This window comes from Bacillus sp. SN1 (genome assembly GCF_002796895.1).
Classification (GTDB): domain Bacteria; phylum Bacillota; class Bacilli; order Bacillales; family Bacillaceae; genus Bacillus; species Bacillus inaquosorum.
This window is the reverse complement of record NZ_PHIE01000001.1, coordinates 568,785-684,127: the sequence shown is the minus strand read 5'-3', so window position 1 is coordinate 684,127 and position 115,343 is coordinate 568,785. Positions and strand designations below refer to the sequence as shown.

Annotated in this window: 83 protein-coding genes and 9 pseudogenes (1 of these 92 only partly in view); 60 read left to right on the top strand and 32 right to left on the bottom strand. The window is 41.5% G+C overall.

Features of this window, described 5'->3' with window-relative positions; genetic code table 11:
* The 5 genes and pseudogenes from glnA to CVV77_RS03475 all read left to right on the top strand — a co-directional run.
* On the top strand, positions 1–675 hold the 3' portion of the coding sequence (gene glnA / locus CVV77_RS03495; RefSeq protein WP_003238339.1) for a type I glutamate--ammonia ligase. The gene continues 660 nt to the left of window position 1, outside the view; 675 of the gene's 1,335 nt are visible here — the last part of the coding sequence; its start codon lies off the left edge, out of view; the stop codon is at positions 673–675.
* Positions 676–1,351: 676 nt separating this feature from the next.
* Positions 1,352–1,707, top strand: a pseudogene (locus tag CVV77_RS03490) (hypothetical protein).
* A gap of 503 nt (positions 1,708–2,210) precedes the next feature.
* Entirely contained in the window at positions 2,211–3,500 is a 1,290-nt protein-coding gene (locus CVV77_RS03485; RefSeq protein ID WP_100274658.1) for a Na+/H+ antiporter NhaC family protein, read from the top strand.
* A gap of 347 nt (positions 3,501–3,847) precedes the next feature.
* Positions 3,848–3,949: pseudogene (locus tag CVV77_RS03480) on the top strand (YolD-like family protein); the annotation flags it as partial.
* 230 nt (positions 3,950–4,179) lie between these two features.
* Positions 4,180–4,692, top strand: a complete 513-nt coding sequence (locus tag CVV77_RS03475; protein WP_100274657.1) for a hypothetical protein — start codon at positions 4,180–4,182, stop codon at positions 4,690–4,692.
* Between the two features lie 37 nt (positions 4,693–4,729).
* On the opposite strand, the gene CVV77_RS22295 is transcribed toward CVV77_RS03475, so the two are convergent.
* Positions 4,730–4,963, bottom strand: a complete 234-nt coding sequence (locus CVV77_RS22295; protein ID WP_100274656.1) for a hypothetical protein — start codon at positions 4,961–4,963, stop codon at positions 4,730–4,732.
* A 72-nt stretch (positions 4,964–5,035) separates the two neighbouring features.
* On the opposite strand from CVV77_RS22295, the pseudogene CVV77_RS22290 reads away from it, so the two are divergent.
* From CVV77_RS22290 to CVV77_RS03440, 6 genes and pseudogenes are all read left to right on the top strand, one after another.
* A pseudogene (locus CVV77_RS22290) lies at positions 5,036–5,246 on the top strand (hypothetical protein); the annotation flags it as partial.
* A 21-nt stretch (positions 5,247–5,267) separates the two neighbouring features.
* Positions 5,268–5,516, top strand: coding sequence for a DUF2651 family protein (locus CVV77_RS03465; protein WP_232460785.1), 249 nt, complete (start codon positions 5,268–5,270; stop codon positions 5,514–5,516).
* Between the two features lie 222 nt (positions 5,517–5,738).
* On the top strand, positions 5,739–5,993 hold the full coding sequence (locus CVV77_RS03460) for a YolD-like family protein (protein WP_100274654.1): 255 nt from the start codon (positions 5,739–5,741) through the stop codon (positions 5,991–5,993).
* A 52-nt stretch (positions 5,994–6,045) separates the two neighbouring features.
* Positions 6,046–6,297, top strand: a pseudogene (locus CVV77_RS03455) (Y-family DNA polymerase); the annotation flags it as partial.
* A 210-nt stretch (positions 6,298–6,507) separates the two neighbouring features.
* Positions 6,508–7,158 carry a type A chloramphenicol O-acetyltransferase gene (gene catA / locus CVV77_RS03450; RefSeq protein ID WP_100274653.1) on the top strand — a complete coding sequence of 217 codons (651 nt, stop codon included), beginning with the start codon at positions 6,508–6,510 and terminating at the stop codon, positions 7,156–7,158.
* A gap of 716 nt (positions 7,159–7,874) precedes the next feature.
* A complete protein-coding gene (locus tag CVV77_RS03440; RefSeq protein ID WP_100274652.1) occupies positions 7,875–8,405 on the top strand; it encodes a GNAT family N-acetyltransferase in 531 nt (176 codons plus the stop codon).
* Between the two features lie 253 nt (positions 8,406–8,658).
* Here CVV77_RS03440 and CVV77_RS22120 read toward each other — a convergent pair.
* Positions 8,659–8,904: pseudogene (locus CVV77_RS22120) on the bottom strand (thermonuclease family protein); the annotation flags it as partial.
* A 509-nt stretch (positions 8,905–9,413) separates the two neighbouring features.
* On the opposite strand from CVV77_RS22120, the gene CVV77_RS03430 reads away from it, so the two are divergent.
* Together CVV77_RS03430 and xynB are read left to right on the top strand one after the other, a co-directional pair.
* Entirely contained in the window at positions 9,414–10,805 is a 1,392-nt protein-coding gene (locus CVV77_RS03430; RefSeq protein ID WP_100274651.1) for an MFS transporter, read from the top strand.
* A gap of 42 nt (positions 10,806–10,847) precedes the next feature.
* Positions 10,848–12,449 (top strand): xylan 1,4-beta-xylosidase, encoded by a 1,602-nt coding sequence (gene xynB / locus CVV77_RS03425; protein WP_100274650.1) that lies wholly within the window; start codon positions 10,848–10,850, stop codon positions 12,447–12,449.
* Positions 12,450–12,574: 125 nt separating this feature from the next.
* Here the strand turns inward: xynB and xylR are convergent, their stop codons facing one another.
* The gene (gene xylR / locus CVV77_RS03420; protein ID WP_019258497.1) at positions 12,575–13,729 is read right to left on the bottom strand and encodes a transcriptional repressor XylR; all 1,155 of its coding nucleotides are present in this window, start codon (positions 13,727–13,729) and stop codon (positions 12,575–12,577) included.
* Between the two features lie 263 nt (positions 13,730–13,992).
* Here xylR and xylA point away from each other — a divergent pair, with 263 nt between their 5' ends.
* The 3 genes from xylA (at position 13,993) to CVV77_RS03405 (ending at position 17,966) form a co-directional block, all read left to right on the top strand.
* A complete protein-coding gene (gene xylA / locus CVV77_RS03415; protein ID WP_100274649.1) occupies positions 13,993–15,330 on the top strand; it encodes a xylose isomerase in 1,338 nt (445 codons plus the stop codon).
* Between the two features lie 149 nt (positions 15,331–15,479).
* Positions 15,480–16,979, top strand: a complete 1,500-nt coding sequence (gene xylB / locus CVV77_RS03410) for a xylulokinase (protein WP_100274648.1) — start codon at positions 15,480–15,482, stop codon at positions 16,977–16,979.
* Between the two features lie 288 nt (positions 16,980–17,267).
* Positions 17,268–17,966 (top strand): glycoside hydrolase family 11 protein, encoded by a 699-nt coding sequence (locus tag CVV77_RS03405; protein ID WP_003238262.1) that lies wholly within the window; start codon positions 17,268–17,270, stop codon positions 17,964–17,966.
* Positions 17,967–18,416: 450 nt separating this feature from the next.
* Here the strand turns inward: CVV77_RS03405 and CVV77_RS03400 are convergent, their stop codons facing one another.
* Positions 18,417–19,052, bottom strand: a complete 636-nt coding sequence (locus tag CVV77_RS03400; protein WP_100274647.1) for a thermonuclease family protein — start codon at positions 19,050–19,052, stop codon at positions 18,417–18,419.
* 475 nt (positions 19,053–19,527) lie between these two features.
* On the opposite strand from CVV77_RS03400, the gene CVV77_RS03395 reads away from it, so the two are divergent.
* From CVV77_RS03395 to dutA, 3 genes and pseudogenes are all read left to right on the top strand, one after another.
* Positions 19,528–20,943, top strand: coding sequence for a sugar porter family MFS transporter (locus tag CVV77_RS03395; RefSeq protein WP_100274646.1), 1,416 nt, complete (start codon positions 19,528–19,530; stop codon positions 20,941–20,943).
* A 414-nt stretch (positions 20,944–21,357) separates the two neighbouring features.
* A pseudogene (locus CVV77_RS03390) lies at positions 21,358–21,808 on the top strand (DUF2691 family protein).
* Positions 21,809–21,837: 29 nt separating this feature from the next.
* The gene (gene dutA / locus CVV77_RS03385) at positions 21,838–22,272 is read left to right on the top strand and encodes a dUTP diphosphatase DutA (protein WP_003238248.1); all 435 of its coding nucleotides are present in this window, start codon (positions 21,838–21,840) and stop codon (positions 22,270–22,272) included.
* 91 nt (positions 22,273–22,363) lie between these two features.
* Here dutA and CVV77_RS03380 read toward each other — a convergent pair whose 3' ends face one another.
* Both CVV77_RS03380 and cotU read right to left on the bottom strand, forming a co-directional pair.
* Positions 22,364–22,945 carry a VanZ family protein gene (locus CVV77_RS03380; RefSeq protein ID WP_258459149.1) on the bottom strand — a complete coding sequence of 194 codons (582 nt, stop codon included), beginning with the start codon at positions 22,943–22,945 and terminating at the stop codon, positions 22,364–22,366.
* A gap of 249 nt (positions 22,946–23,194) precedes the next feature.
* On the bottom strand, positions 23,195–23,434 hold the full coding sequence (gene cotU / locus CVV77_RS03375) for a spore coat protein CotU (RefSeq protein ID WP_100274645.1): 240 nt from the start codon (positions 23,432–23,434) through the stop codon (positions 23,195–23,197).
* 814 nt (positions 23,435–24,248) lie between these two features.
* On the opposite strand from cotU, the gene CVV77_RS03370 reads away from it, so the two are divergent.
* Both CVV77_RS03370 and CVV77_RS03365 read left to right on the top strand, forming a co-directional pair.
* A complete protein-coding gene (locus CVV77_RS03370) occupies positions 24,249–25,088 on the top strand; it encodes a thymidylate synthase (RefSeq protein ID WP_100274644.1) in 840 nt (279 codons plus the stop codon).
* 817 nt (positions 25,089–25,905) lie between these two features.
* Entirely contained in the window at positions 25,906–26,481 is a 576-nt protein-coding gene (locus CVV77_RS03365; protein WP_032732005.1) for a hypothetical protein, read from the top strand.
* Positions 26,482–26,511: 30 nt separating this feature from the next.
* Here CVV77_RS03365 and CVV77_RS03360 read toward each other — a convergent pair.
* From CVV77_RS03360 to tatAC, 5 genes and pseudogenes are all read right to left on the bottom strand, one after another.
* A pseudogene (locus CVV77_RS03360) lies at positions 26,512–26,730 on the bottom strand (hypothetical protein); the annotation flags it as partial.
* Positions 26,731–27,128: 398 nt separating this feature from the next.
* Positions 27,129–27,851 carry a YrpD family protein gene (locus tag CVV77_RS03355; protein ID WP_003238232.1) on the bottom strand — a complete coding sequence of 241 codons (723 nt, stop codon included), beginning with the start codon at positions 27,849–27,851 and terminating at the stop codon, positions 27,129–27,131.
* A 134-nt stretch (positions 27,852–27,985) separates the two neighbouring features.
* Positions 27,986–28,357, bottom strand: coding sequence for a YoqO family protein (locus CVV77_RS03350; RefSeq protein ID WP_100274643.1), 372 nt, complete (start codon positions 28,355–28,357; stop codon positions 27,986–27,988).
* A gap of 257 nt (positions 28,358–28,614) precedes the next feature.
* On the bottom strand, positions 28,615–28,839 hold the full coding sequence (locus CVV77_RS03345) for a hypothetical protein (protein WP_003238229.1): 225 nt from the start codon (positions 28,837–28,839) through the stop codon (positions 28,615–28,617).
* Positions 28,840–29,016: 177 nt separating this feature from the next.
* A complete protein-coding gene (gene tatAC, locus CVV77_RS03340; RefSeq protein WP_003238227.1) occupies positions 29,017–29,205 on the bottom strand; it encodes a twin-arginine translocase TatAC in 189 nt (62 codons plus the stop codon).
* 317 nt (positions 29,206–29,522) lie between these two features.
* Between tatAC and CVV77_RS03335 the strand changes: the two genes are divergently transcribed.
* A complete protein-coding gene (locus CVV77_RS03335; protein ID WP_100275134.1) occupies positions 29,523–29,921 on the top strand; it encodes a hypothetical protein in 399 nt (132 codons plus the stop codon).
* A 46-nt stretch (positions 29,922–29,967) separates the two neighbouring features.
* On the opposite strand, the gene CVV77_RS03330 is transcribed toward CVV77_RS03335, so the two are convergent.
* Positions 29,968–30,402 (bottom strand): SRPBCC family protein, encoded by a 435-nt coding sequence (locus tag CVV77_RS03330; RefSeq protein WP_100274642.1) that lies wholly within the window; start codon positions 30,400–30,402, stop codon positions 29,968–29,970.
* Between the two features lie 151 nt (positions 30,403–30,553).
* Between CVV77_RS03330 and CVV77_RS03325 the strand changes: the two genes are divergently transcribed.
* The 11 genes from CVV77_RS03325 (at position 30,554) to CVV77_RS03275 (ending at position 41,153) form a co-directional block, all read left to right on the top strand.
* Positions 30,554–30,814 carry a hypothetical protein gene (locus CVV77_RS03325; protein ID WP_084992287.1) on the top strand — a complete coding sequence of 87 codons (261 nt, stop codon included), beginning with the start codon at positions 30,554–30,556 and terminating at the stop codon, positions 30,812–30,814.
* Between the two features lie 22 nt (positions 30,815–30,836).
* The gene (locus CVV77_RS03320; protein ID WP_084992289.1) at positions 30,837–31,025 is read left to right on the top strand and encodes a hypothetical protein; all 189 of its coding nucleotides are present in this window, start codon (positions 30,837–30,839) and stop codon (positions 31,023–31,025) included.
* A 185-nt stretch (positions 31,026–31,210) separates the two neighbouring features.
* Entirely contained in the window at positions 31,211–32,401 is a 1,191-nt protein-coding gene (gene chrA, locus CVV77_RS03315) for a chromate efflux transporter (protein WP_100274641.1), read from the top strand.
* A gap of 241 nt (positions 32,402–32,642) precedes the next feature.
* Positions 32,643–34,205, top strand: a complete 1,563-nt coding sequence (locus CVV77_RS03310) for a spore germination protein (RefSeq protein WP_100274640.1) — start codon at positions 32,643–32,645, stop codon at positions 34,203–34,205.
* 29 nt (positions 34,206–34,234) lie between these two features.
* Positions 34,235–35,326 carry a spore germination protein gene (locus tag CVV77_RS03305; protein WP_019258515.1) on the top strand — a complete coding sequence of 364 codons (1,092 nt, stop codon included), beginning with the start codon at positions 34,235–34,237 and terminating at the stop codon, positions 35,324–35,326.
* 43 nt (positions 35,327–35,369) lie between these two features.
* Positions 35,370–36,533, top strand: coding sequence for a Ger(x)C family spore germination protein (locus CVV77_RS03300; protein ID WP_395940376.1), 1,164 nt, complete (start codon positions 35,370–35,372; stop codon positions 36,531–36,533).
* Between the two features lie 156 nt (positions 36,534–36,689).
* Positions 36,690–37,496 carry a hypothetical protein gene (locus CVV77_RS03295; RefSeq protein ID WP_100274638.1) on the top strand — a complete coding sequence of 269 codons (807 nt, stop codon included), beginning with the start codon at positions 36,690–36,692 and terminating at the stop codon, positions 37,494–37,496.
* 4 nt (positions 37,497–37,500) lie between these two features.
* Positions 37,501–38,121 carry a DUF4166 domain-containing protein gene (locus CVV77_RS03290; RefSeq protein ID WP_100274637.1) on the top strand — a complete coding sequence of 207 codons (621 nt, stop codon included), beginning with the start codon at positions 37,501–37,503 and terminating at the stop codon, positions 38,119–38,121.
* Complete coding sequence (locus tag CVV77_RS03285; RefSeq protein WP_100274636.1) at positions 38,115–39,758, top strand: YndJ family protein; 1,644 nt, start codon at positions 38,115–38,117, stop codon at positions 39,756–39,758. The genes CVV77_RS03290 and CVV77_RS03285 overlap by 7 nt, the downstream gene beginning before the upstream one ends.
* A gap of 91 nt (positions 39,759–39,849) precedes the next feature.
* On the top strand, positions 39,850–40,164 hold the full coding sequence (locus tag CVV77_RS03280) for a hypothetical protein (RefSeq protein WP_181280831.1): 315 nt from the start codon (positions 39,850–39,852) through the stop codon (positions 40,162–40,164).
* A gap of 230 nt (positions 40,165–40,394) precedes the next feature.
* Entirely contained in the window at positions 40,395–41,153 is a 759-nt protein-coding gene (locus CVV77_RS03275; RefSeq protein ID WP_100274634.1) for a poly-gamma-glutamate hydrolase family protein, read from the top strand.
* Positions 41,154–41,179: 26 nt separating this feature from the next.
* On the opposite strand, the gene CVV77_RS03270 is transcribed toward CVV77_RS03275, so the two are convergent.
* A complete protein-coding gene (locus CVV77_RS03270; protein WP_100274633.1) occupies positions 41,180–41,632 on the bottom strand; it encodes a YndM family protein in 453 nt (150 codons plus the stop codon).
* 177 nt (positions 41,633–41,809) lie between these two features.
* Here CVV77_RS03270 and fosB point away from each other — a divergent pair, with 177 nt between their 5' ends.
* Both fosB and CVV77_RS03260 read left to right on the top strand, forming a co-directional pair.
* The gene (gene fosB / locus CVV77_RS03265) at positions 41,810–42,232 is read left to right on the top strand and encodes a metallothiol transferase FosB (protein ID WP_100274632.1); all 423 of its coding nucleotides are present in this window, start codon (positions 41,810–41,812) and stop codon (positions 42,230–42,232) included.
* Between the two features lie 75 nt (positions 42,233–42,307).
* The gene (locus CVV77_RS03260; protein ID WP_100274631.1) at positions 42,308–42,736 is read left to right on the top strand and encodes a hypothetical protein; all 429 of its coding nucleotides are present in this window, start codon (positions 42,308–42,310) and stop codon (positions 42,734–42,736) included.
* Between the two features lie 387 nt (positions 42,737–43,123).
* Here CVV77_RS03260 and lexA read toward each other — a convergent pair whose 3' ends face one another.
* Entirely contained in the window at positions 43,124–43,741 is a 618-nt protein-coding gene (lexA, locus tag CVV77_RS03250) for a transcriptional repressor LexA (RefSeq protein ID WP_003238209.1), read from the bottom strand.
* Between the two features lie 149 nt (positions 43,742–43,890).
* Here lexA and yneA point away from each other — a divergent pair, with 149 nt between their 5' ends.
* The 6 genes from yneA to CVV77_RS03220 all read left to right on the top strand — a co-directional run bounded on the left by yneA (position 43,891) and on the right by CVV77_RS03220 (position 48,252).
* Complete coding sequence (gene yneA / locus CVV77_RS03245; RefSeq protein WP_100274630.1) at positions 43,891–44,208, top strand: cell division suppressor protein YneA; 318 nt, start codon at positions 43,891–43,893, stop codon at positions 44,206–44,208.
* Positions 44,209–44,226: 18 nt separating this feature from the next.
* Positions 44,227–44,880, top strand: a complete 654-nt coding sequence (locus CVV77_RS03240; protein ID WP_019258523.1) for a YneB family resolvase-like protein — start codon at positions 44,227–44,229, stop codon at positions 44,878–44,880.
* Positions 44,881–44,943: 63 nt separating this feature from the next.
* Positions 44,944–45,177 carry a DUF896 domain-containing protein gene (locus tag CVV77_RS03235; protein ID WP_003231595.1) on the top strand — a complete coding sequence of 78 codons (234 nt, stop codon included), beginning with the start codon at positions 44,944–44,946 and terminating at the stop codon, positions 45,175–45,177.
* 168 nt (positions 45,178–45,345) lie between these two features.
* On the top strand, positions 45,346–47,349 hold the full coding sequence (gene tkt / locus CVV77_RS03230; RefSeq protein WP_100274629.1) for a transketolase: 2,004 nt from the start codon (positions 45,346–45,348) through the stop codon (positions 47,347–47,349).
* A 152-nt stretch (positions 47,350–47,501) separates the two neighbouring features.
* Positions 47,502–47,948, top strand: coding sequence for a sporulation inhibitor of replication protein SirA (gene sirA, locus CVV77_RS03225; protein WP_003238200.1), 447 nt, complete (start codon positions 47,502–47,504; stop codon positions 47,946–47,948).
* An 85-nt stretch (positions 47,949–48,033) separates the two neighbouring features.
* Positions 48,034–48,252, top strand: a complete 219-nt coding sequence (locus tag CVV77_RS03220; protein ID WP_003221221.1) for a YneF family protein — start codon at positions 48,034–48,036, stop codon at positions 48,250–48,252.
* Between the two features lie 73 nt (positions 48,253–48,325).
* Here the strand turns inward: CVV77_RS03220 and ynzD are convergent, their stop codons facing one another.
* Positions 48,326–48,499 (bottom strand): aspartyl-phosphate phosphatase YnzD, encoded by a 174-nt coding sequence (ynzD, locus tag CVV77_RS03215; RefSeq protein ID WP_003238195.1) that lies wholly within the window; start codon positions 48,497–48,499, stop codon positions 48,326–48,328.
* A gap of 219 nt (positions 48,500–48,718) precedes the next feature.
* On the opposite strand from ynzD, the gene ccdA reads away from it, so the two are divergent.
* The 3 genes from ccdA (at position 48,719) to CVV77_RS03200 (ending at position 50,447) form a co-directional block, all read left to right on the top strand.
* The gene (gene ccdA, locus CVV77_RS03210) at positions 48,719–49,426 is read left to right on the top strand and encodes a cytochrome c-type biogenesis protein CcdA (protein WP_003238193.1); all 708 of its coding nucleotides are present in this window, start codon (positions 48,719–48,721) and stop codon (positions 49,424–49,426) included.
* A gap of 88 nt (positions 49,427–49,514) precedes the next feature.
* Positions 49,515–49,877: a response regulator gene (locus CVV77_RS03205; RefSeq protein WP_084992318.1), complete on the top strand. Its 363-nt coding sequence runs from the start codon at positions 49,515–49,517 to the stop codon at positions 49,875–49,877.
* Positions 49,878–49,955: 78 nt separating this feature from the next.
* Entirely contained in the window at positions 49,956–50,447 is a 492-nt protein-coding gene (locus tag CVV77_RS03200; protein WP_100274628.1) for a CcdC family protein, read from the top strand.
* A gap of 30 nt (positions 50,448–50,477) precedes the next feature.
* Here the strand turns inward: CVV77_RS03200 and yneK are convergent, their stop codons facing one another.
* The 4 genes from yneK to sspO form a co-directional block, all read right to left on the bottom strand.
* A complete protein-coding gene (yneK, locus tag CVV77_RS03195) occupies positions 50,478–50,906 on the bottom strand; it encodes a DynA interaction protein YneK (protein ID WP_003238189.1) in 429 nt (142 codons plus the stop codon).
* Positions 50,907–51,137: 231 nt separating this feature from the next.
* Positions 51,138–51,530, bottom strand: coding sequence for an outer spore coat protein CotM (gene cotM / locus CVV77_RS03190; RefSeq protein ID WP_080010816.1), 393 nt, complete (start codon positions 51,528–51,530; stop codon positions 51,138–51,140).
* An 80-nt stretch (positions 51,531–51,610) separates the two neighbouring features.
* A complete protein-coding gene (locus CVV77_RS03185) occupies positions 51,611–51,757 on the bottom strand; it encodes a small acid-soluble spore protein P (RefSeq protein ID WP_003221237.1) in 147 nt (48 codons plus the stop codon).
* A 30-nt stretch (positions 51,758–51,787) separates the two neighbouring features.
* Positions 51,788–51,934 carry an acid-soluble spore protein SspO gene (gene sspO, locus CVV77_RS03180; protein ID WP_003221239.1) on the bottom strand — a complete coding sequence of 49 codons (147 nt, stop codon included), beginning with the start codon at positions 51,932–51,934 and terminating at the stop codon, positions 51,788–51,790.
* A 226-nt stretch (positions 51,935–52,160) separates the two neighbouring features.
* On the opposite strand from sspO, the gene acnA reads away from it, so the two are divergent.
* The 7 genes from acnA (at position 52,161) to CVV77_RS03145 (ending at position 56,996) form a co-directional block, all read left to right on the top strand.
* Positions 52,161–54,890, top strand: a complete 2,730-nt coding sequence (acnA, locus tag CVV77_RS03175) for an aconitate hydratase AcnA (RefSeq protein ID WP_100274627.1) — start codon at positions 52,161–52,163, stop codon at positions 54,888–54,890.
* Positions 54,891–54,961: 71 nt separating this feature from the next.
* The gene (locus CVV77_RS03170; protein WP_003238185.1) at positions 54,962–55,474 is read left to right on the top strand and encodes a redoxin domain-containing protein; all 513 of its coding nucleotides are present in this window, start codon (positions 54,962–54,964) and stop codon (positions 55,472–55,474) included.
* A gap of 79 nt (positions 55,475–55,553) precedes the next feature.
* A complete protein-coding gene (locus CVV77_RS03165; RefSeq protein WP_003244964.1) occupies positions 55,554–55,679 on the top strand; it encodes an FbpB family small basic protein in 126 nt (41 codons plus the stop codon).
* Positions 55,680–55,743: 64 nt separating this feature from the next.
* Positions 55,744–55,890 (top strand): acid-soluble spore protein SspN, encoded by a 147-nt coding sequence (sspN, locus tag CVV77_RS03160; RefSeq protein WP_003221249.1) that lies wholly within the window; start codon positions 55,744–55,746, stop codon positions 55,888–55,890.
* Positions 55,891–55,926: 36 nt separating this feature from the next.
* Positions 55,927–56,181, top strand: coding sequence for a small acid-soluble spore protein Tlp (tlp, locus tag CVV77_RS03155; protein WP_003238183.1), 255 nt, complete (start codon positions 55,927–55,929; stop codon positions 56,179–56,181).
* Positions 56,182–56,264: 83 nt separating this feature from the next.
* On the top strand, positions 56,265–56,681 hold the full coding sequence (locus CVV77_RS03150; RefSeq protein ID WP_060398713.1) for a YbgC/FadM family acyl-CoA thioesterase: 417 nt from the start codon (positions 56,265–56,267) through the stop codon (positions 56,679–56,681).
* 15 nt (positions 56,682–56,696) lie between these two features.
* Positions 56,697–56,996, top strand: a complete 300-nt coding sequence (locus CVV77_RS03145) for a hypothetical protein (RefSeq protein WP_019258529.1) — start codon at positions 56,697–56,699, stop codon at positions 56,994–56,996.
* 30 nt (positions 56,997–57,026) lie between these two features.
* Here the strand turns inward: CVV77_RS03145 and CVV77_RS03140 are convergent, their stop codons facing one another.
* Both CVV77_RS03140 and plsY read right to left on the bottom strand, forming a co-directional pair.
* Complete coding sequence (locus CVV77_RS03140) at positions 57,027–57,314, bottom strand: HesB/YadR/YfhF family protein (protein WP_003238180.1); 288 nt, start codon at positions 57,312–57,314, stop codon at positions 57,027–57,029.
* Between the two features lie 79 nt (positions 57,315–57,393).
* Entirely contained in the window at positions 57,394–57,975 is a 582-nt protein-coding gene (gene plsY / locus CVV77_RS03135) for a glycerol-3-phosphate 1-O-acyltransferase PlsY (RefSeq protein WP_003238179.1), read from the bottom strand.
* 167 nt (positions 57,976–58,142) lie between these two features.
* Here plsY and CVV77_RS03130 point away from each other — a divergent pair, with 167 nt between their 5' ends.
* The 3 genes from CVV77_RS03130 (at position 58,143) to parC (ending at position 63,335) form a co-directional block, all read left to right on the top strand.
* Positions 58,143–58,550: a CoA-binding protein gene (locus tag CVV77_RS03130; RefSeq protein ID WP_032732000.1), complete on the top strand. Its 408-nt coding sequence runs from the start codon at positions 58,143–58,145 to the stop codon at positions 58,548–58,550.
* Between the two features lie 393 nt (positions 58,551–58,943).
* The gene (gene parE, locus CVV77_RS03125) at positions 58,944–60,911 is read left to right on the top strand and encodes a DNA topoisomerase IV subunit B (RefSeq protein WP_100274626.1); all 1,968 of its coding nucleotides are present in this window, start codon (positions 58,944–58,946) and stop codon (positions 60,909–60,911) included.
* Between the two features lie 3 nt (positions 60,912–60,914).
* The gene (parC, locus tag CVV77_RS03120) at positions 60,915–63,335 is read left to right on the top strand and encodes a DNA topoisomerase IV subunit A (RefSeq protein WP_019258533.1); all 2,421 of its coding nucleotides are present in this window, start codon (positions 60,915–60,917) and stop codon (positions 63,333–63,335) included.
* Positions 63,336–63,382: 47 nt separating this feature from the next.
* Here the strand turns inward: parC and CVV77_RS22275 are convergent, their stop codons facing one another.
* Together CVV77_RS22275 and CVV77_RS03115 are read right to left on the bottom strand one after the other, a co-directional pair.
* Positions 63,383–63,508, bottom strand: a complete 126-nt coding sequence (locus CVV77_RS22275) for a hypothetical protein (RefSeq protein ID WP_258459136.1) — start codon at positions 63,506–63,508, stop codon at positions 63,383–63,385.
* A 25-nt stretch (positions 63,509–63,533) separates the two neighbouring features.
* On the bottom strand, positions 63,534–63,887 hold the full coding sequence (locus CVV77_RS03115) for a hypothetical protein (RefSeq protein WP_142397311.1): 354 nt from the start codon (positions 63,885–63,887) through the stop codon (positions 63,534–63,536).
* A gap of 499 nt (positions 63,888–64,386) precedes the next feature.
* On the opposite strand from CVV77_RS03115, the gene CVV77_RS03110 reads away from it, so the two are divergent.
* The 3 genes from CVV77_RS03110 (at position 64,387) to CVV77_RS03100 (ending at position 67,946) form a co-directional block, all read left to right on the top strand.
* Positions 64,387–65,784, top strand: a complete 1,398-nt coding sequence (locus CVV77_RS03110) for an alanine/glycine:cation symporter family protein (protein ID WP_100274624.1) — start codon at positions 64,387–64,389, stop codon at positions 65,782–65,784.
* Positions 65,785–66,106: 322 nt separating this feature from the next.
* Complete coding sequence (locus tag CVV77_RS03105; RefSeq protein WP_100274623.1) at positions 66,107–67,606, top strand: cellulase family glycosylhydrolase; 1,500 nt, start codon at positions 66,107–66,109, stop codon at positions 67,604–67,606.
* Between the two features lie 76 nt (positions 67,607–67,682).
* Complete coding sequence (locus CVV77_RS03100; RefSeq protein ID WP_019258537.1) at positions 67,683–67,946, top strand: YnfE family protein; 264 nt, start codon at positions 67,683–67,685, stop codon at positions 67,944–67,946.
* A 387-nt stretch (positions 67,947–68,333) separates the two neighbouring features.
* On the opposite strand, the gene CVV77_RS03095 is transcribed toward CVV77_RS03100, so the two are convergent.
* From CVV77_RS03095 to CVV77_RS03050, 8 genes and pseudogenes are all read right to left on the bottom strand, one after another.
* Positions 68,334–69,479, bottom strand: a complete 1,146-nt coding sequence (locus CVV77_RS03095; protein WP_100274622.1) for an alpha/beta hydrolase — start codon at positions 69,477–69,479, stop codon at positions 68,334–68,336.
* 740 nt (positions 69,480–70,219) lie between these two features.
* Positions 70,220–71,491 (bottom strand): annotated as a pseudogene (gene xynC, locus CVV77_RS03080) (glucuronoarabinoxylan endo-1,4-beta-xylanase XynC).
* 84 nt (positions 71,492–71,575) lie between these two features.
* A complete protein-coding gene (locus CVV77_RS03075) occupies positions 71,576–73,114 on the bottom strand; it encodes a glycoside hydrolase family 43 protein (RefSeq protein WP_100274620.1) in 1,539 nt (512 codons plus the stop codon).
* A 325-nt stretch (positions 73,115–73,439) separates the two neighbouring features.
* Positions 73,440–81,266 (bottom strand): non-ribosomal peptide synthetase, encoded by a 7,827-nt coding sequence (locus CVV77_RS03070; RefSeq protein ID WP_100274619.1) that lies wholly within the window; start codon positions 81,264–81,266, stop codon positions 73,440–73,442.
* Positions 81,267–81,355: 89 nt separating this feature from the next.
* Positions 81,356–97,450 carry a non-ribosomal peptide synthetase gene (locus CVV77_RS03065; RefSeq protein ID WP_100274618.1) on the bottom strand — a complete coding sequence of 5,365 codons (16,095 nt, stop codon included), beginning with the start codon at positions 97,448–97,450 and terminating at the stop codon, positions 81,356–81,358.
* A gap of 49 nt (positions 97,451–97,499) precedes the next feature.
* Positions 97,500–109,448 carry a non-ribosomal peptide synthetase/type I polyketide synthase gene (locus CVV77_RS03060; protein ID WP_100274617.1) on the bottom strand — a complete coding sequence of 3,983 codons (11,949 nt, stop codon included), beginning with the start codon at positions 109,446–109,448 and terminating at the stop codon, positions 97,500–97,502.
* Between the two features lie 19 nt (positions 109,449–109,467).
* Positions 109,468–110,670 (bottom strand): ACP S-malonyltransferase, encoded by a 1,203-nt coding sequence (fabD, locus tag CVV77_RS03055; protein WP_100274616.1) that lies wholly within the window; start codon positions 110,668–110,670, stop codon positions 109,468–109,470.
* Between the two features lie 826 nt (positions 110,671–111,496).
* A pseudogene (locus tag CVV77_RS03050) lies at positions 111,497–111,729 on the bottom strand (6-carboxyhexanoate--CoA ligase); the annotation flags it as partial.
* Between the two features lie 276 nt (positions 111,730–112,005).
* Between CVV77_RS03050 and CVV77_RS03045 the strand changes: the two are divergent.
* The 3 genes from CVV77_RS03045 to uptA all read left to right on the top strand — a co-directional run bounded on the left by CVV77_RS03045 (position 112,006) and on the right by uptA (position 113,982).
* Entirely contained in the window at positions 112,006–112,413 is a 408-nt protein-coding gene (locus CVV77_RS03045; protein ID WP_003238141.1) for a GtrA family protein, read from the top strand.
* Between the two features lie 6 nt (positions 112,414–112,419).
* Positions 112,420–113,313 (top strand): UTP--glucose-1-phosphate uridylyltransferase GalU, encoded by an 894-nt coding sequence (gene galU, locus CVV77_RS03040; RefSeq protein WP_100274615.1) that lies wholly within the window; start codon positions 112,420–112,422, stop codon positions 113,311–113,313.
* A 72-nt stretch (positions 113,314–113,385) separates the two neighbouring features.
* On the top strand, positions 113,386–113,982 hold the full coding sequence (uptA, locus tag CVV77_RS03035; protein ID WP_019258543.1) for an undecaprenyl phosphate transporter UptA: 597 nt from the start codon (positions 113,386–113,388) through the stop codon (positions 113,980–113,982).
* Positions 113,983–114,030: 48 nt separating this feature from the next.
* On the opposite strand, the gene nrnB is transcribed toward uptA, so the two are convergent.
* Complete coding sequence (nrnB, locus tag CVV77_RS03030; RefSeq protein ID WP_019258544.1) at positions 114,031–115,230, bottom strand: oligoribonuclease NrnB; 1,200 nt, start codon at positions 115,228–115,230, stop codon at positions 114,031–114,033.
* Between the last annotated feature and the right edge of the window lie 113 nt (positions 115,231–115,343).

The following is a 115,343-nucleotide window of genomic DNA, read 5'->3' as shown; positions in this document are numbered from 1 at the left end:
ATTGCCCGCAAACACGGCCTGCATGCGACATTTATGCCAAAACCGTTGTTCGGTGTGAACGGTTCCGGTATGCACTGTAATCTATCACTCTTCAAAGATGGCGTTAACTCATTCTATGACGAAAACGCAGATCTTCAGTTAAGTGAAACAGCGAAACACTTCATTGCAGGTATCGTGAAGCACGCAACAAGCTTTACAGCAGTAACAAACCCGACAGTAAACTCTTACAAACGTCTTGTTCCTGGCTATGAAGCACCTTGCTACGTAGCATGGAGCGCGCAAAACAGAAGCCCGCTTATCCGTATCCCGGCTTCCCGCGGCATCAGCACACGTGTTGAAGTGCGCAGCGTAGATCCAGCTGCTAACCCGTACCTTGCACTAAGCGTATTGCTTGCTGCAGGCTTAGACGGAATCAAAAACAAACTGGAAGCGCCAGCTCCAATCGACCGCAACATCTATGTGATGAGCAAAGAAGAGCGCATGGAAAACGGAATCGTTGACCTTCCAGCAACACTTGCGGAAGCGCTAGAAGAGTTCAAATCAAACGAAGTCATGGTCAAAGCGCTAGGCGAGCACCTATTCGAACACTTCATCGAAGCAAAAGAAATCGAATGGGATATGTTCCGCACGCAAGTACATCCTTGGGAACGCGAACAGTATATGTCTCAGTATTAATTTTTCAATCCCTTGTCACTATTGGTGTCAAGGGATTTTTTTATCTGTTTTCTATTGGTATAATCTTGTATCACCCACAAAACACCAGAAGTGTCACTCTGAAAAGGCGTCATCACCAACGAATACAACTTTAGAAAGTAGGTACGGACATGAGTTAATCAAGAAGATTGCTTCTACAATGGCAAAATGATACTGAAAAGGAGTGAGATTCATGGGAGGATTTTATTTCTTTGGTGGTTTGATTTTAGCACTTCTACTAGGTGTTGGTTTATTATCTTTTGGTGCTTATACTCTTTGAAACTCATAAAGATGCGCTAGGTTTGATGGAAGTTCCCTTTTGAATTAAATAGCTGTTTGCTGGATCTCACTTTTTGTAAGTTGGAAATTCATATGACTGAGTATCTGTACTGTTGGCTTTAGCTGACGATAGGGATGCTGATACGACCAACACAATACCAAGGTTGTTGCTTGTTCGAACCTACATCCAAAATTCCCAATAAAATAATGGTTTTATCCATAAAACAAAAGTTTGTAAATTAGGGAAAGAACATGCTTAATGCAGGTTCTTTTTTATTCAATCATTAAAACATTCGAACAATTGTCGATATTTAACATGTGTAAAGATGGAAAGGGTGCTCTATGATTATAAAAAGCTCTGAAAGGATTGTGGTTATCGATGGTAAATGTAGACTCAAGTGATCTTATTTATGATCCGAAATTCTTAGCATTTTGCAGCTTGGCTACAGAAGGGTATGGAGGGAATAATCCAACTCCTTCATCCATTGGTTTTAGTGAATTCTGTGAGAAACTTGAGAAAAATGACGTAGTTGAACCCGAGAATAAAAAAAGCTCACTTGACCTAAATAAGTCTTTAGATTATTGGAAATCTAGATTAAATGGTGGGGTAGTCTTTCTGCAATGGATTCGCAGGTATTAGATATTATTAAAAAAGCTTACAACTTAGGCATGGTTAACAAAGATAACATGTTACTACGTAACGAAGCAATTAGTGCTTACAAGAACTCAATTTGAATATGAAAATAGCGCCCAACTATTAAGTTGGGTGCTTTTACTTATTGAAAATTATTTTCTTGTAAACGCTTCTCGTGTTCTCTGAAATTGCTTTTTAAATAACAATTGCTATGACCGCAGATTGAGTTGGTGCATAAGAGGAAGGGTATGAAACCTTTCCTTTTTATATTATTGATAATAGCTAAAACAGTTTTTATGCCCTGTATCGTTGCATGTAGCCAGCTTCCCAAAGTTTAATAAAAATAAATTTTAATTTTCTGGATATTCCTGCTTAAACACACCTCATCAAACAGTCGTATTTGTATAAGGAACTTTCCAAATAATCTGTTGATGAGAGTGTTTTTTCCTCTCCTTGAAAAATCCTTTTTTCTTTTCTGTTATTAATTTAATAATTACTATACTATTTTTCCGCTTGACTTTTTTACTGTAGCCTTTTAAAGTATGGAATGTTGCTTAGACTATGTTTAACGACTTTGATACTGAAATTAGAGGTGGCTACTTAGATGAAACAAAATGGAAATCCTTGGGCGCTATTGCCGCTAGTTTTATTTGTAGGCCTTTTTGTCGGCTCCGGTGTATTGACTGGAGATTTCTATAAATTGCCAATATTGATTGCGGCAATTATAGCATCGGCTTTCGCGCTTTCATTTAACCAGAAGCAATCGCTCAATCAGAAAATAGAATGGTTTGCTTCCGGTGCGGGCCATCCTGATATTATTATTATGGTTATCATTTTTATATTAGCGGGTGCTTTTGCTTCTGCAGCTGAGGCGATGGGAGCGGTACACTCAACCGTCAACCTTGCTTTGAGCATTATTCCGCAGCAGTTTATACTGCCAGGGCTTTTTATCATTGCTTGTTTTATTTCTGTTTCGATGGGAACATCAATGGGGACGATTGCGGCAGTTGCTCCAATTAGCGCCGGTTTGAGCGGAGAACTTGGCTTGTCTACTGCAATCGCTATTGCAGCTGTTGTCGGCGGAGCTATGTTTGGAGATAATCTTTCTTTTATTTCGGACACCACCATCGCGGCAGTACGGTCACAAAAAACACAAATGATGGATAAATTTAAAACGAATTTTTTGATCGTTTTGCCTGCTGCTATCATAACTGTCATTTTATTATTTTTTATACCGACAGGACACGTAGGACATATCGGAGCTGAATCTTACAGCTGGTTTAAAGTACTTCCTTATGTTGGCGTGTTAGTCTTTGCATTAATTGGTTTTAATGTGGTGGCTGTCATTTTTGGCGGATTGATCTTAACAGGAATTATAGGGGTTGCAAGCGACAGCTTGACGTTTGAGTCTTATTTTAAAGCAATTACGGATGGAATTGCCGGAATGTCTGATCTTATCATCCTTTCAATGTTAATTGGCGGAATGGTCGGCGTCATGAAACAAAACGGAGGGATTGACTTTTTACTGGGATTCATTTCTAAAAGAATCCATTCGAAAAAAGGTGCTGAAGCCGGTATTGCCGGATTGGTCAGCGTTACTAACCTAGCTACTGCCAATAATACGATTGCTATTATTGCAGCCGGGCCGATTGCCAAAAATATCTCTGATGAATTTAAAATTGACAATAGAAAGTCGGCAAGTATCTTAGATATCTTTTCCTGCGTGATACAAGGCTTAATTCCTTATGGCGCGCAGATGTTATCGGCCGGGAAGTTTGGAAATATTTCACCTGTCAGCATCTTGCATTACTCTTTCTATCCTGTTTTAATCGGGATCTGCGGCATCATAGCAATTGTATTCGGACTACCAAAATTCACGAGAAATACGAAATAAAGATAAAAAAGGTACCAAACGGTACCTTTTTCTTTTTTAAACCATAATTCGTAAAAACATATAGAAATGATGAAAAAGGAAGATAGAGAGTGTAATGAAAACAAGCTTTCATAATTTATTATGTTGAGGGCCTAGTGGGTGAATAACCTAAGTCCTCTCGGCCGTATGAAAAATAACAAGGGTTTTGATACCCTTGTTATTTTTTGTGTCTTCGAATTTTTAGAGGTTTCTTTATTTGGAGCCATGTAGATTGTTTTAAGTAAGGATCACTCGAGATATGGAATAGCATTACCAATATTGCATCGAACGATCGTTCTGATTTGCATTGAATAAAGGAGTGAGCCAAATTGCTTAGACATCAAGGGACAATCAAATGGACATCAATGATGCTCCCAGAACACTTAACACAGCTTAAACAAGACTTACTTGATGTATCAAAAATTGAAGAGTGAACAACTAGCACAAATTAGTTGAAAATAATTTTTCATTTAGTCAGAGGAATTAAAAGAAATTTAATCTGATAAGTAACTAAAGTTATGATTTATACGGTTGAAGAAGTCTTAAAGTAACCTAGAATTTGTCTAAAAAGTCAAAATGAAAAATTCATATTATAGTTTAAATGGATAAATATGGGGTAATAGCCGAATATACACAATTTTACATTTGGAGGAGGATAACCTTGAACTCTACAATCTGTAAGGTAGGTATTGTTGGAACATTGGTGATTGGTGGGCTGTTTTCACCTTTTGCGGCTGGGGCGGAAGCTAAAGAAGAAGCCAGAAAGAACCATACAAATACATTAAGTGTTAATCAACCAGTTAATGTACTTAAAACAGCCAACAGTCAAAACATTAAAGCAGCTGCTAATGACTGGGAATCAGCAGGAACTGAGTATGGAAGCACAAAGTTTGAAAAATATTCTTTAGCTGCAGTTGTTCAGACTCTAGGATTTGCATTAAACCTTCCTTCAGGTGGATGGTCTTCGTATTTAGCTGGATTAGCAAATATGATTATCTTAGGCGAGTATCCTGTTGTTTATTTTAAAGATCGTAAAGAGTTTAAAATGGCCGGGGCGACACTAATGACACGCCACAATGTTACAATTTATGAAGACAAAGATCGCAAGAAAAAAATTGGATCAGATAGCTTTATCATTACAGATACAGGTGGCCCAAAAGCTGCTGAGAAATAAGTTTAAACAAAAATCCTCCCACAAGGGAGGATTATTATTACATATTAACTAAAGTGTAAGTCAATGAAACGATGAATAAAAAATACGAAATATAAGAAAGTGCTTTTGACGATTTTGTTCTATGTTTTTGGAATGTATAGATAAGTGCAAAACCCAAGAAGAAAACTGCTACAAACCAAGAAGTGTACTGTGGAAAGATGGCAACCAGCAATACCATGATTGTTGAAAAAATAAATGAAGAGTAATGAGTAACTTTATGATCATTATTCAAAGAAATCACCTCTACAAATTTTTACCCAATATAGTGTGTATTAAAACATTATACAAATAGGAGATTGGAAAAATGCCAAACATTATTTCTAAAGAACAAGATGAAGCAATTAATTACTTTAGAAACAAATTAAATTTATCAGACAAAGACTTATACATACGGTTGATTAATTTTGAACTGCTTAGAGACAATTTTTTACGAGTTATATAAAGATGATCCTTATTTGTTTATTAGGGCTTTAAAAGAGGGATACGTGGTTAAACAACCAATCATTGTACGTTTCTAGATTAGAAGGATATCTCATTTGGGTGGTCCTGCATTTTTAATACTACTAGTACTGCCGGCTGTATCATTTATCTTAGGGATAATAGGATACTTTATTTTCAAAAGAGTATGGGTAACAACCTTGATTATATTTGTACTCTCTTTAGTTTTTATGCTAATTGAAATAGGGTTAGAGCCGACTTTTTTAATCTGGGTGACTATCATGACAGTTGTATGTTTTATATCTGGAATTCTAACTAAATCCATTGCAACTTTAATTAGAGGATGATAGCAGAAGCGAAGCATTGAGATCACTTTGACAGCATTTTTGTCTTACATTTCTTATCTATGAAACACTAAGCAATATGGCAACTTAATATGCTCATAATTAACCCCCTTTTATAAGGAGTTTTATTTATTACCAACATTTACATCGAACTTTTGTTCTTGTTTATATTTAATAAGGAACATTTGTTCTGTTAATATTAGATCGATAAAGGAGTGAGCCAAATTGCTTAGAGATCGAGGGACAATCAAATGGACATCAATGATGCTCCCAGAACACTTAACAAAGCTACAAGACTTACTTGATGTATCAAAAATTGAAAAGCTATCCTTAGACGCTCAACAAATTGAAGAGATGGATATTCTTGTTTCTGAAGCACTTGAATTTAATAAAGAGCCGGTATTTAACAACGGGTTCGTTGAAAATGTCGCCGGCAGAGTACATTACATTAACTTTGAGCAACAAAAGCTTCACGTTTAAGATCAGAACGACAATACAGTCAACATGAATCACATCATAGGAGTTACATACAATGATTGATTACTCACAATTTCCACGTAAAAATATACTTTGTGTCGATATGAAATCCTTTTATGCTTCTGTTTCGGCTGTAACAATAGGGCTTAATCCTTTAACATGTTATCTTGCTGTTGCAGGGAATACGGAGAGACAGGGAAGTGTAGTATTAGCTGCATCTCCTGCGCTTAAAAAAGATTTTGGAATCAAAACAGGGTCGAGACTATTTGAGATACTTGAAGATCCAAGAATACACATTGTAAATCCGTAAATGAAGCTTTTCATCAGAATTTGCAAGAAATAAGCAGACCTTAACGGGTCTGTTGAGCAAGATGACAAAGGAGTTTTCCTTCGTTTGCTCCGAAAAGCCGTTACATGTTATTGTAATGGAAGAAAGATGACATGAGGTGTGGATGTTGGTGAAATCAGTGGATCATCCCTCCTAAAATAAAAATTCCATTATTTTAGGAGGCTAAACATGAATTTTCAAAGAATTGAACTTGAGCAATGGCATAGAAAACCTTATTTTGAACATTACATGAAAGCGGGGAAATGTTCATACAGCATAACGGCTAACATCAATGTGACCGGGCTGCTGAACAAACTGCGAGACAAGAAAGTCAAGTTCTATCCTGCTTTTATTTATATGGTGTCGAGAATAGTGAACGCCCACCCTGAATTCAGAACGGCATTTCATGACGGGCAGTTGGGATGTTGGGAACAGATGAATCCGTGCTATACGTTTTTTCATCAGGAGGATCAGACCTTTTCCGCCTTATGGTCGGAATATTCACGTGATTTTCCACGGTTTTATCAAAACTATGTGAGGGACATCGAGAGGTTTGGAGACAAAAAAGGATTATGGGCAAAAGAGAATATTCCTGCCAACACGTTTTCCGTTTCCTCAATTCCATGGGTTGACTTTACGAGCTTTCATCTGAACCTGGCGAACAGCGACCATTTGCTCCCTATCATAACAAACGGGAAATTCTTTTCAGATGGAAAAGAGACATACTTGCCTGTAGCACTGCAATGTCATCATGCAGTATGTGATGGTTACCATGCAGGTGTTTTTATCAATGAATTGCAAAAACTGACTGATTCATGCAGGGAATGGCTTGTGCAGTGAAATCGTGTGATAAAAAAAGAGGCCTGATATAGGCCTCTTTCAGCTTGTTGACAAAGTCACAAAAAGTGGCTCCATCGACAAGCTTTTTTAATTCCTCTAAATCTGGATACATAACATTATCTTTAAGTGCAGAAAAAGTTTGGAAAACTGTGCGTTTATCTATAGAGTCGATATATAAAGCTTTTAAATAATTAAACTCAGCAATCAAAACATCATCATTAAAGGCTCTAGCTTTTTCGATTCTTTTTTGTAAAGAATCAAGGCTTTGTTAATATCCTTCATCTTGAAGTAAATGTGTGTCAATGTAAATAACGTGTGAGGGAGAAGGTCGCTTCGTACCATCTTTGTCATACTCTTTCATCTTATAATAACAGTTCTCTAAATTATATAATGATGCACCAATTAGTTTCTGTTTGTTTATGGACTTCGAATCGTTTAAGGCTCTTTGAAGATGCGGAACTGCAACAAATGCACATTGTATACGGCGAACGGTGTAAGTTTTTTGGTCTTTATAAATGTTTAGGCTGCTTCAGCATAGTGCATTGATACATGGATTTGTTTCATGTGATAATAAATTTCAGCTGGGTTGATCGGAAGAGTTGATTATGAGATTTGACAGGGGTAATCCAGAGGTCAAATAATGTGATATAACTATTATTAGGGAAGTGCCTATTATAGAATAAAGTAAACTAACAAAAAGAACAGGAGACTAAAAAATGGAATTTTTCATCAGACAAGAACTTACTCATGAATATAATACAACTGAAGACATTGTTAAAAAAGCTTTTTTAAATGAAAAATATAGCGACAAGAAGGAGCATTTCCTTGTAAATAAGATTAGAAAATCAGATGCATTTATTCCTGAGCTTTCATTAGTTGCTTTAAATGGAAAAGAGATCGTCGGGCATATTCTTTTATCTAAAATAAAAATCGTGGATGGTGATAACGCAGTCGATTCTTTAGCGATTGCTCCGGTTTCTGTTGCACCTGAGTATCAGAGAAAAGGAATCGGGAGTCAATTAATTCTTGTTGCTTTAAAAAAAGCAAAAGAGCTTGGTTATCGTTCAGCCATTGTTTTAGGGCATAAAGATTATTATCCAAAGTTTGGTTTTAAGCCAGCTAGTTTATGGAATATCAAAGCCCCATTTGAGGTGCCTGACGAAGTATTTATGGCTTTAGAGTTATCAAAGGATTCTCTCGAAAATGTAAAAGGTGTCGTTCATTATTCAAAAGCTTTTTCAGTGTAAAATCTAGATGGTTGTTTAAAGAGGCTATCCCCGAAAATCTTACTGAGCGTCTTTTTGGTTTAAAGAATAAAAGAAAGCCGCAAGCTTTCAATTATCTTTCACAGGCAAAGTTGTCATGATCTCTGTCCATTTAAGGTTGGTAAGCAGGGTGGGAACTAGTACTCCATTCGGGTATCACTCAAAGCAATTTGCAAACGTTTCTGTTTTTCCAGTTAACGCTGCGGTAGAAGTATTACTCAATTTTTAAAGTTGCAAACATATAAGCTACTCTGGCCAATCCGTCTTTCAAAAGTGTTTCATGAACAGACTTGCCATCAACATAAACCTAAGCTAACAGCCTTCCATACTGATCTCTGCAATCACCTGTATCAAACTCTAATTGAAGCTTACCGCTTTTAACCAATTCTTTATTTCGTTTAGATGCATTTTCGTCACATGATTACATAGGAGATCTGTTTTTTAGCTTTTGGAGTGTTTACAGTAAGTAGCGAACTGTATCAAAAAAGGACCCAGCGTCATTAATTGATACGCGACATTTCTTAAATAGTTGAAAACTGAATATACAAAAAGATGATAAAACCAATATTTATCTCAGATCAGGTTAAATTTTCTGAAAAAAATGTTGAAAAAGCCGACAGTATTTTATAATATTAACTCAAGTTAGTTTGTTTGATCAACAAACTAATGAGCCGAACTTTAATTGTCCATAAGATATGGTTCTTGCTATATATGGATGGAAGGGGGATAAGAGGATCAATTTAATGGAGCTAAACAATATAAAGAACGAAAGAATGAGGTTTTTATCCTTTGCCGGGTATATAAAAAAGATGAATTTCCTGCTTGCTGATCACCATTTAGATGATGAAAATGCTCTGGGAAAGTAGATCACTATAATTTTTTTGTGCTCTTTTGAAAGCGCTTTATAAAACGTTTACTGCCCATAAATTCGAGAAATTATTATACCATTTCATAATGTTCCTTATTAAAGGATCGAAAAGGGGAGAAATCATGCTCAGAGAAAATGTAAAGAAGATTAGCATGGTTGAAAAAGTTGGATATGCGTCTGGAGATTTTGCGTGTAATTTAATTTATGCAACGGTGTCTACTTATCTTTTGTTCTTCTATACAGATGTATTTGGTTTATCGGCGTCAACAGCCGGTACGATGTTCTTAGTGGTTAGAATAATTGACGCTCTCGCCGATCCTTTTATTGGAACAATAGTAGACAGAACGAATAGCAGATTTGGACGCTTTAGACCGTATCTTTTATTCGGAGCGTTTCCATTTGCAGTATTAGCAATACTTTGTTTTACAACCCCAGATTTTTCGGATATGGGGAAATTAATATATGCCTATATGACCTATGTTGGCTTGTCGCTTACATACACAGCGATAAACGTTCCGTATGGCGCGTTAACTTCTGCCATGACTAGAAATAATCAAGAAGTGGTTAGTATAACATCTGTTCGTATGTTATTTGCGAATCTTGGGGGACTTGTCGTTGCATTTTTTGTTCCTTTACTGGCTGCTTATTTAAGCGATACTTCCGGCAATGAATCTCTTGGCTGGCAGCTAACCATGGGTATTTTGGGAATAATAGGCGGATGCCTGTTAATCTTTTGTTTTAAAAGTACAAAAGAGCGTGTCGCTCTTCAAAAGTCTGAAGAGAAAATTAAATTATCGGATATATTTGAGCAGTTTCGTGTTAATCGTCCGCTTGTTGTATTGAGTATTTTCTTTATTATTATTTTTGGTGTGAATTCAATCAGCAATTCGGTTGGCATCTATTACGTAACGTATAACTTAGGAAGAGAGGATTTAGTGAAGTGGTACGGATTGATAGGAAGTTTGCCTGCTCTGGTTATTTTACCGTTTATTCCAAGGCTTCATCAATTATTGGGGAAGAAGAAATTACTTAACTATGCGTTATTACTGAATATTATCGGCCTCTTAGCTTTGCTGTTTGTTCCTTCAAGTCATATATACCTCATTCTCTTCTTTCGATTAATTGCTGCTGCTGGAAGTCTCACTGCCGGGGGATATATGTGGGCGCTCATCCCTGAAACAATAGAATATGGAGAATATAGGACTGGGAAAAGAATGGGCGGGCTCATATACGCTGTTATTGGATTTTTCTTTAAGTTTGGCATGGCCTTGGGAGGGATTGTACCAGGGCTGGTTCTGGATAAATTTGGATATGTGGCAAATCAGGCACAAACTCCCGAGGCATTAACGGGAATTTTAATTACAGCAACCGTTATTCCCGCGATTTTGCTTGTTTTAGCCATGATCGATATTAATTTCTATAACTTAGATGAGAAAAAATATAAAAACATGGTTCGAGAATTAGAGAATAGAGACAAAGTTTATTTGGATCATATTGATGATTTCAAGGCTTGAAAAATGATGAGTCAAAAGAAAATAGCTGAGGGGGAGTTCCAATTGAAGATTATCAATCCAGTGCTTAAAGGATTCAATCCCGATCCAAGTATTTGCAGGGTAGGAGAGGACTATTATATCGCTGTATCTACATTTGAGTGGTTTCCAGGAGTCCAGATACACCATTCAAAGGATTTAGTAAATTGGCACTTAGTTGCACATCCATTACAGAGAGTTTCACAATTAGACATGAAAGGAAACCCTAATTCAGGCGGGGTTTGGGCGCCATGTTTAAGTTATAGCGACGGAAAGTTTTGGCTGGTCTATACGGATGTTAAGGTAGTAGACGGGGCGTGGAAAGATTGTCACAATTATTTAGTGACTTGTGAGACGATTCATGGCGACTGGGGGGAGCCGATTACATTAAATAGCTCGGGGTTTGATGCCTCTTTATTCCATGATACAGATGGAAAAAAATATTTATTAAATATGTTATGGGATCAGCGTGTTGATCGGCACGCATTCGGAGGAATTGTCATACAGGAATATTCTGATAAGGAGCAAAAATTAATTGGTAAACCGAAAGTTATATTTAAAGGAACGGATAGAAAGCTGACTGAAGCTCCGCACCTTTATCATATCGGGAACTATTATTATTTATTAACCGCAGAAGGAGGAACACGGTTCGAACACGCTGCTACAATTGCCCGTTCTGCAAATATTGAGGGTCCATATGAAGTTCATCCTGATAATCCCATCTTAACGTCATGGCATGATCCAGAAAATCCGCTGCAGAAATGCGGGCATGCATCCATTGTTCAAACACATACAGGTGAGTGGTATTTAGCTCATTTAACGGGACGTCCTATTCATCCGGGTGATGATTCAATTTTTCAGCAGAGAGGATATTGTCCTTTGGGGAGAGAAACAGCTATTCAAAAACTTTATTGGAAAGATGAATGGCCCTATGTAGCAGGCGGAAAAGAAGGGAGCTTGGAGGTAGAAGCGCCTTCTATACCCGAAACAGCGTTTGAAGCAACGTACCCGGAAGTTGATGAATTCGAGGACTCAAAATTAAATATTAACTTTCAAACTTTAAGGATTCCGTTTACAAATGAATTAGGTTCATTGACTCAAGTGCCAAATCATTTACGATTACACGGCCATGAATCATTAACCTCGACTTTTACTCAGGCATTTGTAGCCAGACGTTGGCAAAGTCTCCATTTTGAAGCGGAAACCGCTGTTGCATTTTATCCGGAAAATTTTCAACAAGCTGCTGGATTGGTGAACTATTACAATACAGAGAACTGGACAGCTCTTCAAATCACACATGATGAAGAACTTGGCCGTATTCTTGAATTAACAATATGTGATAACTTTTCTCTTTCACAGCCATTAAAAAATAAAATCGTTATTCCTCGGGAGGTTAAGTATGTATATTTAAAAGTAAATATTGAAAGAGAAAACTATACTTATTTCTATTCTTTTCACAAAGAAGATTGGCAAAAAATTGACATTTCATTAGAAACGAAAAAATTATCAGATGATTACATCCGTGGAGGAGGATTCTTCACAGGAGCCTTTGTAGGGATGCAATGCCAAGATACCAGCGGTAATCATATTCCGGCCGACTTTAGATATTTTCGTTATAAAGAAAAATAATATGCATATGAAAAAGGAGACTTCTATTTTAGAACTCCTTTTTCATAGTAGAAGACGCCCTATACTCCTATTCAGCATTAAAGATGAGCATAAAACATAAAGATTTGTGCATTATTAATTATAAATTACATTGTAGCCATATCCAGAAAATGGTCAATAACAATGGAGGACATCCCTAACGCTGGTGCGTTTTTTCCTAAGAAAGATGGTAATAATTCATAGCTGCTGCCTAATTGGGAATAAACCCTGGCTGACACTTCACTTTTAATTGAATTTAAAACCATAGGATGCGATTCAATTATGCTGTTTCTTAAAATAATGGCTTGTGGATTGAATGTATTTAGAATATTGGTAAGGCCTATTCCTAAATAGAATCCAAAATTCTGTAACGCATTTAAAGTTCCAATATCATTCAGATGGGCGAGTTCTATGATATCTTGAGTGGATACTTTTTTCTCTTTCGTCTGAAGAGATGTTAATAAAGCCTTCTCTGAAGCATACAATTCCCAGCAGCCTCGGTTTCCGCAACTGCATTTAGGGCCATTAAAGTCTATTGTCATATGTCCCATTTCTCCAGAGAATCCGCTTACCCCTCTATATAAATGATTGTTGATAATAATACCGATCCCTATCCCTGTATTGATACTTGCATAAATAATGTTATCGTGATTTTTTGCAGCACCGAATACTTTTTCTCCATATGCGCCGGCATTTGCCTCATTTTCAATAAAAACAGGCACATTGAACTTCTCTTGTATGAAAGGTTTTAAGTCAATATTTCTCCAGTTGGAGTTCGGAGTGAAAACAATTTTTTGATTTTCATCAATTAGCCCAGGCACGCATATCCCTATACCAATAAGACCGTACGGAGATTCTGGCATATGCGTAATAAAGTGATGAATCATGTCAATTAAAATGTCTTTCGTTATTTCTGGAGAATTGCATTCCAAATGGTGGTGTTGATCAAGCACAATTGACCCTTCAAGGTCTGTTAAAATGCCATTAATATAATCCACACCTACATCTATTCCCACAGAGTATCCCGCCTTTTTATTAAAAACAAGCATGACAGGTCTTCTTCCGCCACTTGATTGTCCCTGACCTATTTCAAATACAAGATTTTCTTTTATTAATGTGCTTACCTGTGATGAAACAGTTGATTTATTTAATCCAGTCTTTTCAGATAATTTTGCTCTTGAAATGGGTGAGTTCTTAAGTATTTCTTTTAATAATAACTTTTGATTTACTTTTTTGACAAAGGTTTGATCTGCGATATCCACTTCATCCACTCCATTTGTATAACCTTTAAATTAAGTTGAAATTTTTGTGTGTTCAATTTGAAACATACTACATAGCGAATCTTACCTTTATTATATCGAATGTGTTCATAAAAAACTAAAAAAAATATTGAAAATACTGATGGGGTTATATAAGATGAAAATAAGTTAGTTTGTTTGAACAACAAACTAATATACAACTTACTTATAAATGTGCCTGAATTTGAATTATCATGTTTTGAATTTATTTTTAAGGGGGACATAACATGGCTCACTCTCATTCTAGTTCAGTTAACTTTTTTGGAAGCGTAAACAAAGTGGTTTACGAAGGGAAAAATTCCACTAATCCTTTAGCATTTAAATATTATAATTCTCAAGAAGTAATCGGCGGAAAAACAATGAAAGAGCATCTGCGATTTTCTATTGCTTATTGGCATACATTTACCGCTGATGGCACAGACGTTTTTGGAGCAGCTACGATGCAAAGACCTTGGGATCAGTATAAAGGCATGGATTTAGCGAAAGCGAGAGTAGAAGCAGCATTTGAGATGTTTGAAAAACTGGATGCACCATATTTTGCTTTTCATGACCGGGATATTGCACCAGAAGGTAGTACGCTAAAAGAGACAAACCAAAATTTAGATATTATAGTGAGTCTGATGAAAGATTACATGAGAACTAGCAATGTTAAGCTATTATGGAATACTGCAAACATGTTTACGAATCCCCGTTTCGTCCATGGTGCCGCGACTTCTTGCAATGCAGATGTGTTTGCGTATGCTGCAGCACAAGTGAAAAAAGGATTAGAAACAGCAAAAGAGCTTGGCGCCGAGAATTATGTATTTTGGGGCGGCCGTGAAGGGTACGAAACATTGTTAAATACCGATTTGAAATTTGAACTTGATAATTTGGCCAGATTCATGCATATGGCAGTGGATTATGCGAAAGAAATCGGGTATACAGGGCAGTTTTTGATAGAACCAAAACCAAAAGAGCCGACCACGCATCAATATGATACAGATGCCGCAACAACCATTGCCTTTTTGAAGCAATATGGCTTAGATCATCATTTTAAATTAAATCTCGAAGCCAATCATGCCACATTAGCCGGGCATACATTCGAGCATGAATTACGCATGGCAAGAGTACATGGACTTCTTGGCTCTGTTGACGCGAACCAGGGTGATCCTCTTTTAGGCTGGGACACTGATGAATTTCCGACAGATTTATATTCTGCGACATTAGCAATGTACGAAATCCTGCAAAATGGCGGCCTTGGAAGCGGCGGATTAAACTTTGACGCGAAGGTCAGAAGATCTTCTTTTGAGCCTGATGATCTAATATATTCCCATATTGCAGGGATGGATGCATTTGCAAGAGGATTGAAAGTCGCCCACAAATTAGTCGAAGATCGTGTGTTTGAAGATGTGATTAAACATCGTTATCGCAGCTTTACTGAAGGGATTGGTCTCGAAATTGCAGAAGGAAGAGCCAATTTCAAGATGCTTGAGCAATATGCGCTCAACAATAAATCAATGAAAAACGAGTCTGGAAGACAGGAGCGATTAAAAGCGATATTGAACCAATACATTTTAGAAGTATAACAGGATAAGCTCCAGATCCTGCTATAGATACCAAGTCAACGATCTACCCGTCATGATGCCTTTACTTTTGCTTATTGTTATGACGGGTAATTTCTACAATTGGGATTTATTTAGAGTGAATGGTTTTTTAAAGGTTAAGGAGTGAAAAAATGAAGTATGTCATTGGAATAGATATTGGAACAAGTGCTGTTAAAACCATTTTAGTCAATCAAAACGGCAAGGTTTGTGCAGAAACGTCCAAAAGTTATCCGCTCATTCAAGAGAAGGCGGGATATAGTGAGCAAAATCCTGAAGACTGGGTGCAGCAAACAATTAATGCATTGGCTGAATTGGTTTCTAAATCCAACGTTCAAGCCAAGGATATTGACGGGATAAGCTATTCGGGACAAATGCATGGATTAGTACTGCTTGACAAAGATCGGCAGGTGTTACGCCATGCAATCCTTTGGAATGATACCAGAACGACGCTTCAATGTATCAGGATGACCGAGACATTTGGCGATCATCTGCTTGACATCACAAAAAACCGTGTTCTAGAAGGGTTTACATTACCTAAAATGTTATGGGTGAAGGAACATGAACCTGAACTTTTTAAAAAAATTGCTGTTTTTTTGCTTCCGAAAGACTATGTGAGATTCCGTATGACTGGTGTCATTCACACCGAATACTCCGATGCAGCAGGCACTTTACTTTTACATATGACCCGCAAGGAGTGGAGCGATGAGATTTGCAATCAATTTGGTATTTCTACAGGTATTTGTCCTCCGCTGATTGAATCTCATGATTGTGTAGGATCGCTGCTTCCGAACGTTGCGGCGAAGACCGGATTGTTAGAAAAAACAAAAGTGTACGCTGGGGGAGCAGATAATGCTTGCGGTGCTATTGGGGCCGGTATTCTTTCTTCTGGAAAAACATTATGCAGTATTGGGACGTCCGGGGTCATACTTTCCTACGAAGAAGGCAAAGAAAGAGACTTTAAAGGGAAAGTGCACTTTTTTAATCATGGAAAAGAGGATTCTTTTTATATGATGGGAGTCACGCTCGCTGCAGGATACAGCTTAGACTGGTTTAAAAGAACGTTTGCACCAAACGAATCGTTTGAGCAATTATTGCAGGGGATAGAATCTATTCCGATAGGATCAAATGGACTGCTATACACTCCTTATTTGGTTGGTGAAAGAACGCCGCATGCTGATTCTTCTATTCGGGGAAGCTTGATCGGAATGGATGGGGCCCACAAAAGAGAGCACTTTTTGAGGGCGATAATGGAAGGGATCACATTCTCTTTACATGAATCAATTGAGTTATTCCGCGAAGTAGGGAAATCAGTTCATACTGTTGTTTCTATTGGCGGGGGAGCTAAAAATGAAACGTGGCTGCAAATGCAAGCTGATATTTTCAATGCGAGGGTGATCAAGTTAGAAAATGAACAAGGTCCAGCCTTGGGGGCTGCGATGCTAGCTGCCTTTGGAAGTGGGTGGTTTGAATCCCTTGAAGAATGTGCAGAGAAGTTCATTCGTGAGGCTGCTGCATTTTTTCCAAAGGAACAAAATGTTCAAAAATACAAAACACTATTCGATTTGTATAAAAAAATTTACACTCACACAAAGGATCTAAATACAGCTTTAAAGAGCTTTCGAAAAAACTAATGATAAATGACGTAAGAACAATTAACGGCTAATCATCATCAAAGCCCTTTGATGACTCACTACAGATGCATCATTGGGTTTATATATCTGGTAACCAAATTAAAAGCGGCATCAAAAAATCAGTTGCTCCATTCTATTTCCCATCAAAAACATAAAGCTATTACATGATAAACGAAACTTTTTAAGAGGTTAGCAGGAACAATAATATAACTGCATTGAAAGGTGGTGAGTAAACAAAACATTACGGTAAGACCTAAATACAATCTAATCAAACTGGAGGCATACCAAATGAAACAAAAAAGAATGAGGTTTTTGTTAGCAGTTTTATTTAGTCTAGCGCTGACATTACCTGCATGGTCCGCACAGGCGGCAACTACAATTACCTCAAATCAAACCGGCTCCCACGATGGCTATGACTATGAACTGTGGAAGGATCACGGGAACACCAGTATGACGCTCAATAGCGGCGGCGCGTTTAGTGCCCAGTGGAATAACATCGGGAATGCGTTATTTCGAAAAGGCAAGAAATTCGACTCTACCAAGACTCACTCACAACTTGGAAACATATCAATTCATTATAACGCAACCTTCAATCCAGGAGGAAATTCCTATCTGTGTGTGTATGGATGGACGAAGGACCCGCTCGTTGAATATTACATCGTCGATAATTGGGGCACCTATAGACCGACCGGAACGCCGAAGGGTAGTTTTACTGTTGATGGAGGCACATATGACATTTATGAAACGATTCGAATCAACCAGCCTTCTATTATAGGTATCGCAACCTTTAAACAGTATTGGAGTGTCCGGCAGACAAAACGAACGAGCGGAACTGTATCTGTCAGCGAACACTTCAAGAAGTGGGAAAGCTTAGGAATGCCAATGGGTAAGATGTATGAAACCGCGCTTACGGTAGAGGGATATCAAAGTAATGGCAGTGCTAATGTAACGACTAATGTACTGACTATTGGAGGAAAAAGAAATTAATCCTTTTAAGTTTTGATTCGTGTTTCAGTCCGAATTTTTGATTTACGATAAAACCGAAAGTAAGTTTCATACAAAAATATCCCCTCACCTTAACGTGAAGGGTGCTTTTTTATTATCTAAATAGCTGTTTTTACGTTAGTCAACAAGATTCATGTTTAAAAAGCAGGATTAACTCTAACTATTAGGAATATACAGATCCTCTGGCATTACTTACACAGCAGAAAATTTAACAGGCATAGTTGTCATGATCTCTGTCTGTTTTAGCTTGGTAAGCAGAATGGAAACTAGACAAGCCAGAGCTTTTTTTCTAATTCAATTTGCAAACGCTTCTGTTCCTCCAGTTGACGCTGCAGCATAAGAGGTTTTATTTTCATTTGCATTAGAAGTTTCACTCAATTCTTTAAAAGTTGCATTCTGCTTTGTTGTTGCTTATTCAACCGTAGGATCTTTCTATTTCACACAGCCATTAAATCCTCTATTAGTCACATATCCATTCCTGCTCCAGATTGAACGTTTTTCTGATTTTGCCTCTTGCTCATCTAGTCTGAATTGGTCTATGTATTTGGTGTTTGGCTCATATACATATGCTACTCTGGCCAACCCTTCTTTCAATAATGTCTCTTGAACAGATTTGCCGTCAACATAAACGTAAGCTAACAGTCTTCCATACTTATCTCTTCGATCGCCTTTATCGAACTCCAGCTGCAGCTCACCGCTGTTGACCAATTCTTTATTTCGTTTTGACGCATCTTCACCGTACGGCTGAACACAAGAATTCGGTTTCTTCGTCTCAGGTGTATCAACGAGCAAGTAGCGAACTGTGTCTTTCTTTCCATTGTAAATAACCTTAATCGTATCTCCATCCACTGCTCTATCTAATGTAACATCCGCTAATTTCTTATGTTTTTTTGAATATGATGTGCCAGCCTTTTGTTCTAGCTGTTTATCAACATTAGATGGAGTACCTTGAGAGACCTGTTCTTTTTCATTCGTTTTTGAATGGCTTTTTTCTGCGTGATTTGATCCACAGGCTGCCAAATTCATGCTTAAAACCAATGTGATAATACTCATTAAAACTTTCTTCATTTTTGATTCCCTCTTTAGCAAGTAAGTTCTTGTATGCTCTTCTTTTAATCGGTTAACTTCATCATTATAACGATATGGACATTTTTTGTGAATGGATATACCCATAATTTCATGGGAGCTTCATACAATGAATTTACAAACGGTAAAATATGAACTTGCCAATAAAATAACCAAAACATATCCTCGAAAAGATAAAAACAAATAATTCCGAAAATTTCATTGACTTAAAACGCTTTTGGAATTATGATAATATCAGAAATGACAATAAAGTGACAAAAACATCACTACAACATAACAATTAAGAGTTTGTGTTTTCTCTTTTGGTGAAAAGTGAAAGCGATTACAAATGCAGAGCCGGAAATCTAAGATAGACATGATTTTCAAACGATCTTACTTTTAGTTAAAATTCTATATCCTTGTTTCAATAGCCATACCGAAAGGAAATTATTAAGTATTCTTAATAAAGGCAGGGAAAATGGATATGAATGAACATCAAAATCGCAGATTGAAATTAATTATGATTTCAGCAACATTTGGAGGGCTTCTCTTTGGATATGACACCGGAGTTATAAATGGAGCTTTACCTTTTATGGCGAGAGAAGATCAGCTTCATCTAACACCGGTTACAGAAGGGCTTGTGACAAGTATTCTTTTATTAGGTGCGGCGTTTGGAGCGTTGTTATGCGGCAGATTAGCTGATCGCTATGGCCGCCGGAAAATGATCCTTCATCTTTCTTTTCTATTCTTCCTGGCATCTCTCGGAACAGCATTAGCCCCTAATGTTTCAATCATGGCGATCTTTCGTTTTTTGCTCGGGCTGGCTGTTGGTGGAGCTTCAGCGATGGTTCCGGCCTTTTTGGCAGAAATGTCACCGCATGAGAAGAGAGGACGTATGGTAACCCAAAATGAGCTAATGATTGTCGGCGGGCAATTTTTAGCATATGTTTTTAATGCGATCCTTGGTGTAACAATGGCAAATACCGGACATGTTTGGAGATACATGCTTGCCCTTTGTGCCGTTCCGGCTATCATGTTATTTGCCAGTATGCTCAAGGTGCCAGAAAGCCCGAGATGGCTAACCTCCAAAGGGAAAAAAAGTGAGGCGCTGCGTGTTCTTAAAGAAATTCGAGAAGATAAGCGTGCAGAAGCTGAATTTAGAGAAATTCAAGCAGCGGTAGAAAAAGATACAGAACTAGAGAAGGCATCACTCAAGGACTTTTCTACACCATGGCTGCGCCGTCTTTTACTGATTGGAATCGGTGTTGCCATAGTGAATCAAATTACAGGTGTTAACTCGATTATGTATTATGGCACTCAAATCCTTAAAGAATCTGGTTTTGGTACAAAAGCGGCTTTAATCGCTAATATTGGGAATGGGCTGATATCAGTTATAGCAGTTATATTTGGGATTTGGCTGGTCGGAAAAGTGAACCGGCGTCCAATATTATTGATTGGTTTGGCGGGAACGACTACAGCGCTTTTATTCATTGCAATATTCTCAATAGTGCTTGATGGATCTGCAGCACTCCCTTATGTTGTACTTTCCTTGACCGTTTTATTTCTTGCCTTTATGCAAGGGTGCGTAGGCCCTGTGACTTGGCTGGTCATTGCGGAAATATTCCCTCAAAGATTAAGAGGGCTTGGTTCTGGAATAAGTGTTTTTTTTCTGTGGATATTAAACTTTATGATCGGTTTTGCTTTTCCGATTTTGCTTAGCTCTGCAGGTTTGTCTTTTACATTCTTTATATTCGTCGCTTTGGGTGTATTGGCAATCGGTTTTGTATACAAATTCATGCCGGAAACAAAGGGGCGTACACTTGAAGAACTAGAAGAGCATTTTCGTTCTCGACACGTTAAAGATACCCCTGAAAAGTCAGTTATTGAGGTGTAATTATTTATAATAAAATCATGAACTGAAAGAGTACTCCCACTACGCAAGTACATAGCAAAGCAAATTATACAACCAATCGTTTTGTAAAAGACAGTCAGATTATTTTGGCTGTCTTTCTTGTGTTGTTTAAATAAAAAATAAATGGAGTCGGCCGGTCTAAAAACTCCGCCTGACTCCTGTGACAGTAGCTTTCAGAGAAGTTAAACGTAGTGCTTGAATTGGTGGAGAACAGCAAAACCTTTCAATAATCATTTTTGATAGGGAAGTGATAAAATAATGAGACTGATTAAATTAGAAGAACTAATTAAAATTTGTAAAGTAAGTGAGTTATAAGAAAGAAGAGCGGTATCAAATGGCAGTCGATTCTTGTTACGCTAACCTAACAGTTGAGTATGATTTTAGAGAGGGGTTTACATGAAAAGGGGAGTTAGTTTTCAAATACCGAATGAATATGGAAATGTCCTATGGAGAATACTGCAACCGTTTGAAATCACTCATTATATGTGGAAAATGAGGGGAGAAACTTATTTTGTAACAGATGGGCTAGATGATCAGGAATTCTTCAAAGACAACTCAGTTGTTGAAGGGGCAGTCTTACTTAAAAACCAATCAGTACTATACCATTTTCGTTGAATTGCAAGCATATCCATTTGGACAAGCGGTTGATCTAGTCCAGACATACGAAGAGTTTGTTGACAGTGATTGCGAACTTGTCCTATTGTTGGCAGATAGCAGCTATGTTTCGATATACTGTAAAGACAGAAATGTCATTGAAAAGCTTTTCATTAATGCTCTAAAGAACGACTTTGAAGAGATTCAACTTATAACTGATGACAATGACACAAGAACAGGCCTTACCGTATAATAATTCTATAATTAAAGGGAGTAATACATATGACAATGCAAATTAAAATCAAATATCTAGATGAAACACAAACAAGAATCAGCAAAATTGAGCAAGGAGATTGGATTGATCTTCGGGCTGCCGAAGATGTAACAATGAAAAAAGATGAATTTAAACTTGTCCCATTAGGTGTAGCAATGGAGTTGCCTGAGGGTTACGAAGCACATGTCGTTCCCCGTTCAAGTACATATAAGAATTTTGGCGTTATTCAAACAAACTCAATGGGGGTTATTGATGAGTCATACAAGGGAGACAACGATTTTTGGTTCTTTCCTGCTTACGCATTACGTGATACAGAAATTAAAAAGGGAGACCGTATCTGTCAATTTAGGATTATGAAAAAAATGCCGGCACTTGAATTAATTGAAGTTGAGCGTTTAGGGAATGAAGATAGAGGCGGGCACGGTTCTACGGGAACGAAGTAAATAATAAAACCTTGGCTGCCTTCATGTTGTGTAATTGACCTTATGGAGGTTACAGCCAAGGTACATATTACCTTATGGATAGATCAAAAAATTACTCAATGTTTATTGAGGTATTACTTTTAAAGCGATAAGTTACTCTTTTATAAAACATGCTTAAAATGAAAAAGAGCCAATACCCTATCACAGTTCCTAAGGTGTTAAGAATTAAATCATCTACGTCAAAACTTCTGTAAACAGATCTTATATACACTGAAATCGAAAGCTGTGCTAGTTCAATAAACAAAGATATGAAAAATCCAGTTAGCAAAATTCTTTTTACGTTATTTAATTTCTTAAATAAAAGAGGAAACAACAAGCCAACTGGCAGTAATAATATTAGGTTTCCTCCAATTGATCTAATTACATAATATTGCAGTCCTTCATGATAAACATCTACAAAAAAGTAAAACGGGATAAAGTTATTTCCTGATACGAATGGGATATAAGAGTCGTATTTCATATCCTTAATTAAATCAGCATCTATTGGCATAGGGAATAATGTAACACTAATCAAGTTGAAAAAGTAAACCAATAAACAAAAGATAACGATATGTTTATGTATGGGTAGCCGGCCTTTTCTGTAAAGGACTCGTCTTATGAGTCTATAAAATATAAAGCAAAAATAAAGAACCATTAAGTATGGCAAGAGAAAAGCTGAGTCGAGCATAAATACACCACAATTTCCTTTAACTCATTTTAACATAAATAGGGAAAAGGGAAGATTCAGATTTCAATAAAAGAATACTTTTATCTAGAATAAAGAGTAGGACAGGGCAAATAAAAACTACAAATGAAACTAATTTAAAGCCAAGTTAATGACATGTTTTCATAAATAAAAAAGCCCCGGTATGTCACCGAGGGAATAAATAGATGTTTAAGTGATTTAGTGATGTTTTTTATATGATTCGACAAAATCATAGTAATGATCATCGTCATCATAAAACTTTTTTTCATAATGATAATCGTGATCATCATAATACTTTTTATCATGATCATGTTTTTTATCATGATCATAATATTTTTTGTCACAATCATAATGCTTCTTATCATGATCATAATACTTTTTGTAATACGTTTTTTTCCAAGTGTAATACTCTTCTTTATACTTTTTGTAATAACCCAATTAAAGCCCTCCTTTTATTCTAATCGAAATTAATATATGAAGTTTCAATGATAAGGTATAGTCAAATGAAATAATAATTGTAAAAAGAGGCTGTTTAAAAACTTTCTGAAAACAAAATGGATAAATTACTTATTAAAATAAGAGCAGGAGAATGGATTCAATTACAATAAATTAGATGAAAGTGTATGAAGAAGAAGAGGGACTTCCAGAAAATGCTGAAGAATATTTGCTTGGTTAAAAGTCAGGAGCTCTATGATATTATTTCTGATGCTGCGTTGGAAGCTCAACAATCAGTAAAACCAGTCGAAACGATTTAAAGAGGGAATGATCTGTTACCAAATACAATAAAAGAAAGTGCAATGATCAAATGAATGAAATTAGAGGGATTTGTTTTAAACAAAGCCCAATTTCACATGGACAAATGACAATTGATATTGAGGTAAATACAATGCATTAAGCCAAGGGGAGCGAATGGAGGAATTAATATGTTTAGACAATATCCAATTTGGTACACACAGACACCTTACTATTTTAATTTTCATGTGCCTCAATATCAAATCATCTCTTATAATCCTCAACGATGTTATCAACGGTGTATGTTTCAAACTGGCGGTAACTATGAGCTATGTGACAGACTATGTTATAGGGAAATACAGGTGTAAAAGAGGGGCTAACTCCTCTTTAAGCACACAATGATTGGAATCACAATCTCATTTTATCTGCACATGCATAGTTTTTGTCGATAAAATTGGTATCGTAAAATCATTTCTTGAAATGCCTAGAAACTGAAAAAGAAAGAAGGATATGAACAGTCATGACCCAATTTGATAAACAATACAATTCAATTATCAAGGATATTTTAAAAAATGGAATCTCAGACGAAGAATTTAATGTAAGAACAAAGTGGGACTCTGATGGAACACCGGCTCACACACTAAGCATCATCAGCAAGCAAATGAGATTCGACAACTCAGAAGTTCCTATTTTAACAACAAAAAAAGTTGCCTGGAAAACAGCGATTAAAGAGTTGCTCTGGATTTGGCAGCTGAAATCGAACGATGTTACTGAATTGAACAAAATGGGCGTACATATTTGGGATCAGTGGAAACAAGAAGATGGCAGCATCGGACATGCATATGGATTCCAGCTGGGCAAGAAAAACAGAAATCTAAATGGAGAAAAGGTAGATCAGGTTGATTATCTTCTGCATCAATTGAAGAACAACCCATCTTCACGGAGACACATTACAATGCTTTGGAATCCTGATGAATTAGACTCAATGGCCTTAACACCATGTGTATACGAGACGCAATGGTATGTTAAGCAAGGAAAACTCCACCTAGAGGTAAGAGCACGGAGCAATGATATGGCGTTGGGGAATCCATTCAATGTATTCCAGTACAATGTTTTGCAGCGCATGATTGCTCAAGTGACTGGTTATGAGCTTGGTGAATATATCTTTAACATTGGTGATTGCCATATTTACACACGCCATATAGACAATTTGAAAATTCAAATGGAAAGAGAACAGTTTGAAGCACCTGAATTATGGATCAATCCTGAAGTAAAAGATTTTTATGACTTTACCATTGATGATTTCAAGTTAATCAACTATAAACATGGGGACAGGCTTTCATTTGAGGTAGCAGTTTAATGCTGCCTCTTTATTGTTCATTAAAAAGAAAACAAAATTAGAGAGCAATCGAAGCAAAGGGATTGTTAGAAAAGCGTTAGAGGGTCTTGTGTACTAAAGAATGACGGATTCTTTGGTCTGAAAAAATTGAATGAACGATGAAAAGGCAGTGGTTTTATAAGGTGTTAATTCCTGCTAATAATACCATAAGGCTCAAGAATATTGTAATGCAAAGAAAAGCCCATACAATAGCTGTAAAGGGATTGTCGAGTCCCATCCTTTCTTTCCAACTTATATTAGTGGAATGACTGGTTTTGTATTTTGCTAACTGGATACATAAGATCACATTCAAAAAAACTGAAATAACAAGAGCTACAATTAAATAAAGGTTCATTTTCATCAACCTTTCTAGATTTCTTAAACATTTGAATAGCTAAAGTGTAAACCTAATATTAACATATACATATTTTACCTTAAAAGACCAAGATCGAAAATACGATTACTTTGTGCACTTTGAGGGTTGAAATGCAATATTTTTGGTCCTTGAATAAATGCAACCAAAAGAAGATATGAATCTACCCTTAACCATAATTAAAGGGGGCAGTTTCATATTTTTTAGCACGGAATTGTGTTCATGCCATTTCTAAGTGAACTTGGTCTGAAATTCGGCAGAATATGGTGAACAAGCACCATGTCAAATAATATTATACTGTAACCCTTGCTTCTCTATATTTCCATTAAAAATATTCTTAATATTTGAAAATAACCATTTAAATATATTTCTAGAAATTGTATACTTATATGGTACTAAATGAATACATAGAAAGGACTGTTGTCGATGAAAAAAGTTTTTTGTAAGTTAGCCATTAGTTCCATAGCTCTATTTATTTTAGCTTTTCCTAATGGCAATGTATTAGCTGCTGAAAAAGGGGCAGACAAGCCTGTCTCAATTGAATCACAGGTGCATACCGTATTTGCAAACGAGTCAACTGGCTTAACAAGTAACTCAGGAGGCGGGGAGTTTACTGCGCAATTTGTGAACGATTTTCGTAATGTTAAGATGAATGTTAAAACATATAAAAGCTGGTCTAGCTTTAAAAGAGTTTCTGATAATATAGCAACGGGGAGTAAAGGGGGATCCATTACTGCAAACAAAACAGTTACTTTTACAACAACTGTAAGCGGATCTATTAGTGGTTTAGGAATCTCTACTGCAGGCTCTGTAGCTAGCTCTAAAGGATATACTCTAAATGTTGGAGCTAATAAAAGAGTTTATATGGCATATAGAGTTAGGTATAATGTAGAAGAAGGATACAACTGTCTTAAAGATATTGTTACCGGTAAATGTGTATCAAAGAAAAAATACGTAGTTAAAAAACCTATGTATGGAGAATATGCTCTAAAAAACTATTAATTTCATATAAAAAAAGATTAGCTTTTGAAGCTAATCTTTTTTATTAAGAAGAAAATACCCTAATTTTGAAACTAGATACAAAGTGAAAGCAATCATTAATGTTCTTGAAATAACAATACCATGAATAGCCAGATCGTATCCAGCAGGTATCAACGCTTTTGTATTAAACATAAAATACATTGATATCAGAAGAGCAATAATAACTAAAATAATCCCAAAAAGACCTGTTTTTCCGTATTTCATACAAATTCCACCCTATATTAAAATATGATATAAATAAACAAAGGAGCTGAAGATTTCGATAATTCACTTTATAATAATCAAGCAATGACCCAACATTGCAACTCTGTTAGTGTAATTGTCAACCTAAGCTTCAAGGTACTTATTTTATTAAAAGAATAATTGAAAGCCCCACAAATGAGGGGCTTTTAATTTTATGTAGTTCAATAGTAATTGAATTAATCATACCAAAGTTATTTCAAAATTTCAACTTTTGTTTGTTACTCTTTTATAATCATGAAAAAATTAGAAAAGGAAAGTGCTTCTGTTCGTAAATCTCTATAGGATTTGGAATCCGAACCGAATTCTTTATGTGGATGGAAAATGATAAGAAAACCGCCTGGCAATGCCGGCGGTCTTTTGTTGCTTTATTTATTAACAGAAATCGTAACGTTATTTCCTGAAACAGCAACCTTTGCGAAATCTTGTGTATCTACGACAGGTGTGACAGCTTTATTGTCGATTGTAATATTGTTAAAAGCTGTTGAAAAAGTTGCTTTGATGGCATTACGCTGACTTTCATAAGAAACAGCCGCAGTAGCAAGTGTTTTCCATTTTGAGATCGTGCCGATGTTGGTTCCTTGAATTTCCGTGATAATCCGTCCGGTATAACCGTCATTGTTCGTTCCCCAGAGGGTCATACGTGTATTGCCGTTCAAATTTTTATAGATTGTCATTTGGACTGTGCTTCCAGGACGGAAGCCTTTATTGTATGTGAATTTGTCTTTTCCTTCGATGTATGTTTCTTCATTTTTGGACCCAACCTTCATGAGGGGCTTCCAGACGTTGTATTGTTTGCTGTACTGAAGCCCGATATCCGCCTCAGTTCCGCTTTTTGCGCTAAAGCCTGAATAAATGTAAGGCGTAGAGACCGAGTCATCATTTTTTACGGTGTCAGGCAGCTTAATTTTAGCTGTAAAAACTGCGCCAGAACTGTTCAGGTAGGCGCGGCCGCCGATCCCCTTAGGCAGCTGGGAGGCCGCTTTTGCGACTTGAGTGTCTGCCGCGGGCAAGCCTGGTATACCCGATGAAAGTGTTCCGAAAAGAACTGCTGTTCCTACTGCACCTGCAATCAATACTTTTTTCAACAAAATTCCCCCTTTTGATAGTGGTTTCGTCATTCATTATACCTTATTTTGGTACTTGGTTTATGTATATAAATCAACAAAATATTTCATTTTATTCATAAATTTCATATTGGATTGTTTATGTAGAGAAACTGCTCCTACAATCTATCTGTTTTCAATTGTTTTAACCGATTTGAAACCTTCCTCAAAATAAAAGCACAAGTGTTTATAGAAACGATAATCAAGAGAACGATCGCTATCGTTTCCCAGCCGGTAAGGAAGGGGTGATCTTTTATAACTGCTTGTCCCTTTAAAATAATAAAAGTACAGAAACTGACTAAGAAAAGAAAACAAATGCTTAGGATCGCTAACGCTTTACGTGTATATGTTTTTATTTCCTCTTTAACGTACAGCAAAACGAAAACAAAGCAGCTAACATTGGCAATCATTCTTATCACATCAAAGCTTTTCATGACAATTGATATAAATAGACAAAGTAAAATGAGATAAAATACTTTATTTTTAGACAAACAATCTCTCCCTTTATGTATGATCCTCAAAGAGTTTACAAAATTTTCATTGTAACTGCAATACTTGAAAGCGGGATAAATATACTTCTATATAAACTAATTAAACTATGTACTAAATATTCATTTTAAATTCAGATTCAGTCATTAAGGTCTACATAAAAAAAGGCGGGAAGCTTCAGATTATATGAACAATGGTCAAACAAAAAAACCCGGCATTTAGCCGGGGAAAAAGGAAAACGAGGAGATGTTAATGGAGTTTAGTAATGTTTCTTATGCTTCTTATACTCTACAACATAATCATAGTCTTTTTTGTCGTGATCATAATATTTCTTATCATGGTCATAATATTTTTTGTCATAATCACAGTCGTAATATTTTTTATCATGGTGGTCATAGTATTTTTTATCATATTCGTAATACTTCTTATAATACGTTTTTTTGACCGTATAATACTCTTCTTTATATTTTTTGTAATAACCCATATATACTCCTCCTTTATTGTTAATACGCTTTATTATATGGCGAATAGATTGTGCGGATTGGACAATTTAAATCATAAAGGGAAAAAAGGGCTGTCCAAATTCATAGAAAAAGAGGCAGGTGACACAGAAACAAATCAAAATAAAAAGGCCGATTTTTCATCGGCCAAATCATTTATCCTACATTTGTTTGTCATCTTTGTTTTCTGAATCACTTTTTCTTACATCCTGAGTCAGTCCGCTGGTCGCTTGTTTAAATTCTGATAAGGCTTTTCCAGCAGCACGGCCAAGCGCCGGCAGTTTATCAGGACCAAATACTAAAAAGCCTACAAATAAAATAACGAGTATTTTTGTGAAGCTTAATTCCATGTTCTTTTCCTCCTGATTGAAGTTCAACCTTCTAAACAAATTATAAGAGATGGCGGTTTAAATGGAAATACGTTTATTTTGAACATTTTAAAAACCGCCAGCAGGCGTGTTGAGATAATATTCATAAAACGGCTGCTGCAGAATATAATGTCCAATGCCATTAACAAAAAGATGCGAGGAGGTGAGCTAGATCAAATGCTGTGTTGAGGCTATAGGGATCATATCGCTGCCATACGGGATGGCATATCAGGCACAAAGAAATGACTACGTATAGTACTGTGACTTGCTATGATTGAAATAGAGGAGAGATCTGGATGATGAAATACAATAAGGTAATTGGATTCCTGTCTGTTTTAGGGTTCGCTGCGGTTTTTCCATTAACGGCACAAGCAGAAAAAGCGGGAACCACTGGAGCTGGGGAGTGGGATAAGCTGGGGACTTACACATATACTTATTCAAGTCCGACAGTGTATTCGAGCGGAGGAGATTTTAGAGTATGTCTTTCAGGAAGCACTCCTTTTTCTGTTTCGCTGCACCTATATGAAGATGATGCCGGTGACAATCCTGATGATTATGTAGGGTCAAATTATTTTTCGCCCGGAGAATGTCATACCTTTAGCAGTATCGGGAAATTTGTAGATGGAAGCAATAACAAGGCGGAGTTCTTTGTTACCGATTACTCTGGTAAATCAAAAACCGTTACGTTTTATGATTGATGGACTTAGACTTTCGAAAACAAAAAAGAGAGATACTCTCTCTTTTTTATTCTTCGACAGCCTTACGAAGCCGTTCATTCACAATACCTGTCCAGCCTCCATCCATTTTATCGCGAATGATGGAGCTTTTCTCGTTTGCTTTGCCGATCACTTCATTTGGCTCCTTCCATCCGCTGTGAATAAGGGTAAACCTCGTCTTTTCTCCCAAGTCTTCTAATTGAAAGGTAACGACCCATCCGTCTGTATCCCATTCAAAAGAAAGTTCAGTGGGAACTTGAACAGTCAAAACTCTACAAGGAGACGGTCCAAACGGTGATTGTAAGTGGAATACTCGTCCTTCTTTCAGCTGAAAGTCGTTGGGCATAAACCACTTGGCGATGCCTTCTGAAGACGAGACTGTCTCCCAGACCTTCTGAATAGGTGCTTCCAGAGTAATGTTTTTCGTAATATCGGGTAATGTATTCTGATGATTTTGATCCATTTCGTTTACCTCTTGACATATGATGTTTTTTTATTTAAATCATATAATAACTAATAAGATCATGTCCATAGCTTGTATGAATTATGCTGCAGTCTGTTGATGAACCTTGTATCAGTCATCCGGTTTAATCTGTGAAAGGGGGAGGGGCTGCGTGTACGAGAAAGAAAATACAGTGAGAGAGTGGAAAGTGTATATTTATGTCCTTTCACTCATGATTGTTTGTACAGTAGCAATGGTTATTTTTGAACCAGAAATCCTGTTCAGCCCAATCGTTCTGCGAGGATTTGATGCGTTCATCAGTTTTGTTTTATTAGCCAATGTATTGTTTTTCTGGAGGAAAAGCAAACGTATAGCATATGTTTCAGGAGTTTTAGCTGTCATTAATCTCATTATGGTTATATTTCTGGTTTAGAATCTAAAACAGGAGGTTTTTTATGCTTGGAAAAATCAAAGCAGCTATTGATAACAGCCCAGGAAAGCCGGCTAGAATTGTAGTCAGTGAAAAAACGTTTCAGCAATTAGAGGAAGAGATGCGCTTTGTTTACGTTTCAAAACCGAAAACGATAATGGGGATACCTGTGGAAGTTTCAGATCAGGCAGAAAGCTTCAAACTGGAATTTTAGTCTATTCCCGACTGCAAACAGGCTCATTTTGAGTCTTTTTTTATGATAAAAAAGGTAAGGAGTGTCAGCATTTTTCCGTTTGTTCTGCATCATTTTCAAACAAGCACTTGCATACATGTTTCAGTTTTTTATACTTAAGTGGTTAATATACTTTTTTAAAATGATGAGAACATGTGGAGGAAGAGATGTACGAACATAAGCGCAGCAGCTTTAAAACTCTGATAGAAATCTTAATTGTTTCAACAAGACTTGGGTTTACATCATTCGGAGGTCCCATTGCTCATCTGGGTTATTTCTATGAAGAATATATTCGCAAAAGAAAATGGCTGGATGAAAAAAGCTATGCTGATTTGGTTGCTTTGTGCCAGTTCTTGCCTGGACCGGCGAGCAGCCAAGTTGGGATTGGGATTGGTGTTATGCGTGGCGGATTACTCGGCGGTATCGTTTCATTTCTAGGTTTTACGCTGCCCTCTGTTTTGGCACTTATCATATTTGCTCTTTTATTAAAAAATACCAATATAGAGCAAGCCGGCTGGATTCATGGTTTAAAAATCGTGGCGGTGGCAGTTGTTGCCCATGCTATAGCAGGAATGGCTCAAAAACTGACTCCTGATGTCAAGCGAAAAACGATTGCTTTGTTTGCATTGGTTGTTTCACTTTTATGGCAAACCGTGTTTACTCAAGCAGGTATTATAATCATCTCCGCAGCGATTGGTTTTCTGCTGTTTAAAGAGTCTATCGACAAAAAAGAATCGGATTTCCATTTTCCTATTTCTAAGACATTCGGAACAGCGTGTCTTTCATTATTCTTCGGGTTGCTTGTTCTTCTGCCTGTTCTGCGAGAAACTGCGGATATGCGCTGGCTTTCTATGTTTGACAGCTTTTATAGGGCGGGGTCCTTGGTTTTTGGCGGAGGACATGTTGTATTGCCGCTATTGGAACAGGAGTTTGTACCAGCTGGAATGGTCAGTAAAGAAGCATTTTTAGCAGGTTATGGTGCAGCACAAGCTGTGCCGGGGCCGTTATTTACATTTGCCGCCTATCTTGGTGCGGTCATGGGCGGCTGGCAGGGAGGAACGTTAGCCGCCATTGCCATTTTCCTGCCTGCATTTTTGCTTATTTTAGGTGCGTTGCCATATTGGGATGCTTTGCGGAGGAATCCTAAACTAAAGGGAGCTCTTGCAGGAGTGAATGCAGCGGTAGTCGGAATTTTAATTTCAGCTTTTTATTTTCCGATTTGGACAAGTGCGATTTTGAATCCGATTGATTTTGCGTTTGCGGCCGTATTGTTCAGTATGCTTGCTTATTGGAAGCTGCCTCCTTGGATGGTTGTAGTCACCGGTGTGATTGGCGGGTTTCTTCTGAACCTTCTTTAACATCGATTTCTCTAAAGCGTGATGAAGACGTTCATCATGCTTTTTTTATTGTGAAAAAAGACGAACATAAATAATAGATGTATGGGAAAAATAATCCTATGAAAGAGAAGGGAATTGACAGATGGATAACATGGTATCAACACTTACTGACTGGACAGTATGGTTTCAAGCGTTAGTTGTATTTCTCGTTCCATATGCAATCTATAAAGTGTTTACTTGGATTCATACATAAGAAGGTGCAATCATGAGGTGGCGGAGCAATCAGTACAAAACACAGAAGCAGCATCAAGGATCAGATCATTCAAAAGCTGAAAAGCAGGACCATGATGTGTTAACCGGTAACTTTGAAGACGACATTGAGCTAGTAAAAAGAAAGATCGGACATAACGGAGACGTTCATATCCGGGAACTTGAGATCACTCATTTACATGTGAAATCGGCATTGATCTTTGTTGATGGATTGTCTGATCAGGATATGATTAATAAAGGACTATCAGCGTTAATCATGAATCATCATCAGGTAAGCGATGAAATTTCTCATTCCGGCAAAGACATTTTTACTCCGCAATCTATAAAGAATCAAATCGTATCAGTCAGTGATGTTATAGAATCAGAGAAAATCAGTGATATCGTGCTGAATGTGTTCATGGGTTCAACAGCGCTTCTTATCGATGGAATGCCGCAGGCCTTTCTTCTGGGAACAGTAAAAAAACAAAATCGAAGTATCGAGGAGCCGCTTTCAGAAGCGCTTGTCAGAGGGCCGCGCACGGGCTTTACAGAAGAGTTGAGTACGAATACAGCTCTTTTAAGACAGCAAGGAAAAAATGATCAATTAACATTGCAGAAATTTGAAGTAGGGACACGGCTAAAAAAGGATTTAATCATCGCTTATATGAATGACATTGCAGATCCAAAAGTGGTCGAGGAAGTAAAAAAAAGAGTGAGAGGGATTGAGATAGATCATTTGCCGGAATCAGGCTACGTTGAACAGTTAATTGAGGATAATTATTTGAGCCCCTTTCCGCAAGTGCAGAGTACAGAACGGCCTGATCGCGTTATAAGCGGATTAATGGAAGGCAGAGTAGCCATTCTGCTTGACGGCACTCCGTTTGCCTTGCTTGTTCCGGTCACTTTCAGCATGGTGCTTCAATCACCTGAAGATTATTATGAACGGTGGTTCCCAAGCTCGCTCATCAGATTGCTGAGGTTCATTGCGGCAATCATAACGTTATTTGCGCCGGCTTTATATATATCATTTATTTCTTTTCATCCGGGGTTAATTCCGACCAAACTGGCAATTTCAATTTCCGGGACGCGTATGGGTGTTCCGTTCCCATCCATCATTGAAGCTTTATTTATGGAAATTGCAATCGAAATCTTACGAGAAGCGGGGTTGCGTCTGCCAAAACCGATCGGACCTGCAATAGGCATAGTTGGCGGATTAATCATCGGAGAAGCAGCTGTGCAGGCAGGGATTGTCAGTCCAATTATGGTCATTGTCGTTGCGCTCACAGCAATTTCTTCATTTGCCATCCCGCATTACAGTACAGGCATAGCACTTCGGATGCTTCGGTTTGGCGCGATGTTTTGCGCTGCGGTGTTTGGATTATTTGGTGTCATTATGTATTATCTGCTTCTAAGCAGCCATGTCGTAAAGCTAAAGAGCTTTGGTGTCCCATACGCAAGTCCGGCAGTTCCTTATCATTTGAAAGATTGGAAAGACTTCGTCATCAGAATGCCTCTTTTAGTCATGAAGCGCCGGCCTAAAATGATGAATACAGATAATACAAAACGGGTGAAGTGACGAACTCGACAGGATGGTGATAAAGTCTCATGTTCAGCCCAACCAGTAAAATCACAACCGCTCAGGCAACGATTATCATCATTAATTATATGCTTGCCGCCGGAGTTCTTACACTCCCCCGGACAGTAACAGAACAAACGAAATCTCCTGATGGATGGATTTCAGTTTTATTAGGCGGGGGCATTGCGGTAATAGCCGGGATAATTATAGTTAAATTAAGCCAGCAGTATCCTAAGGAAACCTTTTATGAATACTCCGGACATATTGTAGGAAAATGGCTCGGCCGTTTGATCAGTATTGTTTTTATTACTTATTTTCTGGCACTCGGTGCATTTGAAGTCAGAGTCATGTGCGAAATTGTGGAGTTTTTTCTCCTTGAAGGGACACCGTTTTGGGCCATTATTATGACAGTTCTTTGGATTGGGCTTTATTCGATAACACAAGGGCTCGATCCAATTGCCCGGCTATTTGAAATGATCTTTCCGATTACGGTTATCATCTTTTTAACTGTAGCCCTCATGAGTATAGGTATATTTGAGGTCAACAATTTACGCCCTGTATTAGGTAATGGAATAATGCCGGTCCTCAAAGGAGTTAAGACAACGACACTTTCATTTACGTGTTCAGAAATTATGCTCATCTTAGTAGCGTTTATGAAGAAGCCGAAGAATGCAGTGAAGGCGGTGTTCATGGGTACAGGGGTTGTAACGTGTTTTTATATGATTACCCTGATTATGGTCATCGGTGCACTGTCAGTTGATGGTGTTGTGACGAGAACATGGCCGGGACTTGACCTGATGAGAAGTTTTGAAATACCGGGTTTAATCTTTGAACGGTTTGAATCATTTTTGCTAGTCATTTGGATTATGCAGCTTTTTGCCACATTTATTATCACTTTTTATGCAGCATCTTTAGGAGTCTCGCAAGTTTTCAAAAAGAAACCCATTTCATGTATGTTTGGGCTACTTCCTGTTATTTATATCCTCTCTTGCATGCCGAAAAATGAAAATGATGTGTTTATTTTGGGTGATATGGTCAGTCATATGGCTTTGTATATATTTGGCGCTTTGCCGATTTTGCTTTTAGTTATATCGAAATGGAGGAAAAGAGGTGAAAAGTAAAATAAAACATCCAGTGTCCGCTATCGTTATATTATGTCTGCTGATGATTTGTGTAACAGGGTGCTGGAGCAGCCGGGAAATAGAAGAGCTGGGTCTCACATTCGCTATCGCAATTGATAAAGGGAAAGAAACAAACACTGAGAAAGAATTAAAAGAAGAAGGCGGGAGCTATCCGAAAAAAGACAACATTACGCTAACCTATCAATTTGTTAATGAAAAAGCGGCAGGTGCGGGGACAAGCAGTGGAGGCAGTGGCGGGCAAGGGGCGCAGAAAGCGTATATTAATATTAGTGAAACAGGGGATTCGTTACAGCAGATTGGAAGCGAGATTGCGTTAAGAAGGGACCGTGAAGTGTTTAGCCCGCATTTAAAAGTTGTTGTCATGAGTGAAGATGTGCTGCGTACATATCCTATCGACAAAATGCTGGATCAATTTTTTCGTGATAATGAAATTAGGCTGAGCTGTCTTGTTTTATCTGCAAAAGGGGAGGCGAGGGAAGCCCTCCAGCTGAAAGAGAGCGGTGAAATTCCGGCATTTCGGCTGGTTGGATTAGGTGAAAATGAACATAAAGTTTCAAGAATTCTTCCCCCTGTGACACTCGCGAAACTAATCGGCAAACTTCATTCTGGCAGCAGCTTTTTACTGCAAAATGTGGTAGCGGCGAATGGAGCAATCAAGTATTCCGGAGCGGCGGTAATCAACGGGAAGTCTAAAAAAATGATTGGCACTTTAAATGAATATGAAACGGAGGGGATTACATGGATTGCCGGGGAAGGAAAAGGCGGAGTTGTCAAAAGCTATGATAAAAAGAGCCAACAGGTGATTGTGTACGATATCAATTATATAAAAAGCAAAATCAAGCCCATAGTAAAAGGAACAGATATTTCATTCCATGTCGATATTGAATCAGAAGGGGACTTGGTTGAAAACTGGAACACAAAAGAGACTTTGGACACCCAGTTTTTAGAACGTATTGAAACGAATACTGAAAACGAAGTAAAGAAAATAGTCGGTAATGTATTAAAAAAACTTCAGGATGATTATAAAGCAGATGTTGCGGGTTTTGATGAATCATTAAGACTTGAACATCCGGACTTATGGAAAAAGGTGAAAAATAATTGGGATGACACCTTCAGTAAGGCTACCATCACGTACAGCGTTAACGCCACAATTACTCATTATGGAACGGTTAAAACACAACAATGAATCAAATAGGTGCTTAAAATCAGAAGAGAAGAAACATCTCTTCTTTTTCTATGCATTTTTCGGGATTGAAATATACTTTTTTTTGGGAGGAAAGCATTTTTAAAATAGTCAATATGCTAATATAGGAATTGCTTGAAATAGAAGGGAGGAGGGGCTGTGAGACAGAAACCGATTTATGTAGAAATCGAAATGAGATCTGATCTGGATAAGCTCTGGCAATATACACAAAACCCATTGCTGCATAAGGAATGGGACCTCCGGTTTTCAAATATCACATATTTGCATAAGCAGCCAAACGAAAAGCAGAAGTTTCTTTACGAAACAAGGATAGGCTTTGGATTAAAGGTATCAGGTACAGGAGAAACAGTTGGTGTTATCAACGAAGGTTCATCTGAAAGAGTTTCCTCACTGGCTTTTGGCTCTGATCATCCGTTATCTCTGATTCAGCACGGCAGCGGCTACTGGAAGTACATACAGCAAGATAACGGGAAAATTACTTTTTTAACACAGTACCAATATAAGACAGCCTACGGACTGCCGGGAAAATGGATCGATCGTTTATTATTTCGGCCGCTGCTTGGCTGGGCGACTGCATGGAGCTTTGATGCATTAAGGCTTTGGATCGAGCAAAATAAACATCCCAAACACACAATTCGATCTGCTATCGTCTATGTGATAATATGTCTGTTTTTCAGTCTGTTTTGGTTTTATCAAGGCTTTACAGGTTTTGAAACAAGCATTTTTGCAGAAACAGCGGAGATAGGTATGGGTATGTTATGGCTGATTCCTTTAAAGAGAAAATGGATCATTCACGCCGGCCAGGCTTGTATCTTTGCTGGATTCGCTTTTGTAGGTTCCGAGATATTATTATCGATGCTGTTGTGTGTGTTTTCTGCGGCAAGCGGTGTTCTTAGTCTTCAGCTCCCCAGTGCCTGGCACACAAAACGAAAAAGAAAGAAGTGACATTGTGAGTTCGATTTATGAAAAAACGATCATTAACTATCATTTGCTGCATCCCAAGCTGCAAAAACGCTATCAGTTAGACGAATCTCATACATTCAGCGGGACAGGAACGATGTCAGAGATAAGCGGAGGCTCTTTTCTGGTCAGAATGCTGTTAAAGCTGGGTGTTTTTTTCAGGTGCTTCTTTTCAGAAAGAGGAAAAGACATCCCTTTTACGATACAAAATAGAACTTGTCTTATGAATCGGGATCATATCGGGATAGAATGGAATCGTACATTTTACTTTAAAGGCAATAAACGTTTCTTTGACGCGATAATGGTTTACGACGAAAAAGAAGATAGAATACTTGATTTCTTCGGCAAACCTCATCTTCTGCTGTCTGTTTTAGCGTTCGAGGCATCTCCTGATGGCTCTCTTACGATTACATCGGGAAAGCAATGGCTATTGCTATGCGGAAAAAGAATACCGCTGCCAAAATGGCTGACGGGTACATCAGTTGTTTGCGAAACGTTTGACGAAAGCAAGAATTGCTTCACCATTCAAGTGCATGTGCAAAATACAATTCTCGGTACTCTTTTCTTTTATAAAGGAACGTTTCAGGAAGAAGAGAGAGAACCATGCTAAAACGAAATGGCATGATCAGTACGCTTTGCTTTATAGGATTTCTTGCAGCGGAAACACCCCATATATCAGTGGCAGAGACACTTGTTTTGCTATCCATTCTTTATTTTGTACCGGGAATTTTTCCTTTTGTCTTTCATCAATCGCCGCTCCGGGCTGCTCAATCTCTAGAATCTGGGTTAATAAAGTGCTATCCGGCAGCCGCTTTCTTTGCGGTACTGGCTCTTGTGACAGACATCGGAGATTTCGCTCTGATTTGGTGGATGTACACAATTTTTCTTGCGTTTTACGGAATCCTTCGCCTTTGGGAAACAAAGATACATAGAATTGAAGAGACATCAATTTTGTTCGGGCTTATCTATTTGGCGGGCGGAGGGTTTTGGTTTTTTGCTTATGCTGCACATTTGAAGATAATGCAATTTGGCCCTCTCATCATTTTGCTGACTGCTGTCCACTTTCACTATTCTGCTTTTCTGATTCCAATCTTTAACGGCTTGCTCGGGAGAATCACCAGAAAAAAGCGGATGTTGTACAGGTGGATAACATGGGTAATTTTATTTTCGCCCCTTCTTATCGCGCTTGGCATCACATATTCAAAAACACTTGATGTCATTGCGGTTGGCATCTATATGGCGGCCCTTTATCTTCACGCTTTTTTGGTGTTCACCACAGCTTTTCGGAGCAAGACGGGTAAAATTCTTATTCGGCTTTCTTCGGCCGTTTTAATGATAACGATCACTTTCTCGATGGTTTATTCATTTGGTGTATTTCGGCAAGAGGTTACACTGACCATCAATCAGATGATTTGGATTCACGGTTTTGTCAACGCGTTTGCTGTTATATTGCCCGCTCTCATTGGATGGAGAATAGAAGCTACGAAGCCTTTTGATGCAGACAGCGTAAAGACATTCAGCCGTATCTACGGAAAAAGAAGGATTGGAAAAGACTTTTTAGCTAACATTCAAGCTGAAAATAACGCTCAATACAGAGGGCTTGTGGATGATATGGGAATCCTTCGTTCAAAAGATTTTTCACCGGGAAATCTGGCGCCGTTCATTCTATCGTTTTATGAACAAACCATTGATTATGATGTAAAGGCAAAAGTGACGTGGAGCACATGGTTTCGGCCGTTTGCAATTGTTTACGAATGGTTCAGCAGAAGAACCGGCCAAATACATCTGTCGACGAACCCTGACTGGTATAGGATGTACAGCACGATAAAGGGTGTCAATTCGAAAAAAGACGGAAGACACAAAGTGCGTGCCTGGATCAGAACAAATGAGAAAAACGAAACCATTTTTACCGCTCTATATTCAGTGTATCGTTCAAATGGAGAAGGGTATATGAACATCTCCCTCCCGCTTCCGTTCAGCAGCATGACAGGTATTTTAAAGCCTTATCATCATCATGAGAAGCTGGTTTTGACGAGTAGGCGTAGAAAAAGCGGAGCTGGAGATGAGGGGATTTATCTGCAAACCAGAGCGGGAACTTGTCCGCTGCCTTTATCTGAAACCTTTCTGATAGAAGCTGCGCATGACAACAGATTAACCGCCATTCATCACATGTGGCTGTTTGGAATAAAATTTCTAACTGTTCATTACAGCATTACACATATTGCCCGCCCAAATGAAAGAACCTAACATAGAGAAGAGGCTTCGGCTGAAACCCTGTTTGACGATTCAATCAGCCACATTCCCATTCTGCGCATCTAGACGGGAAAGGAAGGATATTGTGATGTTTTTTATCAGTAGTTTTCTGATTCTTTGGCTGGCTGCGGGATTTGCAGTGGGAATGAAACAACTGTATGTCGATCAGCTGTTTGATAAAGATGTGATCGAAAGGCTGGAAAAAGAGGCGGATGTTCATGGACGCGCTGACCGGTTTATCAAACACCGAGTCATTTACATCGCAGCAGTGACATTAAGCGGGTTTATCGCTGTTTATCGTGAAGTGAAAACAATCCCGCAAAGGCGAAAAATAAGAAAAATTGAAAAAAACATCATGAAACTGAATAAAGCAAAGAAAAGAAGAATGAAAAGAAGGTAAAAACGCACAGGCCAAAGGGCAGGTGCGTTTTTTTCTGTTTGATATGGGAATTGGGATAAAGGTGGTGCCAACTTACTTTTCATAAATTCAGAAATGAGAAGAACAGCGCCCGGGCTAATGGTATATAATATTGTGAATTTAACAAAAATTTAACAAGGAGGATGAGAGAATTCGTGCTAAAGCCTCAAAGAAACCGACATCCTGTTTATTTGGACTTAGAGGCGGAGTAGATGAAACCGGCCAAAGTATCCCTGCTCCGCCGTTTGCTCCATTCCTTGAAGCATGTTGATTGTAACATAGCCAAATGTTTTCCATCAACTCTTAAAATTGTAAAATTATTGTTTATTTTTGTGGTGTTCACGCCGATTTCTTCAATATATGCTGAAGATGTATATCAGAATTTTGAGGAATTAAAAAACAATGAAGATCCTTCTCATTACGGCATTGTTACGAAGGAAACCGGCAGTCCTGTCCTTGTTTTAGCCATTCATGGAGGAGGTATTGAAGGCGGGACAAGTGAAATAGCGAGAGAGCTCAGCAAAGAGTACTCGATGTATTTATTTGAAGGCTTGAAATCGTCAGGAAACTCAGTGCTGCATATTACGAGTACGCATTTTGATGAGCCCCGGGCCCTGAAGATGACGGGAAGTCATGAATATGTCATTTCATTGCACGGATATGCAGAAGAAGATCAGCAGATCGAAGTCGGCGGTACAGATCGCGTAAGAGCGGCAGATTTAGTTGAGAAACTAAAAAATGCCGGTTTTCCTGCTGTATTGCTCAGTACGGACCATCCGCATGCAGGCGTAAGTCCGAATAACATTGCAAACAAATCAAAAACAGGCCTGAGCATCCAGCTAGAAATGAGCACAGGTTTTAGAAAATCTTTGTTCGGCATTTTTTCCTTAGAAAGCAGATCTGTTACCCAAAATGAGAGGTTTTATGATTTTACAGAAGTGATATCCAGTTTTTTAAAAAGTAACTACTGAAAAATAGGAGGCGACAAGGCAGCCTCCTATTCCTCATGCTTCTCATTCGTAACGTCAGGAAACAGCTCATCTGCGGCTTCTGTTTGATATTGCAGAGTGTTATCCTTGGCTGTCAGTTCATTTCGAAAGGTTTCATCCAGCACATTTTCCAGCAAATACCGATGAAAGAAGTATTCAAAAACAGTAAGACAGGCAGCGGAAAGAAGAGCGGCTGCAAACGGTGGGAAATCGTTTCTTGTTTGAGTTAAAACAAAGACCCAAAGAATAACGAATGAAAGTCCAAAGTCAGCCAATGAAGCTGTAATATTGTTTGTTCTCGGAAGAACGATCATGTCACCGGAAAGGTATGATACAAAACCTAAGAAAAATGCAATAAAAAGCACGCTTAAAAAGGGCGCGTGATAGACTCTGTCCAAAATTACATATAAAAGGGCGAGAGAGAAAGCAATCTTTGAAGCAAGTGCAATGATATGTTTCATTTGACCACCTAAATTGTTATTTTTGAGGAAACTCCTAGCAAGTAAGACCATGTTTGTTACAGTCATTATTTTGAACAAACCGGTTTTGTTTACACTGGTATTTTTTTCTGGCTGTATGGAACTTTCTTGGTAAAAGAACGTACATATGGATGATCAGCTTTCGAGGAGGAATGATTTGTGGAGATAAAAGGAATCAATCACTTGTTATTTTCAGTTTCTCATCTGGATACATCGATTGATTTTTATCGGGATGTGTTTGGTGCCAAGCTGCTGGTAAAGGGGGGAACAACAGCATATTTTGATTTAAATGGCATCTGGCTTGCACTTAATGAAGAACCTGACATTCCGAGAAATGACATTAAGGCGTCTTATACCCATATTGCTTTTACCATTGAAGAGCGGGAGTTTGAGGACATGTCAGCAAAATTAAAAAGGTTTCATGCCAATATTCTGCCTGGCAGAGAACGAGATGAACGCGATCGAAAATCGATTTATTTTACCGACCCTGACGGCCACAAATTTGAATTTCATACCGGAACCCTTCAAGACAGGCTTCGTTATTATAAACAGGAAAAAACGCATATGGAATTTTATGATTAAAACAAACTCGAAATATCACACAGAACATATACATAAATCTCATGTATGGTAAAATATGGTGAAGGAGGGATGAAGTTGAAAATAAAAATCTTGGCCATATCGGCAGTTTTGATGTGTTTTTTTGGCATTGGCAGTACCCATGCGACAGCTTTAGATTTTGAGCACAAAACAGACTTTATTTTAAATGACAGTACAAAATCTTTTGTTTTGGAAAATATCAGTGATGTTTCGGCAATCGACTATTTTTTAGGTTATCAGTTTACGATCTTGGGGGCCAATACTTGCTCAGTTGAGATTAAACTTCAGCGGCTGGGGCTTACGGGGGATTATACTACGCTGAGCACGAAGCAATTCAGCGGCAGCTGGTTAGATTTTAGAGCTCAGGATAAGGTTTCTATTGACCCATTTCATCGATACCGTATATTTGCCGAAGAGCATTCAGAATACTGCACAAGTGTTCGGGTAAAGGGCAGTTATGGTATAGAATATTTTCATTTTGATTAAAGCTCACGACGATTAAGAAAGTGAGCTGTTTTTTAGTATATGTTGAACTAACTAAACTATGTACTAAATTTTCATAAAATTCAGTTGTCGCGCTCCTTAAATGAACATGAAGCCTTATCATTCCACGACCTCAGAAAATGAAACGTTTTTAAGAAGATAACGTCTAATGTTTTAAACAGACAACATTCATAAAAGTTTCCTAAAGGAAAGAAAATTTCTTGACTTCAACAATCTTTTGGTGGATAATTATGGTGTAAACATGATGTTCTTTTTCCTCCTATTCAGGCTCGCACCTAAAAGTTAGGGCGGGCCTGCTTTTTTTGAACAATAAACCCCCTCTCCATAAAGGAAGAGGGGGTTGTTTTATGCTTCTGATAGATCAATAGATTAGTGGACGGTTCTGAATACGCCAATCACTTTCCCTAGAATGCTGACATTCTGCAAGATGATAGGTTCCATCGTTGGGTTTTCAGGCTGTAAGCGAATGTGAGTATCCTCTTTATAGAAACGTTTTACCGTAGCTTCATCATCTTCTGTCATCGCAACTACAATTTCCCCGTTGTTCGCTGTGTTTTGCTGTTTAACGATGACATAATCCTTATCGAGAATACCAGCGTCAATCATACTGTCTCCCATAATCTCCAGCATAAACACATGCTCGTCAGGTGGAACCATTCGGTCTGGAAGCGGAAAATATTCTTCAATATTTTCTACTGCTGTAATAGGAGATCCCGCCGTGACTTTCCCGATGACCGGCACATTAACGACCTGGCTTTGCGGAATGTCTACTTCTTCATCAAGAATTTCTATAGCTCTTGGTTTTGTCGGATCCCGTCTGATCAGCCCTTTTGTTTCCAAACGGGCCAAGTGACCGTGGACAGTTGAACTGGAAGCAAGCCCGACAGCCTCTCCGATCTCTCTCACGGAAGGCGGATATCCTTTTGATTTAACCTCTGCTTTAATAAAACGGAGGATATCAAGTTGCCTTTTTGATAGCTTCGTCATTTTTTGCACCTCAAAACGTCGATTTTAAGAAGATTATAGCATGATTTTCCTTACAGTACAAACATAGGTTCGAAAAAACAATTGACAGAAACGTGTGTTCGTATATACTGAAATTATAAAAAGGCGAACAAACATTCCTGTTGGAGGTTATGAGCATGAGTAAAGAATCTATTATTTTTGTCGGTCTGTTCACAGTGATTTTGAGCGCGGTTATCCTTTTGCTGTCATATACAAGCAGCGGCCAGGAGCTTAATCAGTATGTTAAAATAGAAGTTCAGCAAGGCGATACACTATGGTCAATTGCTGATCAGGTAGCAGATAAAAAAAAGATAAACAAAAGTGAATTTATTGAATGGGTAGCTGATAACAATCATCTTCAGACGTCTGATATCCAGCCGGGAGATGAATTGGTGATTCCGTTGAAAAAGAAGCATCAGGATGCATATGAATTGGCAACTGTAAGATAGAGAGGATAGATAGAAAAAATGAAAGCACTCATTTATGCCCGCGTAAGTACAAATAAAGAACAGCAGGAGACTTCATTAAAGCGGCAGGAGGAGGAGCTTACAGCGATTGCAGCCGAGAACGGCATGGAAGTCGTCAAAGTGATTTCTGAAAAAGCCAGCGGATATGAAATGGACCGGGACGGTGTATTTGAGCTGCTCGATGAGATCAAGAATTCGGGAATTGATGTTATTTTGGTTCAGGATGAGACTAGGCTTGGACGGGGAAATGCAAAAATCGCACTGCTTCATTGTATCTACAGAGAAGGTGTGAAAGTCTATACAACAGCTCACAGAGGGGAACTGGAGTTATCGGAGGCTGACTCGATGGTGCTGGAGATCGTCAGCATTGTGGAAGAGTACCAGCGGAAAATTCACAACATGAAAATCAAGCGGGGAATGAAGCGTGCAGTAAAAAACGGGTTTAAACCGCAAAAAAACCTGAAAAACCAACATGAAAACAGCGGAAAAGAAAGAATAGAGGTACCAATCTCAGAGATCGTCCGCCTAAGAGCGAATAAACTGACGTTCGCAGAAATCGCGGCTACGCTAAGAGGGTTTGGCTATGATGTGTCTAAAGCGACCGTCCACCGGCGGTTTCAGGAATACATAGAGAATGAAGAGACAGCCGAGTGAATCAGTTGTAAAACTCTTTTTGATCTAGTACTATATAGACAAAATGCAATAAAGGAGTTTAACATGATTTCAAACGCAAAAATTGCAAGAATTAATGAACTTGCTGCCAAAGCCAAAGCTGGCGTTATTACAGAAGAAGAAAAAGCCGAACAGCAAAAGCTCCGTCAAGAGTACCTGAAAGGGTTTCGCTCTTCTATGAAAAACACTTTAAAAAGTGTGAAAATCATTGACCCAGAAGGCAATGATGTAACACCAGAAAAACTAAAAAGAGAACAAAGAAATAACAAACTTCACTAATATAAGAGGAATACGGAAATATCGTATTCCTCTTTTGTATATACTATAAGCAAAACTTTTATGTGACAAAATTCAACAAGTTTCTCTCAAATTTAAGCTGAAACAGTTGAGAAAAAGTCGTCAGACATTTATGATGTAAGGGTACAACACATAAGGAAGGGGATTTTTATGGATACAATTGAAAAGAAATCAGTTGCTACCATTCGCACACTGTCAATAGACGCTATTGAAAAAGCAAATTCTGGTCACCCAGGGATGCCAATGGGGACCGCTCCAATGGCATACACACTGTGGACAAAATTTATGAACGTAAGTCCGGCAAACCCTGGCTGGTTTAACCGTGACCGTTTTGTTTTATCTGCTGGACACGGATCAGCACTTTTATACAGCATGCTTCATTTAAGCGGGTTTGATCTTAGCATCGAAGATCTCAAGGGATTCCGCCAATGGGGCAGCAAAACACCTGGACACCCGGAATTTGGACATACTGCCGGTGTTGATGCAACAACAGGTCCGCTTGGCCAAGGAATTGCCATGGCGGTCGGAATGGCTATTGCTGAACGCCATTTAGCAGAAACTTACAACCGTGATTCATTTAACGTAGTCGATCATTATACATACAGTATTTGCGGTGATGGTGATTTAATGGAAGGTATTTCTTCTGAAGCCGCTTCACTCGCAGGCCATCTTCAGCTTGGCCGTCTGATCGTATTATACGATTCTAATGACATCTCTCTCGATGGAGATCTTGACCGTTCATTCTCTGAAAACGTGAAACAGCGTTTTGAGGCCATGAATTGGGAAGTTCTTTATGTTGAGGACGGAAACAACATTGAAGAATTAACAGCGGCTATCGAAAAAGCACGCCAAAATGAAAAGAAACCTACATTAATTGAAGTGAAAACGACAATCGGTTTTGGTTCACCTAACCGTGCCGGCACATCCGGTGTTCACGGTGCGCCGCTTGGTAAAGAGGAAAGCAAGTTAACAAAAGAAGCTTACGCGTGGACGTATGAAGAGGATTTCTACGTTCCGTCAGAAGTATATGAGCATTTCGCTGCAGCGGTTAAAGAATCAGGCGAGAAAAAAGAACAGGAATGGAATGCCCAATTCGCTAAATATAAAGAAGTTTATCCTGAACTTGCTGAACAGCTTGAGCTGGCAATCAAAGGAGAGCTTCCGAAGGACTGGGATCAAGAGGTTCCTGTTTATGAAAAAGGAAGCAGCCTGGCATCCCGTGCATCTTCCGGTGAAGTTCTCAACGGACTTGCGAAAAAAATTCCTTTCTTTGTCGGAGGTTCTGCTGACCTAGCGGGGTCAAACAAAACGACAATTAAAAATGCCGGTGATTTTACAGCGGTTGATTACTCAGGTAAAAACTTCTGGTTTGGTGTTCGTGAATTTGCGATGGGTGCAGCCTTAAACGGCATGGCGCTTCATGGCGGACTTCGTGTATTCGGCGGAACTTTCTTTGTCTTCTCTGATTACTTGCGTCCAGCGATTCGCCTTGCAGCATTAATGGGTCTTCCTGTCACATATGTCTTCACACATGACAGTATTGCGGTAGGTGAAGACGGCCCGACGCACGAGCCTGTTGAACAGCTTGCTTCACTCCGTGCGATGCCTAATCTTTCCTTGATCCGTCCTGCAGACGGCAATGAGACAGCGGCAGCATGGAAGCTTGCAGTGCAAAGCACTGATCAGCCAACAGCGCTGGTACTGACACGCCAAAACCTTCCTACGATCGACCAAACAGCTGAAGAAGCGTTGGCGGGAGTAGAAAAAGGAGCATATGTCGTATCTAAATCTAAAAACGAAACACCTGACGCTCTTCTCATCGCTTCAGGCTCAGAAGTAGGTCTTGCGATTGAAGCACAGGTTGAACTGGCAAAAGAAAATATTGATGTTTCTGTTGTCAGCATGCCTTCAATGGACCGTTTCGAGAAACAATCTGATGAATACAAAAACACTGTCCTTCCTGCAGATGTGAAAAAACGCCTTGCGATTGAAATGGGTGCATCATTTGGCTGGGGCAAATACACAGGGCTTGAAGGAGATGTGCTCGGCATAGACCGATTCGGTGCATCTGCTCCTGGCGAAACCATCATCAACGAATACGGCTTCTCAGTTCCAAACGTAGTGAATCGAGTTAAAGCATTACTTAATAAGTAAGTCTTTCAAAGAGGATGAGTCAAATCATCCTCTTTTTCTTGTTTATCCGACAAAAATAGTATTGGCTGTTTAACAGTAATAGACAATTCTTTCTTTTCTTCTTTTGTATAATAGAGAGCAAATGAAATGCTGCCGCAAAAGGGGATGAAAAGATGGAACGTCACTACTATACGTACCTGATAAAAGAGGAATTTGCCAATCACTATTTCGGGCGGGAATCGGTTATGTTTGAGCTGTTTCAAGACTATCATTGGACAAGCCTGACAAAGCAGCAGTATGAAATGACAGAGAAACAGATTCAATATATTACACAGCCAATCCCGATTTTACATATGCATCAGCGGTTAAAAATGAATTTAAACAATGCGGATTACAGGCAGCTGGATTATATTTATAGATTAGCTTTGCCGAAAGCCAAAGGCCATGCGACGTTTATGATGAAGGAGCACATGATAGAAATTGTGGCTTCGGGGGATTACGAGGCAGAAACGATTTTCTTTGAAGTGTTGAGAAAAGTAAGCCCTTGCTTTCTAGCAATGGATTTCAATTCGAAGCGGTATGGATGGCTAAATCCGGTGAAAGAAAGAAATTTTGTCTAAAACCGAAGAAAAAGAGATGTAAATGTTGTATAATAGCTTTTGGTTTAGTACACTTTAAACTAGACAACATGAAGGAGGAAATAAAATGACTTTATGGGTTGGCATCCTAGTGGGCGTTGTTGCATTGCTCATAGGTGTTGCACTCGGGTTTTTTATTGCTCGTAAATATATGATGAGCTACCTTAAAAAGAATCCGCCTATTAATGAACAAATGTTACGCATGATGATGATGCAAATGGGAATGAAACCTTCTCAAAAGAAAATCAATCAAATGATGAAAGCCATGAATAATCAAACGAAATAATACGTAAAGATTATGATATAGAGAAACATGGTTATAAAATAAAAAACCCTTATACGGGTTTTTTATTTTGCAATCAATCATCACCCGCTACTGCTCGAAGGCGCTGCTTTTGATATTGTATGAGAAGATGGTCAAGCTCCTGACTGAGCTCTATCGTAATATGAGATGTCATTCCGTTCGCCATGACAATTTGCAGCAGCTCTGCTCTTTTTTTTTCGATTTCATTTAATAGATGCTCTCTAATCACAGGGATGTATCCTTTCATACATTAGATCTTCAAAGTGAATGTTTATATTATATCCATATTTATACTAATTTTCAAATGAGAAGGAGTACAATATCTCAATGTCAAATTAAATTATATAAGTTTTTTCTAAAAATAGAAATCCTTCAAGTGAAAGTGTTAAAAAAATGAAATGATTTTGTCATAACTTGAAGGAATGTCAAATCATGAAGGGATGATGACATGGGAGACGTGAATTATTTTTTGACATTTGGAGCGGGATTCCTATCCTTTATTTCACCTTGTTGCCTGCCGCTTTACCCAGCTTTCTTGTCATATATTACAGGGGTCAGCATGGATGATGTGAAAACAGAAAAACTGCTGCTGCAGAAAAGAAGCTTGTTTCATACTTTGTGTTTTTTGCTTGGCTTTTCAGTCATTTTTATCGCTTTAGGTTATGGAACATCTTTTATTGGCAGCCTGTTTAGGGATTATCACGATGCGATTCGGCAAATTGGCGCGTTGCTTATTATTTTGTTCGGTTTCATTACGCTTGGCGTGTTCCGGCCAGAGGCGATCATGAAAGAGCGCAGAATCCATTTTAAGCACAAACCAAGCGGGTTTTTAGGTTCCGTCTTAATCGGAATGGCATTTGCGGCGGGATGGACGCCCTGTACCGGTCCGATATTAGCGGCTGTTATCACACTTGCAAGCACAAATCCAGGCTCAGCGGTGCCGTACATGATGTTATATGTACTCGGTTTTGCTGTTCCGTTTCTTTTATTGTCTTTTTTTATCACAAAGCTGAAGTGGATAAGAAAGAACCAGCTTTTAATCATGAAAGCAGGCGGCGTTTTGATGATTGTGATTGGTGTGCTGTTATTCTTTGATTGGATGAGCCTGATTATTATTTTGCTGTCTGATCTGTTTGGAGGATTTACTGGTTTTTGACGGTAAATTACTTTCGAACTACTACTAATCCTTTTGTTTTTGGTACAATAAGACTATTATCTGTGGAAATCGATTTTTGGAGGGGAATATGACAAGAGTTTTAGTTGTAGACGACGCCAAGTTCATGAGAGTGAAAATCAGAGAGATCTTGGAAGAGGCAAATTATATAATCGCAGGCGAAGCGGCGGACGGTGAGCAAGCGGCGGACATGTATAAAAAACTGCGGCCGGACATCGTGACAATGGATATTACAATGCCAGTGAAAAATGGTATTAAGGCTCTTCGTGATATCTTAACCTTTGATCCTAAAGCGAAGGTCATCATGTGCACTGCCATGCGCCAGCAAAGAATTGTATCTGAAGCGATTGAGCTGGGAGCAAAGGACTTTATTGTTAAGCCGTTCGAGGAAACAAAAGTGTTAGAAGCTGTTAGCCGTGTTATGGGCCATTAAAGTCATTTCTTTTCAAAATGGTTTTTTTTATTGTTTTGGAGTATAGTATATAGTATCAACACTCCGAGAAACAAAGGAATGATAAGTATGATGATTATAGTTTCATCGATTATTGCTATGTTAATGGCTGTAGCTGTGATGGTGGTCAGAATAAAGTCCTCTGACAAGCCCGTTTCACCGAAAAAAATCATTCTTCCGCCGATTTTTATGAGTACGGGAGCGTTAATGTTTTTATTTCCGGTATTTTGGGTAACTGGTGCAGAGTTTTTAGAAGCGATCACTTTAGGCGTGATTTTCTCTATTTTTCTCATCAAAACTTCTAAGTTTGAAATTAAAAATAATGAAATTTACATGAAACGCTCTAAAGCATTTGTATTTATATTAGTCGGTCTTTTAGTGATCAGAATCGTGATGAAATCGATCTTAAGCACATCGATTGACTACGGCGCACTTAGCGGAATGTTTTGGATTCTGGCTTTCGGTATGATTGTGCCGTGGAGAATCGCCATGTATTTATCATACCGAAAACTTCATAACGAGCTGCAGTCAGCTAATATTCAAATGAATTAAAAAACCTTTCCTCCTGTCAGGAAAGGTTTTTTATTTAAGAAGGGCCTGATAAGGTTCGAGATCGATTTTTTTGTCTCGCAGATGCCTTTTTAAGAAGGTATGGTCTCTTTTAGGAGTTGCGAGAATATAGCCTCTGATCATCAGTTGCTGATCAATCTTTGATACCTTTTCTTTTAATGCAAGCTCACCGATTTTACCTGCGATTTTGGCTTTTGCTGCATCTCTGAACAGCTCAGGAACCGGAGATACCAATTCATTCAGAAATTGTTTGTTTTCATCGCTCCACAAGTGCCTGCTGTTTTTGATATAGTAATCCTGCCAATCAAGCTCTGACCTGCCGTCTTCTTTTGGTAAACGCTTTAGAAACTTTCGAAACATAAAAAAACCGCCGATTGATAATAAGACAACCATCATGATCACCCAAAACAGAATAAACCACAAAAACCAGCCTTCCAGCATCAAACATTCCCCCTTATTCTAACCATATTGTATACGAAGAGAGATTAGAAGAACACAGTAAAAAAAGAATAGAAAAAAGTGATAGACGTCTAGTCAAAAGAGATAGTAGATCATATTCTATTGTATAGTGAATCTGCTATTTGGCCATGGGAGAGTCACTAGAGGGTATTTGACGATAAATGGACGGAAAAAAGTCACTTTCATAATAGGGGATGAAAGTGACTTTTTATGTTAGCTGAGAGGAAATTGAAGAGAAAAAGAAGAACCATCTTCTGTTTCTTTATTGACGGCAACTGTGAGTATTTGATTTTCACATTCGGTTTGAATGGTTTTGTCATTTAAATAAAAAGGAAGCATCATTTGTTTTTCAAAAGTCTGTCCTGACGATTTGACCGTTAAGATGAAATCGCATCCAGACAGGGTAACCGTTACTTGTGTCGGCTTTAAAAAAGTCAGATCCGCTTCAATAATATACTGCTGACTTGTTTCATATAAATCAATAGGCAATGTTTCGTCGTACCAGGCGAAGGGGTCTTCAAAAAATTGCCGAAGCCATTCATCCATACCATCGAAATCATTAGCATCATTACGTTTTGAATGGGTCATGGAAGCATTCCTCCACATATCAACCTTGCTTTACATCATATGCGGAGGATCAGAAATGGGTGAACGCATAAAAAAACAGACACTAAGGTCTGCTTTTCTTACATATCATGGCTTGAGTTGTGCTTCTGTCTTGTGTGGTTTCGGTTCTTCACTTTTTTGCTTCCGCTGAGAGGCTCCGGCTGACCCGGATTGTGTCCTTTAGGGGCGTTTTTATGCATATCTTTACTTGTATTTTTATTGGTCATAAAATAGAACCTCCTTAAAAGAGTCCGGTGTTATTGATTGGTTTTTCTTTTTTTATTATTTTGGCGTTCAGCTTCAGTCAGTACAAGCTGGTCGTTTTCGACGTAGCCGGCACCTTTGCCTTGGCTTTTCGCGTCATTCATTCCGTTTATTACGTGATTCGCTTTTCTTTTGACCATCATTATCACCTCAATCATAATATGGCTCCTTTTGTTGCGTTATATGAGAGAGCATAAACAGTAATAATTACCGGTACATTCGTCCGATAAGCCGAACTTATTGTATTTAATAAAAACATTGATATTTACTTATGTATGATTTTGTTTTAATATGAAATTGTGAGAAAATTGTGATGGAATTTACGTTCATCTGAGAATGATCTGATCTGAAGGGGGATTTTGGAGAATGGCAAACGAGCAAAAAACTGCAGCAAAAGACGTTTTCCAAGCGAGAAAAACGTTTACTACAAATGGGAAAACATATCATTACTACTCTTTAAAAGCGTTAGAAGATTCAGGTATCGGGAAGGTTTCGAAGCTTCCTTATTCCATCAAAGTTCTTTTAGAATCAGTATTACGTCAGGTTGACGGATTCGTCATCAAAAAAGAACACGTGGAAAATTTGGCAAAATGGGGAACTGCCGAATTAAAGGAAATCGACGTTCCGTTCAAACCGTCTCGTGTTATTTTACAAGACTTCACAGGGGTTCCGGCAGTAGTAGACCTTGCTTCACTGCGTAAAGCGATGGCAGCTGTCGGCGGAGATCCAGATAAAATTAACCCTGAAATTCCTGTCGATCTCGTTATCGACCACTCTGTACAGGTTGATAAAGCGGGAACAGAAGATGCGTTAGCTATTAATATGGACTTGGAATTCGAAAGAAATGCAGAGCGCTACAAATTTTTAAGCTGGGCAAAGAAAGCGTTTAATAACTATCAGGCAGTGCCGCCTGCAACAGGTATCGTGCACCAGGTAAACCTAGAGTTCCTTGCAAGTGTCGTCCATGCCATTGAAGAAGACGGCGAGCTTGTAACGTATCCTGATACGCTTGTCGGAACAGACTCACATACTACAATGATTAACGGTATCGGCGTTCTCGGCTGGGGTGTCGGCGGAATTGAAGCTGAAGCGGGAATGCTTGGACAGCCTTCTTATTTCCCAGTTCCTGAGGTAATCGGCGCGAAACTTGTCGGCAAGCTTCCAAACGGAACAACAGCCACTGACTTGGCTTTAAAAGTGACACAGGTGCTGCGTCAAAAAGGCGTTGTCGGCAAGTTTGTTGAATTCTTCGGACCGGGAATTGCTGAACTGCCGCTTGCGGATCGCGCAACAATTGCGAACATGGCTCCGGAATACGGCGCTACATGCGGTTTCTTCCCAGTAGATGAAGAAGCGCTCAACTACCTGCGCTTGACAGGCCGTGATCCTGAACATATTGATGTTGTCGAAGCATACTGCAGAAGTAATGGCTTGTTCTATACTCCTGATGCTGAAGACCCTCAATTTACTGATGTGGTTGAAATTGACCTGTCTCAAATTGAAGCAAACTTATCAGGTCCAAAGCGTCCTCAGGATTTAATCCCGCTTTCTGCTATGCAGGAAACATTTAAAAAGCATTTGGTCAGCCCTGCTGGTAACCAAGGATTCGGTTTAAATCCTGAAGAAGAAGATAAAGAAATTAAATTTAAACTCCTTAACGGCGAAGAAACAGTTATGAAAACGGGTGCAATCGCCATTGCTGCGATTACAAGCTGTACGAATACATCAAACCCGTACGTTCTGATCGGCGCCGGACTAGTAGCGAAAAAAGCGGTTGAATTAGGGCTTAAGGTGCCTAATTACGTGAAAACGTCACTTGCACCGGGTTCTAAAGTCGTTACAGGATATCTTGTGAATTCAGGCCTTCTTCCATACATGAAAGAGCTTGGTTTTAACCTCGTTGGGTACGGATGTACAACATGTATCGGAAACTCAGGTCCGCTTTCACCAGAAATTGAAGAAGCAGTTGCGAAAAATGATCTTCTGATTACGTCTGTCCTTTCCGGAAACCGTAACTTTGAAGGGCGTATTCACCCGCTTGTTAAAGGCAACTATCTTGCTTCACCGCCGCTTGTTGTGGCATATGCGCTGGCTGGAACGGTAAACATTAACCTGAAAACCGATCCGATCGGTGTGGGCAAAGATGGTCAAAACGTATACTTTAACGACATTTGGCCGTCAATGGACGAAATTAATTCACTTGTTAAGCAAACTGTTACGCCTGAGCTCTTCCGCAAAGAGTATGAAACGGTATTTGACGATAACAAGCGCTGGAACGAGATAGAAACAACAGATGAAGCATTATATAAATGGGATAGCGAGTCAACTTACATTCAGAACCCGCCATTCTTCGAAGAAATGTCTGTTGACCCAGGCAAGGTTGAACCATTAAAAGGTCTTCGTGTTGTCGGTAAGTTTGGCGATTCAGTCACAACCGACCACATTTCTCCTGCAGGGGCAATCGGAAAAGACACGCCTGCCGGAAAGTACTTGCAAGAGAAAGGTGTTTCTCCTCGTGACTTTAACTCCTACGGTTCCCGCCGCGGTAACCATGAAGTCATGATGAGAGGAACATTTGCAAACATCCGCATCAAAAACCAAATTGCGCCGGGTACAGAAGGTGGATTTACAACGTACTGGCCGACTGGTGAAGTAACATCGATCTATGATGCGTGCATGAGATACAAAGAAGATAAAACCGGTCTTGTCGTATTAGCTGGAAAAGACTATGGTATGGGTTCTTCACGTGACTGGGCTGCAAAAGGAACAAACCTTCTTGGCATCAGAACGGTAATTGCTGAGAGCTTTGAAAGAATTCACAGAAGCAACCTTGTATTCATGGGTGTGCTGCCGCTTCAATTTAAACAAGGTGAAAATGCGGAAACACTCGGCTTAACTGGTAAAGAAGTCATCGAGGTAGATGTTGATGAAAGCGTACGCCCTCGTGATATCGTTACAGTAAGAGCAATTGATGAAGACGGAAATGTAAAAACATTTGAAGCACTTGTCCGCTTTGATAGTGAAGTTGAAATTGATTACTACCGCCATGGCGGTATCCTGCAAATGGTGCTTCGCGATAAAATGAAGCAGTCCTGATGAATCAATAGGAAGAGAAGGCATTAAGCTTTCTCTTCTTTTTATGACAAAGTGTGCTGCGGAGGTGGCATATGCTGAAAAAATGGCTCGCAGGGATCCTGCTTATCGTGCTTGCCGGTTATATGGGATGGAATTTGTATCAAACATACAGCAAAAAAGAAGTGGGGATTGAAGAGGGACAGCAAGCACCTGATTTTTCTTTGAAAACGCTATCAGGAGAGAAAAGTTCCTTACAAGATACAAAAGGCAAAAAAGTGCTGCTCAATTTCTGGGCAACTTGGTGTAAACCGTGCCGTCAGGAAATGCCAGCGATGGAACAGCTGCAAAAAGAGCACGCTGACGAACTTGCGGTTGTTGCAGTTAATTTCACTTCAGCTGAGAAAAGCGAAAAACAGGTTCAGGCGTTTGCTGATACCTATGACTTAACGTTTCCCATCCTGATTGATAAAAAAGGGATTAATGCTGACTATAATGTGATGTCATACCCAACGACGTATATCTTAGATGAAAAAGGCGTCATACAAGACATACACATTGGCACCATGACAAAAAAAGAAATGGAACAAAAACTGGATCTTGATTAGATTCAGTTTTTTTATGTTCAGATATGCTTACAAGTTTTCAGAATTGGAAAAAATAAAAGAATATGCGGAGGTGAGAAGAGTGAAGAAGATGAGAAAGCGTTCTTTTCATGAGCTCGTCATGGAAAACAAAAAAGAGCTGATGACCAATACAGAGTATTTAAATCAGCTTGAGGAAAAGCTTGAACAGCGCTTTAAGCAAAAATAACCTTTAATTTGTATTCATGTTTACCCCTCCTTTTGAGAATCCTATCTGTTGAGGAGGGATAAACATGGGAAACAACAAGAAAAACGGTCAGCCTCAATATGCTCCAAGCCACTTGGGTACAAAGCCTGTGAAATATAAAGCCAATAAAGGGGAAAAAATGCATGATACTTCCGGGCAGCAGCCTATCATCATGCAGACAAAAGGCGAGTAACGCCGAACCGAGTTTATTTCTAGGAGGTACATCCGAATGACGAATAACCAAAATCAATATCAGCAGCAGCCAAAACCTGATGATCGTTCTGATAATGTAGAAAAATTGCAGGATATGGTTCAAAACACAATTGAAAACATAGAAGAAGCAGAAGAATCAATGGAGTTTGCTTCGGGAGAAGATAAGCAGCGCATCAAAGAAAAAAATGCAAGACGCGAACAGAGCATCGAAGCTTTTCGCAATGAAATTCAAGACGAGTCCGCAGCGAGAGAAAACGGATACCGCTCTTAAAAACCAGGGAAACCTGGTTTTTTTCTTTCTGATTTGATTATGGTAAAATGGGGCTAAATTGACGTTAAGGGAGCAGAGTAATCTTGCATGTATCAAAAAAAGAAATAGAAGTGCGTTATGCAGAAACAGATCAAATGGGGATTGTCTATCACGCAAATTATCTTGTGTGGATGGAGCTCGGCAGAACGGCCCTCATTAAGGACTTAGGCTTTTTATACAGTGATATGGAAAAGAAAGGCGTTCTTTCTCCAGTCGTTGATATCAATATTTCCTATAAAAAGCCGCTTCATTACGGAGAAACCGCGGTTGTGCACACATGGATAGAGGAATACAACGGCTTTAAAACCATTTATGGTTATCACATTTATAATCCGGCCGGTGAGCTTTCTATCGAAGCCACCTCATCTCATATTTGTGTGGATAAAGAAAGCTTTAAGCCTATTCAGTTCCGCAAAGCTTTCCCAGATTGGCACGCAGCATATGAAAAGGCCAAAAAATAGGGAAGTGAATGAGATATGGCGTTTGGTGTAAAACGTGAGGAACTCAACCGGTGGAAACACGCCGTGAAAAGAGGAGAAATCGCATTTTTAACACATTATTGGCTGGATGACCGGTTTCCAGAAGCAAAGACCGTGACAAAAGCCGGCTGTGCAGATATTGATAAGCTGATTCAATGGGGAGCGGCGTACGGTTTAAAAAAAGAATGGATACATAGAAAAAGTGAATTTCCTCACTTTGATCTGCTGGGTGAGACACAAAAATATATTTTGGAACAAGAAAACCTGACTGATCATCTTATACGATTTCATTTGTAAAAAAAGAACGCACATAATGTGCGTTCTTTTTTATTGGTATTCAAAAACCGGTTCACCAGCGTCCTCTGAATAGCTGACTAGAAGGTCGTGGTTATCGAAGTACCATAGATCACTTTCTTCAATAAAGAACGTAATGCCGCCGGCTTCTGCAGTGGCTCCAGCCTCTTGTGGGGCATCTTTTGCCACTCCGAGGGAAAATCCCTTTTGAACGTTGCTGCAGCCGCCGTAGCGGACGAAAAAGCGAACCTGGTCTCCGCTTTCTAAATCGAGCTCTTCCTTATACCAGTTCAGTGCGTCTTCGTTAATTGTCATATTCATAACAGAACACCCCTTTGTTCTTCATTTGAATTTTCTCTATTATAAACGTATTAGGCTATTCTGTGTCAAAAGAGAAGGTTTATAACCATTTCACTTTAGGTTCTGTTTTATTGATAATTCGTTTAATGTTCGCCCGATGTCTGTATATCACAAAAATAGTGAGCAGGGTAACGACAATCAATAAATACTTATCATGGACAAAGAGACTATATATAACAGTATAGATCCCTGTTAACATCGATGACAGAGAAACAAATTTAGTCAAGTATAAAAAGATAAAGAATACCGCAACCATCGTGATAAATAACAGAGGTGCGTAAAATAGCAAAACGCCTCCGGACGTTGCCACGGCTTTGCCGCCTTTAAATTTAGCGAAGATGGGAAACACATGGCCTAAAACTGCAAAGACCCCTGCTAGAAGCGGGTGAATATCAACATGCATGAGAAATGGCAATGCAGTTGCCAGCGTCCCTTTCAAAATATCTCCGGCTATCACGATCGAACCTGCTTTTACGCCCAGCGTACGGAATGCATTGGTAGCGCCTAAGTTGCCGCTTCCATGCTCCCGAATATCAATTCCCTTGGCAAGCTTGCCCACAATTAAGCCAGATGGAATGCTGCCTATCAAGTAGGCCAAAATAATCAATAAAGCAATTAACATCTACATTTCTCCTTTTTCAAAGTCCCTTCTTTCTATTTTAACATGAGATATCATAATCTGATGATAAGTTTTTTTAAAGTTTGCTTGCAAATTCAATCAAACATGCATCATATTTTGATTTCTTACATTTTGATCGTGTAAAATAGATAAAAAAGGAGTGGTACATGATGCAAAACCCTTCCAAAGCGGAAATTAAAGAGATTCTTGAAAGAAGCAAGCGAATCGCGGTGGTGGGGCTTTCGGACCGCCCGGATAGAACGTCACATATGGTTTCCAAAGCGATGCAGGATGCGGGCTATGAAATCATTCCCGTTAATCCTACAATTGATGAGGCACTTGGTGTCAAAGCCGTTTCATCTTTAAAAGAGATTGACGGTCCGATTGACATCGTCAATGTATTCCGGCGCTCAGAACAGCTGCCAGGCGTGGCGGAAGAGTTTTTGGAGACAGATGCCCCAGTATTTTGGGCACAGCAAGGACTGGTAAACGAAGAAGCTTACCAGATGCTAAAGGAAAAAGACAGAACGGTTATCATGGATCTGTGCATAAAAGTGGCGCACGCTGTAACAAAATAGGTGCAGAACTGCAAAAATCCTTGTGAATTCAAGGATTTTTGCTTTTTAATTTTAAGATATTGTTTGCGTATTACGGTGAAACAGATACAATAAAGCTTGAACAGCTTTTTTTGAATACCTTGTCTAGCTGGGTTTCGGCCGTTCGATTTGCGAAGGTCTGCTGCTTTATATATAATAAACAAACATACGTTCTCGTAGTGTAAAAACAGCACTAACCGATGTTTTGCGAACTGATTCGTTAGCTCTATGTTGCGATTGCGAACATATTGGTTATAATGGGGAGTCCAAGGCAGTACCGGCTCGAGGCGAGGTTTTAACAAATACTTTATACAATTGATGCGTAACACTGAAAAAGAGAAAGACAATGTTAGTTTTTGAAAGGGGTTTGTACGTTTGGCTAGAAAACAGCAATTTGATTACAACGAAGATGCCATACAGGTGCTCGAAGGCCTTGAGGCCGTCAGGAAAAGGCCGGGTATGTATATTGGTTCTACTGACGCGCGTGGCTTGCACCACTTGGTTTATGAAATTGTAGATAACTCTGTCGACGAGGTGCTTGCCGGCCATGGAGATCACATAATCGTCAAAATACATAAAGACAACAGTATTTCTGTCCAGGATAGAGGCCGCGGCATGCCGACCGGAATGCATAAGCTCGGCAAACCAACCCCTGAAGTGATTTTAACGGTGCTTCATGCCGGAGGAAAGTTCGGCCAAGGCGGCTATAAGACAAGCGGAGGGCTGCACGGAGTTGGTGCATCAGTCGTGAATGCTTTATCTGAATGGCTGACGGTTACGATTGAGCGGGACGGTTTCGTCTATCAGCAGCGATTTGAAAATGGAGGAAAACCGGTTACATCTCTTGAAAAGATCGGCAAAACAAAAAAGACAGGAACGCTTACGCACTTTAAGCCAGATCCAACGATGTTCAGCGCAACAACTTATAATTTTGAAACGCTTTCCGAGCGCTTAAGAGAATCTGCGTTTTTGTTAAAAGGATTAAAAATTGAGCTGATTGACGAGCGCAATGACCAACATGAGGCCTTTTATTATGAGAACGGCATAGAAGCGTTTGTCGCTTACTTAAATGAGGAAAAAGACGTCTTGTCTGAAGTGGTCTCGTTTGAGGGAGAGCATCATTCAATAGAAGTAGACTTTGCGTTCCAGTTTAACGACGGCTATTCTGAAAACATTTTATCGTTTGTTAACAACGTCAGAACAAAAGACGGCGGAACTCATGAGTCAGGTGCAAAAACAGCGATGACACGTGCTTTTAATGAATATGCGAGAAAAGTGGCTTTGCTGAAAGAAAAGGATAAAAACCTGGAAGGCACCGATATAAGGGAAGGGCTTTCAGCTATTATTTCTGTTCGCATTCCTGAGGAGCTTCTTCAATTTGAAGGACAAACAAAAGGAAAGCTCGGTACTAGTGAAGCGAGATCAGCGGTTGATGCGATTGTGTCAGAGCAGCTTGCTTACTTTTTAGAAGAAAACCGGGATACTGCAACGCTTCTTGTTAAAAAAGCAATCAAAGCGAGCCAGGCGCGCGAAGCGGCACGCAAAGCCCGTGAAGAAGCAAGAAGCGGCAAAAAACGAAAAAAATCAGAAGCGACATTAAGCGGGAAGCTGACGCCTGCGGGTTCGAGAAACCCGGCAAAGAATGAATTGTATCTCGTTGAGGGGGATTCAGCAGGCGGGTCAGCTAAACAGGGAAGAGACCGCAGATTCCAAGCGGTTCTGCCTTTACGCGGTAAAGTCATTAACACGGAAAAAGCTAAGCTTGCTGATATCTTTAAAAATGAAGAGATCAATACGATCATTCATGCGATTGGCGGGGGTGTCGGAGCAGATTTCTCAATCGATGACATCAACTATGACAAAATCATCATTATGACAGATGCCGATACCGACGGCGCTCATATTCAAGTCCTGCTTCTCACCTTTTTCTATCGCTATATGAAGCCGCTCATTGAGCATGGCAAGGTGTTCATTGCACTGCCTCCTTTATATAAGGTCAGCAAAGGAAGCGGGAAAAAGGAAATCATTGAATACGCATGGTCTGATGAAGAGATGGATGATGTCCTGAAAAAAGTCGGAAAAGGATATACCATTCAGCGATACAAGGGTCTTGGAGAGATGAACGCAGACCAGCTGTGGGAAACGACAATGAATCCGGAGTCCCGCACGCTTGTAAGAGTCAAAATCGACGATGCGGCACGTGTAGAGAGACGTGTGACGACGTTAATGGGAGACAAAGTAGAGCCGCGCAGAAAGTGGATTGAGAAAAACGTCGCTTTCGGCTTAGATGATGAAAGCAATATTTTAGAAAATGAAAACTTATCGGTCGCTGAGGAGGTTTAATGATTGTCACAGCCAGAATTATTTCATGATTTACCATTAGAAGAGGTCATCGGCGACCGTTTTGGACGCTACAGTAAATATATTATTCAAGACAGGGCGCTTCCTGATGCAAGAGACGGCTTAAAGCCGGTACAGCGCAGAATTCTGTATGCGATGCATACAGATGGAAACACGTTTGATAAAAACTTCAGAAAAGCAGCCAAAACGGTCGGTAACGTTATCGGTAACTATCATCCGCACGGTGACAGTTCGGTTTATGAAGCAATGGTGCGGATGAGCCAGGATTGGAAAGTGCGAAATGTGTTAATCGAAATGCACGGGAACAACGGAAGCATCGACGGAGATCCCCCGGCAGCCATGCGTTATACAGAGGCACGATTATCTCCGATTGCATCTGAGCTTCTTCGGGATATTGACAAAAATACGGTTGAATTTGTGCCGAACTTCGATGATACAAGCAAGGAGCCTGTTGTACTCCCGGCGATGTTTCCTAACCTATTGGTCAACGGATCTACCGGGATATCAGCAGGATACGCGACCGACATTCCCCCTCATCATCTGGGAGAAGTCATTGATGCTGTCATTAAGCGTATTCAAATGCCATCTTGCTCTATTGATGAACTCATGGAAGTCATTAAAGGGCCTGATTTTCCGACAGGCGGTATTATTCAAGGCGTTGACGGCATAAGAAAAGCTTACGAAACCGGAAAAGGAAAAATTATTATCCGCGGAAAAGCTGAAATTGAAGCCATCAGAGGCGGACGTGAACAAATTGTCATTACGGAAATTCCATTTGAAGTAAACAAGGCCAACCTTGTGAAAAAAATGGACGAGTACCGCCTTGATAAAAAGGTTGAGGGCATCTCAGAGGTTCGTGATGAAACGGATCGGACAGGGCTGAGAGTGGTCATTGAACTGAAGAAAGAAGCGGATGCCAAAGGCATTTTGAATTTCTTATATAAAAATACCGATTTGCAGATCACATATAACTTTAATATGGTGGCCATTCATAACCGCCGTCCGATGCTGATGAGCCTGCCGTCTATTTTGGATGCATATATCGGCCACCAGAAGGAAGTCGTCACAAACCGGTCTGTCTACGAGCTTCAAAAAGCAAAAGACAGACATCACATCGTAGAAGGTCTTATGAAAGCTTTGTCCATTTTGGATGAAGTCATTGCAACGATCCGTTCTTCAAGCGATAAACGTGACGCTAAAAACAATTTGATTGCGAAATATGACTTTACAGAGCCTCAGGCTGAAGCCATCGTGTCATTGCAGCTATATCGTTTAACCAATACAGATATCACAGCGCTGAAGGAAGAGGCAGAAGAGCTCGGCAAAAAAATCGAAGAGCTCGAATCCATTCTGAGCAATGATAAAAAGCTGTTAAAAGTGATCACAAACAGCTTAAAAGCACTGAAAAAGAAATATGCAGACACGAGACGCTCTGTGATTGAAGAAAAAATTGAGGAAATTAAAATTAACCTTGAAGTCATGGTAGCGTCTGAGGACGTATATGTGACCGTTACGAAGGATGGTTACCTAAAACGGACGAGCCAGCGCTCATTTGCCGCTTCCAACGGTCAGGATTTCGGAATGAAAGATACGGACAGGATGCTGCATCAGTTTGAAATGAATACGACGGATGTGCTGCTGCTCTTTACGAACAAAGGAAGCTACATCTATTGTCCGGTTCACCAGCTGCCTGATATCAGATGGAAGGACATGGGCCAGCATTTTTCAAATATGATCACCATTGATCGTGATGAAACGATTGTAAAGGCCATACCGATAAAAGAATTTGACCCGTCGGCGTATCTATTGTTCTTCACGAAAAACGGCATGGTGAAAAAGACAGAACTCACCCATTATAAAGCACAGCGTTATTCTAAAGCGCTTGTGGCCTTAAATCTGAAGGGTGAAGACGAACTGATTGATGTACATGTGACAAATGGGGAGAGCCAGATCTTTTTGGCCACTCACCTAGGGTACGGCCTATGGTTTGGAGAAGACGAAGTAAATGTAGTTGGCGCACGTGCGGCAGGTGTCAAAGGGATTAACCTAAAAGAAGATGACTTTGTTGTCTCCGGAGAGATCCTTCAAGAATCCGATTCAATTGTGTTGTTCACTCAGCGGGGAGCGGTGAAACGCATGAGCCTTTCTGAATTTGAAAAAACATCCCGCGCAAAACGCGGTGTCGTAATGCTAAGGGAACTGAAGAAGAACCCTCACCGAGTCGCAGCATTGTTTGCTTGCGGTCTTCATCAGCGATTTATGGCGGAAACAGAAAAAGGTGACAGAAAAGAACTCCTGGCAAAAGACTTCCGGACTAACGACAGATACAGCAATGGCTCTTTCTTTATTGATGAAGAGGAGTCAGGCAAGGTCACAGCTGTCTGGCGCCTTCATACAGAACAATAATAAAAAACCCGCTCACATTATGCGAGCGGGTTTCGTTTGTTTTTTAATCAGCTTTCATGGCTGGAGAAAAGATCTGTCATGGCATGAATGACTTCGATTCCTTGCCATGCAAATAAATTCAGCGCTGTGAAAGAAAATAAGCCTAAAATCACCATTCTTAAGATAAACAACATGTTTAACAGCCTCCTCATATTTTCGTTATATAATCGGGTGATGTTGAACATGAAGTTTGCCGAAATAAGACGATTGATAAAATTTGGCCAGTATAAAGCTTTTTTTGCGCTGGCGCCTGCGGGAGTAACCCGTATTTTTGCTTTCAGCGGTTATAAGCAGAACAGCCATTGCCCATAAAGCAGTCAGCGCAAATGCTCCTGCGATGGATTTCTTTTCATCATCTGCATTTTGGCCGGCTTTCATCTCATGCATTTCCTGCTGGTCGGCTACAGCTTTATAATGATGGCCAATATCAAAGGCATGGGGGATTGAGAACAAATGAAAACTGGCAATCGCCAAGAACAAGATGGACGCTTTCAGTATCGTTACCTTTTTCAAATGATCTTCCCCTCCTTTAATATTACTGAATATTTTTATAATAATACCCCAATCCATCCCAAAAGTAAACCTGATTTATTAAATTTAAAAATAAAGTTCACTTTGTTAAGTATATATCTTTTTGCTTATTTTTGAAAGAGAAATTTCTTTTATTAGTGTATGTATACCCGGTCTAAGATGTGAATGAAAACGCATCTTAGATGATATGTTTGTTGTTTAGGATATATGACTTTATGTATCAAAGGAAACAGAAAGTGCCAGGGGAGAAATTCTACTATTTTAAAAGAGAACTCTTTTTAAAATACAAGCTTATAAGAAATATTTCTATTCATAGGAAAATAATAGAGAGAGACCGAAGGCGTGAACTTCAATCTAGAACAATAATCTTCACGAAAAAACTTCCTAATTCGACATATTGTGATATAATAAGACTCGTTATGTTAAAAAATCTAACATCAAATTTGAATTCACCATGAATTGATGAAAACGGGAGGTAAATATGGGGTCATTTTTCAACAGTTTAATTAATATTCCAAGTGATTTCATCTGGAATTACCTATTTTATATTTTAATAGGGCTTGGATTGTTTTTTACCATACGTTTTGGTTTTATCCAATTCCGTTACTTTATTGAAATGTTCAGAATAGTAGGGGAGAAACCAGAAGGAAATAAAGGTGTCTCATCTATGCAGGCATTCTTTATTTCGGCCGCATCCCGAGTCGGCACAGGGAATTTGACTGGTGTAGCCTTAGCAATTGCGACAGGCGGACCGGGCGCTGTATTTTGGATGTGGGTTGTAGCTGCTGTAGGGATGGCTTCAAGTTTTGTTGAGAGTACGTTAGCGCAGCTTTATAAAGTGAAGGACGGAGATAACTTCCGCGGTGGACCAGCCTACTATATCCAAAAGGGTCTTGGGGTCAGATGGCTTGGCGTTGTTTTTGCTGTCTTAATTACGGTCTCATTCGGTTTAATCTTTAACGCTGTTCAAACGAATACAATTGCAGGGGCGTTGGATGGCGCATTCCATGTAAACAAAATAGTTGTAGCCATCGTTCTGGCAGCTTTAACTGCGTTTATCATTTTTGGCGGTTTGAAACGTGTTGTAGCTGTATCACAGTTAATCGTGCCGGTTATGGCAGGCATTTATATCCTCATTGCTTTGTTTGTCGTTATTACCAATATAACGGCATTCCCTGGCATTATCGCAACAATTGTTAAAAATGCTTTCGGTATTGAGCAAATCGTCGGCGGCGGATTAGGAGGCATCATCGTTATCGGTGCTCAGCGCGGACTTTTCTCGAACGAAGCAGGAATGGGAAGCGCTCCGAACGCGGCTGCGACGGCTCATGTATCGCATCCGGCAAAGCAAGGCTTTATTCAAACATTAGGCGTATTTTTCGATACATTTATCGTATGTACGTCCACAGCGTTCATTATTTTGCTGTATAGTGTAACACCAAAAGGTGATGGTATCCAAGTAACGCAGGCTGCCCTTAATCATCATATTGGAGGATGGGCGCCTAGCTTCATCGCAGTCGCAATGTTCTTGTTTGCATTCAGTTCAGTTGTCGGGAACTATTATTATGGCGAGACAAACATTGAATTTATTAAAACAAGCAAAACATGGCTGAATATTTACCGTGTCGCTGTTATTGCGATGGTTGTCTATGGATCTTTATCAGGCTTCCAAATCGTTTGGGATATGGCGGACCTCTTTATGGGTATCATGGCGCTGATTAATTTAATTGTTATTGCGCTGCTGTCAAACGTTGCTTATAAAGTGTATAAAGATTACGCGAAACAGCGTAAGCAAGGATTAGATCCTGTATTCAAAGCGAAAAACATCCCGGGTCTGAAAAACGCTGAAACTTGGGAAGATGAGAAACAAGAAGCATAAGAACACGGCTGCATTCAATATATTGAATGCAGCTTTTTATTTGCCCAAAAGAAGCGGAATGTTTTGATTACATAAAAAAATAACGTGTAAAGTCCTGGTTAAACACTTTTATCTTTGGTTCCGCATGTGTCAGCTGTATCTGAGATAAGACAAAAAGAGCAAATAGACAGGCTTTTAAGCCGTCTAAAAACAAGAAATTAGGTTGATAGACAATCGTGAGAAAGATTTTTACAATGAGTCCGTGCTAAAAAGCGAAAGGGAGGGAGAGCGGTGAGTTACTAGGCATATTTTATATAATTTAAAGGAGGAGAAAATATCATATATGAAACGTTCAGTCTCTATCTTAATCGTATGTTTATTCATTGCATTATTAGCAACCAGCGGTTTGGCGGCTCCAGAAGCATCTGCAGCAGAGGCAAAAACGCCAGTATCCATAAATGGCCAGCTTAGCATAAAAGGTACACAGCTAGTCAATCAAGACGGCAAAGCGGTACAGCTGAAGGGGATTAGTTCACACGGATTGCAATGGTTTGGCGACTTTGTCAATAAAGACAGCTTGAAATGGCTGAGAGACGATTGGGGCATTACGGTTTTCCGAGCGGCGATGTATACGGCAGACGGCGGTTATATTGATAATCCGTCTGTGAAAAACAAAGTGAAAGAAGCGGTTGAAGCGGCAAAAGAGCTTGGGGTATATGTCATCATTGACTGGCATATCTTAAATGACGGCAATCCAAATCAAAATAAAGAGAAGGCTAAAGAATTTTTCGAGGAAATGTCGAGCCTTTACGGAAACACGCCAAACGTCATTTATGAAATTGCGAACGAACCAAACGGCGATGTGAACTGGAAGCGTGATATTAAACCGTATGCGGAAGAAGTGATTTCCGTTATCCGTAAACATGATCCTGACAACCTCATCATCGTTGGAACCGGTACATGGAGCCAGGATGTGCATGATGCTGCCGATGATCAGCTAAAGGATGCAAATGTCATGTACGCGCTTCATTTTTATGCCGGCACACATGGCCAGTTTTTACGGGATAAAGCAAACTATGCCCTCAGCAAAGGAGCGCCTATTTTTGTGACGGAATGGGGGACAAGTGATGCTTCCGGAAATGGCGGAGTATTTCTTGACCAGTCGCGGGAATGGCTGAATTATCTCAATAGCAAGAATATCAGCTGGGTGAACTGGAATCTTTCTGATAAGCAGGAATCGTCTTCAGCTTTAAAGCCGGGAGCATCTAAAACAGGCGGCTGGCCGTTATCCGATTTATCCGCTTCAGGAACATTCGTAAGAGAAAACATTCTCGGCACCAAAGATTCGACAAAGGACAGCCCTGAAACGCCAACACAAGATAAACCGACACAGAAAAACAGTATCTCTGTGCAATACAGAGTAGGTGATGGAAGTGTGAACGGCAACCAAATCCGCCCGCAGATTCACATGAAAAATAATGGCAGCACCACGGTTGATTTAAAAGATGTCACTGTCCGTTACTGGTATAACGCGAAAAACAAAGGCCAAAACTATGACTGTGACTACGCGCAGATCGGATGCAGCAATGTGACACACAAGTTTGTGATGTTACATAAACCTAAGCAAGGCGCAGATGCCTATCTGGAACTAGGTTTTAAAAACGGAACGCTGTCACCGGGAGCAAGCACCGGGGACGTTCAGCTTCGTCTTCATAATGATGACTGGAGCAATTATGCACAAAGCAGGGATTATTCCTTTTTCCAATCCAATACGTTTAAAACAACGAAAAAAATCACATTATATAATCACGGAAAACTGATTTGGGGAACAGAACCCAAATAGTTATGCGTTTGACGGACATCATTATTGCTGATGTCCGTTTTCATCATCTTATACAGCAAATAAGGAGGTTTACATTGTGGATGAAACATTGAAACAGTATATGGTGCTGTTCAAAGAAATGAATGATGTAATCAATGGTCCGGACTATCCAGGTAAGGAAAAAGACATCCAAAATCAAAAAGAACAGATCGAAGTTTACGAAAAACAGCTGCAGCAAGGATTTTCTACAGATTATGACTACGATGTGTTTGCGGACTCGGTTATCAAATGTGCATATGGCGATATGACGCTGGAAGATTTAGAAGCGGTTTATTATGGATTGACTACGCCATTTTTTTGATTAGAGATTCAACTGTAAAATTTCATTTTCTGTCTCACTAGCTTAAGTATACTTTGATATTGAGACAGAAATTTATTTATTTTGTTTACTTCCTAGAATATATATTATGTAAACTAGATAAAATTCGAATACAGGGACATAAACAAGGACCCATTCTAATTTATCTACAGTTTCACCCATTTGTTTGTAATATCAAAAAACCTTTACGTCCTCAATAAATTAAATCGGTCATAAAGGTTTTTCAGTTAGGAGTTGTTCGTCTCATTCATTTTCTATCCAATCAATAAAGCCTTCAATAATTACACTTCCATATAGTTGAAATCTTCATCATACTGTATTTTACGGCTAGCTCTTTGACATGCGTTTATCAGCAACCTCTCGGTTATGTCACTTGTTGCTGGTCTTCTTGATCAAGTCCACGCCATCGTATGCCAGACTTTCCACACTTGCAGCCTTCTGCAGTATGTAATGATCAAAAAAGTTCTTCGTATAGTCTGTAACAAGATTTCGCATCTCCATAGCATCCCGTTCGCCTCTGAGTTCCTTATTAACACTGGTAAACACGATGTCGCAGTAATCTAAATGCGCAACACGATCAACAGAGAAATAATAGGTTTCCATGCTATTGTTAGCGCCAATTATCGCATTCATGTTATAGTTAGGTTCACAAAACAGTAGCAAAAAGGGTTTATTAAGGTCGCTGTCGAGAAGGCCGAACGCACCGCTATCCAAGCCAATCCCGCAGGCGAACCGGTCGTCGTCCCGGCAAACAATCGCCGTCGTAGGCCCTCCATAAGAATGTCCAACTATGCCCATGCCGATGTCAAGCAACAATCTGCCCTTAAAGATGGAATTCAGCTCTCCAGAGTCCAGTTTGTAAAGATAATCGGCTACATACCTTACATCTTCTGCCTGTAATTCACTATACTCTGTTAACTTGGCAAGTATCGGCAGTGTAAGCACGTTATGGCACATCTCAATAGCAGTTTCATCGTCAGGCCGCATCTCCATCTTACCAGCCAACGCCAGCATCTCCGGATCTTCAGAAAACGCCATAATGACATCCGAAAAATCCTTTGATACATTTAACATTCGCCCTTCTTTACGCTTATACATCGTGCTATTCTGATGACCGATGCTTACCACAACATATCCCATGCTTGCCAAGTCTGTACAGATCACTGTACCCCATTCTGGAGAACCGCCCCCGCCGCAAACATAGAATAACACCGGATAGCGCTTTTCCTTCCCGGAGAGAGCAAGGTCGTCGTAACACTGGGTCTTGATATCTATAGAGAAAACATCCTTCCCTTTAAGATACGCAGTGACAAGCGGCTGCTCATTAAACATCTCGTAGACTTCAGGAAACATGTACGTTGATGTAGCCTTACCTTCGCTACTGTCGGACGGATAGTACACAAACGCCGTCAGTTCTCTTTTTGAGCGATCTGATGCCGTGTACTCAAAATCCATCTGGGTTCGACCGACAGTATAGCCGCCAATTGGTTCTGGAAATGCGTCATAAGTTTTCATTTTCTTGTTCCCCCTTAATTAATAAAAGTGGCGAATGTGAAATACATACATTGCTCTATAAGCGCTTTTCAAAACTGTGAAACTATTACATCCTATCTTCAGTGAATCATATCTACTCCCTGACTTTCTTGTGATCGCTAACAATTTCAAAATATTTATGATCTTCAAGCAGCCCATGACCCATAAAGTCAGCAAAGTACTTACTTAATCTTATGTTGCAGCTTAGAGTCCTTAATATCGAATTCTCTAAAAAACATGACTAAATGAATTTGGCTATCGAGAAGTTTCTAAACTCTTTGGATCAATGTCTGGTTTTTCGTAAAATCTGCTTCTAGCCATTTAACCACACCTCCAAATTAGGATCTATTAATGCTTTATCAAAGTTGGCGTTAATTGTGCCATGATAATACAGCCGAAATATAGTTTCTCTAACTCTAGAAGATTCCATGTTTAATAGTTTTTTAACGAGTAAAGTGAACATTTATCATATTCGTGTAAATGTTTTTTAATCATGTGAATATCTGTTTCAAAATGTAACTCTATTTCTGTCAGTCGCACATCATTAGTCATCTTCCCTGATTTTTCAAGGATTTGACCTGCAGCCTTCACAATGACAAACTGATGCCTCCCGCATGTAAAGTCTTTAATGCTGCATGCTTCAGACGCAAGACACGAAAAAAGCGATTTTCCGATCGGAAAATCGCTCAATTTCAACGCGGTACCACTTGCCTTAGGTACCCTTAACGATTTGCGACAAATGTTGTCACGCTTTGAGCTGGAAGATGCGCCCAAAAATGATTGCCCGTTACATTGAGATTCGTTCCAGGTTGAAGATTGCTGTTGCTGCTCGTGATCCATCTAGATACCTGAGAAGCAGATCCATTCTGCAAAACAAAGTTTTGGTTGACTCCTGTGTTGCTTTTGTTAATGGCAACAATAACGACCTTGTTGTCACCTTTATAGGCTGACACGTAAACGTTCGGATTAGGGTTTTTCGTTGCATCAACCCTTATATAGCCGGGACGCACAAACTTCGAGAAATGAGCCATATTGTAACCGCGTTTGCTGATCGCACCGTCTTCTTTCATAGGACCGTATGATCTGCGAATGTACCACCAAACATAAGCTTGAAGATCTCCCTCTACCATCGAGTTGTGAATATGATGTGAAACATCCAATGCCTCGGGCCATCGATCCGCCGAGTTGTTATCACTGTTCGGATAGTATACTTCCGTCATCCAAAGGTCCTTCCCCGCTCCTTTTTGTTTGAAAAGAGGATAAGGAAAATGACTGACCTGAGTACCATAAAGGTGGGTTCCGAGAATATCCATATTGGCAAGAGCCTGCGGATCGTTCAAAATCGGGTCCGACAAATTCTTCAAGTATTGAAATGACTCAGGCGCAATGACACGGGTATTAATCGAACCGGCATTTTCTCTCATAAAACGAAGCATTTCTTGCGGAGTCCACCACGTCCAGTCGTGTGCATAATCAGGTTCGTTTTGAACGGAAATCGCATAAAGATTCACACCATTATTCTTCATGAAGGTAACAAAATCGTTAAGATGCTGCGCGTATGCGGCGTACTTATCGTATCTTAGCCGTTTAGCTGATGTGTCACCATTACGATTGAAGGTTTCGACCATATCGCTTGGAGGATTTCAGGGAGAAGCAAAAACGATTGCTCCATGTTTGATCGCACTCTTTGCAGTCTCTAATTCTCTGTACCAATTATTTCTATTTTCATCAATATGAATTCTTAAGATTGAAAAACCTAACTGATTCTGTCCATTGCCAAAAGCAGTTTCTCTTTGAGCTGCTGTAAGATCCCCAATCCAAGCGGGGTGGTTCATTCCTCCAAATCCGCGAATCACTTGTTTTTCTGCAGATAAATTAACTGTTACATCACTTGCTGCCAAAACTTCAGTGGCGCCTGGTCCGGTTAGTATGACTGACAGCATAGTGAAACATACCAATAATACAAAAAGTGGTTTTTTTACGCATGAAATCATTTTTTCCTCTCCTTCATCTGTCTTTTACGGTATTAGAAAAATCTGTACTGTCTCATTTTATATTTACAAACAAAAGGTTTTCTCCTATCTTTGCGTAAACTGCCAGTAATCAAAATTAAACAAGTTTCCTGTACCAGTTCCGGTAAATACAAAGAATACGTTGTGAATACCGGCTGCGCCGCTTACCGCAGTTTCTATTTCTCTCCAAGATTGCGTTCCGCCTGTGGAAGGGACATTCAAGGTTCCGACAAGCTTACCGTTTGCACTATCGAGACGCACTTCTATTTTTCCGCCTCCAACCGATGCTATATTTGCTTTAAACGTCCTGGCACCGCCTGACCCGAAGTCTGCATTTCCTACAGCAATCCAGTCTCCGTTATGAATGTTTGTGACATGTTGATTATTGACCGGCCCGCCGGGTGCTGAGGATGCCTCTGTCAAAATCCGTCCGTTCCAGGCAAACGTTTCCGCTTCTACCCGGTTATATGGATTCAAGTTGGATAGCTGTTTGACACCTGCAAAATTTGCCGCTACCTCTTGCAGGGAGCCATCTGGATTATGCACAAGCTTATTAATATGGGGAGAGCGATATCCTTTGCCGGCCCCGTAAAGAGCGGAGCTGACAGTTTGAGTATGATACACCACATACCACTCGTTTTTAAAATTGAAAACAGCATGGTGATTGTTCCCGCCGCCTCCGAAAAATGCTCCCGGATTCTTCAGAAAGTGCCCTCTATACGAAAAAGAATCCATAGGACTTGAGCTGGTCATATAGCCGATCTCACCTGGAGGTTTATCGGCCGGGTGTGCGCCCCCGAAATTAATACAATAGGAATAGTAATATTTTCCGTTATACTTATGCATTCCCGAATCTTCAAACATAAAAGGCGCATCAATCGTAGATGCACTTCCGGCAACACTGGTCATATCAGGCCCTAATTTCATGACTCTTGCTGTTTTAGGATTGGCCCATTGCCCTTGCGTGGGATTTGAACCGCCCGGAACGCCTCCGCCGGCATATAGGTAACCGGTACCATCATCATCTACGAATACTGCCGGATCAAAAAGCCATACAACACCGGACATTCCTGGCGTATTTGGCGTTACCAGCGCTTTTCCGATCGGATCTGTCCATGGGCCGGTCGGGCTGTCTGCGGTGAGAACCCCGATACCTCCGCCGCCGTTTGCGAAATAAAGGAAAAATTTATCTTTACCATTGATCTTTTTCACCGCGGCTGACGGGGCCCATGATGCTCCTGCCCATTTGGCAATCCCCCGGCCGCCATTCGCCCCATTGGCACCCGCTACAGGAATCGCTCCGTGATCTGTCCAGTTCACCATATCTGCTGAAGAAATGACGAATATTTTATTCAAATTGGCAAATGAATTATCCTTAATCGTTCCGTCGCTATTATATTCATAGTCATCGCTTGACATATAGATGTAGACTCTTCCGTTATAGGTCAGCGCAAACGGATCTGCTCCCAAATGATGGTCTATAAGCGGGTTTGAATTCCCTGCATGTTTTGCAATTGTAGTACTGGCAGCATACGCAGACTTCCCAGTGAAGCAACTCAATAATAAAGCAAGGACCCATAAACATACGCTACACTTTTTACACATAACTTAACGCTCCTCCTTTTTCTTTAAATTTGGGGGTCTTTTAACATTTGATGACAAATTGTAGTACCGGCAGCAAAAGCAGACTCCGCAGATAAGCAACTCAATAATAAAGCTAGAACCCATAAACATACGCTACACTTTTTTCTAATAACTTGACATCCTTCTTTTTTCCTTAAAATGGATGATGATTTTTTTACCATTTGATGACAACTGGTCATGAAGAACGCTTCTAGAGTAAGCCTTGCAAACACAGGAGTATTACTCTCGCCTTTTTAATAAAAAAAGCCGCTGACTGCCAGGCCAGCGGCGTTTTACACTTGATCATTTACATTTTGTCAAACTTTGCGTCTCCCGCAAACGATCCCATTGACAGTTGTTCATCAAGAATAAGTCCTTGATGATGCCGTTCTTCAATCCTTTTTATAATAGATCGAATTGCATCCACATTTTCTTCGATATTATGAGGTTCAAAGATCGTCACATGGTCTCCTTTTAATTTGTACTCAAGGTAATGCTGTACAGTTGATTGCGTCCATCCTCTATCAGTCAAATCGCCACACACCAAATGATGTATGTTGGCGTTGACGGTGCCGGAATTGATCAGTTCATTGTGATACGCAAGGTAGCTTCTGATTTTATCCTTAATCGAAGGAATGGTTAATAATTCTCTATAATAATCCGGAATGATATCCAGATTCAGATGGATGATCTCTTCAGTTTCCTCTTCCGATAAATAAGTCACAGAAACGGCTATTTTAGAATCCAGCATCATAATGTCTGATACGACGCGTCCACGCTTCTCCAAGGCTTTAGCAACCTCAAAAGCCAAATTCGAGCCCGAAGAATAACCAAGCAAAACAAAAGGCCCTTCTTCTTGAATACCTATCATACTTTCTGCATACAGGTCAACGATCTCTTTCTCATAAGACGGCTCTTCTAAGAAATCAGCGGCATAGACGGTGCAGCTGCCATCAAGTCTTTTCGCCATTTCATTATAAACCAGCCCATACCCGATTAAAGGCGGGAAACAGAACACAGGGATAGAACCGTTCTGATTCATCTTGACGAATACGTTATCCGTCTTGGACTCGAACACCGCTGCTTGAATGGCGCGTGCCATTGCTTCAATGGTAGGAAAATCGTATACGGCTTGATAATGCATTTTGATTCCCATACTGGCGTTAATTTGATGAATAACTTGCAAAACTTTGAGTGAATGGCCGCCCACGTCAAAAAAATTATCTTTAATCCCCGGGTCAGTGAGACCTAAAATGTTCTTCCAAATCTCGGCCAGCTGCTTTTCAATTAACGTTTCGGGTGCTGCGTATTCGGTTCCGGTGAGCCTATTTCCCTTAGGAGCCGGCAAAGCTTTCCAGTCGATTTTTCCATTAGCGGTTATCGGCATCTTCTCTACTTGTACAAAATAGGCTGGAATCATATACGCGGGCAGTTTGTTCAGCAAATGCCGCTTCAGCTGCGCCGTATTGAATGATTCGTCTCCTGTCAAGTAGGCGCACAGCTGCTTGGAGCCCTCTTCTTCAATCGCGATGACGACCGCTTCTTTGACAGATTCCAGTTGCAATAAAGCTGTTTCGATCTCGCCGAGTTCAATCCGGTAGCCCCGGATTTTCACCTGATGATCAATTCTTCCCAAATACTCGATATTGCCGTCAGGCAGCCATCGGGCGACATCTCCCGTTTTGTACATTTTTTCGCCTGGGGCAAATGGGTGTTCAACAAATTTCTCTGCCGTTAATTCCGGGCGGTTCAAATATCCTCTAGCCAGTCCCTCTCCTGCAACATAGAGCTCTCCCGGTATGCCCATTACCTGAATGCGTTGATATTCGTCCAAAATATACGCTTGCAGGGTAGGAATAGGTTGTCCGATGTTGCTTCTGCCTTCGGCGATTTCTCGTTCCGTGATTTCTTTATATGTGACATGAACGGTGGTTTCCGTGATGCCGTACATATTGATTAATTGCGTTAAAGGATATTTAATCTTCCAGTCTTTCAAGAAGGATGGATTTAACGCCTCTCCGCCAAATATGATTTTTCGGATGTTTAAATTGGATTCGGAATATGCTCTCTCCTCCTGCATCAGTTGATAGAAATAACTTGGCGTTTGATTTAAAATTGTCACTGCTTCCGACTTTAACAATTGCAAATACCTTTCGGGGTTTTTTGCTGTTTGTTTCGGAACAATCACTAATTTGCCCCCATGCAGCAGCGCTCCGTACATTTCCCACACTGAAAAATCAAAGCAGAAGGAATGGAACAAAGTCCATGTGTCCGATGCGTTAAAATCAAAAAGGTTTTTGTTATTAAATAATAGACGGACCACATTTTTATGTTCAATGAGCGTTCCTTTCGGATTCCCCGTTGTTCCTGATGTATAGATGACGTAGGCTAATTGATTTGGGGCTGTCCTTAGATTGAGATTGGATGCTTCGGCGTCGTATGATGACGGATCGTCAAGGAAGACAGCATGATTTTGATAAGCGGTACATTTTAGAAGATGATTTTGCAATAATAATATAGAGACGTTAGAATCTTCAAGCATATAATGGATGCGTTCTTCCGGATATTCCGGATCGACCGGTACATAAACTCCTCCCGCTTTCAAAATAGCGAGGATGCCTAACACCATCTCCGGTGAACGTTCCGCCATAATGCCAACAAGCTGCTCAGCCTGAAGTCCTTTGGCGACCAAAGTTCGGGCCAACTGATTAGCGCGTTCATTTAATGCCCGATACGTCAGCTTCTGATCTTCAAAAACAATCGCCACTTGCTCCGGCGTTCGCTCCGCTTGTTCCTCAAACAATTGATGAATCGTCTTTTTGTTTGGATACTCGGCCGCCGTATCGTTAAACTTGTCTATCAGGAGCGATCGTTCATCCGCTGTTACTATATTCAGTTCTTGGACGCGAGTTTCCTGATCGTCCGCCATTTGCTTAATGATTTGCATGAAGTGCGCCTGCATCCGTTCGACACATGCTTGATCATAAACATCACGATTGTATACAAAACGAATTTCAATTTCTCCGGCCGGCATAACTATAAAAGTAAAATCGTAATGGGTATGTTCTTCCATATGAAAATCGATAATGTCTAATGCTTTGTCATCCTGCTTCATATGTTCTATTTGTTTCTCGACCGGGTAATTCTCAAATACCATAATATGATTGATCAACTGCTGCTTTTGCTCAGTTTGAGCCTGAATTTCATACAACGGAAATGTATCGTATGCTTGAGAAGCCAGTGCCCGCTCCTGGTTCATTTTCAATACTTGTGCAGCTGTCATTTCAGGTTGCGTATGAATACGCACGGGAATGGTATTGATAAATAAACCGACCATAGTTTCAATTCCCGGGATTTCTGCCGGCCGGCCGGATACGACAGTGCCGAAAACGACATCCTGACTCCCGTTATATCTTTGCAGCAATAGACCCCATGCGGTTTGTATCCATGTATTGAGCGTGACTTGATGGTGGCTTGCGGCCCGTTTGATCTCGTCTGTGAGCTGCTTTCCTAAACGAAACGCATGCTCTCCTCTTTCGTATCCTTTCGGCTGGTTGGAGGATTGTTCTTGTAACAAAACAGTTTGCCCTTCATAGCCTTCCAAATAATTACGCCAATAGGCTGCTGCCTGCTTGTGATCTTTTTTATCCAGCCATTCGATATATCGGCTGTATGGAGTGACGGCTCCCCGCTTCGGCTGCCTTCGCTCAAGAATCGCATAATAGGTTTCAAACACTTCTTTCGTAACAAGAGGCAAACACCAGCCATCCATTAAAATATGATGAAAGCTCCATATCAATCGCGCTTGGTCTACATCTGTCCTCAGTATCGATACGCGCATTAAAGCATCTCGTGTGAGATTGAATCCTCGCGCCTTATCTCTTCTCGCAAAATCGGCAATAAACTCGCTGCGTTGATGACTGTTCATGCTGCGAATATCTTCAACGACCGTTTCAATCGGCTTTTGCCGGAATACAATCTGCAAAGGCTGATCTTTCCATTCTGTATAAAAAAGAGTTCGAAGAATGTCATATCTTTCGGCCAGCTGCGCCAAACTCATCCTAAATGCCTCGATATCCAAGAAACCTTTCAGATCAAAAGCAGCTTGTTCAAAGTAAGCTTCGGAAGCCGAATCGATCAAGCTATGGAACAACATTCCTTTCTGCATAGGGGTTAATGGGTATATATTTTCAATTTCACCAAGGTGATGTGTTTGTTGCACAAATTGATCTAGTTCACCGATCGTTATATCTTTTAACGAAATATCGCTTGGCGTCAGGTGAATTTGATCTTGAGCATCACAATGTTCGATGACTTGCTGCAAACTGCTTTTTAAGAGATCGGCACAGGCTTCCATTGTTTCTCTTTGATATTGTTTACCGCAATAACTGATTGCCAACGACAATTGACCGTTTGAAATCATGCCATTGATATCAAGTGCATAGGGTATGGGGCGCTTGTCACTGACTGTTTTCCCGCTTGAGTAAGGAGATACCTCCATCCTGCCGTTTCGGAAATCTTGATCAAATTGACCCAAATAATTGAAACTGATTTCCGGCTGTCCGGTAAATTCGGAAGCCTTCGGGTGATCGGACAAATACTTAATCAGGCCATAACCTATTCCTTTTTGGGGGATCTTACGCAAATTTTCTTTCACTGTTTTAATCCGCTGCGAAATATCCTGGTCTGCCTTAATTTGGAGCGAAACCGGGTATAGGCTTGTGAACCATCCCACCGTACGTGAAATATCAAGGTCTTGAAAAATAGATTCTCTGCCGTGTCCTTCCAGATGAATGAGAATGTCTTCATAACCGGTCCAACGATGAATAGCCGTTCCAAGTCCGGTCAGCAATAAATCGTTAATGTCAGTCGTATAGGCCCGGTTAGATTTTTTTAATAAAGATTCGGTTTCTTCCGCCGTCCATTGGACGATGATCGTTTCACGGTCTTCGGCCAGACCGGTCTCCTGTTCTTTGTCCTTTGGCAATGTATGTTGGGGGTTATGTTTCTGCCCGAACCAGTATTGATTTTCTGCTTTGAATTCCTGACTTTCTGCATAACGTTTCAATTGTTCAGCCCATAAAAGGTATGAGTCTGTCTTCTTCGGAAGCCGGATCGCTTCGCCGTTTTGAAGCTGCTCATAAGCTGCTGCAATATCTTCAAGTAAAATCCTCCACGATACGCCATCGACGACCAAATGATGAATCGCTATCAGCAAATGATCTCCATCCTGACATTGAAACAATCCCAGTTTCATGAGCGGACCTTCGGCTAAATGGATGGATTGCTGAATGTCATTGGAGATCGTTTCTATCGTTTGGGCAGGGTTGTTTTCTTCAAGTAAGGAGAACACTTCAAGGCTGAATAAATCTCCTTCATCGATCCCCCGGTTTCGGGCTTGGTATCCATGTTCTGTCGGAACATAAACCATACGTAAAGCATCGTGATGCTCAGCAATCTTCCTCATGACTTTGCGAAGCTTCGATTCATCCAATTTCTCTTTCCAACAAAGCATGATGGATTGGTTATAATGATGCAAATCCGGATATTGCTGGGCGAAAAACCAATGCTGAATCGGTGTCAGAAGCGACCGGCCTTTAATTTCTCCTTGTTCAGCGATTCGGATGACCGGCTCTGCAAAAGGAACAACCCCAGCGATCGTCGGATGCTTGAACAAGTGTTTGATGTCAAGCTTATACCCTGATTGATATAAGCTTGATGTCACTTGAATCGACTTTATTGAATCTCCCCCCAGCTCAAAGAAATGATCGTCGATTCCGACGCGTTCTGCGCCTAATACCGACTCCCACACTCCGGCTAGGATTTTTTCCAGTTCTGTCCGCGGAGCTGTATAGGTATTGCCCGTGAGATTTCCTGTTGGAACAGGCAGTGCCTGACGATCTATTTTTCCGTTGGAAGTAAGCGGCATCGCTTTCAGCTGTACGAAATAAGCAGGTATCATATAGGCCGGAAGCTGCCGGGACAGATGTTCCCGGATCTCACCTGCGGTTAAAGAATGCTGTGCCGTATAATAGGCGCACAAAGATGTTTCCCCGTTGGTTTCTTGTGCAATAACGAGGGCTTCTTGAATCGGCGGTATATGAAAAAATGCGGCTTCGACTTCACCGATTTCAATGCGGTAACCGCGGATTTTCACCTGGTGGTCGATCCTTCCGAGGTATTCGATATTACCGTCCGGCAGCCGCCTGGCCAAGTCTCCCGTCCGGTACATTTTCCCCTCCGGTACAAAGGGATGCCGCAGAAACCTTTCCGCCGTTAATTCCGGCCGGTTCAAATAACCTCTGGCAATGCCGTCCCCGCTGATATAAATTTCTCCCGGGACGCCGATTGGCACCGGCTTTATGCTCTTATCCAGTACATAAATGTTCATATTGTCCGCAGCGGTTCCGATCGGCACTGATTCCCGTCTGTCGTTTTGCGGATCAAAGGAATAAATCATACAGCCGACGACTGTCTCTGTAGGGCCGTATTCGTTAAAGATTTCGATTCTGCCGCCGAATTGTCCGCTGATATTTTGGGCGAGACGCGTGCTTAAATTGTCGCCGCCAACAATTAATTTCCGAATGGTGCACTCAGGAGAGATGTTCATTTCTTTTAATAACTGCAAATGAGCCGGGGTTAATTTGATAATATCCACCCTCGGATCCTGCACAATGGAATAAAGCAAGGCCGCCCTGTTTTCTCCTCCGTAGACAATAATGGCATTGCCGGTAATAAGCGGAGTAAAAACAGACGTTACCGTCAGATCAAAAGCGATGGACGAGTATAGCGGAAAGTTGTTTTTTTCTCCTTTGACATATACCCTGCGGGCCCACCAAATATAATTGGTTAAGCCTTGATGCTCAATTGCCACACCTTTAGGCTTGCCTGTGGAACCCGACGTATAGATGACATAGGCCAAATCCTTCGTACTGCTGATCGGTTCAAGGTCAGAGCCGTCTTCGTGGTAAGAACTTTCCTCATCGATGAAAACCATTGTGCCCGTAAGTTCCAATTGCTTTCGGAGATGGCTCTGCATCAAGACAATATCAGCTTGGGAGTCATCTACTATATACTGTATGCGATGCTTCGGATAATCCGGATCAATTGGCACATAGGCACCGCCCGCTTTTAATACGGCCAGTATTCCAACTACCACCTCAATGTTATGATCGCTGATGATGGCTGCGAGCCGATCCGTCCGCATGCCCTTGGCTCTCAACGTTCGGGCTAATTGATTGGCACGTTCATTGAGCTGACGATACGTGAATTGTTTTTCTCCGCAAATAATGGCTGCTTGATCGGGTGTTCGTTTCATCTGTTCTTCGAATAACTGATAGATCGTCTTATCTCGCGGATATTCAGTTTTCGTATGATGATAGTCAACGAGAAATGTATTTGTCTCCGCTTCAGACAAAATATTTACTTCACCGAGAGTGAGGTCTGGCTGAAATAACATGATAGAAAATAGACGGTTTAAATGCCCGATTACCTGCATCATATACTGACGGTCATAGGCTTGTTTATTAAAAAATAACTTTACATCAATCGAGTCTTCCTCCATAGCAAACTGAAATAAGGCATCTGAAGCAGCCGTTTCTATGAAACGCTTAGAATGAATTTGCTCTAATGAAACAACCGTATGGATGATTGGCAAATGATTTGTATTGTAGTCCAGTCGCAGCTGTCCGGCCATTTTATCAAAGGGAACGTCCTGATATAGGATCGCTTCGTCCAGCGTATGTTTCAGTTCATGGAATATAGATTTAAACGTACTGTCGGCATTTATATTTTGTTTGATTAACATGAGCTGATCTAAACGAAGATCTTCATCAGTTTCATCTTCAAAGGTTGGAACCCCTGTAATTACACCCTCTTCCCCCGTGTATTTGTACAATAGGGACTCAATTCCGATCAGGAGAACCAGATAGACGGCCATTGGCGTTTGATTCGTCATGGTCAGGATGCGCCGTGATACATCTGAACTCAATGAACTGTGAATACAGTCAGATGCACTCGATACATCACGCTTTAATGTTGAGTCGGACACTTGAAACGAAGGGAATGCACTGGGGCGGTCTTCCGCGTGAAACATGCGGCCCCAGAACAACTCCTGTTGTTTGAATTCTGACATTCATATCCCTCCAGTTGGTTTCATTCCTGTTTTTAAGGCGGCTTGCGGCAGCCGCGGCATTCGTGCCGGGACAGCCGCGCCGGCCATTATTAGAAATCCAATTCGATTGTGCTTGCGAGGTGTTTACTTTTGTTTACTTTTTCGCTTAATTGAATTTCTCTTAAAGGAATGGATGGATTTCGTAAAATCGCCGAGAGGATCATGACGTAATCCTTGGCCAATACAGCAATGGTTTTCTTTTTAAATAGCTTCGTGCAGTAATCAAAGCTGCCTTGTATCTCATCCTGGTCTATTACAAAGGTCAGCTGTAAATCAAACTTGGCAGCCGTATTTGTTTGTTCGTAAGGTCTGACGGCGAGAGAGTCTACCTCAATATCCGTTTGTTCCGTATTTTGCATGACAAACATCGTATCGAACAATGGATTGCGGCTTAAGTCCCTTTTCACACCCAGTTTTTCAACTAATTCTTCAAAAGGATACTCTTGATTTTCATAAGCCTTCAGCATTGTTTCTTTTGTTTCCGTTATATAATCCATAAATGTCTTTTCCGCCATCGGAGCGGTACGGATGGCTAATGTATTTACAAACATTCCGATGATATGTTGCAAATCTTCATGCATTCTCCCCGCAATAGGTGTACCGACGACGATATCATCCTGGCCGCTATATTTAGCCAGCAGTATGGAATAGGCCGAAAACAAAATCATATAAGCGGTCGATTCGGTCAATTCTTCCAGCTGCTTTACACCTTGGATGACAGTCTTATCGAGCACAAAATTGTGCCGCTTCCCATCGAAGCTTCTCACCGGCGGCCTCGCAAAATCTTTCGGCAGCTCGAATGACGGAAGCTCCTCATGAAATACACCCAGCCAATACTCTTCCTGCCTCTTGATTCGTTCTCTTTGCTCTTTTTGCAGCTTCCATTCAGTGAAGTCTTTGTATTGAATACGGAGCGGAGCTAACGCTCTGCCGTCATACAATTGAATCAGTTCTTCGACAAAAATATTCATGGAGGCGCCGTCCGTAATGATATGGTGCATGTCAAACATAAAAATATGCCGGTCTTGTTCCAACTCGATGAGTCCAGCCCGAAGTAATGGAGCCTGGCTGAGATCGAATGGCCGCAAGAAGGCGCGGAAAAGTTCCTCAACCTCGTCAGGTGCTGCCTTATACCTTTCCATAGAGAACTCCATTTGCGGTTTGATCACCTGCACCAGTTCTCCGCGGATCATTTCAAATCCGGTGCGCAGCGACTCATGACGCTGGATCAGTCTTTGGAAAGCGATTTGTAAGCGATTCATATCGATTTTTCCTTTTAATGCAAGGATTCCCGGCATATTGTAGCTAAGTTCGCCGCCTTCGATCTGTGTTGACAGGTAAACCATCTTCTGCACGGAGGATACAGGATAGACATCTTTTTCTTTGGCAGCCGGAATATAATCCGGTCCGCAGGCTTCAGCTTCAGCAATGGCCTTTGCCATTTCTTCAACTTTCGGATATTGAAATACTTCTCTTAATGAAATGCTTTTATTGAATTCCTTATGGATTTTGGCAATGAGCGTCATTCCCCGTAACGAGTGGCCGCCCAGATCAAAAAAGTTATCTTTCACGCCTATTTCTTTTACCTTCAAAACGTCTTGCCAGATGCATACCAGCTTCTCTTCCATACTCGTCCGCGGAGCGACGTAGTCAGTCCCGGTTTGCAAACCGACTTCAGGAATCGGTAATGCTCTTCGATTTACTTTTCCATTGGAGGTTAACGGCAGTACCTCCAGGTGGATGAAGTATGAAGGAATCATGTAGCCCGGTATTTGATCAGCAAGTTTTTCTTTTAGCTGACTGATCGGCAATGATTGCTCCGCTGTAAAATAGGCATACAAATCGTTTTGTCCATCTGCATTTTCTTTTGACAGGACAACGGCTTCCTGAACATGCTCGATGCTTAGCAGAGCGGCTTCCACCTCGCCGAGCTCAATCCGGTAACCGCGGATTTTGACCTGATGGTCCATCCTTCCCGCATATTCAATGTTTCCGTCGGGAAGGTAACGGGCCAGATCACCTGTTTTATACATTCGTTGTTTCGTGTCATATGGGTGCGGAACAAATGTTTCGAGCGTCAAAGACTCCCTGTTATGATAACCTCTGGCTAAGCTGACCCCGGAAATACAAAGCTCACCGACGATCCCGACAGGCTGAAGCGTTCCGGCCTCATTTAAAATGAAAATCTCCGTATTTGAAATCGGTTTGCCGATCGGCTGAAGCTCCTGATTAATATTCGGATCAACGGTATACATGGTCACGACATGCGTTTCCGACGGACCGTAATGATTATGAAGAGTGACATGGTGGTGCGCCAGCATGTCACGCAGTATACTTGTTGCGATGAGCTGTTCTCCCGCAGCGATAATGTGATCCACGCACTCGGCAAACGGTTCGAAATAGTGTTTCTCCGAGCCAAGGAGCCTAAGGAACGCGGTCGGAAGAAATGCTGTTTGTACCCTGTGCGTTCTGACAAAATCATTGAACTGACGTATTTCCCGTTTTGCCTCATTGCTGATGATAAAGAGTGTCCCTCCGCTTGAAAGAGCGGAGAAAATTTCTTGATAGCAGACATCAAAGCTCATGGCAGCAAATTGCAGCACTCTGTCAAAACGCAGCTGCGTATGATCTCGTTCATATGCGAACAGATTCGTCATCGTTTTATGTTCTAATTGAACCCCTTTTGGCTTCCCTGTTGTACCAGATGTGTAAATGACGTACATTAAGTCATTTTCCGAATAGGAAAGTTGAAGATTATCTGTCCCACCTTGATATAGTAACGGATCGTCAAGCAGAAGTACTTCCCCTTCAAAGAGCGGCGGAATGGCATGACCTGCACTAGTCAATAGCACACCGGCGCCGCTGTCTTTCATCAAAAAAGCCCGCCGTTCATCAGGAAGTTCCGGATCGATAGGAAGAAATGCTCCGCGGGCCTTTAATATGGCTAAAATGCCGATCATCATATTTGCTGAGCGATTCGTGAGAACGGCAACCACCTGATCTGTGCCTACACCCTTATCTTGAAGGACGCGCGCCAGCTGATTGGAACGTTCATTCAGCTGACGATAAGTCAGAGTCTGATTTTCAAACACGACAGCTTCATGGTCCGGGTTAAGCTCAGCCTGCTGCTCAAAAAGTTGATGAATCGTTGGCGGAATACGTTTTTCTGCGGTTGCAGTATCGTTAAAGAGTTTCTGAATTTCACTCTTCTCTTCTTGTGTTATCATATCCAAATCAGCCAGCTCGGCCTCAGGTTGTTTGATAATCGAATCAATCAGCTGCACAAAATGCCCCATCATACGTTCGATCGTTTCCGGTTTAAACAGGGCCGTCAAGTATTCCATCGTGAAATGAATACCCGAGTCTTCTTCCACAGCCGTTAAGGTTAAATCAAATTTAGCCATCGTATGTTCGCTTGGGTATGGTTTGAAAGTTACGTCATTTATATCTAACTGTTCCTGCTCCGTGTTTTGAAGCACAAACATGGTGTCAAACAAAGGATTACGGCTCAAATCTCTGGCGATATTCAGTTGGTCAATCAGCGCTTCAAACGGGTAATCTTGATGTTCATAAGCTTTTAGGGCATTCTCCTTAACCTCGGACAGATACTGAGAGAACGTCTTCCCTTTTTCGGGGTAATTTCTCATCGCCAGTGTATTCACAAACATTCCGATAATGGGTTCCAAATCCGCATGCGGTCTCCCCGCTATTGGGCTGCCAACAATAATGTCTTCCTGGCCGCTGTATTTTGAAAGCAATAAGGTATAAGACGCAAGGAGCACCATATATAAAGTAGATTCGGTTTGGGATGCGAGCTGCTTTAATCCTTCGCTTTTTTGCTTATCAAGCGTGAAATGCATCGTAGCTCCCGCAAAATCCCGTCCCGACGGCCGTATATAATCTGTAGGCAGATGAAGGACAGGAACGTCGCCGCTGTACAGCTCTAACCAATAGGCTTCTTGGTTTTGGATCTGTTTTAACCGCGCTTCTCCGGTCTGCCATACTGCGTAGTCCTTGTACTGGATGCGCAGGGGCGGTAATGTCTCTCCTTCATAAATCCGAATAAATTCTTTAATCAATATGCTCATAGATGTTCCGTCAGAAATAATATGATGCATATCAAACAGCAGAATTCCGCGGTCAGGTCGAAGTTCAATCAGCCCCACACGAAGCAGCGGCGGCTTCTCCAGATGAAACGGGCGAATAAATTGGCGGATATAAAGGCCTGCATCATTTTCTTCTGCCTGATACCACTCTACTTCAAACTCTGCGTGATCCAAGACATACTGAACAGGTTCTCCGCCGGCCATTTTAAAACCGGTGCGCAAAGATTCATGACGTTGAATCAGTGCGAGGAAGGCTTGCTGCAGCTTATCACGATCAAACTTACCTTCGACAGCCATCAGACCCAGCATGTTGTAACTGAGTTCTCCGCCTTCCAGATGATTGAGAATGTACAATCGTTTTTGCGCCGAAGATACCGGATAATATGGTCTTTTCTCAATTGCAGGAATCCCGGCATACCCGGTTTGCTCCATCGTCGTGATTTCCCGCGCGAGCTGTTCAATGGTTGGGAAACGGAACACGTTTCGCAAAGGAATTTGGACATGCAATTGCTTTTGTATCTTTGCAATGAGCGCCGTTGCCCGCAGGGAGTGTCCGCCGATATCAAAGAAGTTATCTCGGATCCCCACCTGCTCTAAACCGAGAACATCCTGCCAAATTGCTGCCAGATGGATTTCTGCCGAAGTCTGCGGCGGCACGTATTCTATGCCTCTGTCCCGCTTTTTGACCGGAGTCGGTAATAGCTGACGGTTCAGCTTCCCGTTTGGCGTCAGCGGTATCTTATCCAACTGCACAAAATTTACCGGTATCATATATCCCGGTAAATACCGTGCCATACTTTCGCGAAGTTCACTGATTTGTATTGGCTTATCCGCAGCATAATATCCGCATAGGTAAAACTCTCCATCTTTATCTTCAAGGGCAATTGCGGCGGCTTCTCGAATATCAGAAACGTTCAGCATTACCGATTCGATTTCACCGAGTTCAATCCGAAAACCGTGAATTTTCACCTGATGATCAATCCGGCCGATAAATTCAATATTTCCATCCGGCATCAGGCGGGCCAGATCACCGGTTCTATACATTCGGTCCGTCGGGACAAACGGATCGGCAGCAAATTTTTCATCCGTTAGTTCCGGCAGGTTCAAGTAGCTCCGCCCGACACCGTCCCCTGCAATATACAGCTCGCCTTGAACGCCCACAGGCTGCAACCGCTTTTTTGAATCAAGAATGTACATGCGGTTGCTGCCTAACGGCTTGCCTATAGGGACATGAATTTGACTGCGTACCCAAGCATCGGCAGAACATTCAATGTTGAAAAGGGACGCATCTACGCAAGTTTCTGTAGGTCCATATACATTGGTGATGGCAGGCGCAGCGCCATAATCGCCGAATAATCGCATGAGCTGATTTACTGTTGTTTTAGAAAGAGCCTCTCCTCCTATTAAAAGGTGCCGAAGCGGGACTTCCTGCAAATCACCTGCAGCTATCAAGAGCTTTAAGTGGGCAGGTGTTCCGTCGGTTATGTCAATGCAATGCTGCCGATAGTAACGGCATAATGCTGCACCGTCTGACACGACTTCTTTAGGAGCAATAAACAGGGTATGTCCTAACAACAAGGAAGCATACATTTGCTGAACAGAAGCATCAAAATAATATGGAGCAAGCATGGCTACATTCAGCTCGGCATCATAGGCAGAATAAACTTGGCGGCGAAGTCCTTCAATCAGGTGAATGACCTGGCGATGTTCAATTAACGCGCCTTTAGGCTTGCCCGTCGTACCGGAAGTATAAATGGCATAGGCCAGTTGACTCGACTGATAAGAGAGCGCAAGGCCGTTGTCTTTTTCGTGATAGGCATGTTCCTCTATGAGATCGATACATGTCCCTGGGAAGCCGATGTTATTCTGCAGCTTCTCACGATAAAGCAATACGCTGATGCCCGAATCACTTAAAATATAACGGATGCGTTCAGGCGGAGAATCAGGATCTATCGGCAAATATGCTCCGCCCGCTTTTAAAATCCCCAAAATGCCTACAATCATTTCCAGAGAGCGTTCAGTCATAATGCCGACAAGCTGATCCGCCTGCACTCCTTTTGCCCGCAAGGTTCGCGCTAGCTGATTGGATCGCCGGTTCAGTTCTCCGTAGGTTAATTGTTTACCCTCGAATACAACCGCCGCATGGTCAGGTGCACGATGCGCTTGTTCCTCGAACAACTCATGAATCGTTTGTTCACGTGGGTAATCCATCTCGTCAGATTGAATACGACTGAGCAGATGTTCTTTTTCTTGCTGAGTCAGAAGCTCCAATTCTTCTATTTTGACAGATGGTTGCTGCAATACTTGCTGCATGAGCTGTTCAAAATGCCCGCGGAGCCGCTCCACTTCTGATTTTTCATATTCGTTTTCATTAAAACCGAAATGGATGGCAAGCTTTTCGCCAGGAATGACAACCACATTCAAATCATAGTGGGAGTGTTCTTGCATATGAAAATTCATGATGTCCAGTCCCGCATCATGATGGCCTGCCTGTTCAACTTGTTGTCCTATCGGATAGTTTTCAAAGATCATGATATGGTCAATCAGGTTTTGTTTTTGTTCCGTTTTTGTCTGAATTTCATATAAAGGATAGGTATCGAATGCTTGGGAAGTCAATGCCTTTTGTTGAACCATTTGCATCGCTTCAGCAAAAGAGCTGTCCTCATCACAGCGGATGCGAACCGGAATGGTATTGATGAACAGGCCGATCATCTGTTCTACACCAGGAATTTCCGCAGGCCTTCCCGACACGACACTGCCAAATACAACGTCCCCGGACCCGCTGTATTTCTGTAATAAAACCCCCCACAATGTTTGGATCAACGAATTTAATGTCACTTGATGCTGATTTGCGATCTGCTGCAACCGTTTTGTCTGTTCTTGGTCTAATTCGCAGATCACATTGGCATAAGCATATGCTTTTTGTTCATGCTGCGGTCGTTTATGAAGAAGCCTGGTTTCACCTTTATACCCTTCAAGATACTCGCTCCAGTACCGTTTGGCCGCTCCCTGATCTTGGAGGTCAAGCCACTCGATATAGTCGCTGTAAGGAGCTGCAGATGGTGGTTCTGTTTCCCTGCCTTCTTGCAAGGCGCTATAATGCTCAAACACTTCCTTCGTGATAAGAGACAGGCACCAGCCGTCCATAACAATATGATGGAAGCTCCAAATCAAATGATATTTACGGTCTTCCATACGGAAAATCGCTATGCGCATCAGCGGACCCCGAGCCAAGTCAAATCCTTTTGCCTTGTCCTCTCTTTGATAGGCAGCGATTTTATCCTCACGCCGGTGCTCCTCTATGTCACGCAAATCTGCAAAATAAATTTGCGGTTTTTGTGTTTTATAGACGATTTGTAAAGGAGTATCGTTCCAGCCGCTGTAAAAACGGGTTCTGAGCACGGCGTATTTTTCAAATAATCGTTCCAAGCTTGCTTTAAACCAATCAATCTTTAACTCTCCCTGCAAATCGAACGATGCTTGTTCGAAATAAGAATATGAGTCCTCATCCAGCAAGCTGTGGAAGAGCATTCCTTTCTGCATCGGAGTGAGCGGATACACGTTTTCGATCTCACCTGAATACGGCAGTTGAATGAGGAGCTGGTCCAATTCATCAATGGTCATGCCTTTTAACAAAATATCGCTTGGTGTCAGTTCCGATTGTTCTTTATGAACGCAATGCGTAATGATTGTCCGCAGGCGGCTTTGAATTGTTTCCGATAGCCGCTTGATCGTTTCTCTTGCGTACTGTTTGATGCTATAACTGATCGCAATCCTCATCCGGCCCTCGGTTATCATTCCGTTTATATTCAATACATACGGTCTGGCTTGATTCCCGCTTGAGTCTGAACCGCAGGAGTAGGAGGATAATTGAATCGCATGCTGCTGCAAATCTTGGTCAAACTGCCCCAGGTAGTTAAAACTAATCTCCGGATTCAGTTTTGATGGCATTGACCCGCTTAAGTACCTTGCTATTCCATATCCGATCCCTTTATGCGGAATTTGGCGCAGTCCTTCTTTGGTCGTCTTGATATAATCAGAGATTTCTTTGCCTGGCTGCGCGTGAAGCACAACCGGATACAGACTTGTGAACCATCCAACCGTACGGGAGATATCCATATCTTGAATCGTCTGTTCTCTTCCGTGTCCCTCTAAATGTATCGGAATCTGTTCAAGTCCTGACCAATGCGATATGGAAAGACCCAGAGAGGTTAAAAGCAAATCGTTTATTTGAGTGTTATAAGCGCGATTCGCTTGTTTTAATAACAGCTCCGTTTCTTCTATAGTCCATTCCACGGTTTCCGTTTGACTGTCCTTTGAAGTCGTATGTGTTTCATGAAAATCCTTAGGCAGCGGTTTCACATCGGTTTGTTCGATCTCTGTCCAATATTCCTGTTCTTGTCTTATGGCTTCACTTTGCGCATATTCTGAAAGCCTCTTGGCCCATAATTGGAAAGAGTCTGTTTTTTGCGGCAGTTGAATCACTTGCCCGTTCTCAGCTTGTTTGTAACCATTAGCCATATCATCCAATAAAATGCGCCATGAAACCCCGTCTACAATCAAATGATGGATGGCAATCAGCAAGTGATCTCCATCTGCACATTGAAACAATCCGGCCTTCATTAACGGCCCGTCACCTAAACGCATACAGCCTTGTATCTCATTAGCCTTGGCTTCAATTGTCTGCCCCGGGTCGGATTCTGCTTTCAGATTCAGGACTTCAAGGTGGTACAGCCCGCTTTGAGCAATCTCTGCAAACTGTGCCTCGTACCCCTTTTCCGTCTGCTGGAACGTCATGCGGAGCGCATCATGATGTTCTGCAAGCTTTTGCAGGGTTTGACGAAGCGGCGTTTCCCGAAAACCTTCCGGTGCATACAGCATGACGGCTTGATTATAATAATGCGGTTCTATTGTTATGTGATCAAAGAACCAATGCTGAATAGGAGTCAGGCTGACTTTTCCTTTGACTTCACCCTGATCGGCTATACGCAGATTCTGCTTGATATGCGGACTCAAATCGGCAATCGTTGCATATTGAAACAAGTCTTTGATTTCCATTTTGTATCCGCTCTGTTTTAATCTTGATGACACTTGGATTGATTTAATAGAATCTCCGCCAAGGTCAAAGAAATTATCCAGAATACTGACGTTCTCTGCACCTAATACAGCTTCCCAGGCGGAAACTAATATTTCTTCCACTTTTGTTCGGGGAGCCTTATACTCTGCTCTGTCCTGCAGCCCGAAATCCGGAACCGGCAGCCCTTTTCTGTTTATTTTTCCGTTGGAGGTTAAAGGCATTTCATCCAGCTCGATAAAATAGGCCGGAACCATATAACTTGCCAGAGTATGAGACAATTGTTTCCGGAGCCGGGAAACCGTTATTTGCCCGCCGCTCACGTAATATGCACACAATTGTTTAAACCCGTGGATATCTTCTCTAGCTGTAACAACAGCTTCCTTAATCGCTTCTTCTTGATGCAGTGCCGCCTCGATCTCGCCTAATTCGATACGGTAGCCTCTGATTTTCACTTGTTCATCCATTCTGCCCGCATATTCAATGTTTCCGTCAGCCAGCCACTTCGCCAAATCTCCGGTCTTATACATCTTGGCTCCGGGTTCAAACGGGTCATCGACAAATTTCTCTGCCGTCAATTCCGGCCGGTTCAAATATCCTCTTGCCACACCGGCACCGCTGATATAGATTTCTCCTGGAACACCGACCGGCGCGGGTTTCATATTCTCATCCAGCACATAAATGCTCATGTTTGCTGCAGCCGTTCCAATCGGTACCGATTCCCGCCTGTCCTTCACGGCATCGTAACGGTAAATCATGCAGCCGACAACGGTTTCCGTCGGTCCGTACTCATTGCATATTTCAATTCGGCCTTCAAACTGTTTATGAATACTTTGGGCTAACCGGGTGCTTAGATTCTCCCCGCCCACAATCATTCTTCGGACAGCCGTTTTATGGGCGATATTCATTTCTTTCAAAACCTGTAAATGGGCCGGCGTCAATTTAATGATATCCACCCTCGGGTCCTGCACAATCGATGCAAGCAGTGCTGTTTTGTCCTCTCCGTCATAGACGATGATCGTATTGCCTGTGACAAGCGGTGTGAAAATAGAAGTCACCGTTAGATCAAAAGAGATTGACGAATACAACGGGAAGTTGGTTTTCTCGCCTTTTACATAAACCTCTTTCGCCCACCAAATATAATTGGTCAAACCTCGGTGCTCGATTAATACGCCTTTTGGCCGGCCTGTGGAACCTGACGTATAAATGACATATGCCAAATGGCTAGCATCACTTATCGGTGCAAGGTCAGAGTCATTTTGGTGATACGAGCTTTCATCATCCAGTAAAACCGTGACGCCTTCATAGGCAAGCTGTTCCCTGACATCTCGCTGCATCAAAACGATTCCGGCTTGAGAGTCATCCAGCATATACCGGATGCGGTCTTGCGGATATTCCGGATCTATAGGGACGTAGGCTCCACCTGATTTTAAAACGGCAAGGATCCCGACTACTGATTCGATACTGTTTCTGCTGATGACAGCCACAGGATGATCCGCCTGCACGCCCTTCGCTCTTAACGTTCGCGCCAGTTGGTTTGCCCGCTTATTGAGCTCTCCGTACGTGAGCTCCCTGTCCTTATCGATGACGGCCGCTTGATCGGGCGTACGCTGCGATTGTTTTTCAAATAATTGATAAACCGGCGTCTGCGGAAATGGTGCAGCCGTGTCGTTAAGAGTATGAAGAAGGGTTCTTTTTTCGTTTTCCGTTAACAATTCCACTTGCTCCACCTGGATATCCGCATCTGTCATGACTTGATGCAAGATTTGCATGAAATGTTCCCGAATCCGCTCTATACTTGAGCGATCATACACACTGGCATTGTATTCAAAATAGATGTTCATCGCTTCGCCCGGTACAACGGTCAAATGAAAATCATAGTTGGTCTGTTCTTCCATTTGCACGTTGGAAATTGTGATGGATGATCCGTTTTGCCGGCCTATGCTTTCCATATACTGATCAACAGGATAATTTTCGAATATCATTAAATGTGTAATTAAATCTTGCTTTTGCGTTGTACGTGCTTGAATATCGTATAGCGGGTACGTCTCAAATTTTTGAGACGCTACTGCTTTTTCCTGCGCTTCTTTCATAAGTTCGGTAAACGTTGTCCCGGCTTCACATCGGATCCGGACGGGAATGGTGTTAATGAATAAGCCAATCATGGTTTCCACGTTTGGAATTCCAGCCGGTCTTCCGGATACAACACTTCCAAAAACAACATCTCGGCTTCGGTTATATTTCTGCAGCAAAACCGCCCATGCCGTCTGCAGCAGTGTGTTCAGCGTGACATGGTGTTTGCCGGCCGTCTGCTTCATTTTCAAAGTGAGGTCGGTGCTTATTTCACATGTCACTTTCTCCGGAATGTATCGCTCATCTTCCGCCGCATGGTGATCCTTAGGGAGGATGGTTTGCTCTTCATATCCCTCCAAATACTGATCCCAATAACGCATGGCCTCTTCTGCATCTTGCCGGCCGAGCCATTCAATGTATTGACTGTACGGAGTAATCGACGATTGTTCAGGCTGCTTTTGCTGAAGCAAGGCAAAGTAATGCTCGAATATTTCTTTTGTAATCAGCGGCAGGCACCAGCCGTCCATCAAAATATGGTGAAAACTCCATATAAAACGGTATGTCGTATCATCCGTACGAAGAATGAGTAACCGCATTAACGCGCCTCTTTCTAAGTCAAACCCCTGTAACTTATCTCTTCTGGCATATTCCTGAATCATCTCTTCTTTTTGTGATTCCTTCATCTCACGTAAGTCAATGAATTCAAAACCGATCTTTTTCGTTCTGAATATGATTTGCAACGGCTGATCTTTCCAGCCTCTGTAAAAATTCGTGCGGAAAATATCATATTTTTGTGATAAGCCATCCAAGCTTTTCGAAAATGAGTCAATATCCAGATCTCCATGCAGATCAAACATCGTTTGCTGAAAATAGGCACCTGAACTGGGGTCAAACAAGCTGTGAAACAGCATACCCTTCTGCATCGGTGTTAATGGATAAATATTTTCTGCTTCGCCCCATTCACGCGTCTGCTCCAAGAGCTGTTCCAGTTCGTCTATTGTGATATCTTTTAACAGAATGTCACTTGGCGTCAGGGTAGTCTGCTGCCGGCTTACGCAATGCGCAATGACTTCATGCAGACTTTCTTTCAAATTTCGTGCAAATTGCGCCATAGTCGATCTTTCGTATTGTTTGTTGCTGTAGCTCAGTGTTATCGATAATTTCCCTTCAGCTATCATGCCGTTCAAATCAAGCACGGCCGTTCTCTCTTGGTTTTCATTCATCGATAACCCTGTGGAAAAAGGCGATATGCGTAAAGCTTGATGCTCCAGGTCTTGGTCAAATTGCCCCAAGTAATTAAACGATATTTCCGGCTTCAGCTGCAGACTGGCGGCTTCCGGACGCCCGGATACATATTTGATGATGCTGTAATTCATTCCTTTATCAGGAATACGGCGCAGTCCTTCTTTGACGATCTTAATCCGCTGCGACAGATCTTTTCCGGCTTCCATCCTCAGTACGACAGGATACTGGCTTGTAAACCATCCTATTGTCCGGGAAATATCCGCATCCGGAATAATCGGTTCTCTCCCGTGGCCTTCCAAATTCACGAGAATGTCTTCTATGCCAGTCCACCTGTGAACGGCGAGTCCTAATGAAGTCAGCAGCAGATCATTGATCTCCGTGTTGTAGGCGCGATTCGCTTGTTTTAATAATTGCTCTGTTTCCTCTTTTGTCCATTGAATCGTCACTTCTTCGCTGTCTCTTAATAACGAACCTTTGCCGATGTTGTCCTTGGGCAATGGCTGCGGTTTCATGCTTGACAGCTCAGTCCAATAAGCAATCTCCTGTTCCATGTCGGTTTCCGCCGCATACTTGGACAATTGATCCGCCCAGAATGGAAATGAATCTGTTTTTTGCGGGAGGCGGATCGTTTGTCCGCGCTCTGCCTGCTCATAACCGCTTGCAAAATCCTCAAGTAAAATTCGCCAGGATACTCCGTCAATCGTCAAGTGATGAATTGCAATCAGCAAATGATCTCCGTCCGGACATTGGAACAAACCAAGCTTCATCAAAGGCCCTTGTTCTAATACCATGCTGCTTTGAATCTCATTCGCTTTATCGGCAATTGCTTGAGCCGGATCTGTTTTCTCTTTATAATTCATCACTTCCAGATGGTATAATTCACTTTCATCCGTGCCTGTAATTCGCGGAGCATATCCATTCGGCGTTTTTTCAAAAATCATCCTCAAGGCATCATGATGCGAGGCGATGCGTTCCATCGTCCGGCGAAGCAAAGCCTCTTTAAAGCCTTCCGCCGAATATAACATGACGGCCTGATTGTAATGGTGTGCATTCGGCATTTTTTGTTCAAAAAACCAATGCTGAATCGGGGTCAGACTTGTCCTGCCGTTCACTTCCTCTTGATCAGCCATTCTGCCGAGCGGCACTACAAACTGACTTAGTTCAGCAATCACGGGGTATTTAAACAGATGCTTCATATCCACCTTGTAACCGGCTTGATACAATCTCGAAGACACCTGAATTGATTTAATCGAATCTCCGCCAAAATCAAAGAAATTATCCAGAATTCCTATACGCTCTGCTCCTAATACTTCTTGCCAGATAGACGCCAGCAGTTCTTCTGTTGAGTTTCGCGGGGCTATGTATTCGTTATCCGTCCGCGTTTTTTCTTCGGCAGCAGGCAAAGCCTTCAAATCAATTTTCCCATTGGAAGTGAGCGGTATGTGTTCCAAATGGATAAAATAGGAGGGAATCATATAATCCGGCAGTTTACGGGACAAATCGTCTCTGAACTGCGCAACGGACAAAGAAGGCTCGCCGACATAATAGGCATACAATTGCTTGGCTCCGTCTTCGGCTTCCCGCGCAACGACTGCAGCTTCACGAACTTTTTCAAGATTGCACAAGGCTGCCTCTACCTCGCCGATCTCGATACGGTATCCGCGAATTTTCACTTGAAGATCGATTCGCCCTAAATATTCGATCCTTCCATCTGGCAGCCATCTGGCGAGGTCACCCGTTTTATACATCTTTTGACCAGGGAGGAGCAAATGCTGAACAAACTTTTCTTCCGTTAATTCAGGCTGATTGAGGTAGCCGCGGGCCACGCCGGCTCCACCGACATACAGCTCTCCAGGTACGCCGATCGGCTGGATTTGATGGTGCGCTCCTAAAATATAGGCTTGGTGGTTGGCCACCGGTTTGCCGATTGTGATCTGTTCATCAGCGGACTGGACAGGGTGAAATGTAGATACCACGCTATTTTCTGTCGGTCCGTATTCATTATTGATTCGGATGTGAGGCTGCAGAGAATATAGCTTCTCAACTGTATCTGCTTCCAGCTGCTCACCGCCTACAACAACATGCTGAACATGAATGAAGTCCTCTGCATTCATCTGTTCGATCATCGTTTTCAGAAGACGGGGAGAAGTTGAAAAATGTGTAATCCTCTCTTGTTTCATGGCATTTTGAATGGCGAAAAGGTCTTTATTCTCTTCGTTCGGCAAAAGATGCAAGGTTGCACCCGAGATTAGCGGGCCGAAGAAATTTAAAATGAATGCATCAAAAACATAGGGATACAAGACAAGCACTCGATCCTTGGCAGAATGCTTGAAAAACGCCTTTTTCCACTGGAGCGAGTTCACAATGCCGCCGTGTTCAACCATGACCCCTTTCGGCTTTCCTGTTGTGCCCGAGGTGTAAATGACGTAGGCTAAATGGTTGTGTTCCGCTATGGGTGATAACAATGAGCAATCGGCATGGTAAGATGCTTCATCATTCAGATCGATCGTCGGTCCGTCAAAGGTGAGGATGTTTTTCAAATGGCGCTGAACAAGGAGAACATCTGTATTCGCATCATGAAGCAAATATTGAAGCCGCTCTTTTGGATATTCAGGGTTCAGGGGCACATAAGCGCCCCCCGCCTTCCAAATGGCTATAATAGACACGATCATCTCTAATGAACGATCAGCCAGAATGGCGACTAACGTATCGGCTTGAACTCCGCAGTTACGCAATGTTCTTGCCAAACGGCAGGCCTGTTCATTCAATTCCCTGTATGTCAAATGGCAGTTTTTGAACTTGACGGCTGCATGATCAGGCGTTCTTTCTGCTTGCTCTTCAAATAACTGATAGACGGTTCTGCTCCCGGAATAATTTGCGCTGGTGTCATTAAAATCAAATAATAGTTTCTGTTTTTCCGCTTCGGGTATGACCTCTGCCTTATGGATCGCAGCTTGGGGCTGAAATAAGATCACAGACAGCAGTTGATCCAAATGAGATACAATTTGATCCATATAGCGCTCATTGTACAGATTGCCGTTATAAAAAAGCTTCAAATGAATCCCGTTGTTCTCCAAATCAAAGTGAAACAGCGTATCGGTTGCAGCATCTTCTTTAAATTGCAAGGAATGAATTTCGTTAAGTGAAACGACGGTATGAATCAACGGCATATGCTCATCATTGTATTGCACGTTCAGATGCTGAACCATTTTTCGAAACGGCAGGTTTTGATTTTTCAGCGAATCATTAACGGCTTCTTTCAGTTGCTCGAATACGGTTTTAAACGTGCTCTGGCTTGAAAGCGTATTTTTCAAAAGGACAATGGTGTTAACGGCTGACTGGCTGCTTTTTTGCTTCGATACCGTTGGAATGCCAAGAATCAGCCCCGTTCGATCCGTATATTTATACAACAAGCATTCAATCCCTGCCAATAAAATCAAATAGGCTGCCATTTCAGAATGATTAGACATTGTAATTATTCTTTGGGATACTTCCGGAGATAAGGAACGGCAGATGCATTTTTCCTGATAGCCGGTACGGGCCAATGGCGCCTTATCTGCTGCTTTAAAGTAAGGGAATGCGCTTAGGCTGTCATCTTCATCAAACAGGTTATCCCAGTACGTTTCCTGATTTTTAAATACCGACATTGGAGCACCTCATTTTGTATAATTTAAACAAATAAATATATGCTTTTCCCTAAAAGTTCAATTGAATAGAATCAAGCATGTTCTCTTCTTCCTCATAGCTGCTGCTCAATCCGATATGTTCGATTAGAATGCTTGGTTGTTCTAAAATCGCGGATAGAATGTGTAAGTAGTCGTTTGATAAAGCCTCGATTCTGCTTTTCTTAAACAGTTTTTTCGAATATTCAAACAGGCCGTGATAGTTGTCTTGGTCCGCCTGAATCGACAAGGTCAAATCGAATTTGGCAACCGGATGATGAAACTGATACGGCTTGAGCTGAAGGGAATCGAGTGTCAATTCAGCGTGATCGAGATTTTGCAGCACAAACATCGTATCGAACAAAGGATTGCGGCTTGGATCTTTCGAAAGATGTAAATGCTGAATCAATTCTTCTAACGGGTAGTCTTGATTTTTATAGGCATTCAGCATGTTTTCCTTTACTTCGTTTAAGTAGGCATCAAATGTTTTACGGCCCGCCGGCTGATTGCGGATGACTAACGTATTGACGAACATTCCCACGACCGACTCCACATCCAAATGATTCCGCCCGGCAGATGGCGTTCCTACGACAATATCCTCTTGTCCGCTGTATTTGGATAAAAGAATCGTATAGGCTGCCAATAAAATCATATACAGTGTAGCTCCTGTGTTTTCTTCCATTTGGCTTAAGCCTTGTTTCAAGTGTTCCGGTATAACAAATTCAAAGGATTCGCCTTCGTAATCACGTACGGCAGGCCGCTCGTAATCCGCAGGTATGTCCAGTACAGGAATGTCATCACGAAACTGATCCAGCCAGTACGCTTCCTGACTTTTGATATTCCGTTTCTGAATATCTGATTGCTGCCAAACTGCATAGTCTTTATATTGAACAGAAAGCGGATCGGGTTCGTTCCCCTCGTAGAGCCGGCTTAAATCTTTCATCAGAATGTTGACGGATACGCCGTCAGAAATGATATGATGCATATCAACCACAAGCACATGCCGCGCAGGTTCTAGTTCAATCAGTGCGGCCCGCATCAGCGGCGGTTTGGCTAAATCAAACGCTTGGATGAAATCAAGCACACGATCGTCCGCTTCTTCTTCGCTTGCTTGAATACGTTCTATTGTAAATTCGACGTTCTGATGAATACGCTGTGCCGGTTCGCCTTCATATAATTCAAAGCTGGTCCGCAAAGCTTCATGACGCTCGATTAATTTTTGGAAAGCGGCGTTTAACCGGTCGGGATCAATCGTCCCTTCCACACTCATGGCACCCGTCATATTGTAAGTCAGCTCGCCGCCCTCTGCGTGACTTAACAAATACATTCGCCTTTGAGCTGAAGAAACTGGATAATAGGGCATTTCCTTTGCTGCCGGGATCGGTGTATATCGATTTTTGTTCATGTGTAACGCCTTGTCAGCCAATTGTTCAATGGTAGGAAACTTGAATATGTCTTTTAGCGTCAGGTTTACATCCAGCTTTTTATGAATTCTGGCGGCTAAGGCCGCCGCGCGAATGGAATTTCCTCCGAGATCAAAGAAATTATGTTTGATCCCCACACGGCTTATTCCGAGCACTTCCTGCCATAAATCTGTCAGTTTGGACTCCACCTCATTGCCCGGCGGAACATATTCAGCTGTCTGTTGCAGACTTGCTTCGGGTGCGGGCAGTGCTTTACGGTTTATTTTCCCGTTGGACGTTAATGGCATATGCTCAAGACGGACAAAATAGGACGGAACCATGTAGTCCGGGAGCTCCGATGACAATTGTTCCCTAAGCTGCCCAGCCGCTATAGGTTTGTTACTTACGTAATACGCGCACAATTGTTTTAGGCCGTCTTCTGCTTTTTCGGCTGTAACAGCGGCTTTTTGCACTGCTTCCACGTTATGCATCGCTGCTTCGATTTCACCAAGTTCGATTCGGTGTCCCCTGATTTTGACTTGTTCATCGATGCGTCCGACATATACAAGATTTCCATCCCTCAATCGCTTAGCCAAGTCCCCTGATTTGTACATCTTCGCTCCTGGGATATACGGATTATCAACGAACTTCTCTGCCGTTAAATCTGGGCGATTCCAATACCCTCTGGCAACGCCGGGTCCGCTGATATACATTTCACCGATTACCCCGATCGGAACCAGGTTTCTGTTTGCATCCATCACATAAATGTCCGTGTTGGCAGCCGCAGTGCCGATCGGTACAGATTCCCGGTTGTCCCGTTTTGCGTCGTAACGGTAAATCATACATCCGACGACAGTTTCCGTCGGCCCGTACTCATTGAAAATGTCCAGCCGGCCTTTAAACTGCTCGCTGACACTTTTGGCCAGACGGGTGCTTAAATTTTCTCCGCCCACAATCATTTTCCGTATTGTGGTGCCGCCTGCTATATTCATCTCCTTGATTACATGCAAATGTGCCGGGGTCAATTTGATGATGTCGATTCTTGAGTCCTGCATAATCGCAGAAAGCACAGCGCTTTTGTCTTCTCCGTCGTAGACAATGATGGTATTTCCCGTCACCAGCGGTGTAAATATCGAAGTCACCGTCAGGTCAAAAGAAATGGAGGAGTATAATGGGAAGTTGGTTTTCTCTCCTGTCACATAAACTTCTTTCGCCCACCAAATATAATTGGCCAGCCCCTGGTGCTCAATGAGTACACCTTTCGGATTTCCAGTGGAACCCGACGTATAGATCATGTAGGCCAAATCATGCGCATTGCTGAATAATTCAAGATTTGAGCGGTCTTCATGATAAGAGTTTTCCTCATCTAAAAGCACAACTTCACCATCATAAGGTAATTGATCTTGCAGGTTGTGGTGTGTCAACACAATCTTCGCTTTTGAATCCCTCAGCATATAATGGATCCGGTCCTCAGGATACTCAGGGTCAATGGGCACGTATGCGCCGCCGGATTTCAGCACAGCCAAAATTCCAACAACCAGCTCGATACAATGAGGAGAGAGGATGGCAACGAATTGATCCGCTTGTATGCCTTTTCTCCGTAACGTTCGCGCCAATTGGTTTGCCCGTTCATTGAGCTGTCTGTACGTATACCGCTCATTGCCAAAAATAACGGCTTCATGATCAGGCCGCTGTTCCGCCTGAATTTCAAACCATCGAGAAACCGTTTCGTTATGCGGATACGACGTCTTTGTGTCATTAAACTCCGTCAGCAATTGATACCGTTCGGTTTCAGACAGCATAGGAACGGAAGACAACGTCATCTCCGGCTGCTTAACAAGGCTGTGTAAAATGCTGATATAGTGTTTTGTGATCTGTTCAATAGTTTCTTGTTCAAACTGTCCCGGTTTAAAATCAAAATGCATCTCTATCTGTTGCCCGACATCTTCGACCGTCAGCATCAAATCATATAAAGAGACTCCGGGGTTTCGCTCTTTCACCTTAAATGTACATTCATTGTGCGTTATTTCATGAAATTCAATATTTTGAAACACAAACATCGTGTTAAACAGTGATTTTCCTGTTGTTTCCCGCTGTACATTTAATTTTTCAACCAGCCTGTCGAATGGATAGTCTTGGTTTTCGAAAGCGTCAAGCGTCTGCCGCTTTACTTCTTCCAGATAATCCATAAACTTTCTATTGGCGTGCGGCTTCGTCCGGATTCCGATGGTTTGAATGAAAATCCCGATGATATTTTCGACATCCGGATGATTTCTTCCTGAAGCAGGCGTGCCTACGACAATGTCTTCTTGTCCTGTATATTTATGAAGCAGCACTTTGTAGGCGGCCAGAAGCACCGTATAAAGGGTCGTTCCCGCCTTTTGCGCCAGATCTTGCAGCGAACGGATTACATTCGGCTGCAGAGAGCACGTCACGCGCTGCCCCTCGGAAGACCGTACCGCCGCTTTTGAACCATCTGTCGGCAGTTGAAGAACCGGGATTTCTTCTTGAAATTGTTCCAGCCAATATGTCTCCTGCTGTTTCATGGCATCCTCATTCAGCCATTGGTTCTGCCATTCTGCGAAATCTTTATATTCAAATTCAATGTCCGGTAATGGTTTCCGATGATATAAGGCCAGCAATTCATTTGTAAGGATGTTGATGGAATAACCGTCCGAAATGATATGATGCATATCAATGAGCAGCTCATCCTGCCCGTTATCAATCTTGATCAGCTCCGCGCGGACCAAAGGAGCTTGTTCCAAGCGGAACGGTTTTACGAACCGGTCTGCATAGTCATCAAATTCGTCCCGGCTCATTGTCCGAACATGAACGTTAACATCAACTTCGTTTTCAAGTTTCTGGACAATTTCGCCGTCTGAGATTTCAAAATACGTGCGAAACGCTTCATGCCGCTGTATGACTTGCTGAAGAGAAGAAATCAGGGCCTGCTCATCGTACTGCCCTATAATTGATATTTGGCCGAACATATTTTGAGCCAATTGATCCGGTTCCATTTGGTGAAGGAAATATACTCTTTGCTGCGCCGGTGATGTCGGATAATGCGCTTTTTTCTCAGCAGCCTTCATCGGGAGGTACATGACTTTCTTTTCATTCTCAATGAAACGTGCTAATTCCTTAACAGTCTGGTGATTGAAAAATTGTCCGATGGAAACTTTTTGATGAAATGTCTTCTGAACTTTGGAAAGCATCAGCGTCGCTTGGAGTGAGTTTCCTCCCAGAGCCAGGAAGCGATCTGATCTTCCAACCCGTTCAAGGCCGAAAAGTTCCTCCCAAATCTGCGCCAGCTGTCGCTCCGTTTCATTTACCGGCGCCTCGTAGGCGTCAGCAAAGTTTGCCGTTTTGCTTACTATTGAAGAGACCCGCTGCTGGTGATCGGCATACAGTTCTTGTAAATCTTGCTGTTCTTCATCGGAAAACATCATCAGGGCATCAAGAGGGACAGAATCCTCCTCAACCATTTTTTGCAGCAATTTCGTAAAGCCCGCTCCCCACTTTTTCATGATTTCCGGACTGATGACGTTCGTTTTAAAGTCGAAATCAAGAACATATTCTTCATTCGCGTCTGTTATGTTAAGAAATAAATCGTACAGCATGCGTTTCACCGGGTATGCAATGGGCTCCGCCTCCGCCTTTCCGAAATGCAGCTTTCGAAAAGGCATGTCCAAATTAAAGATAATACGCATATCCGGCACTTGATCGTGCGGAAGCTGACTGGCTACCAGTGTCATCGGAACAGCTTGATGCTGCATGGCGTGATTCACGTTTTCTTTCATACTGCCAAGATAACCGGATAAAGTGCTTTCTGAAGAAGACGTATTCTTAACAGGAATCATATTGACGCAATTTCCAATCAGAGCATGATGTTTCATATGCGATTGACCTGCTGTAGGAATCCCGATCACAAGACCCGTCTGTTTGGTTAGCTGGTGCAGAAAAAGATGAAATGCGCCCAGCATTGTCACAAATACACTATTTTTCATCCGAATGCTTAATGATTTTAAAGCCTCGCTTAAAGGCCGTCCAAGCCTGATGGTACATCGGTCTCCCTCATATCCGTTCGGATAACGGGCGGAAGCGACGCTCGGCAGGACTGCCTGCTGTATCGGTTCAGAGAAATGATGCCGCCAATAACGGACGCCTTCTTCATAATGGCCGCTATCAATCTGCGCCTGCTGCCAGTCTAAATATTGACGAAATGAAGGAGCAGCCTCTTTTGGCGGAAACGGTTTTCCTTGTACAATTGCTGTATAGTTGCTCTCCAGCTCTTGAATAAAAACAGCGATTGACCATCCATCGGCAATGACATGATGGAACGTGAGCACAATCAGATGTTCATCTTGAGTCGATGTAAGCACATGGATTCTAAACAAGGGCTTTTGTTCATGAAAATGAAATGGCCGCTTGGCATCTTCTGTCAGCCAATTCTGCATTTCCAACTCCCGTTGCTCATCCGGGTGACCGGTAAAATCAATGACAGGAATGTCTATATTTATCCGTTCCTGCACCTGCTGTACCTCGTCATCCACATGAATCACCGTACGTAAAGCCTCGTGGCGGTCGATGATATGCTGCACGGCTTGTTTTAACAGCGTATGCTGCAGTTCACCCTCCACTTTTAGCATAATAGACTGGTTTAAAGCTGCAGAAGCTCCATTCCCATAATGGGATGCCATAACCAATTGTTTTTGTTCAGGTGAAAGCTCGTACGTCCCGGATTTTTTATGGCTGCCGTCGTTAGGGGAATCCGGGCCTTCCGGGATAAATCCGCCTCGGCGAAGATCCTTCACCGTGTCTTTAACGGCTTGAATGATATGTTCAATATCATCCGCGCTATGCGCAGCAGACAAGAAGCAGTTGCGTCCTTCCCATACATAGACCCCTTTATAATTGAGATGGTAAAAGAACAAGTCGTTATCAAGCGATGAGACAAAACGGAATAAAGAACCGAATTGAACCATACGGATAGGCACTTGCGATTGTTCAAAGTAGCGATTTAACTGATCGACCAGGGAGGTAGTGTTTTGATTTAGCTGCTCATACAGGTGTTCTCCCTCGGTTTGTAAATGGCGAAGCACGGCTAATGACATTCTCATGGTAAGCGGGTGAGTATTGAAGGTGCCGGCCACAAACGTGCGTTTCGCCTCATCCTGTGGATAGGAGTCGTCCCCATACTGCCAGGTTCCCCCGTCGATCGCATTCATGAACTCAGCTTTTCCGGCAACTATCCCTAACGGCTGTCCGCCGCCGATGATTTTTCCGTAGGTCACCAAATCGGCTTGAATGCCGAACCATTCCTGCGCGCCGCCGAGACCGATCCGAAATCCGGTAATAATTTCATCCATAATCAGGGCTGTCCCGGATTGCTGCGTGATCGCCCGCAGTTCTTTCAAAAATGCTCCCGGCTGCAAATCCGGCCTGCGGCTTTGTACAGGTTCTACCAATACGGCTGCCAATTCATCTCCAAGACTGCGAATCACATCGAGCGAATCTGGATTGTTGTAATGCAAAATAATCAAATCATCCATAAAGCTCTGCAGTATGCCTGGAGCAAGCGGATTCGCAGACGCAGCCCCGCCTTTTGTACTGGCAACCCCTAATACGCCGTCAAACGTACCGTGATAAGAGCCTGAGAACGCCACAACTTTCTTTCTTCCTGTTGCCGCCCTTGCCAAACGAAGGGCAACCATGACGGCTTCTGTTCCGGAATTATAGAAAGCGACCCTTTCTACACCGGTACATGTGCGGATTCGATCGGCAACTTCACCGGCGACATCCGACATCGGGCCGAGCGGAGGCAACGATGAACGGATTGAATCATCGATAACCTGTGTAATAAAGGGCGGATGATGCCCGAAAAGATTAACCCCGAATCCCATGGTGATATCGATATATTCGTTTCCATCAATATCCCACATCTTGGAACCGTCAGAACGTTGGGCAATAATCGGGTACACGATTTCCTTCCAGTATGAACGGAAACTGGACAAGTTGCGGTTGTTTGCATGAGCAAATCGGGTTTTGTCCGTATATTGTTTGGAACCTTTCGTTTTATCTGCGTATTTCCCGATGAAATCTTCTAAATATCGTCTTTGCTGTGCGGTATAGTGTCCCTGTTCATACAGGTTCTGGGGCTGAAAAGGAACATAGGGTTTCGCTTCTTGAGCCAATTTCTTTTCTGCAGTGACGGTCGGCGTCCCTTGCTTGACAGAAGGAATTGATTTTTCTAGTGCTTTAGCGTAGTCTTTCACATCGGAATGATGTCCGCTGTTTCTCAGCAAATTAAAGCTATTTAATTGAGCCTGCAAGGTATCCTGAATTAATTGATTCTGAGAAGCGATTATTTTTTCGAGCATGTGCTCTTGATGCTCTTCTCTGTGACCAGATTCAGACTGTGTTTCTGAAATGACCAGTTTTTCCTCCGCCGGAACATTCTCTTGAGCTGGTGCGGATGCAAAGGACGATGGAGTGGTATCAGCCAAGTAATCTATGACACTTTGAAGGTTGTTCATCGTATCGAAAAAACGATCCATCGGGATGTCTACACCAAATTCGTCAGCGATGGCTTTTTTGACCTGTGACAGCATGATGGAATCCATTCCGAGCCCGATAAAATGCGCATTCAAATCGAGTTCATCCGCTCTGATTCCCGAAGCATTGCCGATTACAGTTTTCAGAAAGGATTCAATATGCGCCTTCGTTTGATTGATATTCAATGCCGCTTCTCCTCTCTCTTCGTCCTCGTTTAAGCGCAAATGGTCAGCTTCAGCCCAGCATCGGTTCCGTTCAAACGGATATAAGGGCAATGGCGTTTTTTGTACAGTTTCACCGGCATAAAGCGCGCGCCAATCTATAACGGCTCCTTGCACAAATAATTCGGCGGCGCGATTCAGCCATGTGATTCGTTCATCATGCGTACGTATACACTGCTCAATCAGATCAGCAGCTTGTTTATTCAGCTCTTCTTTATGAGCAGGCAGCATTTCCTTCAAGTTCTTATAACCAATGTGTACCCCGGGAAGATGGCTGTCTCCTTGAACCACGGAGGTCAGCTTGTCACATAATTCTTGCTTACTGAATACAACCATGGCCATACCATGATCCAAATGAGCCCTTCCTGTACTGGCTGTATAGCAAATGGACTTCAATGAAGCTTGGCTGCCATCCGATACATATTGCCGATACTGCTGCGCGAGTTCATAGAGTGAATTTTCAGTATGAGCGGATAAAACAAATAGGTGCGGCTCATTTTCGTCCGCGAGTGCTTCCTCACTTTGAGAAATATATTCTTCCAACACCACATGAGCATTCGTTCCGCTAAAACCGAACGAGCTGACTCCGCCCCGCAGCGGCTCATCCCCGGATGTGAACTCCGTAACTTCCTGATTTACATAAAACGGTGAAGAGTGAAAATGAATGAACGGATTGGGTTCATTAAAGTGGGCTAACGGCGGGTTTTTCTTTTGATTCAGCATGAGGACAGATTTGATCAGCCCAACGACGCCTGCCGCTTCAAACAAATGACCGATGTTCGATTTAACAGAACCAATCGCACAAAATTGTTTTTTTGCTGTATACTTTTCAAATGCTTTACAAAGCCCGTTAAATTCAACCGGATCTCCAAGCTTGGTTCCGGTGCCATGCGCTTCGATGAATGACAGCGTTTCAGGAGCAATGCCCGCGTCTTTCCAGGCCGTTTCAATGACCTCAGTCTGAGCTGCCGGGTTCGGTGCAGTAATACCTGCGGTTGTTCCGTCTTGATTCATCGCGCTCCCTTTGATCACGCCGTAAATATGGTCTCCGTCGCGAACAGCATCCTGCAAAGGTTTTAATAGGACTGCCGCCGCGCCTTCACCTGAGCCCGTGCCGTCTGAATCTTTGCTGAACGTTTTCGTGTACCCGTCCGAAGATTCCATATCAAGTCCGATACGCATCGGCAAGAGCGATGTCCGGATACCTCCGGCAATAGCCATTACACACTCGCCAGAATTTAAAGATTTGCACGCCATATGAACGGCAGCAAGCGATGAAGAACAAGCTGTATCCACTGTGACCGCCGGCCCTTTTAGATTTAAGAAATAAGCGATTCGGCTGGCTAACACTGAAGGAAGATTGCCTACAATATATTGATGAAGTTCCTCCGGATAATTGGCAGAAAGGAGGCGTTCATAATCGTAGCCCACCTTCGAGTACCCTGCATATACCCCGACCCGACTCCCGTTCATGCTGTTTCCGGCATAGCCCGCATCTTCCATCGCATGCCATGCAGACTGCAAAAACAGTCTTTGATTTGGATCCATAAACTGAGCCGTTTTAGGAGCTAAACCGAAGAACGAATAATCAAAGCGGTCGATTTCATCTAAATAGCCACCTTTAACAAACTGATTCTCATTGAATTCACTTTGGATGGACTTTAAATAATCCGCCGCATCTTTCAGCCGAGATGCAGGGTATTCTCGAATGCTGTGCTCTCCTTTTTCAAGCAGATTCCAAAAATCGCTTTTAGTCGATGCTCCCGGGACATTGAGCGACATTCCGATAATGGCAATGTCTTTCGGCGACATTTGGCTTCGCTTCTCTGTCACATCATGATTGATTTCAGCATGGTTTTCAGACAGAAATGCCGCTAAATCAGTGATGGAAGGATACGTAAACAGGTCGGAAACGGCAAGCTTGCGCCCAAATTTCTGTTCTATGCACTCAGCAATCTGCGATAACTGTAATGAATTTGCTCCCATATCAAAATAACTATCAGTGAGGTGAACCTTTCTTCCATCGAGCACTTCGGAAAAGATAGACAGCAATTCCGTTTCTATCTCATGAATCGGCGTCTGTCCGGATTTTTCAGGGCGGCTCTCCAAAAATTCATTGATGGCGGCAGACTCTATCGAAAAATTCCCTGCCTCATACTGTCTGGCCAGTTCATATCGCTTAACCTTTCCGCTGGTTGTTTTTGGAAGCTTTCGGATCGGAAGGACTTCTTTTATGTTCCAGCCGCCCCGCTTGTACAAATACTTTTTAATCTCTTTGACAAGCGGGGCAAATTTTTCAGGTGATTTTTTGAAAACAACAAAGAGCACGATTTCTCCGCTTCGCGTCTTTTGATCATATACACCGCAGGCGGCAACCCTTCCTAAGTCAACCTCTTCCATTTCAATCGCGACCCGTTCAATATCGTGAGGGTAGATATTTTTTCCGTTCACGAAAATAATGTCCTTTTCTCTTCCGGTTACGACTAAGTTACCACTTTCACTAATGAACCCAAGGTCTCCTGTTTTTACCCAGCCGTCAGAAGTCAGCGCTCTGTCCGTACTTTCGGGGTTGTTATAATACCCTTGCGTCACATTGTCTCCTTTGATCTGGATATGGCCGATGATTCCGTCTTCTGCTCTTTCATTTTCTCCGTTGGAGATTCGAATCTGACAATAGTCAATAGGTTGTCCCACTTCGACGAATGAAGCGCAATTTTGATCTTCTTTGCTGACTTTTACAGCTCTTTCGCCGAGGTTTAAATGATCGCGATGCAAATAAACGGGGACGAATTCTTCGCCTGTTTTAGAGAACGTTGCGCCGACTGAAGCTTCCGCTAAACCGTAAACATTTAAAATGGCGGATCTTTTCATATTGAATGTTGCGCATCTTTTTAAAAATTCGTCACATAGCTCCGGCAATATCGGTTCTGCACCGTTTGCGATGACTCTGATATGGGATAAATCCCAGTCTGGTTCGTTTTTCAGAAATTTAAGGAAGTAGTTGTATCCGAAATTAGGAGAGGATAGAATGCTGGTTTTATGTTCATGAGCTTTTTTCATCCAAAGGATAGGTCTGCGAATAAATAATTCTGTAGGCATTAGATTTTGATTGATTCCGACTAAGAAGGGAACAAGGTGGCAGGCGATGAGCCCCATATCATGCGTTAAAGGCATCCAAGATAAGAAAGAGTCTTTCGAATCAATGGACAGAGCATTTCGAATGGCACACGTGTTATGTATTAAGTTGTGATGCGTTAACATGACTCCTTTTGGATGTCCTGTCGATCCTGAAGAAAATTGGATAAAGGCCAGTTCATCCGCATCAGGTTCATATATAGAAGCGGGGTAATCGTAGGTTTGATCTTGAATAATGTCAGATTTCTCGTTTAATTGATGATGGAAATCTTGTAAATCGTGTTCTGCGGCGTATTTCTTTATTTTATCCAATACTTTCTCAGAGGCAATCAGATACGGATGATTTAATATATTCCAAATGCGCCAGACCTTCAGCTTATGGTCATCATCTTCTCCGATACTGACCGGTACCGGGATCATTCCTCCTAATAAACAAGCCCAAAAAGCAACGACAAATGATTTGTTTTCTTGGATTTGAAATACAATTTCCTGCTTCGGCTGAATGCCGATATGCTGTAAATAGCCAAGAAACCCCTGTGCCTCATCAAACAATTGGCGGTAAGAGACAACTGTCTCTTTTTTATCGGATTCGATAAAACGGATCCCGCGATCAGAGATATTGCTTCTTTCCCGAATGACATCGACTAAGGTTTGGAATTGACTGGTATACATAGGTCCCCTCCTGGGCGCTTTATTTTAAAATCCGTAATTGTTCCCAAGCCGGAAGCTGTTTAGCCTCGCAAATTAATTTGCACAAATGGATCGAATGTTCGAGTTCTTGTTCTGAAAGCTCATCTTCATGTATTTCCATTCTCTTTTTCAGCTCTTGGATTTGCGTAAATAATGGCGTAGTCATGTTGGAATAAGCCAATGAATCCTTATTGTAATTTCGCGCAATGGTGGATTGAATCATCAATTTATTCAGTTGTTTTTTGCGTAAGTGGAGAATATTTTTATTTCTTTCCGTTGAATTGGAAAGTAGATGAAGATCAGATGTCTGCCCTAAAGAATAAGGTGCAATATGATTCGTTATTTTTCTCAGCAGACTGGCTAAGACATTCTTTGGGCCCATTTCGATGACTTCCGTCACTCCGTGTAAAAGTAAGTAATGCATCGATTCTGTCCATCTTACCGGCATCGTCATGTGCTGCTTGAGATGTTCGTTGATCGAATTTCCGCTGCTGTAAGGGTGAGTCGTGACATTCGAAATGATCGGCCATGCGGCATCCCGGAAGGAATACAGGTGTAATACAGTCTGGAATTGTTCGGATGCTGATCGTATCATCGAACTGTGAAAAGGCGCACTGACATTCAAATAAGTATATTTGGCCCCCTTTTCCTCCGCTATCCTGATGACACGTTCCACAGCTTGCCGATGTCCGGAAATCACATGCTGCTGGTCTGAATTCATGCAGGCGACACCTGCGGGAAATTCTTCCGTCGACACTTTCGAACATATTTCTTGCAATGTTTGAAGATGGAGCTGAGTCACGGCGGCCATCGCCCCCTGCTGCTGAGGATCCGCATTTTGCATAAGAATTCCCCGCTGCCTTACAAGTGTAACGGCATCATGAAATGAAAGAGCGCCGGCACAGACAAGCGCAGAGTATTCGCCTAAACTATGACCTGCAAGAAAGCGAGGCTTAACCCCTATCTCCTGCATATACACTTGAAAAGCAATCACACTGACGGTTAAAATAGCGGGCTGCGCATTCATTGTCTTTGTCAATTCATTTATATCACCGTTAAAACACAGTTTTTTTACATCCAAGGAGATCGCATCGCTCGCTTCTTCAAATAATCTCTTTGCGAGCACAAAATCATTCCAAAAACTTTTGCCCATTCCTACAAATTGAGATCCTTGTCCAGGAAATAAAAAGGCAAGATTGTTCATGAGCTCCCTCCGATCACATTGAACAGGGATACAATATTATACAAAATATCCCTTTATCTAACATCCTAGCATGATTATAATAAATGTGTATAGAATACTTTTGTAGGAGTTATTGTTCGGTTTTACAAAGGGCCTGGATTACATTTGTTCATTAAATATAAAATGGGGCTGACACCGAGAAATCAGTCTTTAAGAGAGATGACAGGAGTCGGAATGGAAGGCTGTTACCGACTCTTCTTCACTTAGACCGCGCCCTCGATGTACATATGTTTTAGGTCTATCGGCATAATTGTGTCAGAAATTCCATATTTTTTTGTTTTTTTATAAAAATTAATCTGTATATCTGTGAAGGATTGTAAACTGATGGCGCTTGTTTATAGATGTTGCACAAGAAATGGATCTTGATGAGTAAACTCTGCGAGGTTGAAATACGACGCAGAACATATGAATGATCCTGCTTGGAAACTGATTGACGAAGTAAATCGGTCCATTACATTGCTGAATGCGAGCTGCATCATCATAAGAGGAATATATCATTAGAAACAAATTGTTTTGGTTCTGGTTCAGTCTTGCTGTAGGCTGATAGGGAATCAAGGCGCGGAACTTTTCAATCTATTGAATTCCGGCTGCTTCTTCTGCTGATTCCTGTTTCCATTGTTCTCTTCTTTGTAAGACATTTCGTTAGCACTCCGCAAACCCCTTTCGAAACCCGTCATATTTTGTCATCCATATGTGAACAAGGTATTCAGGCACAAAAAACAGCCGTTCAGAGCGGCTGTTTTTTTCAAGAGTATAAGAACTATTGAACGGTATATACGCCGTCAATGACTACGGCCTGACCTGTGGTTTGCCCTTTTTCTACCGTAGCTGTTTGATGTACGGCAATCGTTAAAGGGCGGATCGTTTTGACCGGTTCATTAACGCTTTCAAGCTGAATCTGCATAAAATCAGGTGTCCGAGAAGCCTTTATGTAATAAGCATTCACCGCTTCCTGTAAACCGTTGTAAGTGATGAGCTGTTTTCCGTCTTGTTCATGGGAACGTCCTGGGAAGTTCTCATTCTGACACTGTAATATGTTTTTTCTGCATCACGTTCTTTCTCACCTGAAAATTAATGTTAACTAAATAACGTTAACACTTAGGTTCCTAGCAAAATGCGACAACCCAAACTATCAAAATGGTAACTTAATGAATCTGCAAGGCCTCATTACTTTTTCATGTTTTGTTCATATTTTATTAATTGTTTATTCAACACTGTCCGCTAAAGTAATCCATATCAACAAATAAGACAGCCATCCGCATCTTTTATGAAGGGAGGTCAAAGCCGGGTGCCGTTATGCTGAAAGAAAAAATAAAGACATTAGGCCGTTTTTGCACCGTGGGCGTCGGCAATACGCTGATAGATTTTGGTGTCTTCTTTCTTCTCACCGCTTGTCATGTCCCTTATCTGCCGGCGCAGATCTGCTCCTATTCTGCAGGTATCATCAACAGCTATGTGTGGAACCGGAGTTGGACGTTTCGTGTTAAACGTAAGGCCGGCGGGAAAGAGATCGTGCGCTTTCTCATGATTAATATTGCCGCGTCTGGGATTACCTTTTTGCTGCTTTATTTGTTTCAAAAAGGCGGCTGTTCGCTTTTGGTGAGTAAGCTCGCCGCCACTATCGGCGGAATGATGGTGAATTTTATCGGAAACCGAATCTGGGTATTTGGAGATTCGCTGAAAAACATACAGGATCAGGAGTGAAGATGAATGAGAAAAAAAGTGAGAAAAGCGGTCATTCCCGCAGCGGGTTTAGGAACGAGATTTCTGCCGGCGACAAAGGCGCAGCCGAAAGAAATGCTCCCGATCGTCGACAAACCAGCAATCCAATACATTGTAGAAGAGGCCGCAGAGTCAGGAATTGAAGATATACTGATTATTACAGGGAGAAACAAACGCTCGATTGAAGATCATTTTGACCGGTCGGCGGAATTGGAATTCAATTTGCGGGAAAAAGGCAAGACGGAGACGCTTAAGGAAATGCAGCAGATTGCCGATTTGGCCAACATTCATTACATCCGCCAGAAAGAACCCCTCGGATTAGGCCATGCGGTGCTGTGTGCGGAGCATTTTATCGGAGATGAGCCTTTCGCCGTTCTCTTAGGCGATGATATTATGGTGTCTGAAAAACCGGCTCTTCGGCAATTAATGGATGTATACGATGCTTATGGCACAGAGGTTGTCGGAGTACAGTCAGTTCTCCCTGAGGATGTCAGTAAATATGGTATTATAAATACATCAGGCTCTCAAGGGCATGTGTATGAAGTGACAGATTTAGTTGAAAAGCCTTCTCCTGAAGAAGCGCCTTCGGAAATCGCCGTGATGGGACGTTACGTGCTGAATTCTTCGATCTTCCCCGTTTTGAAGTCAATTGGCAGAGGCGCGGGCAACGAAATTCAGCTCACAGATGCGCTTCGTGAGGTTTGCTGTAAGCAGCCTATCCATGCCCGGCTGCTGGAAGGAAATCGATATGACATTGGCGATAAGCTGGGCTGTTTTAAAGCGAGCACTGAAATCGGCTTAATGCGCCCCGAAATGAGATCTCAGCTTTTGGCTTATTTAGTAGATGTGATCAAACGGGAAACGAAAGAAATGCTGCGATAAAAAAATTGTAACCATCTTGCTCGTCAATCAGTCATATAATAGTGAAAAAGATTAGGACAGGTTGTGAAGAATGTGGGCAGTTTGATAAGCGAAATTTTAACATGGCTGACGAATATGGGATATGCGGGCATTGCAATTGGCTTAATGATTGAGATCATCCCGAGTGAAATTGTATTGGCCTATGGCGGCTATATGGTATCGGAAGGCACGATTGGATTTATTGGCGCAATTATTGCGGGTGTTATCGGGGGCACCATTGCCCAGATCTTTATTTATTGGATCGGACGCTATGGCGGCAGACCGTTTTTGGACAAATACGGGAAGTACTTATTGATTAAAAAGCATCATATTGACATGTCAGAAAACTGGTTTCAAAAGTACGGAACGGGTGTTGTCTTCTCGGCACGTTTTATACCAGTTGTCAGACATGCGATATCCATTCCCGCAGGCATTGCTAAAATGCCGTTTCTCAAATTTGTGGTACTGACTGTACTTGCTATCATTCCGTGGTCTATCTTGTTTGTTTATTTAGGCATCCAGCTTGGAAGTCAGTGGGATGACGTTGAGAACATTGCAGGCACTTATACAACGCCGATTATGATACTGGCGATTGTCGTTATCGCCCTTTATTTTGTGATTAAAAAACGTGCAGCCATATTTAAACGATAGCTAGCGGATATGCATAGGGATGATTGATTCTCCCCTATGCATATTTTTTTATCTGCGATGCTGGTTTGCCAGCTTCAAATGCTCCGCTAAAAATGCGACAAATACTTCATCACGAACGAGTGATGCGGCATAATTTCTTTTAATAAACCATTCTGCTTCTTCAAATGCTGCGAATGTTTCATCCTGTGTTTCCCCGTTAATTTGGATATTCCACTCGTTGTTTAAAGGGAACAGAAAAAATCTCATTTGTGCGCGATTTTCGTATAATGATCCGTTCGCTGATCCCTTTAGATTATAGATGTTACGGAAAGCATCAGGCCGGACAGGATCAATCCGGAATGCTTCAGCAACAAACAAATCATATACTTCGTCGGTTATCGAACAGCCTGATGCCTTTGCATGCCCTCCTCCTCCGTATCGGCCGGCGATTTCTGAAACATCGACGTAATCATGAATGGTGCGCAGGCTGACCCGTTTTGACCCCATGCTTAAAATCGCAATGTAATCGAGATGCGGATTTTCTTTTCCGAGCCTGTTTCCAAGTTCTGAATGGTACGATTCTGCGTGAACGATGCCCACACAGTGTTCATGAACAAAGGTTTGCACCATTTCCCTTTTCTTTCTCCGTAGATAGCGCTCGATTTTTGCGTCTTCTAAATCAAGCAGTTTTTCTTCAAAATCATCAAAGAAAAATTCATCATGCGCAGAAAGACGCTGAATCATTTTTTCTTCAAATTCATCAATTGACAGCAAAAAGAAAAGGTCATTAAGCCGCTTCGCCTGTTTTTGATCGTACCGCTCCCACTCCCATGTATCATATTGGCGGACGAGCTCTGTGAATTGATCTAAGGCATTTGTCGGTTTCATGAAACCATTTTCAACGAGATAGCCATATAAAAGCGATGTGGCCGATGAAAGCCGTCCATCATCGTATTCCACTTGAACAAATCCCCATTCATGCTCATTTAAATGAAGGGCTGTTTTATGGTGGTCAATCAGCTTCACTTTTCCGCCCGCATGAACATACTCATTCAATCTCTCTTCGTTTTCTTCGTTGACGGCGAGATCGGTAATGAATAACGCGTCTTGTCTGTTGCTCTCTTTCGCTTTTTCTAAAAAGTACTGGACTTGAGCGTTTAAGCCGTTGACAGAGTTATACCGGACCTCAACATCTTTTCCGAATGCCAATTTTGCTACGATTCCGCACCCTACTCCGTCCAAGTCGTTATGTGAATATAAATGATACATAATGTAGGCCCCTTTTTATGATGAACTGACAATTGCCGCTAGAGGTGCGGCAGCCTTTATTTACTATTCTAAAAAACATAGCGTTTTATGCAAAGTTGATTAGTTTACATAAT

Excerpts from the sequence above, each read along its gene's own strand:
- catA (WP_100274653.1), top strand. The coding sequence starts at position 6,508 with ATGAATTTTCAAAGAATTGAACTTGAGCAATGGCATAGAAAACCTTAT.
- sirA (WP_003238200.1), top strand. The coding sequence starts at position 47,502 with ATGGAACGTCACTACTATACGTACCTGATAAAAGAGGAATTTGCCAAT.
- galU (WP_100274615.1), top strand. The coding sequence starts at position 112,420 with ATGAGAAAAAAAGTGAGAAAAGCGGTCATTCCCGCAGCGGGTTTAGGA.
- CVV77_RS03300 (WP_395940376.1), top strand. The coding sequence starts at position 35,370 with ATGATTTGTGTAACAGGGTGCTGGAGCAGCCGGGAAATAGAAGAGCTG.
- CVV77_RS03105 (WP_100274623.1), top strand. The coding sequence starts at position 66,107 with ATGAAACGTTCAGTCTCTATCTTAATCGTATGTTTATTCATTGCATTA.
- cotM (WP_080010816.1), bottom strand. The coding sequence starts at position 51,530 with ATGTGGAGGAATGCTTCCATGACCCATTCAAAACGTAATGATGCTAAT.
- xylA (WP_100274649.1), top strand. The coding sequence starts at position 13,993 with ATGGCTCACTCTCATTCTAGTTCAGTTAACTTTTTTGGAAGCGTAAAC.
- acnA (WP_100274627.1), top strand. The coding sequence starts at position 52,161 with ATGGCAAACGAGCAAAAAACTGCAGCAAAAGACGTTTTCCAAGCGAGA.
- sspN (WP_003221249.1), top strand. The coding sequence starts at position 55,744 with ATGGGAAACAACAAGAAAAACGGTCAGCCTCAATATGCTCCAAGCCAC.
- tkt (WP_100274629.1), top strand. The coding sequence starts at position 45,346 with ATGGATACAATTGAAAAGAAATCAGTTGCTACCATTCGCACACTGTCA.
- CVV77_RS03365 (WP_032732005.1), top strand. The coding sequence starts at position 25,906 with ATGAAAAAAGTTTTTTGTAAGTTAGCCATTAGTTCCATAGCTCTATTT.
- CVV77_RS03405 (WP_003238262.1), top strand. The coding sequence starts at position 17,268 with ATGAAACAAAAAAGAATGAGGTTTTTGTTAGCAGTTTTATTTAGTCTA.
- CVV77_RS03330 (WP_100274642.1), bottom strand. The coding sequence starts at position 30,402 with ATGGATCAAAATCATCAGAATACATTACCCGATATTACGAAAAACATT.
- CVV77_RS03440 (WP_100274652.1), top strand. The coding sequence starts at position 7,875 with ATGGAATTTTTCATCAGACAAGAACTTACTCATGAATATAATACAACT.
- CVV77_RS03140 (WP_003238180.1), bottom strand. The coding sequence starts at position 57,314 with ATGAATATGACAATTAACGAAGACGCACTGAACTGGTATAAGGAAGAG.
- CVV77_RS03145 (WP_019258529.1), top strand. The coding sequence starts at position 56,697 with ATGGCGTTTGGTGTAAAACGTGAGGAACTCAACCGGTGGAAACACGCC.
- CVV77_RS03045 (WP_003238141.1), top strand. The coding sequence starts at position 112,006 with ATGCTGAAAGAAAAAATAAAGACATTAGGCCGTTTTTGCACCGTGGGC.
- ccdA (WP_003238193.1), top strand. The coding sequence starts at position 48,719 with ATGGGAGACGTGAATTATTTTTTGACATTTGGAGCGGGATTCCTATCC.
- CVV77_RS03075 (WP_100274620.1), bottom strand. The coding sequence starts at position 73,114 with ATGTGTAAAAAGTGTAGCGTATGTTTATGGGTCCTTGCTTTATTATTG.
- xylB (WP_100274648.1), top strand. The coding sequence starts at position 15,480 with ATGAAGTATGTCATTGGAATAGATATTGGAACAAGTGCTGTTAAAACC.
- CVV77_RS03275 (WP_100274634.1), top strand. The coding sequence starts at position 40,395 with ATGAAACCGGCCAAAGTATCCCTGCTCCGCCGTTTGCTCCATTCCTTG.
- CVV77_RS03345 (WP_003238229.1), bottom strand. The coding sequence starts at position 28,839 with ATGGGTTATTACAAAAAATATAAAGAAGAGTATTATACGGTCAAAAAA.
- CVV77_RS03220 (WP_003221221.1), top strand. The coding sequence starts at position 48,034 with ATGACTTTATGGGTTGGCATCCTAGTGGGCGTTGTTGCATTGCTCATA.
- nrnB (WP_019258544.1), bottom strand. The coding sequence starts at position 115,230 with ATGTATCATTTATATTCACATAACGACTTGGACGGAGTAGGGTGCGGA.
- CVV77_RS03130 (WP_032732000.1), top strand. The coding sequence starts at position 58,143 with ATGCAAAACCCTTCCAAAGCGGAAATTAAAGAGATTCTTGAAAGAAGC.
- chrA (WP_100274641.1), top strand. The coding sequence starts at position 31,211 with ATGTACGAACATAAGCGCAGCAGCTTTAAAACTCTGATAGAAATCTTA.
- CVV77_RS03200 (WP_100274628.1), top strand. The coding sequence starts at position 49,956 with ATGATAAGTATGATGATTATAGTTTCATCGATTATTGCTATGTTAATG.
- CVV77_RS03235 (WP_003231595.1), top strand. The coding sequence starts at position 44,944 with ATGATTTCAAACGCAAAAATTGCAAGAATTAATGAACTTGCTGCCAAA.
- yneK (WP_003238189.1), bottom strand. The coding sequence starts at position 50,906 with ATGCTGGAAGGCTGGTTTTTGTGGTTTATTCTGTTTTGGGTGATCATG.
- CVV77_RS03205 (WP_084992318.1), top strand. The coding sequence starts at position 49,515 with ATGACAAGAGTTTTAGTTGTAGACGACGCCAAGTTCATGAGAGTGAAA.
- dutA (WP_003238248.1), top strand. The coding sequence starts at position 21,838 with ATGACAATGCAAATTAAAATCAAATATCTAGATGAAACACAAACAAGA.
- CVV77_RS03395 (WP_100274646.1), top strand. The coding sequence starts at position 19,528 with ATGGATATGAATGAACATCAAAATCGCAGATTGAAATTAATTATGATT.
- CVV77_RS03070 (WP_100274619.1), bottom strand. The coding sequence starts at position 81,266 with ATGTCAGAATTCAAACAACAGGAGTTGTTCTGGGGCCGCATGTTTCAC.
- tlp (WP_003238183.1), top strand. The coding sequence starts at position 55,927 with ATGACGAATAACCAAAATCAATATCAGCAGCAGCCAAAACCTGATGAT.
- CVV77_RS22275 (WP_258459136.1), bottom strand. The coding sequence starts at position 63,508 with ATGTTGTTTATCTTAAGAATGGTGATTTTAGGCTTATTTTCTTTCACA.
- CVV77_RS03305 (WP_019258515.1), top strand. The coding sequence starts at position 34,235 with ATGTTCAGCCCAACCAGTAAAATCACAACCGCTCAGGCAACGATTATC.
- sspO (WP_003221239.1), bottom strand. The coding sequence starts at position 51,934 with ATGGTCAAAAGAAAAGCGAATCACGTAATAAACGGAATGAATGACGCG.
- tatAC (WP_003238227.1), bottom strand. The coding sequence starts at position 29,205 with ATGGAATTAAGCTTCACAAAAATACTCGTTATTTTATTTGTAGGCTTT.
- CVV77_RS03335 (WP_100275134.1), top strand. The coding sequence starts at position 29,523 with ATGAAATACAATAAGGTAATTGGATTCCTGTCTGTTTTAGGGTTCGCT.
- CVV77_RS03400 (WP_100274647.1), bottom strand. The coding sequence starts at position 19,052 with ATGAAGAAAGTTTTAATGAGTATTATCACATTGGTTTTAAGCATGAAT.
- lexA (WP_003238209.1), bottom strand. The coding sequence starts at position 43,741 with ATGACGAAGCTATCAAAAAGGCAACTTGATATCCTCCGTTTTATTAAA.
- CVV77_RS03270 (WP_100274633.1), bottom strand. The coding sequence starts at position 41,632 with ATGAAACATATCATTGCACTTGCTTCAAAGATTGCTTTCTCTCTCGCC.
- CVV77_RS03185 (WP_003221237.1), bottom strand. The coding sequence starts at position 51,757 with ATGACCAATAAAAATACAAGTAAAGATATGCATAAAAACGCCCCTAAA.
- yneA (WP_100274630.1), top strand. The coding sequence starts at position 43,891 with ATGAGCATGAGTAAAGAATCTATTATTTTTGTCGGTCTGTTCACAGTG.
- CVV77_RS03430 (WP_100274651.1), top strand. The coding sequence starts at position 9,414 with ATGCTCAGAGAAAATGTAAAGAAGATTAGCATGGTTGAAAAAGTTGGA.
- CVV77_RS03110 (WP_100274624.1), top strand. The coding sequence starts at position 64,387 with ATGGGGTCATTTTTCAACAGTTTAATTAATATTCCAAGTGATTTCATC.
- CVV77_RS03485 (WP_100274658.1), top strand. The coding sequence starts at position 2,211 with ATGAAACAAAATGGAAATCCTTGGGCGCTATTGCCGCTAGTTTTATTT.
- CVV77_RS03060 (WP_100274617.1), bottom strand. The coding sequence starts at position 109,448 with ATGTATACCAGTCAATTCCAAACCTTAGTCGATGTCATTCGGGAAAGA.
- CVV77_RS03320 (WP_084992289.1), top strand. The coding sequence starts at position 30,837 with ATGCTTGGAAAAATCAAAGCAGCTATTGATAACAGCCCAGGAAAGCCG.
- CVV77_RS03095 (WP_100274622.1), bottom strand. The coding sequence starts at position 69,479 with ATGAAAACTTATGACGCATTTCCAGAACCAATTGGCGGCTATACTGTC.
- CVV77_RS03065 (WP_100274618.1), bottom strand. The coding sequence starts at position 97,450 with ATGTCGGTATTTAAAAATCAGGAAACGTACTGGGATAACCTGTTTGAT.
- CVV77_RS03370 (WP_100274644.1), top strand. The coding sequence starts at position 24,249 with ATGACCCAATTTGATAAACAATACAATTCAATTATCAAGGATATTTTA.
- fabD (WP_100274616.1), bottom strand. The coding sequence starts at position 110,670 with ATGAACAATCTTGCCTTTTTATTTCCTGGACAAGGATCTCAATTTGTA.
- CVV77_RS03240 (WP_019258523.1), top strand. The coding sequence starts at position 44,227 with ATGAAAGCACTCATTTATGCCCGCGTAAGTACAAATAAAGAACAGCAG.
- plsY (WP_003238179.1), bottom strand. The coding sequence starts at position 57,975 with ATGTTAATTGCTTTATTGATTATTTTGGCCTACTTGATAGGCAGCATT.
- CVV77_RS03285 (WP_100274636.1), top strand. The coding sequence starts at position 38,115 with ATGCTAAAACGAAATGGCATGATCAGTACGCTTTGCTTTATAGGATTT.
- CVV77_RS03380 (WP_258459149.1), bottom strand. The coding sequence starts at position 22,945 with ATGGTTCTTTATTTTTGCTTTATATTTTATAGACTCATAAGACGAGTC.
- CVV77_RS03170 (WP_003238185.1), top strand. The coding sequence starts at position 54,962 with ATGCTGAAAAAATGGCTCGCAGGGATCCTGCTTATCGTGCTTGCCGGT.